The organism is Brachybacterium fresconis, assembly GCF_017876515.1.
GTDB lineage: Bacteria > Actinomycetota > Actinomycetes > Actinomycetales > Dermabacteraceae > Brachybacterium > Brachybacterium fresconis.
In genome coordinates, this window is the sequence record NZ_JAGIOC010000001.1 from 1 (window position 1) to 115343 (window position 115343).

Below are 115343 nucleotides of genomic sequence, written 5' to 3' on the forward strand. Positions count from 1 at the left end.
GTGCGCGTGTTGCTTGATATCTCAATAGCGTGTCTGTTTATTGATGCCATTATTTTGAATGGCAAATTTTAACGGATGATTAGCAGTTTATGCTAGTTGTTTGTTGTTTGCTGGGATTTTTCTATGTTTTCATGGAGAGTTTGATCCTGGCTCAGGACGAACGCTGGCGGCGTGCTTAACACATGCAAGTCGAACGATGATGGTGGTGCTTGCACCGCCTGATTAGTGGCGAACGGGTGAGTAACACGTGAGTAACCTGCCCCCCTCTTCGGGATAACCTCGAGAAATCGAGGCTAATACCGGATATGAGTTTCCACCGCATGGTGGTTGCTGGAAAGTTTTTCGGTGGGGGATGGACTCGCGGCCTATCAGTTTGTTGGTGAGGTAATGGCTCACCAAGGCGATGACGGGTAGCCGGCCTGAGAGGGCGACCGGCCACACTGGGACTGAGACACGGCCCAGACTCCTACGGGAGGCAGCAGTGGGGAATATTGCACAATGGGCGAAAGCCTGATGCAGCGACGCCGCGTGAGGGATGACGGCCTTCGGGTTGTAAACCTCTTTCAGTAGGGAAGAAGCGAAAGTGACGGTACCTGCAGAAGAAGCGCCGGCTAACTACGTGCCAGCAGCCGCGGTAATACGTAGGGCGCAAGCGTTGTCCGGAATTATTGGGCGTAAAGAGCTTGTAGGTGGCTTGTCGCGTCTGCCGTGAAAACCCGAGGCTCAACCTCGGGCGTGCGGTGGGTACGGGCAGGCTAGAGTGTGGTAGGGGAGACTGGAATTCCTGGTGTAGCGGTGAAATGCGCAGATATCAGGAAGAACACCGATGGCGAAGGCAGGTCTCTGGGCCATTACTGACACTGAGAAGCGAAAGCATGGGTAGCGAACAGGATTAGATACCCTGGTAGTCCATGCCGTAAACGTTGGGCACTAGGTGTGGGGGACATTCCACGTTCTCCGCGCCGTAGCTAACGCATTAAGTGCCCCGCCTGGGGAGTACGGCCGCAAGGCTAAAACTCAAAGGAATTGACGGGGGCCCGCACAAGCGGCGGAGCATGCTGATTAATTCGATGCAACGCGAAGAACCTTACCAAGGCTTGACATGGACCGGACGGCTGCAGAGATGTGGCTTTCTTCGGACTGGTTCACAGGTGGTGCATGGTTGTCGTCAGCTCGTGTCGTGAGATGTTGGGTTAAGTCCCGCAACGAGCGCAACCCTCGTTCCATGTTGCCAGCGCGTAGTGGCGGGGACTCATGGGAGACTGCCGGGGTCAACTCGGAGGAAGGTGGGGACGACGTCAAATCATCATGCCCCTTATGTCTTGGGCTTCAAGCATGCTACAATGGTCGGTACAATGGGTTGCGAAGCTGTGAGGTGGAGCGAATCCCAAAAAGCCGGCCTCAGTTCGGATTGGGGTCTGCAACTCGACCCCATGAAGTCGGAGTCGCTAGTAATCGCAGATCAGCAACGCTGCGGTGAATACGTTCCCGGGCCTTGTACACACCGCCCGTCAAGTCACGAAAGTCGGTAACACCCGAAGCCAGTGGCCCATCCTTGTGAGGGAGCTGTCGAAGGTGGGATCGGTGATTGGGACTAAGTCGTAACAAGGTAGCCGTACCGGAAGGTGCGGCTGGATCACCTCCTTTCTAAGGAGCATCACCATTATGGTGGCCATTTTCCTGCCCGAGTGTGGTGGGGATGGTTGCTCACGGGTGGAACATCAATGAATGGGCACTTCACCAGTCGGTGTGGTTTCTTCAGTACGGCCTCTTTTTGAGGGGTCTGGAACGAGTGCTGCCGGGTGGTTCGAGGTGGAGACACGCTATTGGGTTGTGAGGCTGCACGCGTCCCTGGTGCTTTTGGGTGCTGGGGTGTGTGGCTGGTCCTCCCTCGTCATGGTCCGCTGGTTTGCGGGTGTGGTGGGTGTGGGGTTGTTTCTTGAGAACTACATAGTGGACGCGAGCATCTTGTAAGCAATTTTTATGATTTTGTGTCTTTGTGTTGCTAAGTTTTTTAGAGCGCACGGTGGATGCCTTGGCAAGAAGAGCCGACGAAGGACGTGTGAGTCTGCGTTAAGCCTCGGGGAGTTGACAACAGAGCTGTGATCCGAGGATGTCCGAATGGGGAAACCCACCGCGAGTCATGTCGCGGTACCCGCCACTGAATGTATAGGTGGTGTGGAGGGAACGCGGGGAAGTGAAACATCTCAGTACCCGCAGGAAGAGAAAACAAAGAGTGATTCCGTGAGTAGTGGCGAGCGAAAGCGGAGGTGGCTAAACCTGGTCTGTGTGATACCCGGCAGGGGTTGCAGGTCGGGGGTTGTGGGACGTGTCTGGTCCGTCTGCCGGCGGATCGACGTGGACGCATAGCAGTAGTCGAAGTCGTGGTGAGTGCGACGGCGTAGAGGGTGTGACCCCCGTAGACGAAACTGATGTGCGGCGTGATGCTGTTCCCGAGTAGCACCGGACCCGTGAAATCCGGTGTGAATCTGCCAGGACCACCTGGTAAGCCTGAATACTACTTCTTGACCGATAGCGGACAAGTACCGTGAGGGAAAGGTGAAAAGCACCCCGGGAGGGGAGTGAAATAGTACCTGAAACCGTGTGCTTACAATCCGTCGGAGCCTTTTGGGGTGACGGCGTGCCTTTTGAAGAATGAGCCTGCGAGTTAGTGGTCGGTGGCGAGGTTAACCCGTGTGGGGTAGCCGTAGCGAAAGCGAGTCTGAACGGGGCGTTCAGTCGCCGGCTCTAGACCCGAAGCGAAGTGATCTATCCATGGGCAGTGTGAAGCGCGGGTAAGACCGCGTGGAGGCGCGAACCCACTTCAGTTGAAAATGGAGGGGATGACCTGTGGATAGGGGTGAAAGGCCAATCAAACTTCGTGATAGCTGGTTCTCCCCGAAATGCATTTAGGTGCAGCGTTGCGTGTTTCGTGTCGGAGGTAGAGCACTGGATAGGCGATGGGCCCCACCGGGTTACTGACCTTAGCCAAACTCCGAATGCCGATACGTGAGAGCGCAGCAGTGAGACTGTGGGGGATAAGCTTCATGGTCGAGAGGGAAACAGCCCAGAACATCAGCTAAGGCCCCTAAGCGTGTGCTAAGTGGAAAAGGATGTGGAGTTGCTGAGACAACCAGGAGGTTGGCTTAGAAGCAGCCACCCTTGAAAGAGTGCGTAATAGCTCACTGGTCAAGTGATTCTGCGCCGACAATTTAGCGGGGCTCAAGCACACCGCCGAAGCTGTGTCACTCCAGCCTTGTGCTGGGGTGGGTAGGGGAGCGTCGTGCAGCCGGTGAAGCCGCGGGGGAACCCAGTGGTGGAGGCTGTACGAGTGAGAATGCAGGCATGAGTAGCGATAGACGGGTGAGAAACCCGTCCGCCGATTGATCAAGGGTTCCAGGGCCAGGTTTATCCGCCCTGGGTTAGTCGGGACCTAAGGCGAGGCCGACAGGCGTAGTCGATGGACATCGGGTTGATATTCCCGAACCGATCGTAGGAGGACCCATACCGAGGCAGCTGATGCTAACCACCCGAGCTGGCCCCATACCCTTCGGGGTGTGGAGGTTGGTGAGGCTGGGAACCAAGGTTGTAGTAGGTCAGCGCGTGGGATGACGCAGTGAGGTAGCTTCCGCGGACTTAATGGAATAGTCCGTCTAAGCGTGCAGCCCGGCCCCGGGTAATGCTGGGGCCATGAGGGTCAGACGTGATGGGGATCCCGTAGGGGCGAAGGTGAGTGATCCTGTACTGCCTAGAAAAGTTCCGGCGTGACGAATACGGTCGCCCGTACCCGAAACCGACTCAGGTGATCAGGTAGAGAATACCGAGGCGTTCGAGAGAATCGTGGTTAAGGAACTCGGCAAAATGCCCCCGTAACTTCGGGAGAAGGGGGGCCCGAACCGTGAGAGCGGTGAGGGCCGCAGAGACCAGGGAGAAGCGACTGTTTACTAAAAACACAGGTCCGTGCGAAGTCGTAAGACGCTGTATACGGACTGACGCCTGCCCGGTGCTGGAAGGTTAAGAGGACCGGTTAGATCCCTTCGGGGGTCGACGCTGAGAATTTAAGCCCCAGTAAACGGCGGTGGTAACTATAACCATCCTAAGGTAGCGAAATTCCTTGTCGGGTAAGTTCCGACCTGCACGAATGGCGTAACGACTTCTCCACTGTCTCAACCGCGAACTCGGCGAAATTGCATTACGAGTAAAGATGCTCGTTACGCGCAGCAGGACGGAAAGACCCCGGGACCTTTACTATAGTTTGATATTGGTGTTCGGGACGGCTTGTGTAGGATAGGTGGGAGACTGGGAAGCATTCACGCCAGTGAGTGTGGAGTCATTGTTGAAATACCACTCTGGTCGTTCTGGATTCCTAACCTCGGTCCGTGATCCGGATCAGGGACAGTGTCTGATGGGTAGTTTAACTGGGGCGGTTGCCTCCTAAAGAGTAACGGAGGCGCTCAAAGGTTCCCTCAGCCTGGTTGGCAATCAGGTGTTGAGTGTAAGTGCACAAGGGAGCTTGACTGCGAGACAGACATGTCGGGCAGGTGCGAAAGCAGGAACTAGTGATCCGGCACTCCATTGTGGAATGGGTGTCGCTCAACGGATAAAAGGTACCCCGGGGATAACAGGCTGATCTTGCCCAAGAGCTCATATCGACGGCATGGTTTGGCACCTCGATGTCGGCTCGTCGCATCCTGGGGCTGGAGTTGGTCCCAAGGGTTAGGCTGTTCGCCTATTAAAGCGGTACGCGAGCTGGGTTTAGAACGTCGTGAGACAGTTCGGTCCCTATCCGCTGCGCGCGTTGGATATTTGAGAAGTCCTGTCCCTAGTACGAGAGGACCGGGATGGACTGACCTCTGGTGTGCCAGTTGTTCTGCCAAGAGCATGGCTGGTTGGCTACGTCGGGAAGGGATAACCGCTGAAAGCATCTAAGCGGGAAGCCTGCTTCAAGATGAGATATCCATGCACCCTTGTGGTGTGAGAGGCCCCCAGTAGATGACTGGGTTGATAGGCCAGATGTGGAAGCACAGCAATGTGTGGAGCTGACTGGTACTAATGGCTGATGACTTAATAACACATTTTTGTTTACTGTTGTGTGTTCGCGTCCACTGTGTGGTTCTGGAGAAACAATCCCAGGACACTGTTCCCGGCTGGGGTTGGTGTTTGTGGGCTGGTTGTCTCGTCGTGTTACGGCGGTCATAGCATCGAGGAAACGCCCGGTTCCATTCCGAACCCGGAAGCTAAGCTCGATTGCGCCGATGGTACTGCACTCGGGAGGGTGTGGGAGAGTAGGACGCCGCCGGACATCTTCCACGGGAGTGGGAGGCTGCTGGAAACCCCTCGTCTCGAGGCTGGTTTCGCGCCTCCCACTCCCTTTTTTTCATGCCCACCCTCCACCGCTTCCACGAGCCGACAGTCGGAGCCCGGAGCCCGGAGCACGGAGCACGGAGCACGGGTCCGGACGGCGACCTGAGCGGGACGTGCCAAGCAGCTGCGGTGCCTGTAATGGTGGACGCCCGAGTGAGGGGAGACGCGGGCGGGGCTGCTGCAGTGCATGAGCTGGGCGGCTGTGGTTCATGAGGGGCCGATGCGGACCCGGGAGATCGTCGTGGCGGCCAGCAGTGTCGTGATGCACCGGGTGGACCTCCTGCGCCGGCCGTGCCGGTGAAAGCAGTCACGGAACCCGCCCTACCGAGGAGTCAATTCCGCAGAACGTCCTAGGCTGGGGACTCGACAAGGGCATAGGGCGAGACGACGAGAGACGGACGGTTCACGTGGCTGAGCACAGCAACAGCAACAGCGACCGCGGGCACGGCAGGACGAGCCGGGGCGACGAGCGGCGCGATCAGCGCCCCTCCGCGCCCCGCACCCGGCCCCCGTATCGCAGCGGGCAGTCGTGGTCCCGCCCCAGCTCCTCCGGCGATGGCTCTCGAGGTGGACGAGATGAGGGTCGCGGAAGTCGGTCGTCGCAGCGTTCTGACGGACCGGATGCTGATCGGCTTCGCACGGATCGCGGAAGCTCTCAGGCTGGCCGTCCCGACCGGGGGCAGCGCCCGGGTGATCGTTCGTACCGCGGGGAGCGCCAGGACGGCCGCTCGTACCGCGGGGAGCGCCAGGACGGTCGTTCGTACCGTGGGGAGCGCCAGGAGGGCCGCTCGCACCGCGGGGACCGCGAAGCGGATCGCGGAGACCGTCGCGGCCCCCGTTCCGGTCCCGGCGGCGACGGGCGGGACTCCGGCTCGCACCGTCGGGGGCGGGACGCCGGCGCGGACCGTCGCCACGATCGCGCGGACCGGGACGACCGCGGCCGCCCGGGCGGCCGGCCCGAGGATCGTCGCTCCTCGCGCCCCGGCCAGGAAGCTCGCGCCGATCGCCCCTTCGAGCCCAGGATCCCCGAAGGCATCACCGGTCGCGAACTCGACAAGGAGCTCCGGGAGGAGCTGCGCGGGCTGAGCAAGGAGACCGCCGACCGCGTCGCACAGCACCTGGTCGCCGCCTACCTCCTGGAGGACGGCGACTCCGAACTCTCCCAGGCGCACGCCCGCTTCGCCGCCCGCATCGGCGGCCGCGTCGGCGGCGTGCGCGAGACCTACGGGATCCTCGCCTACCGCGCCGGTGACTACCGCACCGCCGTCCGCGAGCTACGGACCTCCCTGCGCATCACCGGGCGCACCGACGTGCTCCCGACCATCGCCGACTCCGAACGGGGGATGGGACGCCCGGAGCGGGCGCTCGATCTCGCGGCCTCCGACGACGCCGCCGCGCTCGGCGTGGAGGCGGCGATCGAGCTGATGATCGTGGTCGCCGGTGCCTACGCCGACACCGGCGATGTCGAGACCGCCCTGCGCACCCTCGAGGTGCCCGCCCTGCGGCACAAGGTCGACGGCCGGTGGCAGGTGCGCCTGTGGGCCGCCTACGCGGATCTGCTGGACCGGGCAGAGCGCTCCGAGGAGGCCCGGCGCTGGCTCACCCTCGCCGCTGATGCCGACTCCGAGGGACTGACCGACGCCGCCGAGCGGTTGGGCCGTCCCGCGCGAGCGGTCGAGGAGGAGCCGACCTTCGAGGACGACGAGTCCGTCGCCGTCCTGGACGCCTACGACCCGACCACCGACGAGCCCTCCGAGACCGGAGCTGCGGCGCCGGACGAGCACGAACCCGCCATGCCCGGGCCGGCCGGTGCGGGCGTGGAGGGACGGGCATGATCCGTCGGCCCGATCCCTCGCTGCTGGATCTCTACGACGCCCTGCTGCTGGACCTCGACGGGACCCTCATGCACGGGGCCGCCCCGATCCCGCACGCCGCCGCCGCGGTGGACCGCGCCCGGGCCGCCGGGACCACCGTGGTCTTCGCGACCAACAACGCCTCCCGCACCCCGCGACAGGCCGCGGAACACCTCGCCCAGGTGGGCGTCGCCGCGCAGCCCGAGGAGTTCGTGACCTCCCCGCAGGTCGCCTCCCGTCTGCTCGCAGACCGGCTCGAGCCCGGCCAGAAGGTGCTCGTCGTCGGCGGCGAGAGCCTTGCCGCCGAGATCCGCGAATCCGGTCTCGAGCCCGTCACGACCGACAGCCCGGACGTCGTCGCCGTCGTCCAGGGCTGGTCCCCGACCCTGGACTGGTCGATCCTCGCCGAAGGCGCCTACGCCATCGGCCACGGCGCCTGGTGGATGGCGACCAACATCGACGCCACCTTGCCCACCGAACGCGGAATGGCACCCGGCAACGGCGCGATGGTCGCAGCCCTGCGCCACGCCACCGGCGTCGAGCCCGCGGTCGCCGGCAAGCCGGAGCCCGGGATGTTCACCGTCGCCGCCCGCGATGCCTCCTCCCGTCGCCCGCTGATCATCGGCGACCGCCTCGACACCGACATCGAAGGAGCGGTGCGCGCCGGCATGGACTCCCTGCTGGTGCTCACCGGCGTCGACGGCATCGACGCGGCCCTGCGCGCCGACCCCGTGCGCCGCCCCACCTTCATCCTCTCCGATCTCTCCGAGCTGGGCGCCCCGTTCCCGCTGCCCGTCCTGGACGGCGACCGCGTCCGCTGCGGCGCGGTCGGAGCCCGCTGGGTCGACGGAGACATCGTCCTGACCGGCCGTCTCGGGGACCCGCGGGTGCTCCGTGCCGTCCTGGCCCTCCTGCATGCGCGCGCCGCGCAGGGTCCCTGGACCGGACGGCTGCTGGACCGCGAGGGCACCGAGCAGCGACCCAACGACCGGTGAGCCCGGAACGCCTCGACATCGCCCTGGCCGCCGCAGGGCTCGCCCGATCCCGCAGCCATGCCCGGCGCGTCATCGAGGAGGGCCGCGCCCGCCTCGACGGGCGCCCCGCGATGAAGCCCTCGACCCCGGTGCCCCCGGGTGCTCGGCTGCAGGTCGTCGACGTCCCTGACGGCATCGAGTACGCCTCCCGGGCCGCCCACAAGCTCCTGGGGGCGATGGACACCCTGGGCCTGGATCCCGCCGGAGCCCGCTGCCTGGACGCGGGCGCCTCCACCGGCGGCTTCAGCGACGTCCTGCTGCGACGGGGGGCCGACCGCGTGATCGCCGTCGACATCGGCCACGACCAGCTCGCCGAGCACGTGGCCCGCGACCCCCGGGTGAGCGTGCGCGACGGCATCAGCGTGCGTGACCTCACTCCGGCGCTGATCGGCGGCACGGTCGACCTCCTGGTCGCGGATCTCTCCTTCATCTCCCTGGCCACCGTGATCGCCCCGCTGGCGCGTGTCGTGCGCACCGGCGGCGACCTGCTGATCATGGTCAAACCCCAGTTCGAGGTGGGGCGTGCCGCGCTGCCGCGCACGGGTGTGGTCACCGAACCCGCGGCCCGCACCGCCGCCGTGACCGGGGTCGCCGAGGCCGCCGCCGGGGCCGGGCTGGCGCTGCAGGGCGTCGGCCCCAGCGCCCTGCCCGGCCAGGACGGCAACCGTGAGTACTTCCTGCACCTGCGGCCCACCGGCGTGACCTGCGCGATGGACGAGGTCGCCTGTGACATGATCGGGGACGCCGTGCGCGAGAACCGATCACGCCATCGGGAGATCTCGCGCGGCACGCCGCACGACCCTGCCGATGCTCCGACCGACGCCCAGGAGGACTGACCAGATGAGACGGTTCCTCCTCTATGTCCACACGGGGCGGCGCGCCGCCCTCGGCGCCATGCTCACGGTCCTCGAGGAGCTCACCCGGCGCGATGTGCGCGGCGTGGTGGTCGACGATCAGGTCGACGAGATCATGGCCCTGCCGGAGGACGCGGCACCCCCGAAGCTGCTGACCTTCCTCACCAACGGCGGAGTGGACGTGCTGGACGCCGTCTCGGCCGCCGACCTCGTCGAGCTCGGCATCGTCCTGGGCGGCGACGGCACCATCCTGCGGGCCCTGGAAGCGGTCCGGGAGGCCGACGTCCCGGTCCATGGCGTCAACCTCGGCCACGTCGGCTTCCTGGCCGAGAGCGAGGTCGAGGACCTCTCGATCACCGTCGCGCGTCTGCTGGACGGTGACTACGAGATCGAGAAGCGCGCCGCGCTCGACGTGCACGTGCTGGACGGCGACGACCACCCGGTCGAGGAGCACTGGGCGCTGAACGAGGCCTCGCTCGAGAAAGCCGACCGGCTCAAGATGATCAACGTCGCCATCGAGATCGACGGCCGCCCCGTCTCCTCCTTCGGCTGCGACGGCGTGGTGCTGTCCACCTCCACCGGCTCGACCGCCTACGCCTTCAGCGCCGGCGGCCCGGTGATCTGGCCCGAGGTCGATGCCATGCTGCTGATCCCGCTGGCCGCCCACGCCCTGTTCGCCCGCCCGCTGGTGCTGGGCCGCTCCTCCGAGGCGGCGATCGAGATGACCCTCGACAACCGCGAGGACGGCATCCTCACCCTCGACGGCCGCCGCACCGCCGAGATCACCGCCGGGATGCGCGTCGAGACCCGCCTGTCCGAGCGGTCCGTGCGCCTGGTCCGCCTGAGCACCACCCCCTTCGCGGATCGGCTCGTCGAGAAGTTCCAGCTCCCGGTCGTCGGCTGGCGGGGACGCAGCCCGCGCACGCGCTGAGGGGCTGATCGGTTTCATGCTGTCCACCCTGCGCATCCGCCAGATCGGTGTGATCGACGATGCGATGCTCGAGTTCGGGCCCGGATTCACCGCCCTGACCGGGGAGACCGGCGCCGGCAAGACCATGATCGTCACCGGGCTGACCATGCTCCTGGGGGACCGGCTGGACCGCGGCCGCACCCGCGGCTCGAGCACCGTCGACGGCACCCTCGCCCTGGCCGGGCACGAGGAGCTGTCCACCTCCCTCGACGAGCTCGGGGCCGAGGAGGACGACGGCGAGGTCCTCGTCGTGCGCCGCGTGACCCGTGACGGCCGCTCCCGGGCGCAGATCGGCGGCGTCCCCGTGCCGATCGGCACCCTCGCCCGCCTGGTCGGCACCGCCGTCACCGTGCATGGCCAGGCCGATCAGCAGCGACTTCGCGACCTCGACGCCCAACGGGAAGCGCTCGACCGCTTCGCCGACGCCGAGATCGGCCCGCTGCTGACCCGCCACCGCGAGATCTGGCGTGAACGCACCGCCCTGACCGAGCAGGTCGCCGAGCTCGACGGACTGCTGGCCGAGCGCGACCGCCGCGGCACCGCCCTGCGCGAGGCGCTCGAGCGCATCGAGGCCTCCGACCCCCAGGTGGGGGAGGACGACGCGCTGCGCACCGAGCTCGAACGGCTCGGCAACGCCGAGGAGCTGCGGGGCGGGGCGACCCAGGCCGCCCTGGCCCTGGTCGGGGACGACGACGGTCCCGCCGCCGGCTCCCTGCTGGACGTCGCCTCCGAGTCCCTGGGCCGCGCCGCCCGCACCGACACCACCCTGGCGCCGCTGGTCGAACGCCTGGACGCCGCTCGCATCGAGCTCTCGGACATCTCGGGCGAGCTGACCCGCTATGCCGAGGACATCGACGCCTCCCCGGGCCGTCTCGACGAGGCGAACGAGCGGCTGCACGAGCTGACCGTCCTGGTGCGGGACCTCGGTGCCCTGCTGCCCGGGCCCGACGGCCCCGCCGAGGACGTCACCGCGCTGCTGGAGACCTCCCGCGGCGCCGCCGTCGACCTCGATCGCTTCGAGGGCGCCGAGCAGGAGCGCGCCACCGCCGCCACCCGTCTCGAGGCCGTCCAGGACGAGCTGGAGGAGACCGCCGACGCCCTGACCGCCGCCCGGACGGCCGCGGCCGAGCGCCTGGCCGCGGCGGTGCAGGAGGAGCTGCGCCACCTCGAGATGCCCGACGCCGCCCTCCGCGTCGACGTCACGCAGCGGACCCACCGCTCCCACGGCCGCGACGCCGTCGCGATCCTGCTGGCGCCGCACCCGGGCGCCGAGCCCCTGCCGGTCGCCCAGGCGGCCTCCGGCGGCGAGCTCTCCCGCGTCATGCTGGCCCTCGAGGTGGCGCTGGCCTCCTCCCGCAGCGACCGCACCGCCGCCCCCGTGTTCGTCTTCGACGAGATCGACGCGGGCATCGGCGGCCGGGCCGCCCTCGCCGTCGGCCAGCGCCTGGCGCAGCTGGCCCGTCATGCACAGGTCATCGTCGTCACCCACCTGCCGCAGGTCGCGGCCCACGCCGGCACCCATCTGCAGATCGTGAAGTCCTCGACCGACGGAGCCACCAGCTCCACCGTCGAGACCCTGGAGCGGCCCGGTCGGATCCGGGAGCTGGCCCGCATGCTCGCGGGGGACGACGCCTCCGACCTCGCCCTCGCGCACGCGGAGGAGCTGCTGGAGGCGGCGAGCACCGTGCCCGTCGGCCGGCCCTCGCCGCGCGGGGCCGTCGGATGAGCGCCGCACCGCCGACGGTCTCCGGCACCGCCCGGCTGGGCAAACGGACCAAGGACCTCACCAAGCGCCTCGAGTCCGGGGACATCGCGATCATCGACCACGAGGACATCGACCGGGTGGCCGCGGAGGCCCTGGTCGAACGCCGCCCCGCGGCCGTGCTGAACGTCTCCGCCTCCACCTCCGGGCGCTATCCCAATGCGGGCCCGCGCATCCTCGTCGAGGCCGGGATCGCGCTCGTCGACGAGCTCGGCGAGAACGTGTTCGAGGAGATCCGGGACGGGCAGGAGGTCCATGTCGACGGCTCGCGGGTGCTGCTCGATGACCTGGTGATCGCCGAGGGCACGGCGCAGGACGATGCGACGATCGCCGCCTCCCAGCAGATCGCCCGCGACGGGCTCTCCGAACAGCTGGAGCTGTTCGCCGAGAACACGATGGAGTACATGCTGCGCGAGCGCGACCTGCTGCTGGACGGGATCGGCGCCCCCGCGGTGCGCACCGTCCTGGACGGCCGGCCGGCCCTGATCGTGGTGCGCGGGTACCACTACAAGGAGGACCTCGCCACGCTGCGGCCCTTCCTGCGGGAGAACCGACCCGTCATCATCGGCGTCGACGGCGGGGCCGACGCGGTGCTCGACGCCGGGTTCCGCCCCGACATGATCATCGGGGACATGGACTCCGTCTCCGATCGCGCCCTGCGCAGCGGCGCCGAGCTCGTCGTCCACGCCTACCGCGACGGTCGCGCCCCCGGCGCGGAGCGCCTGCGGGAGCTCGGGCTCGGCGACGAGGTCGTGCTCTTCCCCGCCTCGGGCACCAGCGAGGACATCGCCATGCTGCTGGCCGACGAGAAGGGCGCCTCCGTGATCGTCGCCGTCGGCACCCACGGCACCCTCGAGGAGTTCCTCGACAAGGGGCGGGCCGGGATGAGCTCGACATTCCTCACGCGACTGCGGATCGGCTCGAAGCTGGTCGACGCCAAAGGGGTCTCACGCCTGTACCGTCAGAGGATCTCCACCTTCCAGCTGGTGCTGCTCGCGCTGGCCGGCCTGGCCGCCCTCGCGGTCGCGCTCTGGGCCACCCCCGGCGGCCAGGCCCTGGTCCAGATCCTCGGCGCCCGTCTCGATACCTTGCTGTCCTGGTTCACCGTGCTGTTCTCACCCCGGGCCTCCGGGTCGTAGGAGGGTCTCGACCCGTGATCGATTTCCGTTACCACCTCGTCTCCCTGATCTCCGTGTTCCTGGCGCTCGCCGTCGGCATCGTGCTCGGGGCCGGACCCCTGCGCGAGAGCCTCGGCGACCAGCTCGCCGGACAGGTCGAGCAGCTGCGCAGCGAGCAGGATCGGCTGCGCACCGAGGCCGATGAACTGGCCTCCCGCAACGACCAGCTCGCCTCCTTCGTCTCCGACATCGGACCGGAACTGGTGGCGGACACGATGCCCGGGGCGCGCGTGGCCATCCTCACCGACGACTCCTCGACCCGCTCCGACACCGACCGGATCAGCGCGCTGCTGGAGGAAGCGGGGGTGGCCTCCACCATCCGGGTCGACCTCAAGCCCTCGCTGTGGGAGCCCGGCCAGGAACAGAAGCGTGCGGAGTCCGTCGAGCAGATCCGCGCGATCGCCCCCGGGCTGCTGCAGGACGGGCTCGACGATTCCGCGCAGCTGTCCGCCGTGGTCGGGGCGCTGCTGACCCCGTCGGCCACCGGCGAGCTCACCGAGGAGCTGCGCACCCAGGTCTGGCAGGTTCTGACGGGCCACCAGATGGTCGCCCTGGACGGGGAGATGCCCGCTGCGGTCGATGGGGTCGTGGTCGCCGGCGCCGCCCCCGAGCAGTTCACGGACGAGAGCGAGGAGGAGGACGCCGCCGCCGAGCGCGCCCAGAGCCTGCTGACGACTCGGACCGCCCTGCTGACCACCCTGTCCGAGAGCGGGGTCCCGGCGGTGGTGTCGGCGGCGACCCCCCACAACGACGCCTCCACCGGGATCCTGCGCACGGTCCGGGGAGACGGCGCCTTCGACGCGCTGTCCACCACCGACCGGCTGCAGGAGGCCGACGGGCCCCTGCTGGCGGTGCTGGCCCTGATCGAGCAGGCCCGGGGAGGCCAGGGCGCCTACGGCACCACCGCAGACGCCGACGACCGGCTGCCGGAGCTGCCGGAGACCCGCGGCCTCGAGGACGCGACCGGTGGCGACGGGACCGGCCAAGGAGGCGGGACGGGCGGCGACGGCCAGGGCACCGGCGCCCAGAGTGTCCCCTCGGACGGGGGAGGAGCGCAGTGAGCGCACCGAGGGAACACGACGGGCGAGGCCTCCTGGACCCCGTCCTGACCGAGCTGCGCCGCACCAACTTCGCCGGGCGTCCGGTGAGCCTGCTCGAGGGCGCTCTGGTGGTCACCGCCGCCGGGACGATCGCGCTGCGCAGAGGTGCGCCGATCGACGCCGCCGTGCTGAGCGGCATCGGCCTCCTGGGGTGGGCCGACGACCTGCTCGAACCGCGGCAGCGCCGCTCCGGACACCCCGTCTCCAAGGGACTGCGCGGCCATCTGGGGGCGCTGCGCCGGGGGAGCGTGACCACCGGAGCGGCCAAGGCCTTCGGCATCCCGGCGCTCGCCCTGGTCGGCGCCGCGATGGCACCGCGGCCGCGCCGCGGCGGGATGATCCTCGCCGACGCCGCCCTCGCCGCCGGATGCGCGAATCTCGCCAACCTCCTGGATCTGCGACCGGGCCGGGCGCTGAAGGTCGTCCTGCCGGCCGCTGCCGCCCTTGCCGCGCGTCCCCCGGCTGCCGACGTCCGCGCCCGCAGCGGCCGCTCGCTCGCCCTGGCCGCTCTGGTGCCGGGGGCGCTCGCGCTGCCGACCGACCTGCGCGAGGCCGGGATGCTCGGCGATGCCGGGGCGAACGTCCTGGGTGCTGCGATGGGCACGGCCGCTGCCCGGACCCTGCCGGTGCCCGGGCGGCTGGCCCTGCTGAGCGTCGTGGTCGCCCTCACGCTGGCCAGCGAGAGGGTGAGCTTCAGCGCTGTCATCGATGCGACCCCGGCGCTGCGGGCCTTGGACCGCCTGGGAAGGCGCGATCCCGGGTCGGGAGACGGGACGGGGACCGCGTCGGGTGCAGGGGCAGAGCCTGAGCAGAGCCCCAGAACGGAGCCCGCACCAGCGAACGGGTCGGGGGAGGAGCAGCGATGACCGCCGCCGATCCGGTCACGAGCGACACCCCGGGGCGTTCCGGCATCTCCCGCGCCATCCTGCGCGGGGCCGGGCTGATCCTGGTGATCACCGTGATCGCCCGCATCGCCGGGTTCGTGCGCTACCTCGTCTTCGGCGCCAGCGTCGGCGCCGGGGACGTGGGCACCGCCTACACCACGGCGAACATGCTGCCCAACGTCCTGTTCGAGATCGTCGCCGGAGGTGCGCTGGCCGCCGTCGTCGTCCCCCTGATCGCCGGACTGGTCCCCGAGCGCGATCCCGCGGCGGATGAGACGGCCGAGGACGACGCGAGCACGGCCGACGCGAGCGCGTCCGACGGAAGCATGGACGACGCGAGCGCCCTGCGGACGCTCCCGGGGCCCGGGCGCGACGAGCTGCCTCCGCGACGCGACCGACGCGACGGCTCCGAGCGGGCCGACCGGATCATCTCCGCCCTGCTGACCTGGACCCTGCTGGGCACCGGAGCGCTCACCCTCGTCGTGATCGTGGCAGCGCCGCGTCTCGCCGAGCTCCTGCTCGCGACCGAGCAGACCACCGCCGGCAGCGTGCAGCTGGGGGCCGTGCTGCTGCGCATCTTCGCACCCCAGCTGCCGCTGTACGGGATCTCCGTCGTCCTGGCGGCCTATCTGCAGGCGCGCAAACGGTTCCTGTGGCCCGCGATGATGCCGCTCATCTCCTCCCTGGTGGTGATGGCCTCCTACCGGGTCTACTCCTGGCTGGTGCCGCCGGTGGCGACCATCACCACGATCGACGACCCGGCGATCGCCTGGCTGGGCTGGGGCACCACCGCCGGGGTCGCCGCGATGACCGCGCCGGTCCTGATCGCCGCGCTGCGTTCGGGACTGCGCCTGCGCCCCACCCTCACGATGCCCCCGCGCTACGGGCGCCGAGCTCTGGCCCTCGGCGGGGCCGGACTCGGTGCCGTCGGAGCGCAGCAGCTCGTGCTCGCCCTGGTGCTCCTGCTCGCGATGCGCGCCGGCGGCACCGGCACGCTCCCGGTGTTCCAGTACGCCCAGGCGCTGTACCTGCTGCCCTACGCGATCCTCGTGGTACCGCTGGTCACCGCCGTGTTCCCGCACCTCGCGGAACTTCGGCTGGTCGGGGACACCGCAGGGTTCGCCCGGGTGTCCGCCGCATCCGTGCGCACCGTCATGATCGTCAGCGTGATCGGCGCCGCGATGCTCCTGGCCGGGGCCCCCGCCCTCGAGCAGTTCTTCCGTCTGATCGACCGGGCCGGCGCCACGGGCGTCGGCTCCACGGCGGCGGCGCTCGCCCTGGGACTGGCCGGGTACGCCGTCACCATCCAGTGCACCCGGATCCTCTCCGCGGCGCTGCGCGCCCGGGATGCGCTGCTGGTGGGTTCGGTGGGCTGGGGGATCGCCGCCGTCGCGATCGGGGCGCTGGTGCTCCCGAGCCCGACGCGATCGTCCGCGGAGGCCGCCACCGCCTTCGGGATCTCCATCGCGATCGGCATGGCGATCTCCGCCCTCGTCGGACTCGCCCGGATCGCCGACATCCTCGAACCCGGCGGTGACCTGCCCCGGGTGCGACGCACGGCGATCGTCACCCCGGTCGCCCTCGTCGTCGGCGGCGTGCCCGGTCTGCTGCTGGGCAAGTGGCTGGTGACCACGGGCACCGGACAGATCGGTGCCATCGCCTCCGGCATCCTGTGCGGACTCGTCGCCGCCGTGCTGGCCGGCGTCGTGATGGCCGCAGCGGATCCGGCGACGACGCGGAACCTGCTGCGCCGGGTGCGGCGTCGGAGCGCCCCCGGGGACACCGGGGAGTCCGGGAGGGCCCAGGCCGATGACGCGCCGGTCGACCCGACGGGTGGGGCCGACGATGCACCGGACGGGGCACCGCGATGAGCGTGATCCTGGTGCGACCGCAGGCCGACGGCGGGCTGGCCGCCCACGTCGATCAGGAGCTGGACGAGCTGGCGGCGGCCGGGCTCGACGTCCGCCAGGCCCCGGTGCGCATCCAGGACCGCCCCCGACCCCTCGCCGACCTGCGCACCGTCCGCACCCTGCGACGCTGCCTCGAGACGGCGCCGACCCCGGTCGCGGTGCACGCCCATGGTCTGCGGGCCGGCGCCCTCGCCGCGCTCGCCGTGCCCCGCAGCGGACCGGCGCACCTGGCCGTCACGCTGCACAACCGCACCGTCGGCCCGCTGCCGGTGCGGGCCGTCGGGACGCTCCTGCTGCGCCTGCTCGCCCGCCGCGCCGACACCGTCCTGACGGTCTCGCCGGACCTCGCCGAGGACGCTCGCCGCGCCGGGGCCCGCGACGTGCGCCATGCCGTGATCCCGGCCCCGGAGTCCCCGCTCCCGGGCGTCCCTGCCCAGAAAGGTGCGGCCGCGCGGCGCACGCAGACCCCGTCCATTCGGTCTCACGTGCCCGGCACGGGCGGGGCGGCCATGGCGGAGAGGCCCCTGGACGTGCTGGTGGTGGCGCGCCTGGCCTCGCAGAAGGGACTCGACGGCCTGCTGGACGCCGCCGCCCTGCTGGACCGCGACAGCGTCCGGATCCGCGTCGCCGGCGAGGGGCCGCTGCACGCCGCTCTGCAGGACCGGATCCGGGCCGAGCACCTTCCCGTCCAGCTGCTCGGCCGCCGCGAAGACGTCCCCGCCCTGCTCGAACGCGCCGACCTGGTGGTCTCCGCGGCCATCTGGGAGGGCCAGCCGGTCTGGCTGCAGGAGGCGCTGCGGGCCGGGCGGGCGATCGTCGCCACCGACGCCGGCGGCACCCGCTGGGTCACGGGCGAGGCGGCGCAGCTGGTGCCCGTCGGAGATCCTGCCGCCCTGGCCGACGCGATCACGGCCCACCATGAGCTCGAACGGCGCCGCCGGGGCGAGGAGCGCTCCCGCCGCCGCGCCGAGCAGCTGCCCACGGCCGGTGACATGGTCCGTCAGCTCACGGACATCCTGGTTCCGACCCGGGGCCGATGGTAGGTTGAGGGTCCGTGGCAGATACCAGCGCGAGCGCCCCTGAGTCCAGCACCGGCCCCTTGACCCGGATCGGTCCGGCCCCCACGGCGAGACCCTTCCGGAACCCCGGCACCACCAAGCACATCTTCGTGACCGGGGGAGTGGTCTCCAGCCTCGGCAAGGGGCTCACCGCCTCCTCGCTCGGCATGCTGCTCAAGGCGCGGGGTCTGCGCGTGACGATGCAGAAGCTGGACCCGTACCTCAACGTGGACCCGGGCACCATGAACCCGTTCCAGCATGGCGAGGTGTTCGTCACCGAGGACGGTGCCGAGACCGACCTCGACATCGGTCACTACGAGCGCTTCCTCGACGAGAATCTCGGCGCCGATGCGAACGTGACCACCGGCCAGGTCTACTCCGGCGTCATCACCAAGGAGCGCCGCGGCGAATACCTCGGAGACACCGTGCAGGTCATTCCGCACATCACCGACGCCATCAAGGAGTCGATGCGCGCTCAGGCCCACGAGGACGTCGACGTGGTCATCACCGAGATCGGCGGCACCGTCGGCGACATCGAGTCCCAGCCGTTCCTCGAGGCCGCCCGCCAGGTCCGCCAGGACGTCGGCCGCGACAGCGTCTTCTTCGTGCACGTATCCCTGGTGCCGTTCATCGGCCCCTCCCAGGAGCTGAAGACCAAGCCGACCCAGCACTCCGTGGCCGCACTGCGCTCGATCGGCATCCAGCCCGATGCGATCGTGCTGCGTGCGGATCGCGAGCTGCCCGCATCCGTCAAGGCGAAGATCTCCGCGATGTGCGATGTCGACCTCGACGCCGTGGTCACCTGCGCCGACGCCCCGTCGATCTACGAGATCCCGCGCGTGCTGCACGGCGAGGGCCTGGACGCCTATGCGATCCGCCGCCTCGACCTGCTCAGCCATGACGTGGACTGGACCCGGTGGCAAGCGCTGCTGGAGCGCGTCCACCACCCGGTCTACGAGGTCACCGTCGCCCTGGTCGGCAAGTACGTCGACCTGCCCGATGCGTACCTCTCGGTCACCGAGGCCGTCCGCGCCGGCGGATTCCACCACCGCACGAGGGTGAGCATCCGCTGGGTCGAGTCCGACCTCTGCGCCACCGAGGACGGAGCCCATCAGCAGCTGCGGGACGTCGACGCGATCGTGGTCCCCGGCGGCTTCGGGATCCGCGGCGTCGAGGGCAAGGTCGGCGCCCTGCACTACTCCCGCACGCACGGCATCCCCACCCTCGGCCTGTGCCTGGGCATGCAGTCCATGGTCATCGAGTACGCCCGCCACGTGCTCGCTCTGACAGGCGCCCACTCCACCGAGTTCGCGCCCGACACCGCGCACCCCGTCGTCGCGACCATGGCCGAGCAGAAGGGCATCGTCGCCGGTGACGGGGACCTCGGCGGCACCATGCGTCTGGGGTCCTACGACCACGCGCTCGTCGACGGGTCCCTCGCGGCCCGCACCTACGGGGCGACCGAGGTCGCCGAGCGCCACCGCCACCGCTACGAGGTGGCCGACGCCTACCGCGCGCAGCTCGAGGCGGCCGGGCTGGTCATCTCGGGCGTCTCCGCCCCGACCGCGGAGCACGCGCTGGTCGAGGTCGTCGAGCTGCCCACCGATGTCCACCCCTACTTCCTCGGCACCCAGGCCCACCCCGAGCTGAAATCCCGACCCACCCGGGCCCATCCGCTGTTCGCCGGGCTGATCGGGGCGGCGCTGGAGCTGCAGAAGGCCACGCGCCTGCTCGAGGTCGATCCCGAACCGGCGCATGCCCCGCAGACCCCGGCCGGCCCGGCCGCCGTCGCCGAGGCCCCCATCACGGCCGAGGACGCCTCTGCCGACACCGACCCCGACAAGGACTGAACCGATGACCCTGACCGACGAACCCGGCGCCCGCCCCGTCACGAACCGCACCACGGTCCACTCCGGGATGGTGTTCGACATCGTGCGCGACACCGTCGACTTCGCCCCCGGGGTGCAGTTCGATCGCGAGTACATGCGCCACCCCGGGGCGGTCGCGGTGCTCGCCGTCGACGAGCAGGACCACGTGCTGCTGATCCGGCAGTACCGACACCCCGTCGGCCACACCCTCTGGGAGATCCCCGCCGGGCTGCTCGACGTCGACGGGGAGGACCCGCACGTCGGAGCCCTGCGGGAGCTCGGCGAGGAGACCGGCCGCACGGCGGCGCGGCTGCGCACCCTGGTGGACCTGCGTCCCAGCCCCGGCGGCAGCGACGAGGTGATCCGGATCTACCTCGCCACCGGCGCGAGGGCGCTGGAGGAGGCGACCGGCTTCGAGCGCACCGACGAGGAGGCGGAGATCGAGACCCGGTGGCTCCCGCTCGCCGACGCGGTCACCGCCGTGCTCGAGGGACGCCTGACCAACGCCACCACGGTCACCGCGGTGCTCGCGCTGGCGGCCCATCGCGCCCGTGGTGGGGACGATGGAATGCTGCGTGCGGCCGACGCCCCCTTCCTGGAGCGCCCTGGCCGGGACTGAGCGAGCCGCCGCGGCGTTCGGCGAGGACGTCGGGGACCTCCACGAGCCCCTCGGCGTCCTGGCGCCGGTGTGTCTCGATCCGATCACGGGCCAGGAGTTCTGGTAGGAACAGACAAAACGCCCTCTACTCTGGTGAGCATGGTCACAGCAGAAGCCTCGATGCCGCTGCTGCGCGTGACGAACCTGATCAAGCACTTCCCCGGAGCGAAGGCGCTCGACGGGGTGGACTTCGACGTCCACGCCGGCGAGGTCCACTGCCTGCTCGGGCAGAACGGCGCCGGCAAGTCCACCCTCATCAAGGTCCTGGCCGGCGCGCACCAGAGAGATGGCGGGGAGATCCGCTGGCAGGGCGAGGTGGTGACGATCGGCTCGCCCACCCGGGCGCTGGACCTCGGCATCGCCACCATGTATCAGGAGCTCGACGTGGTCGACGGCCTGACCGTGGCGGAGAACGTCTACCTCGGCCACGAGCTCTCCCGCGGCGGGCTCCTCCGGCACGCCGAGGCGCGCGCCCGCACCCGGGATGTGCTGCACCGGCTCGGGCACCCCGAGATCCGGCCCGGTCAGGACGTGGGCAGCCTCTCCGCGGCCGGCAAGCAGATCGTCTCGATGGCGCGCGCCCTGTCCCACGACGCCCGGGTGATCGTCATGGACGAGCCCTCCGCGGTGCTGGACCCGGAGGAGGTGGACAAGCTCTTCCAGGTGGTCGACTCGCTGACCGCCGACGGTCTCGCCGTCATCTACATCTCGCACCGGCTGGAGGAGATCCGGCGCGTCGGCGACCGGATCACCGTGCTCAAGGACGGCCGGACCGTGGCCTCCGGGCTCGCGGTGGCGGACACCCCGACCGGCGACCTCATCGAGATGATGACCGGTCGGCGGATCGAGAGCGATTTCGGCGGCGCCGGCGTCGAGGAGTTCGGCGAGGTGAGGCTGCAGGTCGAGGACCTCGCGCTGGCAGGCATGTTCGAGAACGTGAGCTTCGAGGTGCGCTCCGGGCAGATCCTCGGGTTGGCGGGCCTGGTCGGGGCCGGGCGCTCCGAGATCCTCGAGACGCTCTACGGGGCGCGGCCCGCGGCCGCCGGCACCGTCACCGTCGGCGGACGTCCGCTGCGCACGGGGTCCGTCGCCCGTGCGGTGGGCCGCGGCATCGGACTGGCCCCGGAGGAGCGCAAGAGCCAAGGGCTGCTGCTGGACGAACCGGTGTACCGCAACATCACCCTGTCCACCTTCGCCCGGTTCGCGCACGGCGGCTTCCTCGACGAGCGTGCCGAGCGCCGGGCCGCCGCGGGGCAGATCGAGGCGCTCCGCCTCGCCCCCGATGATCCCGACAGGCGGACCCGGACCCTGTCCGGAGGCAACCAGCAGAAGGTGATGCTGGCGCGCTGGCTGGTGCACGGCTGCGAGGTGCTGCTGCTGGACGAGCCGACCCGCGGGGTCGACGTCGGTGCGCGCGCCGAGATCTACACGCTGATCCGGCGCCTGGCCCACCAGGGCACCGCCGTCGTCGTCGTCTCCAGCGAGATCGACGAGGTCCTCGGCCTCGCCGACCGGGTGCTCGTGGTCGCGGACGGTGCCGTCGTGCACGACGGGCCCACCGATCAGATCGACGAGCACGGCGTGCTCGACCTCGTCATGGAAGGAAGCGGGCATGAGTGAGCAGGCACCGCGCAGCGACGGGAGCGCAGAGCCCGCCGGCGGGCCCGTGCCCTCGGGCGCGGTCGCGACGGAGCCGGTCGCCGACAGCGGCGGGACGGGCTCCCGCGCCCGTCCCGGCCGTGGCGCCGGGCTGGGCCGCAGCCTCGGTCTGGTCATCGCCCTGCTGCTCATCTGCCTGGTGGGCGCGCTGACCGCAGGCGACCGCTTCCTCGACGTCGACAATGTCCTGACCATCGTCCGCGGGGCCGCGGTGATCGGGGTGGTGAGCATCGGGATGACCTTCGTCATCACGGCCGGTGGCATCGACCTCTCGGTCGGCTCGGTGCTGGGACTGGCCAGCGTCTGGGCGACCACCCTGGCCACCCAGGCCATGGCCGAGGACGTGCACTGGATCGTGATGGTGTTCACCGGGGTCGCGGTCGGCACCGCGGCAGGCATCGTCAACGGGATCGTCGTCTCCTACGGCAGGGTGGTCTCCTTCATCGCCACCTTCGCCATGCTGATCGCGGCCCGCGGGCTCGCCGAGATCATCTCCGGGCGCGGCACCCAGCTGGTCACCGACGAGGGCTTCGACGCCTTCTTCAACGGCAGCGTCCTCGGCATCCCGACCATCGTGTGGATGTTCCTCGCGGTCGCCGCGCTCGGCTGGGTGGTCCTGAACCGGACCACCTTCGGTCGCCGCACCGTGGCCGTCGGCGGCAACGCGGAGGCCGCCCGCCTGGCGGGGATCAACATCCGGCGCCACACCGTCTACGTGTTCGCCCTCAGCGGCTTCACCGCCGGTCTCGCCGCCGTGATGATGCTGGGGCGCACGGGTGCCGGAAGCTCCACCAACGGGACGCTGTACGAGCTCGACGCCATCGCCGCCGTCGTCGTCGGCGGGACGCTCCTGATCGGAGGGCGGGGCACGATCGTCGGCACCGTGATCGGTGTGCTCATCTTCCAGACCCTGACCAACGTCTTCGTGCTGAACAACCTCTCCACCTCGGTCCAGGCCCTGGTCCAGGGCGCGATCATCGTGGTCGCCGTCCTCCTCCAGCAGCGCTTCGTGGTCCGCGCCAGATCGACCTGAGCGAACGTGTCGACCAGTCCGCGCCGATGCGCCGCCCTCGCTGTCCGCCCCATCCATCACGACACCAAGGAGCACCTCCCATGACTGCATCGATGACGCTGCGTCGCCGTGTCACGGCCTCCCTCGCCGTGCTCGCCTCGGCCGCCCTGCTCGCCTCATGCACCGGCAACACGCCGGAGGCCGTCGGCGAGGGCGGCGGAGGCGGCGGTGATCCCCAGGCCGGCAGCAGCAACGACGAACCGGGCGAGACGGTCACGATCGGTTTCTCCGCGCCCGCCGCCGACCACGGCTGGATGGGTGCGATGAGCACCCGCGCCCAGGAGGTGGCCGACGAGTACGAGGACGTCGAGCTGCTGGTGGCCGAGGGCACCAACGATGTCAACCTCCAGATCAGCCAGATCGAGACGTTCATCAACAACGACGAGGTGGACGCCATCGTCGTGGTCCCCTTCGACGGCGCCGCGCTGACGGGCGTCGCGCTGGAGGCGATGGCGGCCGGGATCCCGGTGATCAACGTCGACCGCGAGTTCTCCGATCCCAATGCGGCCCGACTGACCGTGGTGGGAGACAACTACGGCATGGGCCACAACGCCGGTGAGTACATCTGCGAGCGCGTCGGCGATGACCCCGAAGCGGTGATCGCCGAGGTCGCAGGCATCTCCTCCCTGCCCCTGACCGAGGAGCGCACCCAGGGCTTCGAGGACGCACTCGGCGAGTGCGGTCAGGACGTCGACAACCGGGTCTCCGCCGACTTCACCGTCCAGGGCGGTGAGTCGGCCACGTCCAACCTGCTGCAGGCCGCCCCGGAGATCGACGCCCTCTGGAACCACGACGACGACCAGGGCGTCGGCGTGCTGTCCGCGATCGAGAACGCCGGTCGCGACGAGTTCTTCATGGTCGGCGGTGCCGGCTCGGCGAACATGATGCGCCACATCCAGGAGGGTGACTCGGTCGTCGAGGCCACGGTGGTCTACCCCGCCAGCCAGGCCGCCAACGGCGTGGCGATGGCCCGACTGCTCGCCCAGGACAAGGCGGTCTCCGACCTCGTCGAGAACGAGATCCCGCGTCGCATCCAGCTGTACGCACCGGTCGTGTCCGAGGAGAACGTCGAGGAGTACATCGACTCGGCCTTCGAGTCCTGAGCCGGCCCGGGAACCTGCCGACGATGCTGCCCCGCAGGCGGTGCAGAGTCGGCGGCGGGGCTCAGCCCTCGGTCCGGGCTCGGTGGATCACCGGGGCGGCCTGCGCGATCTGCCACGGGCGGGCGCCCAGCTCGGCGAGCTGGGCGCCGATCTCCGGCTCGGTCGGCACGTCCTCGTGCTCCCAGATCCAGTGCCGCAGCAGGGCCGGCTGCAGGAGATTCTCCGGGGGCAGCTCCAGGTCCTCGGCGCGCTGGCCGACGGCCTCGCGCACCAGCTGGTAGCGCTCCCACACCTCCGGGCACTTCTTGGACCAGAGCTTGTGCGGTGGGGGATAGGAGCGTTCGCTGCGCTCGGGGAGATGGGAGGCGGGCAGCTCGAGACCTGACCGTGCTGCCTGCCACCACATGTCCTTGCGGTGCAGCTTCGCCGGCAGCGCCCGGTCGAAGGCGCCTCGGCCCCGGGGTGCCTCCTTGGCCGCGGTGACCAGATCGCGGTCCTTGATCACGCGGTGCGGGGAGAGGTCCTCGGCGGCGGCGATCTCGTCGCGCCGGGCCCACATCTCCCGGGCCGCGGCCAGCTGCTTGACCGAGCGCAGACCGCCCAGGCCGTGCAGCCCGCGCCAGGACGAGGACCGGGTCGGGCCGCGGTCGCGGACCAGCTCGTGCGCGAACTCCTGGCGGGCCCACTCGTCCTTGCCGTCCTGCCGCAGACGCTCGGCGAGGACGTCGCGGACCTCCACGAGCACCTCGACGTCCAGCGCCGCATAGGTGAGCCAGCCCTCCGGCAGCGGGCGCCGCGACCAGTCGGCGGCGGAATGCTCCTTGGCCAGACGCAGGCCGAGGGTGTCCTCGACGACGGCGCCGAGCCCCACCCGCTCCATCCCCAGCAGCCGTGCGGCGAGCTCGGTGTCGAACAGCGCCGCGGCGCGCATGCCGAGCTCCGTGAGGCTGGGCAGATCCTGCCCGGCGGCGTGCAGCACCCATTCCCGCTCGGCCAGCAGATCCAGCAGGGTCGCGGGAAGGGTGAAGGCCAGCGGATCGATCAGGGCGGTGCCCGCGGCGTCGGTGCGCAGCTGCACCAGGTAGGCGCGGGAGCTGTAGCGGTAGCTCGAAGCCCGCTCGGCGTCGACGGCGACCGGCTCCCGGGGTGCGGTGGAGGCGGCCTCGCACCAGGCGAGCAGAGGCTGGATCCGGTCGATGACGGGGACGATGCCGTCGCGAGGAGTGGTCAGATCGGTGACGGGGGCGGGCTCTGTCACCGGGGGTCACCGGCTTCCTCGGGGCGCGGCGCCCTCGCATGGTGGGTGGGGGCGATCGGGGCGATCCGCGGCGGGGCCGGGGGCAGACCTCCCGCAGCGGCCAGCATCGCCGTCCAGGCCGCGAAGTGGGGAGCGAGTTCGGGGGCGGGGTCCTCGCCGTCGACCTCGTCCTCGATCTCGGGGGTCCAGGACACCCGCATCTCGACGTCCACGGTCGAGGGGCGCTCGGCGAGCGCGCCGTAGGACTGCGAGACCACCCGCGTGGCGGTGCACCCCAGTTCGCGGGAGTCCGCACCGTGCAGCTCGAGGGATTCGGTGACCCAGGACCAGGCCACGTCCCCGAGCATCGACTCGACCGCGAACTCCGGTTCCAGCTGTGCCTGGACGAGTGCCACCATCCGGTAGGTGCCGTCCCAGGACTCCTGCCCGGCGGGATCATGGAGGATCACCAGGCGACCGGAGGCCAGCTCCTCGTCGTGGACCAGGATCTCACCGGTGCAGGCCCAGGTGGACGGGGCCATCTTCGAGGGCGCAGGGATCTCGCGCCACGTGAACTCCGGACGGAGCGTGGCGCCGGTCATGGCGTCGACGGCGGCACGGAAGGTGTCGTCGCCGGTGCGGATTCGATGGACGGGCACGCTGGGAGACTAGTCGCGCACCGTGCTCCCGACCGGCAGGCGCGCCGGGGTCGCCGCGCCGGGCGGTCCCGGGCAGCTGCCGGTGTGCTCGTCAGCCGTCGGTGCGGTCGCCGTCGTCGGCGTCGTCGCTGTGGACGAGGCTGACGGAGTTGATGCAGTAGCGCTGGTCGGTCGGGGTGTCGAAGCCCTCGCCCTCGAAGACGTGGCCGAGATGCGAGCCGCACGAGGCGCAGCGGACCTCGACGCGGCGCATGCCCAGGGAGCTGTCCTCGAGCAGCTCGACCGAGTCGGAATCAGTCGGCGCGTAGAAGGAGGGCCAGCCGCAGTGGGCGTCGAACTGGGTCTCGGCGGTGAACAGCTCCGCACCGCAGGCCTTGCACGCGTAGGTGCCGGCGGGGCGGACCTCCTCGTACTTCCCGGTGCCGGGCCGTTCGGTGCCGCCCTGGCGGAGCACCTGATAGTCGGCCGGGGAGAGACGCTCGCGCCACTGCTCGTCGGTGATGGTGAGGGGATAGGTGCGCGTGCCGATGGGTTCGGTGGACATCGAAGCTGCCTCCGCTCTGCGACGCCGCGGGCGTCGCGCTGGTGCGCGGGGTGCTCTCACCCCGCCGAGGATGGTGAACGCGGTGTTCACAGCCTCGATCCTAGTGCGTGGATAGGATGCGTGGTATGACGTGTGAGCAGGATCGGCCCCGACCCACCAGCGCTCCTCTACGGTGGACGCAGGCCCTCCGACCGCGCTCCGACCAGGGACGCTGGGCCGAGGCCGCGCTCCTCGGCATGATCGGCGCCGTCTCGGCGTTCACGCTGAGCGCAGGCCTGCTGGCCGTAGGGGCCCGCGTGATGGCGCGCCTGCCGCTGGTCCCGCAGCAAGGGCTGCGCGGGAGGCCCGATCTGCCGGTGCGCGCGGTGCACACGGACCGGGTCCACCTCGAGAAGACCCGCGAGTCCGCACGCGACGGCTATCTCGCGCTGCGGCAGTCCGGAGGCACGGTGCATGTGCGCCTGGGACCCGTCCAGTCCCGCCCCACCCCCACCACGGTCGCGCGGCCGCTGCTGGCGGCGGACACCACGGAGCCGCTGCGGGTGGCCAGGGCGGCCGTCAACGGATTCTTCTGGGCGGGCACCCCCGCCACCGCCCACGGGCTGGAGACCGAGGAGGTCGAGGTCGACTCGCCCGTCGGGCCGATGCCCGCCTGGTTGGTGCGGCCCGACGAGGCACGGGGCTCCGTGGCCGGGCAGGCCGACACCTGGGCGATCCTGATCCACGGGCACGGCTCGATGCGCGGAGAGGCGCTGCGGGTGATCCCGCTGCTGCACCGCCTGGGTCTGACCAGCCTGACGATCACGTACCGCAACGACACCGGCGCCCCGGATTCCGCGGACCGGATGTACCACCTCGGGGCCGACGAGTGGGAGGACACCGAGGCCGCGATCGAGTTCGCGCTGGCCCACGGCGCCCGCCGCATCGTGCTGATGGGGTGGTCGATGGGCGGCGGCATCGCCCTGCGCGCCTCGGTGCGCACGGCTCACCGCGACCGGGTCGTCGCTCTGGTGCTGGACTCCCCGGCGGTGGACTGGCAGGACATCCTGATCTACCACGCCACCGCGATGAAGGCCCCGCGCCCGATGCGCACCCTGGGGATGTGGATGATGACCTCGCCGGTCGGAGCCCGCATGGTCCAGCTGCACGAGGCGCTCGCGCTGGACGAGATGACGCCCGAGCACTACGCCGACCACCTCATCCACCCCACACAGCTGTTCCACGCCCTGGACGATGCGACCGTGCCGCCGGAGCCGAGTCGACGCCTGGCCGCGCTGCGCCCCGACGCGGTGGAGTTCGTGCCGTTCGAGGGCGCCTCCCACACCCGCGAGTGGAACCGTGACCCCGCCCGGTACGAACGCCATCTGGCCGATTTCCTCGGCCGGGTGCTGGGACTCGAGGACGAGGTCGCCGCGCTGCAGCTGCCGGTGCGCGATCCGGCCTCGGCTGCCCTCGAGGACTCGATCGGCCTGCGGCTGTGATCCATCGGGCGTCGCAGGTGCGCTGACGCAGGTCCGCTGACTCAGGTGCGCTGACTCAGGTCCGCTGACCCGGGCCCCCTGACGCGGGGACCGGGATCGTCGGGTGGCCGACGCCGTCAGCGTCCGCGGCGGTACCGCGCGATCGTCGCGTGCTCGCCGACCAGCAGCGACCTCTGCTCCCATCCCTGGTCGTGCTCCGGACCGTGCAGCACGCGCGAGGACGGGCCGCCGATGGTGCGGTGCGTGGTCGACAGGCACAGCTCGTCGAGCAGGCCGGCGGCCGCGAGCTGCCCCAGCGCCGAGGGCCCGCCCTCCGCCTGGATGGCGCGCAGTCCCCGCGCGGCCAGACCATGGATCGCCGCGGCCGGGGTGGCGGCGGGGATCACCTGCTCCGGGTCCACGCCGGCACGCCGCCCGGCGTCGGCCGCGGCCTCGGGTGAGGCGATCAGGTAGAAGCCGCCGCGACGATCCAGCGTCGGGGGCAGGTCTCCGCTGTTCGACCAGACGGCGAGGGCAGGGCGCGCGGCCCCACCGGGCCGTCGGGACGGTGACAGCAGGCCCTCGCGGCCCTGGACCGAGGAATAGTCCTCCACCCGCACCGTCCCGGCCCCCACCAGCACCACATCCGTCAGTGCGCGCAGCACCCCGAACACCAGGGAGTCGTCGGGATTGCGCAGGGGCCCGCTGGTGCCGTCGGCCCCGTGGATCGCCCCGTCGAGGGTGGCGTTCATCATCGCTCGGACGTGCGCGGAGCCGGCGGCCGGCTCGGGGAACGCATAGAGATCGGCGATCATCCGCACTGCCTCGGGCCCGTCACGCAGGAGATGCGGGGCGGGCAGCAGCTCTCCATCACGCAGCAGCAGATGCACGGTTACCTCCGGGACGACGCCGATGTGTGGCACCGATCATCGCGCACGGCCCTGCGGGCCGCGAACCGGCACCGGCGGTGCGGACGGACCATACACTGACCGCCGTGACTGAAGCGCTCTGCGACCGACGGCCCGCCCCGACCCTCGAGCGGATGCTCGCGGACCTGGTGCCCCCGCCGCGGTTCGCGCGCGCCCGGCTCGAGAACTACGTGCCCGACCCCGCCTATCCCTCCCAGGAGGAGGCGAAGCAGCGGATCAGCGCGTTCGCCGCCGAGCTGGGTCGGCCCACCGGCGGCTTCCTCGCCAAGCTGCGGCGCCGTCCCCGGGCGGCCCATGGCATCTACCTCGACGGCGGTTTCGGCGTCGGGAAGACCCATCTGCTGACCGCCCTGTTCCACGCGGTCCCGGGCCAACGCGTCTACGGCACCTTCGTGGAGTACACGGACCTGGTCGGCGCCCTCGGGTTCCAGCGGGCCGTGGACCTGCTCGGCGAGTCGGTGCTGGTGTGCATCGACGAGTTCGAGCTCGACGACCCCGGCGACACGCTGCTGATGACCCGGCTGATCCGGGAGCTGTCCGATCGCGGAGTGGCCGTCGCGGCCACCTCCAACACGCTGCCGGACGCGCTCGGGGAGGGACGCTTCGCGGCGCAGGACTTCCTGCGCGAGATCCAGGCGATGGCCGAGCGGTTCCAGGTGCTGCGCATCGACGGCGAGGACTACCGCCGCCGCGACAGCGTCGCCGAGATCCGCTCCCTGCCCGAACCCACCGTGCGGGAACATGCCGAGGAGCGGACCGACACCACGCTCGACGACTTCGACGCGCTGCTGAAGCATCTCACCACGGTCCATCCCTCCCGCTACGGCGCCCTGATCGACGGCGTCTCCTCCGCGCACGTGACCGGGCTGCACGGTCTGAGGCACCACCACGACGCGCTGCGGTTCGTGGTGCTCGTGGACCGTCTCTACGACCGCACGGTGCCGGCGCTGGTCTCGACCGGACCTCGCGCCGACGTCGTCGACGACCTCTTCGCGCCCGAGCTGCTGGCCAGCGGCTATCGCAAGAAGTACTACCGCGCGCTGTCGCGTCTGGCCTCCCTCGCGCACGACGGATCCGGTCTCCTGGCCGGCGGCATCGACGATCCGGCCGGCGAACGCAGCGTGTGAGAGGGCCCAGCACGTGAGCGAGCCCAGCACATGAACCTGCCGACGCCGCCGCGGGGGCCGGACGGCCCCGCACGGCGCTCCCGCTCGGAGCAGGCGCGCCGCGCCCTCGCCGGACGCATCATGGACGGCGCCCTGGTGCCAGGAGCGCCGCTGCGCATCGGGGCGCTGTCCGAGGAGCTCGGCATGAGCGCGACCCCGGTGCGCGAGGCCCTGAACCTGCTGACCGGCGAGAAGCTCGTCGAGTACCTGCCGATGCGCGGCTTCGTCGTCACCCGTCCTCCCGATGACGAGCAGGTGCGGGCCATGGGGGAGGCGCGGGCGCTGCTCGAACCGCAGCTGGCCGCGCTCGCGGCGCAGCGCGCCACGCCCGCCGAGCGCGACGCGCTGGCGGCCACCCTCGAGCGGACGGCCGCGGCGGGGGTCGGTGCCCGCTTCCAGGAGTACGAGGGATATCTCGACCACTCCAGCGCTTTCCATGCCGAGATCGCCGCGGCGGCGCGCAACCCGTACCTGGCCGCCGCGCTCGAGGCGATCCCGGTGCACACGCTGCGGTTCCGGCGCTTCGGGACGTCGGGCGTCGATGACGCGGAGATCTCGGTGCGCGAGCACGCGGCCGTGCTCGCCGCCATCGGGCGCGGGGACACCGAGGGGGCCCGCGAGGCGATGGTGGCGCATGTGCGAGCCGTGACGGCGCGGGCGCTGGCCGGCTCGGCGTCCTGACCCGGCGCCGTCAGCCCTCCGGCTCGAGGTACAGCTCCTGGACGACCGCATGGTCCTGGCCGCCATCGCCCCGGTCCACCGACCCGCGGTACAGGCCCAGCAGCGCGGGCAGCAACCGGGCGGGCAGGCCCGCGCTCTCGGCGGCGGCCGTGGCGTATCGCAGGTCCTTGACCTGGTTGTCAGCCGAGCCTCCCAGCGAGTACTCGCGCTCGATGAGCTTGTCCTTCTTCTGGGCGAGCACCTCGCTGCGGGCGAGCCCGCCCTCGAGCAGGGTCACCAGCTGCTGGACGTCGAGCCCGGAGCGCCGGGCGAGGGCGAACGCCTCGGCGAGGGCGGCGAGGGTGCCGCCGACGACGATCTGATTGCACAGCTTGGCGACCATGCCGGACCCGAGCGGGCCCAGGTGTACGACGGTCCCGCCGATCACCTCCAGCACCCCGAGCACCGCCGCGACATCGTCCCGAGTGCCCCCGACCATGAGCGAGAGGGTGCCGGCCGCGGCCCCGGCGACCCCGCCGGACATCGGCGCGTCGACCACGGCGATCCCGTCGACCGCGAGCTCCTCGGCCAGCTCGATGACCTGCTCCGGCCCGGTCGTCGACAGCACCACCAGGCGGGCGCCGGCAGCGCCCCAGGCCTGTCGCGTCGGGGCGTCGAGCAGCTCGCGCAGCGGGGCGACGTCCGGCAGCACGGACAGGATCACCGGTGCCGCGGCGTCGGCCGGGCGCTCGGCCCGGATCGCGCCGGCCGCGACCAGATCATCGGCCCGGCTCGCCGTCCGGTTCCACACCAGCGGCGTGAGACCGGCATCCAGCAGGGTGGCGGCGATGGGGTGGCCCATCGGTCCCAGACCGATCACCGCGATGCGGGGGGTGTTCATGGAAGCTCCTTCACAGGCGTCGGGGGAGACCGTAGACTCAGAATCATATTTTATTCCTGGTCCACCGTGGACCGTCGAACCAGGAGGGTCGACCTGACCCGCCCCGTCTCTCGACCGGTCGAACCGCTCGTCCCTCCCTCCCTCGTGCACAGGAGCATCCCATGGCGCTGACGCCCTACCCCGCCTCAGACTTCCCGGCCCAGCCCGCGGCCCTGATCACCGGGGCCGCCTCCGAGCGCGGCATCGGCCGTGCCACCGCCCACCGCCTGGGCGCGGAGGGCTGGGCCGTGGCCGTGATCGACCTGGACGCCGCGGCCTCCTCGGCCGTCGCCGAGGAGGTCGCCCAGCAGCACGGGGTGCCGACCCTGGGTCTGGGCGTCGACATCTCCGACGAACAGCAGGTCATCGACGCCGTCGCCCGCGTGGACGCCGAGCTCCCGCAGCTCGTGGGCGTGGTCAACAATGCCGGTGTCTCCTCGCCGACCCCCTTCACCGAGGTCAGCACCGAGGAGTGGAAGCGGGTCTTCGACGTCAACGTCCACGGCACCTTCTTCGTCACCCGGGAGGCGGTGAGGATCTTCCGCCGCCACAGCCTGGGACGCATCGTGAATCTCTCCAGCGCCTCGGCCGAGCGCGGCGGCGGCGTCTACGGCCGCGCCGCCTACTCCGGGTCGAAGGCCGCCCTGCTGGGCCTGGCCAAGACCTGGGCGCGGGAGCTCGGCGAGTACGGCATCACCGCGAACTCCGTCGCCCCCGGGTCGATCGACACCGACATCATGGGCGGGAAGCTCAGCGACGAGCGCAAGGAGGTGCTGCTGCAGGAGCTCCCGGTGGGCCGGGTCGGCACCGTCGACGACGTCGCCGGGGCCGTCCATTACCTGCTGGGGCGCGACGGCGGTTACCTCACCGGCGTCACCCTCGACGTCAACGGCGGCTCCCACATCCACTGACCGATCTCGTCCACCGACCGAGCCGGCGCGGGCGGAAGCTGTCCGCGCCGGTCGGATGATCCCAGGAGCGACATGCCCGCCAGCGGAACCTTCCACGTCGACCTGTCCGGCGCGACCGTCGTCGTCACCGGCTCCACCCGCGGCATCGGCCGCGCGATCACCGAGCGCCTGCTCGCCTCCGGCGCCCGGGTGATCGGGCTGCAGCGGGGGACCGAACCCGTCGGCCCCGGCCATCAGTGCGTCAGCGTCGACCTCGCCGACCCCGCCTCCCGCACCGATGCCATCGCCCAGGTGCTCGCCGAGCACGAGGTCGACCTGCTGGTCAACAACGCCGGCATCAACCTCCGCCACGAGTTCGAGCACTTCCCGCTCGAGGAGTTCTCCCAGGTCATGACCGTCAACCTGGACGCGGTCGTGCAGCTGATCCAGGAGTTCGGCCGTCCGATGCTCGCCCGCGGCCACGGACGCATCGTCTCGATCGCCTCGATGCTCTCCTACTTCGGCGGCGTGAACGCCTCGGCCTACGCCGCGTCCAAAGGCGCCGTCGCCCAGCTGACGAAGTCCGTCGCCAACGAGTGGGCCGGACGCGGAGTCGCCGTCAACGCCGTCGCCCCCGGCTACATCGCCACCGAGCTCAACGTGTCCCTGCGCGAGGACGAGATCCGCAACGCCGAGATCGTCTCCCGGATCCCCGCCGGCCGCTGGGGCCGCGGCGAAGACATCGCCGGGACGGTGCTCTTCCTGGCCAGCGAGGGCGCCGACTACCTGCACGGGGCCGTGCTCCCGGTCGACGGCGGCTACCTCGGGCGCTGAGCGGCGTGGCCGAGCACCCGCCATCGTGGAAGGATCCCCCCATGACCACTGACGCACCGCTGCTCATCGCCATCCTGCGGGGGGTGACCCCTGCCGAGGCGCCCGCCATCGGCCAGGCCCTGCTGGAGGCCGGGGTCACCCGCTTCGAGGTGCCGCTGAACTCGCCGCGTCCCTTCGACTCGATCCGGGTCCTCACCGAGCTCTACGGAGACCGGGCGGAGATCGGGGCGGGCACGGTCGTCGATCCCGCCGACGTGCCGCGCGTGGCCGAGGCCGGCGGCCGACTCGTCGTCGCCCCGAACACCGACCCGGAGGTGATCGCCGGCGCGCTCGAGCTCGGTCTCGTCCCGTACCCGGGCGTCGCGACCGCCACCGACGTCTTCGCGGCGCTGCGCGCCGGGGCCCGGCACCTGAAGATCTTCCCGGCCGACGCCCTCGGCACCGCCGTGCTGCGCGCCTGGGACGCCGTCGTGCCCGACGGGACGGCCTTCCTGCCCGTCGGCGGCATCAGCACCGACACCCTGCCGGGCTGGATCCGTGCGGGTGCCGCGGGAGCCGGCATCGGCTCGTTCCTCTACGCCCCCGGCCGCGACGCCGAGGAGGTGCGGGAGCTCGCCGCCGACCTCGTCCGCGCCGCCGCTGCCGCCCAGCAGCGCGAGGGCACGCAGAGATAGGGCACCGAGCGACACCGCGGGGCACCGGCCGCTGCGCGGGCCGCGGGCCTCATCTCAGTCGGCGGCGCGGCCCAGCACCTCGGGGTTGAGGATGTTGCGCGGGGTGCGGCCGGCGAGGACCTCCACCACGTTCTCGATCACGCGACGCTTGAGCTCGGTCTCGGACTCCTCGCTGTACCAGGAGGCATGAGGGGTCAGGACAGCGGTCGGGCACTCGCGCAGCGGGCTGTCGACCGGCAGCGGTTCGGTCTCGAACACGTCCAGGCCCGCGCCGCCCAGATGCCCTGACCGCAGCGCCTCCACCACGGCATCGGTGTCGACCACCCCGCCGCGGCTGGTGTTGACCAGCAGCGATCCCGGACGCATCCGGGCCAGGGTGGACGTGGTGATCAGGTGACGGGTGTCCTCGGTGAGGGGGACATGGATGCTGAGCACGTCCGAGGTGGACAGGACCTCATCCCGGGTGCGCACGGCGATGCCGTCCTCGGTGGTGGTCCCGGGCTCCCGCATCGGGTCGCAGCCCTGGACGGAGAACCCCAGCGCCCGCGCCTTGCGGGCGGTCGCCGCGCCGATGCGCCCCAGCCCGACCACCCCGAAGGTGCGGGTGCTCAGCCGGTGCAGCGGCTTGACCGGGGCCAGCGAGTAGGTGCCCTCCCGCAGGTTCCGATCCAGCTCGACGATCCCGCGGGACAGCGTCACCGCCAGCGCGACGGCGTGGTCGGAGACGTCGTCGGTGCCGTAGTCCGGCACATTTGACACCGCCACCCCGCGTGCCGTGGCGGCGGCGAGGTCGATGGTGTCGACCCCGACTCCGTAGCGGCCGATGGCCCGCACCGTCGGCAGGGCCTCGAGCACCCGGTCGGTGATCGGGGCGTACTGCACCAGGAGGCCGTCGGCGCCCTGGGCGGAGGCGATCACCTCGTCCTCGGTGCGGGCCTGCTGCAGGACCAGCTGGACGCCGGCGGCCTCGGCGACCGCCTCCTCCTCGGTGGTCCGATCCTGGTCCAGGTCGGTGATGACGATCTTCATGGAGTCCTCTCCTCGGGGTGGGACGGGGCGCCGCGTCGCCGTGGGGCGGGCCTCGGAGCTGCGCGGTCGACGTCGAGCGCGGACCTCATTCTCCGTCGAGCCGGAGGATCGCCGCGGCGGCGTCGGCCATCCGGACGGTTCCGTCGGGTCCCTGGCGGACCGGTCCGAAGGCGGCGAGGACCTCCCGGGCGCGCGGTGCACGGGGGAGGGGGCCGGGGCCGCGATGGGCGAGCACGGCGAGGTCGCCGCGTCGCAGCAGCACGGACCCCTCGGCGAGGATCTCGACGCGGACGGCGCGCAGATCGCCGTCGGCCAGCGCGGGGTGCTCGCGCCGCAGCGCGATCAGGGTGCGGTACCACCGGAGCATCCGGGCATGGTCGTCCTCGCTGCGCTCCGCCCACGGCAGGATCGAGGCGCTGAAGGTCGACCGGGCCTGGGGATCGGGCACCGCCTCCGCCCACCCCATCTCGGCGAACTCCGCGACCCGGCCCGCGGTGACCAGCTCCCCGAGCTCCGCGTCATGGTCGGTGAAGAAGGCGAACGGCGCGGAGGTCGCCCATTCCTCGCCCTGGAACAGCATCGGCGTGCCCGGCCCCAGCAGGATCAGGGCGCACGCCGCGGCGTGCTGGGCGGGGGAGAGCCCGTGGTGGATGCGATCGCCGGCGGCCCGGTTGCCCACCTGGTCGTGATCCTGCAGGAAGGTGACGAAGCTGTGGCCGTCGTAGTGCTCGCTGCCGGGATCGACCGGGGCTCCCCAGACGCTGCCGCGGAAGCTCGAATACGTCCCGGCGTGCCAGAAGATCCGCGTCAGCACCGTGGACAGCGTCTCGGCGGAGCCGAAGTCCGCGTAATACCCGGCGCGCTCGCCGGTGATCCAGGCATGCACCCCGTGATGGACGTCGTCGGCCCACTGCAGGTCCATCCCGAGCCCGCCGGCGGCGGTGGGCGTGACGGTGGCCGGGTCGTTGCGGTCGGACTCGGCGATCAGGGTCAGCGGCCTGCCGGTCTCGACCTCCCAGGCGGAGACCGCCTCGGCGAGCTCGGCCAGGAAGTGCTGCTCGGAGTCGTCGTGCAGCTCATGGACCGCGTCCAGCCGCAGTCCGTCCAGTCCGACGTCGACCAGCCACTGCCGGGCGCTGCCCAGCAGGAAGTCGCGCACCGGGCGAGAGGCGGGCTGATCGAGGTTCACGGCCTCGCCCCAGGGGGTCTCGTGCCGGTCGGTGAAGTACGGGCCGAACCTGCCCAGATAGTTCCCGGCGGGTCCGAGATGGTTGTGGACCACATCGAGCACCACGGCGAGGCCGCGCCGGTGGGCGGCCGCGACGAACCGTGCCAGTGCCGCCGGCCCGCCATAGGCCTCGTGCGCGGCGTACAGCCCGACGCCCTCGTAGCCCCAGCCGCGATCACCGGGGAAGGTGGCGATCGGCATCAGCTCCACGGCGTCCACGCCCAGGTCCACGAGGTCGTCGAGACGTTCGATGGCCGAGTCGAAGGTGCCGCCGCGCCCGTCGGAGCCGGCGGTGAAGGTGCCCACGTGCAGCTCGTACAGGACCTGTCCGCGCAGGTCCCGGCCCGCCCACGCGGTCTCCTCCCGCAGCGCGCGGGGATCGACGACGGCGGACTCGCCGTGGACGCCGTCGATCTGGCGCAGCGAGCGAGGATCGGGCAGCCACGTCGGATCCTCGTCGAGACGGAAGCTGTAACGCGCGCCGGGGACCGCCGTCACCCCGTCCAGGGTGAACCAGCCGCCCTCACCGCGCTGCATCGCCCGGGCGACCCCGTCCACGCGCACGGCCACGGCACCGGCCTGCGGGGCCCACACCTCATACCGGTCGTAGCTGCGCGGGGCGACCGGACCCGGGCTCGGGGTGCTCATCGCCGGTCCACCGTCTCCTCGGCGATGCGGTCCTCCGTCCGCTCGGCGGCGTCGCCGCAGCGCAGCAGCAGGGCGACCGGCCAGGAGGACAGCAGGTCCTCCAGGGGCACCATCCCGCCGTCGACCTCCGCCCCGCTGAGGACGTCCCTCCAACGGCCCTCGGGCAGGGCCAGATGGGAATCGCCCCAGCCGCCGCGCTGCGCGAGCCCCTGGGCGAGCCGGGTGGCGACGGTGGCCACCTCGATCGGGCCGTCGTCCACTCCGCGCCCGAAGGCGACCGCGTGCGAGGTGGTGGTCGGCAGCGGCCGATAGGCGGCCGCCCGGCCGCGGAACAGCTCCGGCCGCCGCCGGCGCAGGACGAGGGCGCGGTGGGTCAGCCACAGCTTCTCGTCCCCGACCCCCTCGGGGCCGGCCCCGTCGATCATCCGGGCCAGCCGCTCGGCCTGGGCGGCGTGGTCGACCTCGCGGCGGTTGTCGGGGTCCACCAGCGACAGATCCACGGTCTCGTTGCCCTGGTAGACGTCCGGGACCCCGGGCATCGTCAGCTGGATCAGCTTCTGGCCGAGGATCGCGGCGCGCTGTGCCGACAGGGTGCGCCGGGTCCACTCCGTGAGCAGACGATCCACTTCAGGGGAGGCGAGGGCCGCCCGGGACAGCTCCAGCACCTGCTGCTCGTACTCGACGTCCTGGTCGGTCCAGGTGGTGTGGATCTTCGCCTCCCGCATCGCCTTGAGCAGATATCCCTCCAGACGTTCGGCGGTGATCCGTGCGGCTGCGGCGCCGGGCAGGTCCCAGCAGGCCACGAGGGTCTGCCACAGCAGCAGCTCGATCGCACCGTCGACCCGATCGCCGTGGGCGTCGGCGGTGGCGCGGTCCAGGTCCTGGACCGTCAGCGCCCACTCCAGCGGCTGCTCGGTGAGCACCGCGAGGCGCGCCCGCACGTCCTCGCTGCGCTTGGTGTCGTGGGTGGACAGCGTCGTCATCGCATCGGGGCGGGTGCGCACCCTGTCCAGAGCGTGATCATGGAGATCGTCGGGCTCCACCCCGATCCGCTCCGGATCCGCGCCGACCTCGTTGACGGCCACGAACCGGGTGTAGCGGTAGAACGCGGTGTCCTCCAGCCCCTTGGCATGCACCGGCCCGCAGGTCTGGGCGAAGCGCACGATCACCTCGGCGCGCTGGGTGCTGGCGGTGCGGCCCGCGCTGCCCACCTCGTCACCGCACACCAGGGCGACGACGGTCTCCAGCGCCGTGGCCAGGTCCTCGTCGTCGCCGAGCACGGTCTGCGCCCGGGCGGCGGCGTGCTCGATGACGGCGCGCTCGCCGCCGGGGGCGGGTTCGCCGGGCACGATGTAGGCGCGGTAGCGGTCCATGGAGCCCAGCAGGGCCCGCACCGCCTGCTGGATGTTGCGCCGGGTGGTGTCCCGCAGCCGGATGTCCTCCTGGCAGATGTGGTGGATCAGCTCGGTGAGGCGTTCGAGCTCGGCCCACAGACTGGTGGAGATGATCTGCTCGGTGGACTCCGCGGCGACCTCGGAGAAGGGTCGCAGGTCACCGGTGCGGCGCTGCCACAGGTGCGTCAGTCCCAGAGCGCCGTGCGGGTCCTGGAACAGCCCGCCGACCCGCCACATGGCGTCGTACCCGGTGGTGCCGGCGCACGGGAAATCTCCCGGCAGCTGCTCGTCCCCCTCCAGGATCTTCTCCACCACGGTCCAGGAGCCCCCGGTGGCCCGCTCCAGATCCCGCAGATAGCCCCGCGGATCGGCGAGGCCGTCCGGGTGGTCGATGCGGTAGCCGTCGATCACGCCCTCTCCCTGCAGCTCCAGCAGCGTCGCGTGGGTCGCCTCGAACACCTCCGGCAGCTCCACCCGGACCGCCGCCAGGGTGTCCACGTCGAAGAACCGCCGGTAGTTCAGCTCGTCGTCGGCGACCTTCCAGTAGGCCAGGCGGTACCACTGGCGGTCCAGCAGGTCCGCCAGCCCCAGGTGCTCGGTGCCGGCGGCCACCGGCAGCACGTGCTCGTAGTACCGCACCACCGTCTCGGTCGCCGTGGTGCCGTCGGCCTGCGGGACCTCGGCGCTGCCGACGGTGATCTCCTCGTCGGCCAGGACCGCTCCGATCGGCCGACCCAGCACCGGGACCAGGATGGAGCGCTCCGCCGAGGTGTCGGTGTCGAACCACTCCGCGAAGGGGGAGTCGGGCCCATCGCGCAGCACCGACCACAGCGCACGGTTGTGCCAGATCGGGGTGGGGATCGCCATGTGGTTGGGCACCACGTCGACGATCAGCCCCATGTCGTGGGCGTGGGCGGCCGCGGCGAGGCGCCGCAGCGCCCCCTCGCCACCGATCTCCGCGCCGATCCGCGTGTGGTCGACCACGTCGTAGCCATGGGTGGAGCCCGGTGCGGCCTGCAGCACGGGGGAGCAGAACACGTGTCCCACCCCGAGCCGGGAGAGATAGGGGACCAGGGCGGCGGCGTCATCGGCCGTGAAGCCCTCGTGCAGCTGCAGGCGATAGGTCGAGGCGGGGACGACTGCGCTGATACCGGTGCTCACGATGGTCTCCTTCTCCCGGGCGTGGGCCCGGACGGGTGGGTCAGGCGCGGGCGGGCTGCTCGGTCTCCTCATCGGCCGCGGGGTTCCCGTCCAGGTCCGCCGGTGGGCGCATGAGCACCAGCAGCGAGTGTCCGGGCCGCGTGAGGGTGTCGCCGCCGGCGAACGCGGTGCCGACCTCGACGGTCTCCCCGGTGCCCAGGACGACCTTCCAGTTCTCGCCGTGTTCGGAGGACGGCAGCGTGAAGTCGACGTCGTTGCCCGAAGCGTTCAGCAGCAGCAGCGCCGAGTCGTCGATGATGCGCTGGCCCCGCAGGTTCGGCTCGGGGATCCCGGCCCCGTTGAGGAACATGATCAGGCACTTGTTCTGCGCCGAGTCCCAGTCCTCGGCGGTCATCAGCGCCCCGTCGGTTCCGAGCCACTCCACGTCCGCGAGGGTCGAGCCCGCGCCGTCGCGCACGATGCCGCGCAGGAAGCGGCGACGGCGGAAGATCGGATGCTCGCGGCGCAGCTCGACCATCGACTGCGTGAACCAGAGCATCTCCATCTGGTCGGCGTCCAGCTCCCAGTCGACCCACGAGATCTCGTTGTCCTGGCAGTAGGTGTTGTTGTTCCCGCCCTGCGTGCGGCCCATCTCGTCGCCGTGGAGGATCATGGGCACGCCCTGGCTCACCAGCAGCGTGGCCATGAGGTTCTTGGCCCGGCGCAGGCGCAGTGCGCGCACCTGAGGATCATCGCTGGGGCCCTCGACCCCGGAGTTCCAGGACCGGTTGTGGCTCTCCCCGTCCTCGCCGTCCTCGCCGTTGGCCTCGTTGTGGCGCTCGTTGTAGGAGACCAGGTCGCGCATCGTGAAACCGTCGTGAGCGGTGACGAAGTTGATCGAGGCGATCGGGGTGCGGCCGGTGTGCTGGTACAGGTCCGAGCTTCCGGCCAGGCGGGAGGTGAATTCCCCGATGACGCCGGGCTCGGAGCGGTGGAAGTCGCGCACGGTGTCGCGATAGCTGCCGTTCCACTCCGACCACAGCGGCGGGAATCCGCCCACCTGGTATCCGCCCTCCCCGAGGTCCCATGGCTCGGCGATGAGCTTGACCTGCGAGATCACCGGGTCCTGCTGGATGATGTCGAAGAAGGCCGAGAGCCGGTCCACCTCATGCAGCTCCCGCGCCAGGGTGGAGGCCAGGTCGAAGCGGAAGCCGTCCACGTGCATCTCGGTCACCCAGTAGCGCAGCGAGTCCATGATCAGCTGCAGCACGTGCGGGGTGCGCATCAGCAGCGAGTTCCCGGTGCCCGTGGTGTCGTAGTAGTGGGCCTTGTCCTCCTCCACCAGGCGGTAGTAGGCGGCGTTGTCGATGCCGCGGAAGCAGAGCGTGGGGCCGAGATGATTGCCCTCGGCGGTGTGGTTGTAGACCACGTCGAGGATGACCTCGATGTCCGCCTCGTGCAGGTTCTTGACCATCTGCTTGAACTCCTGGACCTGCTGGCCGCGATCGCCGGCACAGGAGTACTCGTTGTGCGGCGCGAAGAAGCCGATGGTGTTGTAACCCCAGTAGTTGCGCAGGCCGCTGTCCACCAGGTGCCCGTCCTGGACGAACTGGTGGACGGGCATCAGCTCCACCGCCGTGACCCCGAGTTCGGTGAGGTGCTCGATGATCGAGGGGTGGCCCATCGCCACGTAGGTGCCGCGGATGGTGTCGTCGATGTCCGGATGCAGCATCGTCAGGCCCTTGACGTGGGCCTCGTAGATGACCGTGTCGTGGTACTCGTGCGCCGGCGGGTGATCGTTGCCCCAGTCGAAGAAGGGGGAGATGACCACGGAGTGCATGGTGTGGTCGGCGGAGTCCTCGGTGCTGCGCTGCTCGGGGTGCTCGAAGCTGTAGCTGTACAGGGACTGGTGATTGCTGGCCATTCCCGCGATCGCCTTCGCGTACGGATCCAGCAGCAGCTTCGAGGGGTCGCAGCGGTGCCCCGCGTCGGGGTCGAAGGGGCCGTGGACGCGGTAGCCGTAGCGCTGTCCGGCCTGCACCGCGGGCAGGTAGACGTGCCAGACGTACGCGTCGACCTCGGTGATCTCGACGCGGCGCTCCTCGCCGTCGTCGTCGATCAGGCACAGCTCGACCCGCTCGGCCGCTTCCGAGAAGAGGGCGAAGTTGGTGCCGGAGCCGTCGAAGGTGGCACCCAGGGGGTAGGACTGACCGGGCCATATCTGCATGGGCTCAGGGTAGCGGCACCAGGTCCGGAACTTCCCGGGTGCGCGGCTGCCGGCGCCGTGGAGGCCGGTTCGTGACCGGACGGTCGGAGCGGGGCTCCCGTGCTCCGGCCGGGGAACGACGACGCGTCCGGGAACGACGCGGAGCCCGGGAACGACGAAGGCCCCGGCATCTGCCGGGGCCTTCCGTGGTGGGCGATACTGGGTTCGAACCAGTGACCTCTTCCGTGTCAGGGAAGCGCGCTACCGCTGCGCCAATCGCCCGATGCGTCCGAGGACGCGGGGGAGGGACGGAGCGGACGACCGGATTCGAACCGGCGACCCTCACCTTGGCAAGGTGATGCTCTACCAACTGAGCTACGTCCGCGCATCGGCCGGGCCGACGAAGGAATACTCTAGGCGGGCCATGGCGTCGGCGCAAATACGGGTGGCCAGCAGTGTCGGAGGTCACGCGGGGTTTGCGCCGCCGTGACGAGGTGGACCCGGGGCGCGAGCCGCCGGTCGCGATCGCGGCGGAAGGGCGTCGCCGACGCGGGGGAGGGGCCGCTGCTCGACGGCGTCCGCACCGACTGCTCGACGGCGTCCGCACCGACTCGGCGGTCGGCCGGGAACATGGTCGGCGACCGGTCGGGGAGAGCACTCGGGACGATGTAGGTCACACCGGAAGTGGTCATGAGACCCGGAGGACCTCGTGTAAGCTTCTTCGAGTCCGCTCCGGAGGGCGTCAGCGCAGCTCCGGAGGTCGACCATGACGGGCGATTGGCGCAGTGGTAGCGCGCTTCCTTCACACGGAAGAGGTCACTGGTTCGAACCCAGTATCGCCCACGACGGGATCCTCGGATCCGCGTCACGCGGACGTAGCTCAGCTGGTAGAGCATCACCTTGCCAAGGTGAGGGTCGCCGGTTCGAATCCGGTCGTCCGCTCCGGGGGAACGGCGCGCCCGACATCACGTCGGGAGCGCCGTTCCGTATGATGCACACGCATCTCCGGTGGGTTGGCCGAGTGGTTAGGCAACGGCCTGCAAAGCCGTGTACACGGGTTCGAATCCCGTACCCACCTCCACCTCGGGCCGAGTGCCCGCGGCGAGGGCGATTGGCGCAGCGGTAGCGCGCTTCCCTGACACGGAAGAGGTCACTGGTTCGAACCCAGTATCGCCCACCACCACGAAGGACCCCGGTCTGCGGACCGGGGTCCTTCGTCATCCACCCACGGGGCGTCCTGCACAGCATGAAGGGCCCCCGCCGTACGGCGGGAGCCCTTCCTGCAGCGGTGACCGGCCTCAGCGTGCGGGGCCGGTCCCGTCGGCGGACCCCGCGGAGTCGGAGCCGGCGGTGGAGGAGTCCGCGGACGCCCCGGCGGAGGGCGCCGACCCGTCGAAGGAGCCGTCGCGCCCCTGCTTCCGGGAGGCTTCCCTGGTCTCCAGCCGCTCCGCGTCCCCGGGAGAGACCTCGACAAGGGTCTCGACGGTGCGCAGCTCGAAGGGTGAGCCGTCGTGCTTGTCGATCGCCGTCTCGACGGAGTCCTCCAGGACGTGCCGGGCCAGACGATTGCGGATCATCAGCGGATCCCTCGAGAGGTCCTTCCAGATCGCGACGCACAGCAGCAGCATGACGATGACGAAGGGCAGCGAGGAGACGATCGTGATGTTCTTCAGACCGTTCAGGGCGGCCGCCGGATCATTGCCGCCGGCCAGCAGCATGATCGCTGCCACGGCACCGGTCGCCACGCCCCAGAAGACGACGATCCGGCGGGTCGGCTCCTCCGCGCCGTGCTGGCTGAGCCCACCCATGACGATGGAGGCGGAGTCCGCGCCCGTGACGAAGAAGATCGCGACCAGCACCACGGCCAGCACCATGAGGATGATGTTGACGAAGCCCGGCACCGGCAGCGTCTCGAGGGTCTGGAACAGGATCAGGTCGAAGTTGATGTCCGGGACCCCGTCGACGACCTGCGCGAGCGTGGCGCCCTCGTCCTGCGCGCGCTCGGCACGCTCCTGGATGCCGATGGCGCCGCCGCCGAAGATCGAGAACCAGATCAGGGAGACCACGGAGGGGACCAGCAGCACGCCGACGACGAACTGACGGATGGTGCGGCCGCGCGAGATGCGGCCGATGAACAGACCCACGAAGGGGCACCAGGAGACCCACCAGGCCCAGTAGAAGATGGTCCAGGTGCTCATCCACTCGTCCAGCGACTGGCCGCCGGCGGCGGAGGTGCGCGAGGCCATCTCCGGCAGATCGCCGATGAAGCCGCCCACCGCGTTGGGGATCACGTTGAGGATGAACAGCGTCGGGCCGCCGATGAAGACGATCAGGGCCAGGATCACGGCGAGCACCATGTTGATGTTCGAGAGGTACTGGATGCCGCGCTCGATGCCGGAGACGGCGGAGGCCACGAAGCATGCGGTGAGCACCGCGATGATGATCACCAGGATCGGCGAGGTCACGTCGTTCATCAGGCCGACGGACTCGATGCCGCCGCCGATCTGCAGGGCGCCGAGGCCCAGCGAGCAGGCGGAGCCGAACAGGGTCGCCAGGATGGCCAGGATGTTGATCACGCGGCCGCCGATGCCGTCCGAGACGCGCTCCCCGAAGAGCGAGGTGAACATCGAGGAGAACAGCTGCGAGCGGCCCAGGCGGAAGGTGCCGTAAGCCATGCCGAGGCCGACGATCGCGTACATCGCCCACGGGTACAGCGTCCAATGGAACAGGGTCGTGCCGAGCCCGGTGGTCATGGCCTCCGGGGTCGAGCCCTCGACGGTGCCCGGCGGCGGCGACATGTAGAAGAACAGCGGCTCGCCGACCCCGTAGAAGATGAGCCCGATGCCCATGCCGGTCGCGAACATCATGGAGATCCAGGAAGCAGTCTTGAACTGCGGTTCCTCGCCGTCACGACCCAGCGGGATGCGACCGAAGCGGGAGGCGGCGACGATGATCACGAAGAGGGTGAAGACGGTCGCGGCGATCACGTACAGCCAGCCGAAGTTGCTCATCACGCCGTTCAGGGCGCGTGTGGCGACCGCGCCGAGGCCGGTCGGGGAGATCAGGCCCCAGAGGACGAACGCGACAGCGAGGATGCCCGCGATGCCGAAGACGATCTTGTCGGTTCCCAGGCGGGACTTGCGTCGGCGCCGGGGTCCTGCGTTGCGGAGATCCGCGAGGAGCTCCTGGGTGGTTCGTGTGTTCTGACTCATGGGGAACGTGTCGCTCCCGGTACCGCTCCGGGGACCGCGAGGACGCCTCCTTCGTGGGGATGAGGGATGCAAAGCCGTCCTGCAGTAAAGCCGTCCTGCAGCAGCGCCTGCTGCGCGTGGGACCGCCTCGGAGCGCAGCCGGGAGCGACTCCGGGAGGGCCGAGCCACCTGAGCCGATGCCCGATCGCCTCCGGCGCACACGGGCCGGGTCGTCGCAGCGGCCCGGCCCCGGATACCATCGCCTCGGACGGAAACGAGGACCGGCATCGTCGGCCGGCTCGACCCGAGAACAAGGAGCACCCCGTGGCCCAGATCGCCATCACCCTGGACGGTTCACCCCAGCAGCTCGAGGAGGGGACCACGGGCACCACGCTCTTCGAGGGCCGCAGCGAGATCATCGCGCTGCGGATCGACGGCGAGCTGCGGGACCTGTCCACGGCCGTGACGGCCGGTGCGATGATCGAGGGTGTCGAGCTCTCCAGCCCCGACGGCCTGTCGATCCTGCGCCACAGTGCCGCCCACGTCCTCGCCCAGGCTGTGCAGAAGGCGGATCCGGAGGCGAAGCTCGGCATCGGCCCGCCCATCACCGACGGGTTCTACTACGACTTCGACGTCGCCGAGCCGTTCACTCCCGAGTCGCTCAAGGCGCTCGAGAAGGAGATGAATCGGATCATCAAGGCGGGGCAGCGCTTCGTCCGACGCGAGATCAGCGACGACGCCGCCCGCGCCGAAGAGGCGCAGGAGCCCTACAAGCTCGAGCTGATCGGTCTGAAGTCCACCGCCGACGACGCCGCCGAGGGCGCGAGCGTCGAGGTCGGCGAGGGCGGCCTGACCATGTACGACAACGTCGACCGTCGCGGCGAGGTGGTCTGGACCGATCTCTGCCGCGGCCCTCACCTGCCCACCACCAAGCTGATCGGCAACGGCTTCGCCCTGACCCGCTCCGCCGCCGCCTACTGGCGCGGCAGCGAGAAGAACCCGATGCTGCAGCGCGTCTACGGCACGGCATGGCCCTCCAAGGAGGAGCTGCGCGCCCACCAGGAGCGGATCGCCGAGGCCGAGCGCCGCGACCACCGGCGCCTCGGCAGCGAGCTGGACCTGTTCTCCTTCCCCGACGAGATCGGCTCCGGGCTGCCGGTGTTCCACCCCAAGGGCGCCATGATCAAGATGGAGATGGAGGACTACTCCCGCCGCCGCCACGTCGAGGCCGGATACTCCTTCGTCTCCACCCCGCACATCACCAAGAAGAACCTCTTCGAGACCTCCAAGCACCTGGAGTGGTACGCCGACGGCATGTACCCCCCGATGCACGTGGACGAGGAGGTGGACGCCGACGGCACCGTGACCAAGCAGGGCCAGGACTACTACCTCAAGCCCATGAACTGCCCGATGCACAACCTCGTCTACAGCTCCCGAGGACGCTCCTACCGGGAGCTGCCGCTGCGGCTGTTCGAGTTCGGCAGCGTGTACCGCTACGAGAAGTCCGGCGTGGTGCACGGCCTGACCCGGGCCCGCGGCTTCACCCAGGACGACGCGCACATCTACTGCAGCCGCGAGCAGATGAAGGAGGAGATCTCCCGGACCCTCGACTTCGTGCTCGGGCTGCTGAAGGACTACGGGCTGGACGACTTCTACCTCGAGCTGTCCACCCGCGATCCCGAGAAGTCCGTGGGCGACGAGGCCACCTGGGCCGAGGCCACGGACACCCTCGAGCAGGTCGCCACCGCCTCGGGGCTCGACCTGGTCCCCGACGAGGGCGGCGCCGCGTTCTACGGCCCCAAGATCTCCGTGCAGGCCAAGGACGCGATCGGCCGCACCTGGCAGCTCTCGACCATCCAGCTGGACTTCTTCGAGCCCGAGCTGTTCGAGCTGGAGTACACCGCGTCCGACGGCTCGCGGCAGCGCCCGGTGATGATCCACCGCGCCCTGTTCGGCTCCATCGAGCGCTTCTTCGGCGTGCTGCTGGAGCACTACGCGGGAGCCTTCCCGGTCTGGCTCGCACCCGTGCAGGTCGTCGGCGTCCCGGTCGCCGCCGAGTACGCGCCCTATCTCGAGGAGGTCGCGGCGAAGCTCCGCGCCCACGGGGTGCGCGTCGAGGTCGATTCCTCCGACGACCGCATGCAGAAGAAGATCCGCACCCACACCAAGGAGAAGGTGCCCTACCTGCTCATCGCCGGCGGCGAGGACCAGGCGGCCGGGGCGGTCTCCTTCCGGATGCGGGACGGCAGCCAGGACAACGGCATCGCCGTCGACGAGGCCGTCCAGCGGATCGTCACCGCGATCGCGGACAAGGTGCAGGTATGAGCGGGCCGGGACCGGGGACCGATCCGACCGGGCCGACCGGGCCGGGACGCCCGACGGGGCCCGAGCGGCCGGTCGTCGAGGACGCGGGAGACTTCGCCGGCGTCCCCGACGACACCGATCGCCTGTGGACCCCGCACCGGATGGCCTACATCGGCGGGGAGAACAAGCCCGTCGATCCCCACGACGGGGACCAGTGCCCCTTCTGCACGGCACCGCGGCGGAGCGACGAGGACGCCCTGATCGTCCACCGCGGCGAGGTCGCCTACGTCGTGCTGAACCTCTACCCGTACAACTCCGGTCACCTGCTGGTGTGCCCCTACCGGCACGTCGCCGACTACACGGAGCTGGACGACGCCGAGGTGCGGGAGGTCGCCGAGCTGACCCGGACTGCGATGCGGGTGATCCGCGAGGTCTCCGGCCCGGCCGGGTTCAACCTCGGGATGAACCAGGGGCCGGTCGCGGGGGCGGGCATCGCCGCGCACCTGCATCAGCACGTGGTGCCGCGATGGATGGGGGACGCGAACTTCCTGCCCATCGTCGGGCACACCAAGGCCATCCCGATCCTGCTGGCGGACACCCGGCGGCTCTACGCCGACGCCTGGCCCTGAGCTAGCCTGACCGAGGTCGCAGAGGGAGGAGATCGTCGAGATGAGCACCACGGGAGCCCCTGCGCGCCCCGGGCCGGCCGCGCCCGGTCCGACGGACGCCGGCTACGGCTACGACGTCGACCGCCTCGATCCGCGCGCGCCCGGACGGATGGGCGAGGCGGGGCCGCAGCGGCCGCGCCGTCGGCGGCCCTGGCTCCGCTGGGTGCTGTTCGGCCTGTCGTTCCTCGCTCTCGCGGGCGGCGCCGTGCTGCTGTACGTCTTCATCATCCTGCCGCTGGGCTTCGGGACCTCGCTGGTGGCGTTCACCGCCGCCCTGGTCCCGGTCGCGATCGTCCTCGGCGCCATCTGGTGGCTGGACCGCTACACCCCGCAGCCCCGGATCTCGCTGATCTACGCCTTCATCTGGGGCGCAGTGGGCTCGGTGGCGCTGACCTTCGTCATCGGCACCCCCTTCACGGCATGGATCAGCCCGAGCGAGCCGGACCAGGTCACCGCCCAGTTCCTCGGAGCCGCGGTCCAGGCACCGGTGGTCGAGGAGACCATGAAGTCCGCCGGGCTGATCGGCCTGCTGATCTGGGGGCGCCGCTACATCGCCGGGCCCATCGACGGCGTGGTCTACGCGGCGCTGATCGCCGGGGGCTTCGCCTTCACCGAGAACATCCTCTACTTCGGCAACTCCTTCCACCAGGCGCAGGCCGCCGGCGAGGTCGCCGGGTTCTGGCAGACCTTCTTCCTGCGCGGCCTCCTGTCGCCCTTCGCCCACGCCTCCTTCACCGCCCTGTCCGGTCTCGGCCTCGGCATCGCCGCCGAGCGCCGCTCGCTGATGCTCTACTTCGGGCTCGGCGTCGGCGGGCTCTCCCTGGGCATGATCCTGCACGCCCTGTGGAACGGATCGAGCTTCTTCCTCCCCGTCGACCCCGAGAACCCGCTGGCGGGCTTCCTGCGCTACTACGTCACCGTGCAGGTGCCGATCTTCGTGCTCCTGGTGGCGATCGTGCTGTTCCTGCGTCTGCGAGAGCGGCGGATCCTGCGCCGGCAGCTGTCCGAGTACGGCCGCGCGGGCTGGTTCGCGCCCCCCGAGGTCGACATGCTCGTGGCGATGGGGGCGCGGCGCCGTGCCGAGAAGTGGGCGGGCCGTCATGGCGCGGTCGCCCGGATGGCGATGCGGGACCTGATCCGCGCTGCGATCCAGCTGGGCATGGAGCGCCACAGCGTGCTGCACGGGAAGCCGTCGGAGCGCACCCGCCGGCGCGAGCGCGAGCTGCTCGAACGCATCACCGCCGACCGCCGCCTGATCGGGGCGCTGACGGCCCCCGTCGTCCGCCGCTGAGGTCACCGCGCCGGCGGAGGCGCCCGCGACCGGGTCCGCGCCGGCGACCCCGCCGGAACCCCGCACGCCGTGGCCCTACAATGGGGCGGCACTGCGCCGGGATCCGGCGCGTGAGTCGTAAGGAGAGAGATGTCCGGGCATTCCAAGTGGGCGACCACCAAGCACAAGAAGGCCGTCATCGATGCCAAGCGCGGCAAGCTGTTCGCCAAGCTGGTCAAGAACATCGAGGTCGCAGCGCGCATGGGCGGCCCCGACCCCACGGGAAACCCCACTCTCTACGACGCCATCCAGAAGGCGAAGAAGACCTCCGTCCCCAACGACAACATCGACCGGGCCGTCAAGCGCGGCGGCGGCCTCGACGGCGGCGGCGTCGAGTACGAGACCCTGATGTACGAGGGGTACGCCCCCGGCGGCGTCGCCGTGCTCGTCGAGTGCCTCACCGACAACAAGAACCGTGCGGTCTCCGAGGTGCGGCTGGCCTTCAACCGCGGCGGCGGCAACATGGCCGACTCCGGCTCCGTGTCCTACCTGTTCGAGCGTCGGGGAGTGGTGACGGTGCCCAAGGGCGATCTCACCGAGGACGGCCTGCTCGAGGTGGTCCTGGACTCCGGCGCCGAGGAGATCCTCGACGAGGGCGAATCCTTCGAGATCCTCTCCGAGGCCACCGACGTGGTCGCCGTGCGCACCGCGCTGCAGGAGGCCGACATCGACTACGACAGCGCCGAGGCGCAGTTCGTTCCCACCATGCGCACCCCCGTCGACCTCGACGGCGCCCGGAAGGCGCTGAACCTGATCGACGCGCTCGAGGACAGCGACGACGTCCAGAACGTCTTCTCCAACCTCGACATCCCCGAGGACGTCGCCGCGCAGCTGGCCGAGGCCGAATGACCCTGCGGGTGCTCGGGGTCGATCCCGGGCTCACCCGCTGCGGGATCGGCGTGATCGATTCCGCCGGCGGTCGACGGGCCACGTTCGTGACCGCCGGGGTGATCCGCTCGTCCTCCGAGGACCCCATCGACCGCAGGCTGCTCACGATCGCCCGGGGGCTGCGGGCGGCGCTCGAGGAGCACGGCCCGGACGTGGTCGCCGTCGAACGCGTCTTCAGCCAGAACAACACCTCGACGGTGATGGGGACCGCCCAGGTCTCCGGCATCGCGATCGTGGAGGCCGCCGAGCGCGGCATCCCGATCGCGATGCACACCCCCTCCGAGGTCAAGGCCGCGGTGACCGGCAGCGGCCGCGCCGACAAGAAGCAGATCCAGACCATGCTGGTGCGTCTGCTCGGTCTCGAGGCCCCGCCCCAGCCCGCGGACGCCTCCGACGCGGTCGCGATCGCCCTGACCCAGCTGTGGCGGGGTCCCGGGCCGGTCGCGCTCGACGCCACCGGCGGGGCGCGCACCAGCGCTCAGGCCGTGTGGGCGCAGGCAGAGCGCACGGCTCGACGCGCCCGGGAGCGCTCCACCTCCCGGCACTGATCGAACACTCGTTCTACAGTGGTGCCGTGATCGCATCCTTGACCGGGCGAGTGGCCCGCATCGACCTCGATTCCCTCGTGCTGGACGTCGGCGGCGTGGGCTACCTCGTCCGCACCACGCCTCAGGCCCTGAGCTCCACCCGCCACGGCGCCGAGCTGATCCTGCACACCGAGCTGGTCGTGCGCGAGGACTCGATGACCCTGTTCGGCTTCCCCCACCCCGAGGAGGCGGAGACCTTCCGCATCGTGCAGTCCGTCTCCGGGATCGGGCCGCGCACCGCGCTGGCGGTGCTGGCGGTCCTGGACCCCGAGGAGCTGCGCCGTGCCGTGGCCGAGCAGGACGCCAAGACCATCTCCCGCACCCCCGGGATCGGTCCGAAGGTCGCCGGCCGCATGCTGCTCGAGCTGGGCGGCAAGCTGCCCGCGCCCTCCACGCCGACGGCGCTCGGCGGTGCGGCCCCCGTCGCCGCCGGCGTCGACGGCGACGTCGTCGAGGCCCTGGTGGGCCTGGGCTGGCCGGAGAAGGGCGCCGTCTCCGCCGTCGAGGCGGTCCGCGCCGAGGACGACGCCGCGCCGGAGGCCGCTGATCTGCTGCGCCGGGCGCTGCGCCGGCTCGGAGGCAGCCGATGAGCCACGAGGACCACGCCCTCGGTGACGACCCGTCGGCACCGTCGGTGACCGATCCCGGTTCCGCACCCCCGGAGCGTACGGCCGAGGCCGCGCTGCGCCCGCGCCGCCTCGACGAGTTCGTCGGCCAGCAGGTGGTCCGCGAACAGCTGTCGCTGGTGCTGGACGGAGCCGCCGGTCGTGGTCGCTCGCCCGAGCACATGCTGCTGTCGGGCCCGCCGGGACTGGGCAAGACGACCCTGGCGATGATCATCGCCGCCGAGCTGGGCGCCCCGCTGCGCATCACCTCGGGCCCCGCCATCCAGCACGCCGGCGACCTCGCCGCGATCCTCTCCTCGCTCGACGAGGGGGAGGTGCTCTTCCTCGACGAGATCCACCGGCTCGCCCGCCCGGCCGAGGAGATGCTGTACATCGCGATGGAGGACTTCCGCGTCGACGTCGTCGTCGGCAAGGGGGTCGGGGCGACCTCGATCCCGCTGGATCTGCCGCCGTTCACCGTGGTCGGCGCCACCACCCGGGCGGGACTGCTGCCGGCCCCGCTGCGCGACCGCTTCGGGTTCATCGGCCACCTGGACTTCTATGCCCCCGAGGAGCTGCGCGAGGTGGTGCGGCGCTCGGCCGTGCGCCTGGAGGAGGACCTCGAGGAGGAGGCCGGGGTCGAGATCGCCTCCCGTGCCCGGGGCACGCCGCGGATCGCGAACCGCCTGCTGCGGCGCGTGCGCGACTGGGCGCAGGTCAAGGGAGACGGACGCCTCGACCTCGCGGCCGCCAAGGAGGCCCTGCGCGTCTACGAGGTCGATGATCGCGGACTGGACCGCCTGGACCGCGCGGTGCTCGGGGCCCTCTGCAGGCGCTTCGCCGGGGGGCCGGTCGGACTGTCCACCCTCGCCGTCGCCGTGGGGGAGGAGACCGAGACCGTCGAGACCATGGTCGAGCCCTATCTGGTGCGCGAGGGGTTCCTGCTGCGCACGCCCCGCGGCCGCGCCGCCGCCCCGGCGGCCTGGACCCATCTGGGCCTCGAGGCGCCGGAGGGCGGGGGCGGGATCGCCCCGATGCTCGGACGCTTCTGAGGCACGCGCCACCGTCTGTGAAGCCGTGCGGGATCGGCGGGTACAGTAGGGCGGTCAGTCGTCCGCGGCAGGGCGGTCCCCGAGCAGGAGCTCCCGGTCCCGCCGCTGTCCGCCGAAAGGAATCCTGTGGAATCCCTCCTGCCCCTCCTGCTCATCTTCGCGGTCATGATGCTGCCGCTGATGTTCCTCTCGAGCCGCCAGAAGAAGCAGCAGCAGAAGCAGCGCGCGCTCGTCGACCAGCTCGGCGTCGGTGACGAGGTGCGCACGCACTCGGGCTTCTACGGCCTGATCGTCGACACCTTCGACGACACTGTGGTCCTCGAGTCCGAGGACGGTTCGCAGTCGAAGTGGGCCCGACAGGCCATCGCCATGGGGGTCGACCCGGTCTCCGAGGAGTCCGAGGACGACGCCGCGGCGCAGGACGACGCCGCCGAGGAGTCGTCCGGATCGGGCGTCCCCGGCGTGACCCTCTCGGATGAGTCCGAGGACCGTCGCGACCGCTGATCGCTGCGACCGCCGGCCGCGGTGATCGCCGCGGCCGCCGGTCCACGCGGGTGTCCGCACCCGTCCTGGTGAGCATCTGCTCACCCCCTCCCGCCCGTCGTCCTGAGGAATTCCCGCCATGCCCGCACGTCGCATCGCCCTGACGGCTCTTGCGGTGCTGATCCTGCTGTTGGGCGGCGGGATCGGCGCCGGGGTCTGGAAGGGCGGCTGGGAACCGGCGCCCAAGCTCGCCCTCGATCTCGAGGGCGGCACCCAGATCATCCTGCAGGCCGAGTCGCGCGACGGCGCGGCCATCGACTCGACTGCGATGGAGCAGGCACGCCAGATCATCTCCCAGCGCATCAACGCGATGGGGGTCTCCGAGACGGAGATCAGCGTCCAGGGCGGGACGAACATCATCGTCGACGTCCCCGGGACGCTCGACCAGGAGACCTCCGAGGCGCTGCGGCAGACGGCCTCGATGTCCTTCCGCCCCGTGCTCGCCGTGGTGGCCCCCGAGGCCAGCGGCAGCGGAGCGTCCGACGCCGGGGGTGCCTCCGATGCGGGGGGCGCCTCCGACGCCGGCGGAGGAGCCGGGGGCGGGGAGAGCTCCGAGGCGCCCGCTGATCCCTCGCAGCAGCAGTTCGAGGGTCTGATCAGCGGGGATTCCTCGCTCGCTCCGCCGGCCGCCCCGGCCGAGGGGGACCTGAAGTACCCCGCCTGGTCGACGGAATGGGCGACTCCGGAGCTGCAGAACAAGCTGATGACCGCGGACTGCACCGATCCGCGGGCGCAGCAGGAGAAGGTCTCCGACGCCCCGGTCGATGAACCCGTGATCGCCTGCGACCCCGAGGGCAGCCAGAAGTTCCTGCTCGGCCCGGAGGTCGTGGCCGGCTCGTCGATCGCCGACTCCTCGGTGGCGGCCGACACCAACCCGACCGGGCAGTCCACCGGCTACTACGTGGTCAACATGAGCTTCGAGCAGGACGCCGCGCAGTCCTTCTCGGACATGACCTCTGCCCTGTACAACAGCGAGGGCGCCTCCCCGGCCTTCGGCATCGTGCTGGACGGCCAGGTCATCTCCGCCCCGCAGGTGCAGGAGCCCTCTCCGGGCGGCGAGGCCTCGATCTCCGGGAACTTCTCCCAGGAGCAGGCCAGCCAGCTCTCCGACCAGCTGCGTTTCGGGGCGCTGCCGCTCGAGTTCAACGTCGCCTCGGAGCAGCAGATCTCCGCCACGCTGGGCACCGATCAGCTGCGGATGGGCCTGATCGCGGGCCTGATCGGGCTGGCGCTGGTCGTGGTCTACGCCTTCGCCCAGTACCGCGCGCTGTCGATCGTGACGATGACCAGCCTGCTGGTCATGGGCTTCCTCACGTACGCCACGCTGACCATTCTCTCGAACATCCCCGACATCGGCTACCGGCTCTCGCTGGCCGGCGTGGTGGGCATGATCGTCGCGATCGCCTTCACCGCGGACTCCTTCATCGTGTACTTCGAGAGAGTGCGCGACGAGATCCGCGACGGACGCGGGGTCGTCGCCGCCGTGGACCACGGGTGGGACCGCGCCAAACGGACCATCCTCGCCTCGGACTCCGTGAACGTGATCGCGGCCGTGGTGCTCTACCTCCTGTCCACCGGCGGAGTGCGCGGCTTCGCCTTCGTCCTGGGCGTCACCACCCTGCTCGACCTGCTGGTGGTGTTCCTGTTCACGCACCCTGTGCTGCAGGTCCTGGCGCGCACCCGGTTCTTCGGCAAGGGTCACCCCTTCAGCGGCCTCGACCCGGCACGGCTGGGCCGCTCGGTGCCCGCCTATGCAGGTCGCGGGCGGGTGCGCTCGGCCGCATCCCGGAGCACCGCCGAGGACAGCGGGGAGACTCATGAGCCCCTGGCGGCCCGCAAGGCCCGCCTGGCCCGGGAAGCCGCGGAGCGCGAACGCGCCGAGCAGGACCCGCGCTCGACGACCCCGGCCCCGCCCCTGGCCGGCGAACGCAGCACCGGCCGGGATCTCGACGACGGCACCAGCGATGACGACTCCGAGGAGACGAGCCGATGACCGCGACATTCTCCCGGTTCGGCAACGACCTCCATGCCGGTCGCCGCACCGTGCCCCTGGTCACCCGGCGTCGAACCTGGTACGTGATCAGCCTCGTCGCCGTGCTGGTGCTGGCCGGTCTCGCGGTGCTGCGCGGACCGAACCTGGGCATCGAGTTCACCGGCGGCTCGGAGTTCCAGGTCACCGGGGTCTCCGACACGGAGGAGAGCATCGCCCGCGATGTCGTGCGGGATCACGTGCCGGACAACGAACCCAAGGTCACCGTGCTCGGCGGGGACACCATGCGGGTCCAGACCTCGCAGCTGGACTCCGGGCAGACCGCCGCTCTGGCCGAGGATCTCGCGGCCTCCTACGGCGTCTCCACCGACGACGTCTCCTCCTCGTTCGTCGGGCCGGTCTGGAGCGATGACGTCACCCAGAAGATGCTCCGCGCCATCGGGGTCTTCCTGCTGCTGGTCGCCGCGACGATGGCGGTGTACTTCCGCAACCTGAAGTCCTCCGCCGCGGCGATGGTTGCGCTGGTGCACGACATGCTGATCACCGCCGCGGTCTACGGGGTGGTCGGCTTCGAGATCACCCCGGGCACCGTGATCGGCTTCCTCACCGTCATGGGGTACTCGCTGTACGACACGATCGTCGTCTTCGACAAGGTCCGCGAGAACATCGCCGACCTGACCGGGCAGACCAGGGCGACGTTCGCCGAGCAGGTCGAGCTGGCCGCGAACCAGACCCTCGTGCGCTCGATCAACACCTCCGTGGTGGCGCTGCTGCCGGTGGGGTCCATCTTGGCGATCGGAGCGTTCCTGCTCGGGGCGGGCACCCTGAAGGACATCTCCCTGGCCCTGTTCATCGGCATCCTCGCGGGCACCTACTCCTCGATCTTCCTGGCTCCCGGCTTCCTGGTGGACCTGCGCCGCGGGGAGAAGGACATCCGCGCGCACACCGCGGCCGTCCGCACGGCCCGGCGCGGTGGAGGCGCCACCGGCGTCGCCGCCGACCGCGGCGTGGACCGCTCCGACGATGCTCCCGAGGACGAGTTCGGGGCCGAGGGCCGGGACCACGGCGGCATCGACCGGGAGGGGGAGCCCGAGCCCGCCGCCGGCGACCTCTCCGGCGAAGGAGGCGCCGCCGCCGAGACCGCCACGACCGACGGCGAGCACCCGGACGACGCCGGCGACGAGTCCGCCCGTGACAGCGACGTGGCGGTCCCGGACGGCGACGGACCGGCCTCGGACCGCGGCCACGGGAAGGCCTCGACGGGAGCGGCCGATCGCGTCCGTCGGCAGCCTCGCCGCGCCACGCGGCGTCGGCGCACGGGACGATGAGAGGCATCCCCATGAGCGAGACCGTGCCCACCCGCGAGCAGATCGAGGACCTGCGCCGGTCCCATATCGCCGAGTACCCGGACTTCCCGACCCCCGGGGTCCTGTTCCGGGACATCACCCCGCTGCTGCGGGACGCCCGTGCGCTGCGGGACGTCATCCGCTACTGGATCACCCTGCTGCCCGCCGACATCGAGTACGTCGTGGGCACCGAGGCGCGGGGCTTCGTGCTGGGAGCTCCGCTGGCGTACGAGCTGGGCGCCGGCTTCGTCCCGGTCCGCAAGGCCGGCAAGCTGCCGGGATCGCCGGCCACGCTGAGCTACGACCTCGAATACGGCAGCGCCGTCGTCCAGATCCCGGAGGACTCCCTGCCCGCAGGCGCCCGCACTCTCATGGTCGACGACCTGTTGGCCACCGGGGGCACCGCTGCGGCCACCCTCGAGCTGACCAGGCAGTTCGACGTCGAGCTGCTGGGGGCCTCGTTCCTCATCGAGCTGGAAGGGCTCCAGGGGCGTCGGAAGCTCCCGGACGTCCCGCTGACGACCGTCTGGTCGATCCCGGACTGAGCTGCGCCTCGCGGCATCGGCAGCGGTCGGCCTCGGGATGACCCGCGCCGGTGATGTCGGGGACCGCCGCCGCCGCGCGTAGACTCGGGGCACGCCAGAAGGAGGTGCGCAGTGCAGGAGCGGCCCGCATCCGAGAGCCTGGGAGCCGACGTCGCCCCGTCGGGCCCCGGCACCAGCCCGTCCAGCCCCGCGCCGGCCCCGACGAAGGGTCCGAGCCAGGGGCCCCGCAAGCCGCGCTCGAGGCTGTCCTTCTTCTCCGCCCGTTCGGCCACCACGGCGGACCCGCTGCTGGCACCGCTGCTGGAGACCATGTCGGCGGTCAGCCCGAAGGAGTCCCTCACCCTCATCCAGCGCGCCTACACCGTCGCCGAACGGGCGCACCGCGGCCAGTCCCGCAAGAGCGGGGACCCCTACATCACCCACCCGGTGTCGGTGGCGACCATCCTCGCCGAGCTCGGCTCGCCGGCAGAGGTCGTTGCCGCCGCACTGCTCCACGACACCGTCGAGGACACCGACTACTCGCTGGACCGGCTGCGCGAGGAGTTCGGCGAGGTCATCGCCGTGATGGTCGATGGGGTGACGAAGCTCGACAAGGTCACCTACGGAGAGGCCGCCCAGGCCGAGACCGTGCGCAAGATGATCGTGGCGATGAGCCGCGACGTGCGCGTGCTGCTGATCAAGCTCGCCGATCGTCTGCACAACGCCCGCACCTGGAAGTACGTTCCGGCCTCCTCCGCGGAGCGCAAGGCCAAGGAGACGCTGGAGATCTACGCTCCGCTGGCGCACCGGCTGGGCCTGAACACCATGAAATGGGAGCTCGAGGACCGCTCCTTCCAGGTGCTGTACCCCAAGGTCTACGAGGAGATCGTGGCCCTGGTGGCACAGCACGCACCGGCCCGCGACCAGTACCTCAAGACGGTGTCCTCCCAGATCCTGGACGACCTCAAGAAGGCGAAGATCAAGGCCGAGGTCACCGGCCGTCCCAAGCACTACTACTCGATCTACCAGAAGATGATCGTGCGCGGCCGCGACTTCGCCGACATCTACGACCTGGTCGGGGTCCGGGTGCTGGTCGACACCGTCCGTGACTGCTACGGCGTCCTGGGCACCCTGCACGCACGCTGGTCGCCGGTGCAGGGCCGCTTCAAGGACTACATCGCGCTGCCGAAGTTCAACCTCTACCAGTCGCTGCACACCACGGTGATCGGCCCCACCGGAAAGCCGGTGGAGGTCCAGATCCGCACCAGGGAGATGCACCGCCGCGCGGAGTACGGCGTCGCCGCGCACTGGAAGTACAAGGCGATGGCGGGGGCCGCCGGCGGGGACATGACGCAGGGGACCAATGAGGCGGCCTGGCTGCGCCAGCTGATGGACTGGCAGAAGGAGACGACCGACTCCGGCGAGTTCCTGGATTCGCTGCGGTTCGAGATCAACACCCAGGAGGTGTACGTCTTCACCCCGAAGGGGGACGTGCTCCCTCTCCCGCAGGGCTCCACGCCGGTCGACTTCGCCTACTCCGTGCACACCGAGGTCGGTCACCGCACGATCGGGGCCCGCGTCAACGGACGGCTGGTCTCGCTGGAATCGGCGCTGTCCACGGGGGACGTCGTGGAGGTGTTCACCTCGAAGTCGCTGGACGCCGGACCCAGCCGCGACTGGCTGGGGTTCGTGAAGTCCCCGCGGGCGCGCAACAAGATCCGGCACTGGTTCTCCAAGGAGCGCCGCGAGGAGGCGCTCGAGCGCGGCAAGGAGGACCTCGCCAAGGCGCTGCGCCGCCAGGACCTTCCGATGCGACGCCTGCTCACGCACGACACGCTCGCCACCGTGGCGACGGACCTGAACCTCACCTCGGTCGATGCGCTGTACACGTCGATCGGCGAGGGCCACACCGGAGCGCAGCACGTGGTGGAGAAGCTCCGGGCGGTCTTCGGCGGCTCGGACGGGGCCGAGGAGGACGTCGCGGAGATCACGCTGCCCTCCCGGGCACGTTCTCGGCCCACCACCCGCTCGGAGCGCCACGCCTCGGAGACCGATCAGGGCGTCGTCGTCGACGGGCAGACGGACCTGTGGGTCAAGCTCGCCAAGTGCTGCGCCCCCGTCCCCGGCGACCCGATCGTCGGCTTCATCACGCGCGGCTCCGGGATCTCCGTGCACCACACCAGCTGTTCGAACGCGATCCAGCTGCAGGAGCAGCAGCCGGACCGGATGGTGGACGTGTCCTGGTCCGGACGGCACTCGGCCGCCTACCTCGTCCACATCAAGGTCGAGGCCCTGGACCGCCCGCGCCTGCTCACCGACCTCGCCCTGGTGATCTCCGAGCAGCAGGTCAACCTGCACTCCGCCGCCGCGCAGTCGAACACCGACCGCCTCGCCACCACCTTCTTCTCCTTCGAGCTCGCCGATCCCTCCCACCTGCAGTCCGTGCTGGCGCAGGTGCGACGGGTCGAGGGCGTCTACGACGTCTACCGCGTCACGGCCGACGGCAAAGCGGTCGGCACCTCGGAACCCCTCGCCGTCGGCTGACCGTACGCCCGCTGCAGTCCGGCACACCGGCACACCGGCACACCACTGCACCGGCAGCCGCGAGCACGTCGGAGCCGCGGTGCCGTCTCGTCCGGCCTGCGGCACCGGTCCGTGGCACCTGCCCCGGGCCTCAGGCCGCAGGGGCGAGGCCTCCGAGCAGCACCTCCCAGCGCGCCCGCGCCGCTCGTGCCCCGGGATGACGACCCATCACCTGCAGCTGCCGGTGCATCGCCCGTTCGGTGAGGTGACCGCTGCCGAGCAGTCCCCGCAGCGCAGGATCAGCGACGTGGTCCGGGCAGAACCGCAACAGGTCCGCTGCGGTGCGCACCGGAGACGTCACCGGCGCACCGCCGATGGTCTCGACCTCGTGGGGACGCAGGCGGGCCGTCCGCACCGTCGCCCCGATGATCGACCCACGATGCGCGCTGGACAGGAGCTCCGCCGGTGCGGGCGGCCGACCGCCCAGAAGCACCCACGCCGCCGACGGCCCCGCGATGACGTGGTAGGACTGCAGCTGCCCGCCCAGAGCGCACCCGAGGGCGAGCGCGCGCTCGATCGCCGTGCGGAGCAGATCCGGGGGCAGGAAGACCCCGGGCAGCACCCGGGCGAGCAGATCCTCCCGGATCATCGCGGCGGTCGAGGGACTCTCCTCCCACCGCTGGAGGCCCGCCCCGATCGGTACGGCGAGCTCGGCGGCGTGGTGCGACCAGGCCGCGCACAGGCCCGTGCGCGGCGGCGGTGGCGGAGCGGCGATGGTCCGACGCCTCCGGCCGACGGTGCGCCGCGGCGAGTCGATCGCCGAGTTCGCTGGTCTCATGCACCGACTCTGACGTTCCCGGGGCCGGACGGCAAACGTCCCGCCCGTCACTGTGGACGGGCGGGACGGTGGAGGAAGGACCGTCGGCGGACCGCGCGAGTGCCCGGGGAGTGATCAGCCGAGGTTGCGGGCGGACCGCTCGATGACGGCCAGCCACTCCTTGCGCGCCTCGAGCGCCGCCTCCGCCTCGGCGATCTTCGCGGGGTCCCCGCCGGCACGGGCCCTGTCCAGATCCTCCTCGTAGGAGGCGATCGCCGAGTGCAGCTGCGAGGAGGCGCCCTCGACCCGGGCCCGGGTGCGCGGGTCCGTGCGGCGCCACTCGTCCTGCTCGGCGTCCTTCAGGGAGCGCTCGACCCGACGCAGCCGGTCGTCGATGCGGCGCATGTCCCCGCGGGGAACCTTGCCGGCCTCTTCCCAGCGATCCTGGATGGACCGCAGCGAGGCCTTGGCGGTCTCGAGGTCCTGCTGCGGATCGATGGCCTCGGCCTCCGTGAGCAGCGCCTCCTTGGCCCGGAGGTTCTCCCGCTGCTCGGCCTCGAGCTGGTGGAGGTCGGCATTGCGGGCATCGAAGAAGCGGTCCTGGGCGGCCTTGAACCGCTTCCACTGGGCGTCGTCCTTCTTGCGGCTGCCGCGCGGAGCACGTCGCCACTCGCCCATCAGGTCCTTGTAGGCCCGGACCGTCGGGCCCCAGTCGGTGGAGTCCTGCATCTCCTCGGCGCGGACGATGAGGGTCTCCTTGAGCTCCGCGGCCTCGGTGTGCTTCTCGTCGAGCTCGGAGAAGAACTGCTTGCGCATCCGGTCGAAGGTGGATCTCGCCGCGGACAGCCGCTTCCACAGCGCCTCTTCGGTGGGGCGGTCCAGGGAGACGTCCTCGGTCTGCATCGACTTCCAGGTCGGCACCATCTGTCGCATCGTGTCCCCGGCGTTCTTCCAGGAGATCTGCTCGGGATCGGTGGCGACCAGCGCCTCGATGGACTCGACGAACTCGGTGCGCCGCCGGGTGGCCGCCTCGCGCGCCTCGGCCCGCTTGGCCTCGAGCGCCTGGATCTTGCCCTTGGCGTTCTCCCGCAGCTCGTGCGCCCGGGACCGCAGTGCCGGGATGTCCCCGACGACCTGGGGCTCCTTCATGTTCTTGCGCAGGTTCTCCAGCAGACGGTTGAGCTCGTTCTGCGTGTGCTCCGGGGCGTTGAGGGTGGTCTGGGTGAGGTCGAGGAAGGCGACCAGGTCCAGGTAGCCGCGGGCGTAGGGCTCCAGCGCCTGGTCGTGGTCCGACTCCGTGGTGGTGCCGATGGTGCGCACCTGCGTGCCGTCCTGGACGGTGACGGTGCCGTCCTCGGCGACGGAGCCGAAGGCCTTGGCGGCCGCCAGATCCTCCGGCGCGTACTCGGTCACCGGGGCTGCCACGGGCAGCAGGGCAGCGGAGGGCTTCTTGCCCGCGAGCGCCGCAGGGGACGGCACGGCGGGCTTGGGCCCCGATGCCGCCGGCGTGGGGCCCGGTGTCGCAGGCCTATGGCCCGGTGCCGCCGGCGTGGGGCCCGGTGTCGCAGGCGTGGGGCCCGGTGCCGGGTGGGGGCGCGGTGATGGGGTGGCGGCTGCGGCGGGGGTCGGATCCGTGCCCTCTGCGGGCGCCGCCTGCTCGGGAGCGTGCGCCGCAGGTGTCGATCCGGCCGCTGGGGGAGCGGTCTCCTGATCGGAGGTCGTCGCGGCGTCTTCCGGGGTCGGCACCTCCCCGTCCTGGTCCTCGCGGGCATCCGTCGGGGTCTCGTCGACGCGCTCGGGGTCTGCAGCGGCCGGGGGCTGCTGCTCGGGCGCGGGCGTCTCGGAGGCCGACGTCTCGGAGGCCGACGGCTCGGGCCCGGCCGGCGCGGAGGCATTCTGCTCCGTCGCGGCCTGTTCGGGGGCCGGCTGCTCGGGCTCAGGGGACTGGTCGGTCGCCGGATCGCGGGGCTGATCGGCGGGATGCGGCGCGGGGAGGGGAGTCTCGGACTCGCTCACGGTTGAGCTCCTTCGAAGGGATCCGCTGCAGGGCGGGACACTGCCGCCACGATCGGCGGCCGGGCAGGCACGTGGGCGCACTTCCGGGGGAGGGCGGACCACGTCCCGGAACTCTACAGTGAGCAGAGCATGGGGACCCCGCCCGTCCGGGGCGATCGACGGGTGCCGCTGTCGGGGATCCGTCGGCGATAATGGGTCCTTGCCGCTTTCCGCGCCGACCCCGAGAAGGATGTGCCCCGCATGGCGAAGACCCCGAAGAAGTCCGGCCTGTCCGGATTCCCGGAATGGCTCCCGGCCGAACGTCTCGTCGAGCAGCACGTGATCGACGTGTTCCGCGAGGTGGCCGAGCTCCACGGGTTCTCGGGCATCGAGACGCGCTCCGTGGAGCCGCTGGAGCAGCTGCTGCGCAAGGGAGAGATCGACAAGGAGGTCTACGTCCTGCGTCGGCTGCACGCCGAGGAGACCGGGACCGCTGCCGACGACTCCGGAGCGGATCCCGCGCGCACCCTCGGGCTGCACTTCGACCTGACCGTCCCCCTGGCGCGCTATGTCCTCGAGCACCAGAACGATCTGGCCTTCCCGCTGCGCCGCTTCCAGATCCAGAAGGTGTGGCGTGGGGAGCGCCCCCAGGACGGACGGTTCCGGGAGTTCTACCAGGCCGATCTCGATGTGATCGGCCAGGACACCCTGCCAGGCCACATCGAGGCCGAGGTCGCCGTGGTGATGGCCGAGATCCTCGACCGTCTGCCGCTGCCGACCGTCACGATCCACGCCAATACCCGCCGTCTCTCGGAGGGATTCTTCCGCTCGCTGGGGCTGGAGGACCACGCCGCCGTGCTGCGCTGCCTCGACAAGCTGCCCAAGATCGGCCCGGACGCCGTGCGCGAGCTGCTCGTGGGGGAGATCGGGGCGACGCAGCAGCAGGCGCAGGCCTGCCTGGACTTCGCCTCGATCCGCACCCGCGACGACTCCTTCGCCCAGCGCGTCCGCGAGCTCGGCGGCACCGGGGAGATGATTGAGCAGGGCATCGCCGAGCTGACCGCGGTGCTGGAGAGGGTCGAGGCCGCCGTCCCCGGGGTGATCCTCGCGGATCTCTCCATCGCGCGCGGCCTGGACTACTACACCGGCACCGTGTTCGAGACCTTCGTGTCCGGGCACGAGTCCCTGGGCTCGATCTGCTCCGGGGGCCGCTATGACTCCCTGGCCACCGACAACCGGCACACCTATCCCGGCGTCGGGCTGTCGATCGGTTTGTCCCGGCTGGTCTCCCGGATGCTCTCGGCGGATCTCGCCCGCGCCTCGCGCTCGGTGCCGACCTGTGTGCTGGTGGCCGTCCTGGACGAGCAGTCCCGTCCGGCCAGCGATGCCGTCGCCCGGCAGCTGCGGGGTCGCGGGATCTCGACCGAGGTGGCCCCCACCGCCACGAAGTTCGGCAAGCAGATCCGGTATGCGGACCGCCGCGGGATCCCCTTCGTCTGGTTCCCGGGCGAGGAGGGCAGCTCCGGCGAGGTCAAGGACATCCGCACCGGTGAGCAGGCGAGCGCCGATCCCGCGACGTGGGAACCCTCGGCCCGGGACCGTCGGGCGCAGATCCTGCCCGGCGGCGAGGACGGGCCGACGTCCTGACGGCGTGGATGACCTGAGTCACATCGTCCCGTTCGGGGAATGATCCCGGGCGGGACGGCGTTCCAGAGGTCATGGCTACCGTCACCTTGAACTCAGAGAACCACGACAAGACCGTCGAGGACGGCATCGTCCTGATCGACTTCTGGGCGGGCTGGTGCGTGCCGTGCCAGCGCTTCGCGCCCATCTACGAGGAGTCCTCGGAGAGCCATGAGGACGTCACCTTCGCGAAGGTCGACACCGAGGACCAGCAGGATCTGGCCATGCGCTACGGCGTCACCTCGATCCCGACGCTGGTCGCCTACCGCGAGGGGATCCCGGTCTTCTCGCAGGCCGGTGCCCTGCCGCAGTCGGCCCTCGAGGATCTCATCGGCCAGGTCCGCAACCTGGACATGGACGAGGTCCGCACCGCGTACGCCGAGGCCCAGCAGAAGGAGCAGGCCTGAGCTGAGTCCCCGGGTGCCGGATCGGCGGCGCCCGATGATCCAGGAAGGCCCCGCTCCCCGATGACTCGGGGGCGGGGCCTTCCTCATGCTCGCAGGAGGATCCTGCGCGGCGAGGTCGCTCAGGGACGACGGGGCCCCTTCCGCTTCGCGTCGAAGCGACCGCCGTCGTCCCGGCGCGGGCGGTCGTTGCCGCGCCGACCCGGACGTTCGCCGTCACGACGACCACCGCCCTGACCGCCGCGCGGCCCCTGGTCCTCGCTGATGCGCAGAGAGCGACCGCCGACCTTCGCCTTCCCGATGCGCGCCTTCTGCTCCTCGCCGAGGGAGCCGCGGATCTGCACCAGGGAGAAGCTGGGGAAGATCTGGATCTTGCCGACGTCCTTGCCGTGCAGGCCGCCCTCGCCCGTGATCGCCCCGACGATCCCCGGCGGGCGAGCCCCGTGGGTGTGCCCGACGCCGACGCGGTAGGACGTGTAGCCGTGCTCCGTCTGTCCGCCGCCGCGCGGGGCGCGCTCGGAGCGTCCGCGGTCATCGCCCGTGAGGGTGGCGCCGGTGAACTCCTCGTCCTCGGTGGGGGTGCCGGGGCCGTCGTCGCCGACGGTCATGGCGCCCAGCACCGCAGCGAGCTCGAGCGGGTCGATCTCGTGCTCGGAGACGAACTCGCTGATCAGTTCGCGGTACAGCTCGAGGCGCCCGCGCTCGATCCGGTCGGGGACCTGGGTGAGCAGCGCCGCCAGTCGGTGCTTGGACACGTCGCGGGGAGAGGGGATGACCGCTTCTTCGAGGGTCTGCTTGGTGACGCGCTCGATGTTCTTCAGCGCCCGACGCTCATGCGGGCCGATGAAGGTCAGCGCCTCGCCGGAGCGGCCGGCGCGGCCGGTGCGGCCCACGCGGTGGACGTAGGCCTCGGGCTCGCGCGGCACATCGAAGTTCACGACCAGGCCGATGCGCTCCACGTCCAGGCCACGTGCGGCCACGTCCGTCGCCACCAGCACCTGCAGCGAGCCGTCCCGCAGGCGCTCGACGATCTTCTCGCGCTCCTTCTGCGGCACGTCGCCGCTGATGGAGGCGGCGATCAGACCGCGGGAGAGCAGGGCGGTGCCGATCTCCTCCGCGGCGGCGCGGGTGCGCACGAAGACGATCGCGGCTTCGGCCTCGGAGGTCGCCAGCACCCGGGCGAGGGCGCCCGTGCGGTGCTTGAAGGGCACCACGGCGTAGGTCTGGTGCACGCTCTTGACCGTGGAGGCCTGCCGGGACACGCTCACGCGGACCGGGTCCTTCATGTGGTCCTGGGCGACGCGCTGGATGGCCGAGGGCATGGTGGCCGAGAACAGGGCGACCTGACGGCTCGCGGGGGAGTGGGAGAGGATCTCCTCGACGTCCTCCGCGAAGCCCATGCGCAGCATCTCGTCGGCCTCGTCGAGGACCGCCATGCGGATGGTGTCCAGACGCAGGTTGGTGCGTCGCATGTGATCCATCACGCGGCCCGGGGTGCCGACGACGACCTGCGCGCCGCGGGCGAGCGCACGTTCCTGCGGGCCGTAGGGCGAACCGCCGTAGACGGCGAGGACGTCGAGGCCGCCGATCGACGTCGCGAAGGAGGAGATGGCGTCGGCGACCTGCATGGCCAGCTCACGGGTCGGGGCGAGCACGAGGGCCTGGACCTGACGCAGCTCGGGGTCGACCGCAGCGAGCAGGGGAAGGCCGAAGGCGGCGGTCTTGCCGGTTCCGGTCTGGGCGACGCCGATCACGTCCTTGCCCTCGAGCAGCGGCGGGATCGCCTGGGCCTGGATGGGGGAGGGGACGGTGAATCCGAGCTCGTCGACCGCACGCCGCAGGGGCGCGGGCAGGTCGATGTCGTCGAAGCTGGGCTCGGCGGGGGCGGCCGGGGTCCCGGACGCGGAATCGTTCGCCGCGGGGCTCTCGGCAGCGGTGTCCGGGTCCTCGTGGCCGGGGCCGTCGGGGGCCGGCACGGGATTTTGGGCAGGGGAGGTGTCAGTCATGGCGTCCTTCGGAGGGTGGAAGAGATCAACAGCCCTCGCAGGTCGCAGGGCGTCAGTGCCCTGGCAGGTCGCGATGTGAGACTTCCGCGGAGTGAACAGCGCAGCTCGAGCGACGAATGGGCTCGAAGGACCTGCGCTATCGCAGGTCGGACAGCATTCAGTGTACGGGGCCGCGGTCCCGCGCCGATAGGGGCACGTGGGCGATATCGCTCACCCTGCGCGGTAGGCTGGTGGATCCACGCCCTCGGGCGCTGACGTCCCCTCCGCCTCGGCGGACCGATGGGCCCGCGCCCACCACCACCCACTGTGAAGGACACCTCGTGCTGCGCACTCATTCCGCCGGCGCGCTCCGACCGGAGCACATCGGACAGACCGTCACCCTCACCGGCTGGATCGGCCGCCGCCGTGACCACGGCGGCGTGACCTTCCTCGACCTGCGCGACGCCGGGGGTGTCGCCCAGGTGGTGGTCCGCGAGGACGAAGCGATGCATCTGCGAGGCGAATACGTGCTGCGCGTCGTCGGGACGGTGGGCCGTCGGCCCGAAGGCAATGAGAACCCGCTGCTGCCCTCGGGCGACATCGAGGTCACCGCCGACGAGGTCGAGGTGCTCAGCAGCTCCGCTCCGCTGCCGTTCCAGCTCGATGAGCACACCGAGGTCGGCGAGGAGGCGCGTCTGCGCTACCGCTACCTGGACCTGCGCCGACAGGGTCCCGCGGCCGCCCTGCGTTTGCGGTCCGAGGTCAACCGCGCCGCCCGCGACACCCTCCTGGACCAGGAGTTCGTGGAGGTCGAGACCCCGACCCTGACCCGCTCGACCCCGGAGGGCGCCCGGGACTTCCTGGTGCCCGCGCGCCTGGCCCCCGGCTCCTGGTACGCGCTGCCGCAGTCGCCGCAGCTGTTCAAGCAGCTGCTGATGGTCGGCGGCGTGGAGAAGTACTTCCAGCTCGCCCGCTGCTACCGCGACGAGGACTTCCGCGCCGACCGCCAGCCCGAGTTCACACAGCTCGACGTCGAGATGAGCTTCGTGGACCAGGAGGACGTCCTCGCCCTGGCAGAGGAGATCCTCACCGCCGTGTGGGCGAAGGGCGGCCACCGGATCACCGGGCCGTTCCCGCGCCTGACCTACGCCGAGTCGATGCGCCGCTACGGCTCCGACAAGCCGGACCTGCGCTTCGACCTCGAGCTGGTCGAGATGACCGAATACTTCGCCGAGACGCCGTTCCGCGTCTTCCAGGCCCCGTACGTCGGAGCGATCGTCATGGCCGGGGGCGCCTCCCAGCCGCGTCGTCAGCTCGATGCCTGGCAGGACTGGGCGAAGCAACGCGGTGCCAAGGGCCTCGCCTACGTGCTGGTCCAGGAGGACGGCTCCCTGACCGGCCCGGTCTCCAAGAACATCTCCGAGGCGGAGAAGGCCGGACTGCTCCGGGCCACCGGCGCCTCCCCCGGGGACTGCATCTTCTTCGCGGCGGGGGAGACGAAGCCCTCGCGCGCCCTGCTCGGAGCGGCGCGAGGCGAGATCGCCGAGCGTCTGGGTCTCATCGACCACGACGAGTTCGCCTTCGTGTGGGTCGTGGACGCGCCGATGTTCGAGCCCGCCGCGGAGGCCCGCGCCGCCGGGGACGTCGCCGTCGGCGCCGGCGCATGGACCGCGGTCCATCACGCCTTCACCTCGCCCAAGCCCGAGTTCATGGACACCTTCGACACCGATCCGGGCTCGGCGCTGGCCTACGCCTACGACATCGTGTGCAACGGCAACGAGATCGGTGGCGGGTCGATCCGCATCCACGACCAGGCCATCCAGCAGCGCGTGTTCGAGGTCATGGGCATCGGGCAGGAGGAGGCCCAGGAGAAGTTCGGCTTCCTGCTCGACGCCTTCCAGTTCGGGGCCCCGCCGCACGGCGGCATCGCCTTCGGATGGGACCGCATCGTGGCCCTGCTCGCCGGGGAGGACTCGATCCGTGAGGTCATCGCCTTCCCCAAGACCGGTAACGGCTATGACCCGCTGACCGCCGCTCCGGCGCCGATCACGCCCCAGCAGCGCAAGGAGGCCGGCGTCGACGCGAAGCCGGCTCCGCGGGAGAAGGGCGAGACGGCGGAGAAGGCCGTCGAGGACGCCCCGATCGCCTGAGAACGCCCCGCCGACGCAGAACGGGCCCCCGCGAGTGATCGCGGGGGCCCGTTCTGCGTCCTCGGGGGCGGATCGGCACGACGATCGCCGGCGGCCGAGGGTCCGCTCAGCGGGGGGACTGGCCGTGCTTGACCTGGGCGCGGGGGAGGCGGAAGCGGCGGATCTGGATCGCACGCATGATCCCGTAGCCGACCAGGCCGCGCTCGACCGTCCCGTACTCGGCCGTGAGGTGCTTGCGCAGGTGGCGGCGCAGGAAGAAGGAGTCGATGACGCACACCAGGATGCCGCCCCACAGCACCACGATCATGCCGGTGCTCATGGTGAGATAGAGCTCCGGTCGGATCAGCGGCATGACCAGCGCGACCAGCATGAAGATCAGCGCGAGAGGGAAGAAGTACTCCGCGATGTTGCGCCGGGAATCGACCAGGTCGCGCACCAGGCGACGGTCCGCGCCGCGGTGCTGCAGCGGCATCTTCTTCTCGTCCCCGGTCATCAGCGCCTGCTGCGACTCCTGCCGCGCCCGGGCGGCCTGCGCGCGATCGCGCTTGCGGGCCTCCTTGCGGTCGTCGACCACGAGGGGCCGGCGGCGGGCCGCTTCGGCCTCCTTGCGGGTACGGGTGGGCCGTCCCTTGGAGCCGGGCCGCTCGGGCTGGGTCGGCTCAGGGAAGGGCGGGGGCTCGGACTTGCGGAAGATCACCAGGGCATTCTAGGCAATCCCACCTGGGATTCCCCGGTGCGCGCGGGGTGACTTGCCACTCCGCCGGATCAGAAGGGTGATGCTGGCGGTACGGTGCTGGTCATGAGCACTCCGAACGACTCCTCCACGACCCCGGCCGCGCAACCGTCCGCTGCGCAGCAGGACGGCGCGACCCTCGATGCCCTCCGCGACCGGCTCGAGACGCTGCTGCCCGCCGCGGTCGACGACCTGCAGGATCTCGTGCGCATCCCGTCGATCGCCTTCCCGGGCTACGACCGCGAGCCGGTCCGCCGCAGCGCCGGGGCCGTCGCCGATCTGCTGCGCGGGGCCGGCATGGCGGAGGTCGGGATCGAGTCCGTCGGGGACGGTGCCCCCGCGGTGATCGGCCGGACCCCGGCGCGTCCGGGCAGGCCCACCGTCCTGCTCTACGCCCACCACGACGTGCAGCCGACGGGGGACGAGGCCGACTGGAGCACCCCACCGTTCGAGCCCACCCAGCGCGGGCGTCGGCTCTACGGGCGGGGAGCCGCCGATGACAAAGCCGGAATCATGGCTCATGTGACCGCTCTGCGTCTGGTCGGAGAGGAGCTCGCCGCCGACGGGATCGGCGTCACCGTCTTCGTCGAGGGGGAGGAGGAGGCCGGTTCGCCGACTTTCCGCCCCTTCATCGAAGCTCATCGGGACGCGCTGGAGGCGGACCTGATCATCGTCGCGGATTCGGCCAACTGGGCGGTCGGCACCCCCGCGCTGACCACCAGCCTGCGGGGCCTCGTCGACGTCGTCGTCGAGGTGCGCGCTCTGGACCACGCCGTGCACTCGGGTCTCTTCGGCGGCCCGGTGCTGGACTCCCTGACCCAGCTCTCCCGCCTCCTGGCCACCCTGCACGACGAGAACGGCGAGGTCGCGGTTCCGGGCCTGGTGCGGGCCGAGGACCCGGGCGTCGAGATGACCGAGACCGACTTCCGCCGCGACGCCGGCGTGCCCGAGGGGCTGGACCTCTCGGGGACCGGCCCTCTGACCGCACGGCTGTGGACCCGCCCGGCCCTGTCCGTGATCGGGATCGACGCCCCGAGCGTGCGGGATGCCTCGAACACTCTGGTGCCGGTCTCCCGCGCGAAGGTGTCCCTGCGGATCCCGCCGGGGGAGGATCCGCAGTCGGCGATGGACGCCCTGGTGGCCCACCTCGAGCGGCACACCCCGGCCACGGCCCAGGTCACCGTGCATCGCGGTGAGATGGGCAAGCCGTACAGCGCCCACCAGGACTCGCCGGCGATGGACCTCGCCCGCTCCGCGCTCGGCACCGCATGGTCGACCGCGGCCGTGGACACCGGTCTGGGCGGCTCGATCCCCTTCATCGCGGATCTGCTGGAGGTCTTCCCGGCGGCGGAGGTGCTGGTGACCGGGGTCGAGGATCCCGAATCGCGGGCTCACGGCGTCGACGAATCCCTGCACCTGGACGAGTTCGCGCGCGTCTGCCTCGCCGAGGCGCTCCTGCTGCGCGATGCCGGCACGCTGCGTCGGGGTGTGCAGTGAGCGATCCGGGCCGACGCCAGGGCGAGGAGAGCCCCACCATCTCCCCGGCGGCGGTCCCGCTGCTGCTGCTCGGGCTGATCATCGGCTTCCTCGCCGGATACTTCCTGCTGTGGTGGGGCCTGTTCGTGGTGCTCGCCGTCCTCGTCGGCGCGGCGGCGATGGTTTTCCGCGGCGGCTCGCGCGATGCGGGAACCGGCGTGATCCTCGGGGTCCTGGCCGGCTATGGGGTCGTGATCCTGCTCGCGGCCTTCCGCGGGGTGCTGTGACGGGCGGGGACCCTCGTCCCCCGTTCCCGACCCGCGGAGCGTACGCTGGGGGCACACGAGCTTCGAGGAGGACCTCATGACCACGCCCACGACCGAGCGCCCGACCGCCGCCCATGGCGTCACCCTCACCTCGGGTGCCGCCGAGAAGGTCACGACCCTGCTGCACCAGGAGGGTCGCGACGATCTGCGCCTGCGGATCGCGGTGCAGCCCGGCGGCTGCTCCGGCCTGATCTATCAGCTGTACTTCGACGAGCGCCTGATGGACGAGGACCTGGTCGCCGAGTTCGATGGCGTCGAGGTGATCGTCGACAAGATGAGCAGCCCGTACGTCACCGGAGCGGTGATCGATTTCGCGGACACGATCGAGAAGCAGGGCTTCACGATCGACAACCCCAATGCGGGCAGCTCCTGCGCCTGCGGGGACTCCTTCAGCTGATCTCCGCTCCGTGAGCGGCTTCCATGCTCCGCGCAGACCAGCCTCGGGCCCGGCCCGGTGACGATCGCGTCACCAGGCCGGGCCCTTCTGGTGCTCGGGGACGCCTGGCGTCAGATCACGGACCGATGACGGCCGCGGTCAGCGCGCGTGCCGATGCGATACGCGCTCCGAGAAAGCCGTATGATGACGACGTGCCGTTTCCCGGCGGGCTGCGCGCCCGCCCTCTGCCCGCTGAACGGAGCGGGCGCGGCACTGTGGGCATGTCCCCGCCCACATCAGTACCAGCTCCGGGGACCGGCGCCGGTCGCGCAGCTCAGCGCGGCACGGTGATCGGGCACCGGAGACGACGAGCGGAAGGTCATACCCTGTGATCCCCCAGGTCCCCCAGCGTGCGCGGCGTGGACGCCGCGTGGCGACAGCCGGCCTCGCCCTGGCCGCCCTGTTCCTCTCGGGCTGCACCGACGAGCAGCGGCGAGGCTTCCTGCCCGGCTACTCGGACGGTGAGGTCACGGACCGCACCGGCACGATCACGGACCTCTGGGTCGGTGCCTGGGGTGTGCTGGTCATCGTCGGACTCATCATCTGGGGCCTGACGCTCTGGTGCGCGATCGCCTACCGCCGCCGCAAGAACGACACCGGCTTCCCGATCCAGCTGCGCTACCACGTCCCGCTCGAGCTGATGTTCACGCTGGTCCCGGTGGTCATGGTGCTCACCTTCTTCTACTTCACCCAGCAGGACACCCGCGACGTCGAGATGCACCAGGCCGAGCCCGACTACACCGTCAACGTCGTCGGGAAGCAGTGGAGCTGGGACTTCAACTATGTCGACGACGACGTCCATGAGCCTGCCGGCGTGCAGTCCTTCGCCACCGGGAAGCCGGGTGCCGCGGAGTCGCTGCCCGTGCTGTACCTGCCTGTCGACCAGACTGTCGAGTTCCGTCTCGACTCCCGGGACGTCATCCACTCGTTCTGGGTCGTGGACTTCCTGTACAAGAAGGACATGATGCCGGGCCACACCAACACCTTCCAGGTGACCCCCACCCGCGAGGGAACCTACGAGGGCAAGTGCGCGGAGCTGTGCGGCGAGTACCACTCGGACATGCTCTTCAACGTCAAGGTCGTCTCCCAGGAGGAGTTCGACGCGCACATGCAGGAGCTGAGGGACCAGGGCTACGAGGGTCAGCTGGGCGTGGGCCTGAACCGCAACGAGGAGGAGTGGAGCATGCGCGAGAAGAGCGATGACGCCGGCCCTCGTTACACCACCGAGTCCACTGAGGGAGAGAACCAGTGAGCGCCGAGACGACCACCGCGCCGGCCACCCCTGAGACAGGGCGGTTCCAGCCGACGGAGAAGACCAGCCTCGGCAAGCAGGCCTTCAGCCTGCTGACGACCACCGATCACAAGAAGATCGGCCTGATGTACATGGGGATGGCATTCGCCTTCTTCGGGTTCGGCGGTCTCCTCGCGCTCGGCATCCGCACCGAGCTGTGGGAGCCGGGCCTGCAGGTCGTGACCTCGAAGGATCAGTACAACCAGCTGTTCACCATGCACGGCACGATCATGCTGCTGATGTTCGGCACCCCTTTGTTCAACGGTTTCGGCAACTATCTGATCCCGCTGCAGATCGGCGCCGTGGACATGGCGTTCCCGCGGCTGAACATCTTCGCCTTCTGGATCACGCTGTTCGGCTCGCTGATCGTGGTCGCCGGCTTCCTCACCCCGCAGGGTGCCGCCTCCTTCGGCTGGACCGCGTACTCCCCCCTGTCGGACACCACGTTCACACCGGGCCTGGGTGGTGATCTATGGGTGTTCGGCCTGGGATTGCAGGGCTTCGGAACGATCCTGGGCTCGGTCAACTTCATCACCACGATCCTGTGCCTGCGCATGCCCGGCATGACCATGTTCCGGATGCCGATCTTCACGTGGAACGCGTTGATCACGGGCGTGCTGGTGCTGATGGCCTTCCCGCCGCTCGCCTCCGCTCTGCTGGCCCTGGGGGCTGATCGGCGCTTCGACGCGCAGATCTTCAACCCGGCGAACGGCGGCGCCGTCCTGTGGCAGCACCTCTTCTGGTTCTTCGGCCACCCCGAGGTCTACGTGCTCGCGCTGCCGTTCTTCGGCATCGCCACCGAGATCATCCCGGTCTTCTCCCGCAAGCCGGTCTTCGGCTACAAGACGCTGGTGGGCGCGACGATCGCGATCGCGGCGCTGTCCGTCACCGTGTGGGCGCACCACATGTACACCACCGGTGCCGTGATGCTCGACTTCTTCGCCTTCATGACGATGCTGATCGCCGTGCCCACCGGCGTGAAGTTCTTCAACTGGATCGGCACCATGTGGAGAGGATCGTTGACCTTCGACACGCCGATGCTGTTCACGCTCGGCTTCCTGACCACCTTCATCTTCGGTGGCCTGACCGGCGTCATCCTCTCCTCGCCGATCCTGGACTTCATCGTCCAGGACACGTACTTCGTGGTGGCTCACTTCCACTACGTGATGGCCGGGACCGTGGTCTTCGAGATGTTCGCCGGATTCTACTTCTGGTGGCCGAAGATGTTCGGGTACAAGCTCAGCGAGAGCATCGGCAAGGTGCACTTCTGGCTGCTGGCCATCGGCTTCCACATGACCTTCCTCATCCAGCACTGGCTCGGGGTCATGGGCGCTCCGCGCCGCTACGTGAACTACCTGGCCGAGGATGACTTCGGCTGGCTGAACCAGATCTCCACGGTCGGCGCCCTGATCATGGGCGTCTCCACCCTGCCCTTCCTGCTGAACGTGGTGCTGACGCACACGAAGGGGAAGAAGGTCGAGGTCGACGATCCCTGGGGCTACGGGGCCTCGCTCGAATGGGCGACCTCCTGCCCGCCGCCCCGCCACAATTTCCATTCCCTGCCCCGAGTCCGGTCCGAGCGTCCGGCCTTCGACCTCCATCATCCGGAGGTCGCGCTCCAGGACCACATGCTCGAGCAGGAGCCCGCCGTGAACGCGAGGACCAACTGACATGAGAGCATCCGCAAAGGTCTTCTGGATCCTGGGAGTATTCCTCCTGATCGTCGCCGTGGCGTACGGGTACGTCACGGGCAGCTACGAACCGATGGGCGTGGAGCCCGCCGGCTTCCCGGCGCTGCTGGCCGTCGCCGGCCTGGCGATCATGATCGCCATGGGGCTCACCCTCGCGGCCAAGAAGAACGACGTCGGCCCGTCCGACGATCTGGACGCCGAGGTCTCCCAGCACGGAGGCGTCCAGGGCAGCTTCTCTCCGTACAGCTGGGCCCCGCTGTGGACCGCCATCGGTGCTGCTCTGTGCTTCCTCGGCATCGCCGCCGGGTGGTGGATCTTCGCTTTCGGCGTGATCATCGGCGTCTACGGCATCCTGACCTGGGTGCTGGAGTTCTCGGTCGGCCAGCACCAGCACTGAGGCCCGACCCCTCACCTCCGGCGCCTCTCCGGCACTGCTCGGCGGCCCCGCATCGCTTTCGTGATGCGGGGCCGCCGTCGTCGGTCCAGCCTCCGTGGCCCGCTCGCTGTGTCGATATGTGCTCGGTCCCCGGTCCTCGCCCTGTGCACAGGGCATTCGGGCGCCCGCTGCGGTCCGCCGGTGCATTCGGGCGGTCGCTGAGGTCCACTGGTGCGTTCGGATTGCCGGTGAGGTCCGCCGGTGCGTCCGGGCGCCCGCCGAGGTCCGCCGGTGCATTCGGATTGCCTCGGCCGGCGATCGTTGCGTTCGGGGTGCTCTGTGGGGTCCGGATCGCCAGGTGCGCAACGGTCACCCAGCAACTCGCCGCGGGCCGGGTATCGCGGAGGGGACACCGTACGCACAGGTCACCGTGCAATAAATGTGTTACGAGCAGAACAGAGAAAACCCGCTGTACCGTGTCGGCAGGCCGTGCCCGGGTCGATCTGAGCCAGGCCGTGCCCGGGTCGATCTGAGCCAGGCCGTGCCCGGGTCGATGTGAGCCAGGCCGTGCCCGGGTCGATCTGAGCCAGGCCATGCCCGGGTCGGTCTGAGTCGACTGAGCGTGGACGGGGGCGTCCGACAGAGGGCGCAGAAGATCCGCAATGCTAGCGTTGCCTCACCGGACGCGGAGAACGTGGCGGGACCCACCGGCAGCGCCCGGTGACATCAATGCTCAGGGGTGGACATGATCGGCGGGGAGATCGATCCGACGGCGCGGGCAGAGCGCGAGGTGCGCGGCCTGTTCGCCGACGACGAGGCCGTGGACCGTGGAGTGTCCTGGGCGCGACAGGTGCTGGCCGATGCCGGGATCGATCCGGAGACCCAGCCGATGCAGGCGATTCGCGTGCTGCGGAGAACCGAGCGCGGTCTGAGTCTGATCGCGGCCCGCTACCTGGTCTCTGCTGCTGCGGGGCGCCCGCCGCGCCGCCGCGGGCCCGGCAGTCCCGTTCTGCGCTGAGCCGGAGGACCGACGCGACCCGAGGATCCGGACGCCACGGGGCCTGCACGGTTCCTGGCGTGCCGTGACTCCGGCCTGCGCGTCACGCCCCCGCCGGCGAGGGTGCCGTGAGCGTGCTCGAGACCCCGGAGGGGACCGACTGCCAGCAGCACCCGGTACGCACAGCGGAACGGGCCCGGGACGATGTCCCGAGGCCCGTTCCGGCGATCCGTTCCAGCAGGGAGGCGGAGGCGACGCGGCACCCGCCCTCCCGGTGCGACGTCAGCTCGAGTGACTCGCGTGATGAGCCTTCTCGGCGGGGATGCGGTAGTCGCCGCCGGTGACCTCATCGATGACGTGCTTCTCGTGACCGGCGTGCTCGAGGGCCTCGCGCAGCTCTGCCGGGGTGACCGGCTCGATCCGATCCTTGAAGAAGAAGCTGGTCGCCTTCGCCCGGAGGGAGGAGACCCCCTTGCCGGCCTTGAGCGGACGGTAGTCGTCGTGCTGGACCAGCACCCAGCGGTCGTACTCGCTGAGCGGCTCGTGGATCTCGAGCATCTGCCCGGTATCGGTGCGCACCACCCGCGAGCTCTCCTCGCCGTGCAGCGCCTTGTCACGGGCGTGGCGCTGGAACGAGAGACACACTCGTTTGGTGATGATGAACGCCAGCACCGGGATCACGAAGATGCCCACCCGGAAGAACCAGGTGATGTCGTTGATCGACAGATGCAGTGCGATCGCGATGAGGTCGTTGGTCGCGGCGAGGGCGAGGATCAGGTAGACCATGATCCAGGCCACCCCGAGGCCGGTCCGGACCGGTGCGTTGTACGGCAGATCGTTCAGATGGTGCTCGCGATCGTCGCCGGTCACCCACGACTCGATGAAGGGGTAGAGGGCGAGCACCGCCAGCAGTCCGCCGTACAGCGCCATCGGGATCAGCATGTTCAGCGATATCACATAGCCGAAGATGGTGAACTCCCAGCCCGGAATCAGGCGCAGACCGCCGTCCGTCCAGAGCATGTACCAGTCCGGCTGCGACCCCGCAGAGACGGGGGAGGGGTCGTAGGGGCCGTAGACCCAGACCGAGTTGATCGCTGTCGTGGCCGCGATCAGGGTGATGATGCCGAAGACGAGGAAGAAGAACCCTCCGGCCTTCGCGGCGTAGACCGGGAAGACGGGGAAGCCGACCACATTGCGCTGGGTGCGACCCGGGCCGGGGTACTGGGTGTGCTTGTGCAGCACCAGCAGCACCATGTGGACCGCGATCAGGCCGAGGATCATCGCCGGTACCAGCAGGATATGGATCGTGAACAGGCGCGGGATGATGTCGGTGCCGGGGAATTCGCCGCCGAACAGCAGCATGGACAGATAGGTGCCCACGACGGGGATCGCGCGCATCAGGCCGTCGATGATGCGGACGCCGTTGCCCGAGAGCACGTCGTCCGGGAGGGAGTAGCCGGAGAAGCCGGCGACCATGCCCAGGACCATCAGCGAGAAGCCGACGAGCCAGTTGAGCTCACGCGGCTTGCGGAAGGCACCGGTGAAGAACACGCGGAACATGTGCACGAAGATCGCGACCATGAACACGAGGCATGCCCAGTGGTGCATCTGGCGGAAGAGCAGACCGCCGCGCAGCTCGAAGGAGATCTGGAGCGTGGACTCGTAGGCCCGCGACATGGTCTCGCCCTGCAGCGGCACGTACGGGCCGTCGTAGACGACCTCCTCCATGGAGGGGTCGAAGAACATCGTCAGGAACGTGCCCGAGATCAGCAGGATGACGAAGCTGTACAGCGCGACCTCGCCGAACATGAACGACCAGTGGTCGGGGAAGATCTTGCGGGCCATGAACTTGACGAAGCCGCCGCCGGAGGTGCGCTGGTCCAGCCAGTCGCCGCCCACCGCGCCGAGCTTGTACATGCGCGAGCTGCTCGCGTCGTCGGAAGCCGGCTTCCGGGATTCGGGAGTCGTGGTCGTCATGGGATCACTTGTCCTTGTGGATGTTCCAGAAGCTGGGACCGATCGGCTCGGGGAAGTCGCCGGGGGCGACCAGGTACCCCTCGTCGTCGACCTCGATCGGAAGCTGGGGGAGCGGGCGGTGCGCGGGGCCGAAGACCACCTTCGCGCCATCGGTGGCGTCGAAGGTCGACTGGTGACAGGGGCACAGCATGTGGTGCGTCTGCTGCTCGTAGAGCGCCGCCGGGCAGCCGACGTGCGTGCAGATCTTCGAGAACGCGAGCACGCCGTCCACACCGTTGGCCATGCTCTCGGGGTTCTTGCCGAGCTTGGGGTCGAAGCGCACGACCATCGTGGCGGCCTTCGCCCGCTCCTCGAGGAGGTGCGGCGTCTCCTCGGTCAGGCCTTCGGGCATCACGTGGAAGATCGAGTTCATCGCGACGTCGGCCAGCTTGATGGGCGTGCCGTCGTGGTCACGTGCCAGACGCTGTCCGGGGTGCTGGCCCCAGAAGGTGTGGAAGGGCTTGCTGCCCGGCAGCGGCCCGAGGGTCGACAGCGGCGCGAGCACGGCGATCGGCAGGGCGGCCAGCGAGGCCACCATGGCCGTGACGATCAGGGGCCGACGACCGATCCCGGACTCCTCGAGGCCGTCCGTGATGATGCCGGCGGCGATCTCGCGGGTCTCGTCGGAGCCGCGGATGTCGTGGCGCTCCTCGACCATCTCCTCATCGGGCATGAGGGTCTTGGCCCAGTGGACCGCGGCGGCGCCGATGAAGAACACCGCGATCGCCAGGCCCAGGCCGGTGACGAGGTTGGACCACCACAGGGCCTGCGGTGTGCCCTCCTCCGCGAAGAGGTTCGTGCCGGTCGGGGTCACCACGAAGTACGCCGCGATGAAGATGGCCGTGCCCAGGACGGACAGCAGGAACATGCCGGCGACGAGGCGCTCGGCGCGCTTCTCGGCGGCCTTCGAGACATCGGACTGACGATGGGCGTGCGGGGGGAGCCCCGGGTTGGGGAACCCTCCGCCGTCCTTGGGGGCGACGGTGCTGATCCCGGAGGGCACGGGGCTGCTGGGGGGATTCGTGTTCATGCTCGTATTCACTTGGCTTTCGCCCCCAGCCACACGGCGCAGCCGAGGAGCAGGGTCAAAATGATCGTCCAGGCGTACAGGCCCTCGGTCACGGGGCCGAGGGAGCCCAGGGAGATGCCGCCGGGGGAGCCGTTCTCCTCCAGCTCCTCGAGGTAGGTGATGACGTCGCGCTTGTCCGAGGGGGACAGGTTCGTCTCATTGAAGACCGGCATGTTCTGCGGGCCGGTGTCCATGGCCTCGTAGACGTGCTTGGGGTCCACGCCCACGACCGGCGGGGCGAACTTGCCCCGGGTCAGCGCGCCGCCCTGGCCGGCGGCGTTGTGGCACATGGCGCAGTTGACGCGGAAGATCTCCCCGCCCTTGGTGGCGTCGCCCTGGGAGGTGTCGAGCCACTTGTCCTCGGGGACGGAGGGGCCGGGGCCCAGCGACGCGACGTACGCGGCGAGCTGGCGGGTCTGCTCCTCGTTCATCTGCCGGGGCTTCTCCCAGGCCTGCGGGCCCGACATCTGCATCGGCATCCGGCCGGTCCCGACCTGGAAGTCGACGGCGGCGGCGCCCACACCGATCAGGGAGGGGCCGATGGTCTCGCCCGCGGAGTCCACGGACCCCGCCGCATCGCGGCCGTGGCAGGTGGCGCAGTTGGCGAGGAAGAGCGCCTCCCCGGCCTCGACGTCGTCCTGCGTGTAGGTCTCGGCCTGGGCCGTCTGCGGCTGGAAGGCCACATAGAGCCCACCGGTCGCCACCAGGGCGAGGAGCAGAATCACGAGCAGCGCCATCGGGTGATGACGACGTGCGGCGAGTGCCTTCACGGTTCGGACCTCGATTCGTGGAGGGGACGTGCGGGGGAGGGACAGGAGGGGGAGGACGCACCGGGCCGCGCGGGGGGTGCGGGCGCGGGGATCAGAAGATTCTCCAGTCGAAGTCGACCGGGATGAAGTGACCCGAGTTGAACTGCGTCGACAGCGGATCGAGCATGTACACGACGAAGAACAGGACGACCCACACGATGTCGACGAAGTGCCAGTAGTACGAGATGCAGATCGCGGAGACCTGCTCGTGCTGGGTGAACTCCTCGGAGACGAAGGAGCGCATCAGCACCATCAGGAAGGCGAGCAGCCCGCCGATGACGTGGATGCCGTGGAAGCCCGTGGCGAGGTAGAAGACCGAGCCGAACGGGGTCGACGACATCGTCACTCCGTGCTCGACCAGCTCGGTGTACTCGTAGGCCTGTCCGGAGACGAAGATCGCGCCCATGATGAAGGTGAGCGTGTACCACTCGATCATTCCCCAGCCGGCGACGTTGAGGATCGATCCGCTGCGGCGCTTGCGCGGGGCGAAGGGCTTGCCCCAGGGGAACTTGCCCTCGGCGAGGAAGACGCCGATCTGGCAGGTCACGGAGCTCAGCACCAGGATCGTCGTGTTCACGAGGGCATAGCCGTGCTTGAAGTTGGACTCCCCGTCGAAGAAGGTGTCCGGCGCCATCGACCGCAGGGTGAAGAACATGGCGAACAGGCCGCCGAAGAACATCAGCTCGCTGGAGAGCCAGACGATCGTGCCGATCTGCGTCGGGTTCGGGCGGCTGACCGCTGGAGCAGCGGCGGGGGAGCGCTGAGGCAAGGTCGCAGTAGTCACGTCACCATTATGTCGTGTCATCAGGGTCGGTGTGCCGGCTCACGACGACAGGCGCACCGCAGGGCTCAGCCCCGGCAGGACGGGGTCAGCATATCCCTCCTGACGCGGTGTCACGAACCGGGACACGCTTCCGTCAGCGGCAGGTGACCAGCCCGTGCGCGGCCGTGATGGATCTGTGATCCGATCCGTGAGCAGCGCGACCCGTCCGCGCCGGGAGGTGCGATCATCGAGACATGAGCGAGAACACCCCGACCTGGGCCACGATCACGGCGCGTCTGGTGCGCGGCCAGGAGCTGGAGGCCCACGAGGCGTCGTGGGCGATGGACGAGGTCATGTCCGGCAACTCGTCCGCGGTGCAGCTCGCAGGATTCCTGGTCTCGCTGCAGGCGAAGGGAGTCACCAGCGGTGAGCTCGGCGCGCTGGCGGATTCGATGGTGGCCCACGCCCGGCCGGTGCGTGCCCCGCAGCGCTCGATCGACATCGTCGGCACCGGCGGCGACCTGGCGCAGACCGTGAACATCTCGACGATGGCCTCGATGATCATCGCGTCGACCGGTCGCCCCGTCGTCAAGCACGGGAACCGCGCCTCCACCTCCCGGTCGGGCTCCGCCGATGTGCTGGAGGCTCTCGGCGTCCGTCTGGACCTGCCGGTGCCCGCGGTCGAGGAGCTGGTCGGGAAGATCGGGATGACCTTCCTGTTCGCGCAGGTCTTCCACCCGTCGATGCGGTTCGCGGCCGAGGCGCGCCGGGGACTGGGGATCCCCACCGTGATGAACATCCTGGGGCCGATCACGAACCCCGCACGGCCGCAGGCGAGCGCCGTGGGGGTGGCGGATCCGACGATCGCGCCGACGGTCGCCGGAGTCTTCGCCGCACGGGGGACCAGCGCACTGGTCTTCCGCGGGCAGGACGGTCTCGACGAGCTCACCGTGACCGCTCCGTCGGACGTGTGGGAGGTGCGGGGCGGGCAGGTGCGTCAGCACGTGCTGGATCCCGAGCAGCTGCTGGGGATCCCTCGCAGCGATCGTGATGTGCTCCGGGGCGGCACGGCCCAGGAGAACGCCGAGGTGACCCGTGATCTGTTCCGCGGTGTCCGGGACGGCCGCATGGGACCGGTCCGCGACGCCGTGCTGCTGAACGCCGCAGCGGGCGTGCTCGCCTTCGATAGCATCGGCCAGGAGGCCTCCGACGGGTTCCTCGACCGCTTCGTCGCCGCCTTCGACGAGGCGCGCGCGGCGCTGGACTCCGGACGGCCGATCGACCTGGTCCGGCGCTGGGCCGCCGCCTCGCAGGAGGCGTTCGCCGAGGAGGCGTGAACGTCCCGGGCCGGCAGGCGTCCCGGAACCGCGCACGCGCGCCGGGATCAGCCGTCGATGCCCAGATCGAAGGCCGCGTCCAGATCCCGCTTGGAGTAGGTCTTGAAGGCGATGTTGGTCGAGGTGTCGAGCACGCCGGTGACCTTGCTGAGCTGATCGGCGATGACGCCGGCGAGATCTTCGTGGGCGCGCACCCGCACCACCGCGATGAGGTCCACGTCCCCGGTGACGGAGTAGACCTGCTCGATGCCGTCGAGGTCGACGACCGCCTCGGCGACCTCGGGGATGCGTGCGGACTCGACGACGATCGAGACGATGGCGGTGATCATGACTTCTCCTAGGGGCAGGGCGGGGGCGCCGAGCGCGCCGGGACGTGTGCTGGAAGCCTATGCCCCGGGCCCTGGGGAGGTCAGGGCGAAGCGTTCCGCGAGATGCGCGAGATCGAATCGGGCCCGTGCGGGCTGGGACCACTCGCCCTCGACGAGCACCGTGCGCATGCCGTCGGAGTCCAGCCAGGTGAGAAGGATCTCGGTCTCCTGGTGGTGTCCCTGGCACATCGGGGCGGCGAGCTCCGCCTCCCCGGTCCCGGTCACCGCCAGCGAGCGGGCGACGGCGAGCGGGTCCGCCCGGGCGGGCACGAGCGCGGTCCCGGCGAAGCGACCGTGGCGGACGGCCAGCAGCTCCCAGCCGCGTCCGCCGATCACCGCCTCTGTGCTGGGCCGGGCGGCCACCAGCAGCGGGACCGCGGAGATCGCCCGCAGCCGGGCGGCACGACGGGCCGCGTCGAGGAAGGTCCCGGTCAGCCGGCGCAGGTTCTCGGCGTCCTCGTACCGCCCCGCCGCGGTGTGGGCGCGCATCCGCGTCGCCACGTGGTCGAGCACCTCGCGGGGGTCGGTGAGCATCGCCCGACGGATCCGGTCCCGATGGCTGCCGCCGGGCAGCGTCCGGGCGGTGCCGCGCTCGAACGACGCCCCGCGGCCGAGCACGGCATCGGTGAGCAGTCCCCGCAGCGCCTCGACGTCGTGCCGCGAGGCGAGGGGGCCGATCTGGGCCGACCCGTCGTCCTCCGCCCGTGCGATGCGCGCGGCGCGCAGGCCCTCGGTGCCGCTGCCCAGACGCAGCCACAGCGCCTTCTGCGGGGTCAGCCCGTGCCGATTCGCGGGCGGCTTCTCGGCGGCGATGATCCGCAGCTCCCGGACCGCGGCCTCGGTCGGAGTCGCACACTCGATGACCCGGATCGATTCGGCGCGCGGAAGCATGTCCAGCACCTTGCGCCGGGTCTCCGCCGCGGTGAAATAGGTCCGCACCCGGTTGCGGAGATTCCGGGAGGTGCCCACGTAGAGCACCTGCTCGTGGGCGTCGAGGAATCGGTAGACCCCCGGTACGGACGGGACGGACTCGGCGAGATGCTTCTTGCGCAGCTGGACGGGGGTGGCCCGACGGTGCGCCGAGGAGAGGTCCTCCAGGGTGGCGGCCCCCCGCGGCCCCAGTCGCTCGATGATCGTGTGGAGCACGTCGACCGTCGCCCGTGCGTCGGACAGCGCGCGGTGGTCCGGGGCGACGCTCGCCCCGACGTGCGCCGCCAGGGTCGAGAGCTTGTGGTCACGCACCTCGTCCCGGCGGAAGACGGTGCGTGCCAGTGCCAGGGTGTCGAGCACCTGCGGATTCGGCCATCCGATCTCGCAGCGGGCGGCCTGAGCACGGAGGAAGGAGATGTCGAAGCGCGCGTTGTGCGCCACCAGGGCGGCGCCCCCCACGAAATCCAGGAACATCGCCAGGACCGTGGCCGCCGAGGGGGCGCCGGCGACCGTGGCGTCCGTGATGCCGGTCAAGGAGGCGATGTAGGCAGGGATCGGCCGTTCGGGATCGACGAACGTGCGGAACTCCCCGATCACCTCGCCGCCACGGATCTTGACCGCACCGATCTCGGTGATGGCATCAGCGGTCGGGTCCGTCCCGGTGGTCTCGAGGTCGACGACCACCAGGGTGGCCTCCACCAGCGGGGTGCCGAGGTCGTCGAAGCTCAGCTGGCGGCGTGCGGACATGCCCGCACACTACGACGCGGCCCCGACACCCGGGCGCGCGCCGCAGCGTGCGGCCGCTCACCCGGGCCTCGGCCCCCGGCAGGAGACGAGGAGCACCGCCCGAACGGGACGGGCCGGTGCCCTCCGTCTCAGGAGGCGGGCTTGGAGCCGGAGTAGATCTTCTCGATGACCTGTGCCATGTCCTTGACCACCACGTTGCGCTTGAGCTTCAGCGACGGGGTGAGGTAGCCGTTCTCCTCCGTGAAGTCGGAGTCGATGACCTCGAACGCCCGGATCGATTCCGCCCGCGAGACGGAAGCGTTCGCCCGGTCGACGACCGTCTGCAGCTCGGCGCGGACCCGGTCGTCCTGAGCCGCCTGCGGAACCGTCATCTCCGGCAGGGAGTTGTTCGCCAGCCAGGTGGGCAGCATCTCGGCGTCGAGGGTGAGGATCGCGGAGACGAAGGGCTTCTGGTCGCCGATCACGACGCACTGGCTGACCAGCGGATGGCCGCGCAGCTGGTCCTCGAGCGGGGCGGGGGAGATGTTCTTGCCGCCCGCGGTCACGATGACCTCCTTGCGGCGACCCGTGATGGTCAGCGAACCGTCCTCGCCGAGCGCGCCGAGGTCGCCGGTGCGGAACCAGCCGTCCTGCAGCGATTCGGCCGTGGCCTCGGGATTGTTGTGATAGCCCGCGAAGACCATCACGCCCTTGACCAGGATCTCGCCGTTGTCGTCGATCGCGACGGTGGAGCCCGGCAGCGGCGGGCCGACCGTGCCCGGCTTGACCGCCCAGGGGAGGTTCACACCGACCGGCGCGGTGGTCTCGGTGAGGCCGTAGCCCTCCAGCACCGTCACCCCGATGCCCTGGAAGAAGTGCGCCAGGCGTTCGCCCAGCGGCGCCCCGCCGGAGACCGCCCACCGGACATCGCCGCCCATGGCGTCGCGCAGCTTGGCGTAGACGAGCTTGTCGAACACGGTGTGCTTGATCTTCAGGGAGATCGGCACGGCGCCGGCGCCGCGTGCCTTCGAGTACGCGATCGCGGTCGCGGCGGCGGCGGTGAAGATCTTCCCGCGCCCCCCGGCGATCGCCTTCGCCTCGGCACCGTTGTAGACCTTCTCGAACACGCGGGGCACGGCGAGCAGGAACGTGGGCTTGAACGCCTCGAGATCGGGCAGCAGGTTCTTGGTGTCCGGCGTGAACGCCGTGGTCACCGGCCGCGCGGCGGCGAGGACGGTGATCAGCCGGGCGAAGACGTGCGCCAGGGGCAGGAACATCAGCAGCCGGGAGCCCGGGGGGAGCACCAGCTCGCCGAGCAGGTTCACGGCGCTGCGGGTGGTGTCGACGAAGTTCGCATGCGTGAGCTCGGCGCCCTTGGGGCGTCCGGTCGTGCCGGAGGTGTAGATGATCGTGGCGACGTCCTCGAGCCGACGCGAGGTGCGGCGGGTCTCGAGGTCCTCGTCGCTGACGTCGGCGCCCCGGGTCTTCAGCTCCTCGATGATGCCGTCCTCGAGCACCCCGATGTGCTCGAGGGCGGGCAGCTCGCCGCGCACGGATTCCACGTCCTCCCGATGGCGCGGGGCCTCGACGAGGATGAATCGGGCGTCGGTGTCCGAGGCGATCCACTGGATCTGACTGGGGGAGGAGGTCTCGTAGATCGGAACGCTCACTCCGCCCGTCCACCACACGGCCCAGTCGGCCAGCGTCCACTCGTACCGGGTCCGGGAGAGGATGGCCACGACGTCCCCGCTGACGAGCCCGGTGGCGATCAGGCCCTTGGCCACCTGCTTGACCTCGTCGAGAAAGTCGGCCGTGCTCATCGGACGGTACGTGCCGTCCGCCTGTGCGTGCTCGAAGATCGGCACGTCCGGGTATGCCCGCAGGCGTTCCAGGAGGAGATCGGTCGTGTTCTCGTCCGGTCGGCTCTCATGCTGCGGGGCGGTCGTGAACTGCTTCATCGAATCTCCTTCGATCCGGGCCGGGGGAAACTGCCTCGTCTCGCGCGACGCCTGCCCGGAAGCGCTGGTGGGGTCGGGTCGATCCTACGTCAGGGCCGCATACGATAGGTCACGACAGCCTGGACGAGGGCCCCGTCGGAATCGAGCGATCACGCGTGATCGAGAAGGAGCACCATGCTCTCCATCGGAGTGGACATCGGCGGCACGAAGATCGCGGCGGGGGTCGTCGATGACAGCGGCGAGATCATCGCCGCGACCACGCGGAGCACGCCGGCCACGGATACGGAGCAGATCGAGGCCGGCGTCGCCGATGCGGTCGCGGAGCTGAGGGCGGACCACCAGGTCGTGGGCGTCGGCGTCGGGGCAGCGGGATTCGTCAGCTCCGATCGTCGCACCGTGAAGTTCGCCGCGAACCTGGCCTGGCGCGAACATCCTCTGGCCGACGAGCTGGAGCAGCTCACCGGCCTGCCCGTCGTGGTCGAGAACGATGCCAACGCCGCCGGATGGGCCGAGTACCGCTTCGGAGCGGCGACGGCTGCGCGGCACATGCTGATGGTGACCGTGGGGACCGGTCTGGGCGGTGCGATCGTCCTGGACGGACAGCTGATCCGGGGCAGCGGCGGATTCGCGGGCGAGGTGGCGCACATGACGGCGGTGCCCGATGGGCAGTGGTGCGGGTGCGGACGCCGAGGCTGCCTGGAGCAGTACACCGCGGGGACCGCGCTGGTCCGCACGGCGAAGCGTCGCGCCTCCGCGGGCGATGCGCTGATGGGCCCCCTGCTGCAGGCCGCGGGAGGGGCACGCAAGGAGATCGACGGGCCGCTGATCACCCGTCTGGCCCAGCAGGGCGACCCCGGTGCCTGCGCGCTGATCGCGGAGCTGGGATCCTGGCTGGGGGTCGGCGTCGCCTCGATCTCCTCGCTGCTGGATCCCGACATGATCGTCGTCGGAGGCGGGGTGGCCGCCGCGGGGGACCTGCTGCTGGACCCGGCCCGCACCGCCTACGCCGACCATCTGACCGCGCGGACGCACCGGGACCTGGCCCCCTTCGTGCTCGCCGGGATGGGCAACCGGGCCGGCATCGTCGGCGCCGCCGACCTCGCCCGCTGACGCGCTCAGACCTCCGCGCCGTTGCCGTCACCGTCGCGGGAGCCGGGCACCCGCAGGAGCAGGGAGATGACGCCGCCCACGGCCGCGAGCGCGCCCACCCACCCCAGGGCGCTCGGCAGGGCCGTCGTCACCGAGGCGGCGACCAGCAGGAGGAACCCCCCGATCAGCGCGGTCCAGGACCACAGGGTGCCGGAGGAGGGCTGGGGGAGATCGGGATCCGGCGGCTCGAAGTCGCCGTAGAGCACCTCGTCGTCGTCGAGCTCGCGCGGACCCGCCGCGCCGCGCAGGCCGTCGATGCCGTCGCGGGGGCCGGCGGCCGGATGCGCCGCGCGCGAGCGGGCTCGGGACTCCGCGCTCGGCGGCTCCGGCGGGGAGTCGGCGCTGGGGGACCGGAGATCGTCGTCGGCGAAGGGGGCGCGGCCGTCCTCCGGGGTCTGCGGTGCCGCCGGTTCCCGCGGGGCGTCCCCGGGCCCCAGCGTCATGCCCTCGTCCTCGAGCATGCGGGCGAACTCGGCGTCGACGTCGCGGGGATCGGGCGCGCCGGACCGCTCCGGGGTCATCGGGCACCTCCCGCCGTGGCAGGGACGTGCCGGGCCAGGAAGCGGGCGGAGGTCTCGAACAATCGGGGCGCATCGTGATCCAGCGGGGCCAGGTGATAGCTGTGCGGCAGGCTGAGCCGCTGCACCGGCCCGCTCACCCCGGCGGCGACCAGATCGCTGTCGTGCGGCGGGACGGTGTGGTCGGCGCGGGAGGTGGCCAGCAGCAACGGCACCTGCACGTCGGCGAGACAGCGGCGGGTCCGGGAGAACAGGCGACGCAGCTGGGCGACCGCGCGCAGCGGCGTGCGCTCGTACGCCTCCTCGACCACGCCGTCCCGGGCGACGTCGGACCCGATCCCGTCGACGGTGCGCACCAGCGGTGCGAGGAGCCCGGCGGCTCCCGCGACCGCCGGAAGGGTCATCCCGGGATTGACCGCCACCAGGGCCGCGAGGCGTCCGCGGAGCATCGGGTCCTGCGCCAGGGCGAGAGTCAGCGCGCCGCCCATCGACAGCCCTCCCACGGCGATCGGCCCATGGCGCTCGGACAGCTCCAGCGCCGCCTCGCGCACGTGCCCGTACCAGTCCTGCCACCGCCGGGCCTCGAGATCCTGCCAGGTGGTGGCGTGACCGGGCAGCAGCGGCAGCTCCACGGCCCACCCGCGATCGGCGTGGTCCCGGGCCCAGGGGAGCATCGACTGCGGGCACCCGGTGAATCCATGGCACAGGAGCAGACCGCCGCGCGGGTTAGAGTGACCCCGCGCGCGCCACGGGCGGGACAGTTCGCTGAACGCCATGGGTACATCGTCGCACCCGCGCCGCCGTGCTTCATCCCCGTCCGAGACCCCCGGCTCCCCGGGGCCTGCGCCTGAGGAATCCGCTGTGCTGTACGAACTCGCCAAACCCGTCGTCATGGGCGTGGTGGGGGTGCTCTGGAACCCCACGATCACCGGGGTCGAACACATCCCCGAGCACGGCGCCGTCATCCTGGCCTCGAACCACCTGGCCTACTCCGACACCGTGTTCCTGCCCGGACAGGTGCGCCGCACCGTGCACTTCCTGGGCAAGTCCGACATCTTCGCGGGCCGTTCCCCGCTGAACAAGGTGGTCGCCCGGGTGATGCGCGGCCTGGAGGTGATGCCGGTGGATCGTACGGGAGGTGATGCCGCCGGCTCCGCGATCGAGGCGGGCCTGAGCGTGCTGCGGGCGCAGAAGGTGCTAGGGATCTACCCCGAGGGCACCCGCAGTCCCGACGGCCGCCTCTACCGCGGGAAGACAGGGGTGGCCCGCTTCGCGCTGGCCACCGGGGCCCCGATCATCCCGGTCGCGATGCTCGGCGCCTTCGAGGCGCAGCGCGGACGGCGCATCTTCCCCCGGCGCACGCCCCGGGTCCGCGCCGTGCTCGGGCAGCCGCTGGACGCCGCGGAGATCGCCGGCTGCCTCGAGGGCGCCGAGGAGGCGCAGATCCTGCGGACGGTGACCGACGCCGTCATGGATCGCATCCAGGAGCTGTCGGGCCAGGAGCGCAGCGAGGAGTACGCCGCCGACGTCAAGCGGCGCCTGCTCGCGGGCAAGCGCGGGGACGCCCCGGATCGCGAGACCGGTCCGACCGGATGAACTCACGAGGGGGCCGTCGACTGTGGTCCTGCCCACTGGGATCCTGCCGCCGTCGGGCGATGGACTGCGTACCCTGTGGGAGTGACTCAGTACAGCCCCGACGCTCCCGCCCGCGCCCACGACTTCTCGCTGTCCTCGGCCGACGACGGCCTGGCGGCCCTGGGCGCGTGGCGCGAGTATCCGCGGGTCCAGCAGCCGGTGTGGCCGGACGAGGATCGGTGCAGCCAGGTCTTCGACGACCTGCGCTCCGCCCCGCCGCTGGTGTTCGCCGGCGAGGTCGACGTGCTGCGCGATCGCGTCGCGGCCGCGGCCCGCGGCGAGGCGTTCCTGCTCGCCGGCGGGGACTGCGCGGAGACCTTCGCCGACTCCACCGCGGACCGGATCCGCAACAAGATCCGCACCATCTTGCAGATGTCCGCCGTGCTCACCTACGGCGCCTCGGTGCCGGTGGTGAAGATGGGCCGGATGGCGGGGCAGTTCGCCAAGCCGCGCTCCTCGGACGAGGAGACCCGCGACGGCGTCACCCTGCCGACCTACCGCGGTGACGCCGTCAACGCCTACGCCTTCACCCCGCAGGACCGGATCCCGGATCCTCGTCGCCTGTGGCAGATGTACACCACCAGCGCCTCCACGCTGAACCTGCTGCGTGCCTTCACCGGGGGCGGCTTCGCCGACCTGCGCGAGGTGCACTCCTGGAACCGCGGGTTCACCTCGGGGACGGGGTACGACCGCTACGAGGAGCTGGCCGCTCAGGTCGACAAGGCGATCCGCTTCATGGACGCCATCGGGGCGGACTTCGACTCCCTCAAGGTCGTCGAGTTCTACGCCTCGCACGAGGCGCTGCTGCTGGACTACGAGGAGGCGCTGGCCCGCATCGACTCCCGCAGCGGGGAGATCTACGGCTGCTCCGGCCACTTCCTGTGGGTCGGTGAGCGCACCCGTCGGCTCGACGGCGCGCACGTGGACTTCATGGCGCGTCTGCGCAACCCCATCGGGGTCAAGCTCGGACCGGACGCCTCGGTCGACGATGCCCTGCGCCTGGTCGACCGGCTCGACCCGGAGCGCGAGCCCGGACGGCTGACGTTCATCACGCGGATGGGGGCCGGGAAGATCCGTGACCGGCTCCCGGCCCTGGTGGAGGGGGTGCGCGATGCCGGGGCGGAGGTCGCCTGGGTGACCGACCCGATGCACGGCAACACCATCACGTCCTCGAACGGGTACAAGACCCGTCGTTTCGAGGACATCCTCGACGAAGTGGTCGGCTTCTTCGAGGTCCACCAGGGACTCGGCACGGTCCCCGCCGGCCTGCACATGGAGCTCACCGGTGATGACGTCACCGAGGTGCTGGGCGGCAGCGGCGAGATCGACGAGGAGGGCCTGACCCGGCGCTACGAGACCCTCGTCGACCCGCGCCTGAACCACCAGCAGTCCCTCGAGCTGGCCTTCCTGGTCGCGGAGATGCTCTCGCGTCGCTGAGCCCGCTCCCGCCCGGACCCTCGCGGCGCCGGCACGCCCCGTGGGGTGCGCCGGCGCCGTCGTGCGCGGGATGCTGCGGCCCGCGGGGGTGGCGCTTCCCGGCACGCGGTACGACGCGGGCGGAGACCGGCGAGGTGCTCAGAACACCGTGATCGTGATCGCGGAGCCCTTGGCCACCTCGGTCCCGGCCGCTGCGGACTGCTCGTAGACCAGCCCGAACACCGGCTCCCCCCGGTCGTGCTGCACGGTCACGTCGAAACCGGCGGCCTCGAGGGTCTTCTTCGCCTCGGCCTCCGGCTTCTCGAAGACGTCCGGGACCGTCACCATCTCGGGGCCGAGGGAGGTCACCAGGGCGACGGTGTCGCCGCGGTGGCCCGTGCCGGAGGCGGGGGACTGGGAGATGACCGCCCCGGCGGGGACGGTCGCCGAATGGGCCGAGGACGCCGTCACGGTGAACCCGGCCGATTCCAGGGCGCTGCGAGCGGACTCGCCGCTCCTGCCGGTCTGGTCGTCGATGGTGATCGGTCGCGGACCCTGGGAGACGACCACGAGCACCTCGCCGCCCGCGGGCAGCGCCTCGGCCTCCTGGGATTGGGAGATGATCTCTCCGGCCGGGACGGTCTCGGAGTACTCGGAGTCCTCCTCGACGAGCTCCAGGCCCAGCTCCTCGATCTCCTGGGCGGCGGATTCCCGCTCGGTGCCGACCAGGTCGGGGACCGGGAAGGTCTCGACGCCCTTGGAGACGACCACCTCGATGCTCGTGCCCTTCTTGACGGTGGTCCCCGCTCCCGGGTCGGCGTCGATGATGTGCCCGGCCGGGACGGTCTCGTCGAAGGTCTCCTGGGTGGTCACCCCCAGGTCGGAGGAGGCCAGCACGGCCTCGGCGTCGCTCAGCTCGGTGCCGGCCAGCACCGGGATGGTGCGGTCCGCACCGGGGCCGGTGTTGAGGTACCAGTCGCCGCCGGCCCAGGCACCGGTGCCGAGGGCGGCGACCATGCTGAACGCGGCGAGCACGGCGACCGGGCGCGAGCGCCGCCGGGTGCCGGGCGGGAGGTGGCGGCCGCGACGCCCCCGCGGCGCCCGCATCACCACGGTCCGAGGTCCGGCATCCTCCTCGCCGGTGCCCTCGCCCCCGTCCGCGCCGTCGGCCCGGGTCGCGTCCCCGCCCTCGCCCTGGTCCTCGTCGTCGGACCCGGTCGGCGCCCCCGCGGTCCCCGTCTCGGCCGTGGCCTGCGGGGCATCGTCCCCCGCCTGCGCGACGGGGTCCTCCCCGTCGGCGGGGGGCAGCGGAGTCGACGGCGCGGCGTTCTCGGAGTCGGAGAGGAGGCCGGCGGGGAAGGCGCGCGGGCCGCTGCGCAGCTCGGCCACGACGTCCTCGAGCGGAGAGGTCGGTCGTGGCACGTCCCCGGTGTCGCCGTCCTGGCGGAGGACGGGCCGCTGCTCGAGGACCGGTCCCGGCAGGGAGGCGGTCAGCTCGCGCACGGCGGCGAGCAGCTCGGCGGCGGTCGCGGGACGCTGCTCGACGACCCGGGACGCGGCCCAGGTGACGAGGGAATCGAGCTCCCTCGGCACCCCGGTCACCAGGGTCGAGGGCGCCGGGATGTCCTCGTGGACGTGCTGGAAAGCGATGTGGACCGGCTGCTCGCCGACGAACGGCTGACGACCGGTGAGCATCTCGAACAGCACCACGCCGAGCGAGTACAGGTCGCTGCGTTCGTCGCTGTCCCCGCGGGTGACGACCTCGGGGCTGATGTAGGCGACGGTGCCGAGCAGGGTCGCGCTCGCCGAGGAGTTGCTCGCCCCGATCGCCCGGGCGAGGCCGAAGTCAGCGACCTTCACCACGTCGTCGGGGTCCAGCAGGATGTTCTCGGGCTTGATGTCGCGGTGGACGATGCCGGCGTCATGCGCGGCCACCAGGGCCTCGAGCACCTGCGCGGTCACCTGGAGCGTCTCGCGGATGCGCAGGCGGCCCCGCTCGACCAGTCGCGCCCGCAGGGTCTCGCCCTCGACCAGCTCCATGGCGAGATAGATGCGGTCCTCGTCCTCGCCCTGGTCGAAGACTCCCACCACGTTGCGGTGCGCGAGCCGGGCGGCGGAGCGCGCCTCCCGGCCGAACCGGCGCCGGAAGTCCTCGTCCGCGGCGAGGTGGGGATGCATGATCTTCAGGGCGACCACCCGGTCGAGGCGCTCGTCGTGCCCGCGATGCACCGTCGCCATTCCGCCGCGCGCGATCTGCTCCTCGACCCGATAGCGGTCGTCGAGGAGCAGGCTGATGCCGGGGGAAGTCGACGTCGCCGCGCTCACGCCCTCAATCTAGACGGTGACCGAGCACGGGGTCCGGACCGACACACGGTCGTCGGGGACCAGAACGGTGAGATGCGTCGTGCCGTCCCGCCCGGGCGGCGCGGCGGGTGCACGCGTCGGCCCGGCATGGCACTCTGGTGTCGTGACCGACCTCGACGACCTCATCACCGACTGGCTGACCCTTCCCGACGTCGCGCGGCGCCTGGATCTGGAGATCTCGCGCGTCCACCGCCTGATCGAGGACGGGGAGCTGGTCGCCGTCCGGCGCGGCGACCCCGTCCGGCGCGTGATCCCGGCGGACCTGCTGACCGACGACGGCGTCGCGCCGCACCTGAAGGGCACGGTGACCCTCCTGCGCGATGGCGGCTTCGACGACGTGGAGCTGCTGACCTGGCTGTTCACCGACGACGCGTCGCTGCCGGGGCGACCGATCGATCAGCTGCGCAGCGGCCAGCGCGGTGAGGTGCGGCGCCGCGCCCAGGCGCTCGCCCTCTGACCTCGGCCCGACTCCGGGCCGCACGCCGCCCGGGCCCGTCGGACCTCAGGCGGGCAGCGACTCGACATCCGTGGCGAGCTCGGCGAGCGCGGACAGCCCGGTCCTGCCGAGCACGCCCATCCCCGCCGCGTCCTCGAGCAGTTCACGACCGCGGCGGGCACGCTCGCGCACCTCGTCCGCGACCGAGAGGACGGCGCCGGTGGAGACCATGAGGTCATGGGCGGCGGCGATCTGGGCCGGCGCGGCATCGGGCCGGCCGACCACCCCGTCCAGCAGTGCCCGTCCGGCGTCGTCGGCTGCGGCCTCCGCCCGGGCCAGCAGCACCGTGCGCTTGCCCTCGAGGAGATCGCCCCCGATCGGCTTGCCGGTCTCGTCCTGATCGCCGACCACGCTGAGCAGGTCGTCCCGCAGCTGGAAGGCCGTCCCGACCTCGATCGCCCAGGCGGAGAGCCGCTCGAGCCCGGCGTCGGTGGCGCCCATCAGCGCCGCCCCCACACGCACGGGCCGCAGCACGGTGTACGGCACGGTCTTCCACCGGATCACCGCCAGCGCGGCCTGCTCCGCATCCGGCGCGGAGGCGAACCCTCCGGCCTGGTGCAGGATGTCCAGGAACTGTCCGGACATCACCTCGGTGCGCAGATCGTCGAACTCACGCCGTGCCCGGGTGGTGCAGGAAGGGTCCCCGTCGACGGAGGCGGCGAGCTGCTCGGCCCAGGTCAGCGCCAGGTCCCCGAGGACGATCGCGACGGCGACGCCGAAGTCCTCGGACGATCCGGCCAGGCGCTCGCGGTCGTGGCGAGCCGCGGCGGCGGCATGAAGAGCCGGCCTGCCGCGGCGGAGCGGGGAATGATCGATGACGTCGTCGTGCATGAGAGCGGCGGCCTGGACCAGCTCGATCGCCGCCCCGCAGCGCGCGAGGGCCTCGATCTCGTCCGTGCTGGGCTCGCGGCCCAGCGCGGCCACCCCGCCCCAGAAGCAGAATCGCGGGCGCAGCAGCTTGCCGCCCTCGAGGTAGGAGGCCAGGGAGTCCACCAGCGTCGCCGTCTCGGGGGAGATCTCCGCGAGGGAGCGCCGACGGGTCTCGAGCTCCGCCTGCGTGATCTCCGCGACCCTCACGATCAGGTGCTCGTCGAGCTCGCGTGCGCGGTCGCCGGTCGGCGGCATCTCTGCTGTGGACATCGACCCTCTTTCTCTCGCCCGGACACGTCGATCCTCCCATGTCCGCCTGACCGGCCCCGGCGTTCTGCGTTCTCGTTCCTCCACAGGCGCCCTTCGTCCACAAAGCAGCACCGGGGTCTGCCACCCGGCGCGACGGTGCACCACGGTCGGACCATGACGACGAACACCCCTCCCGCCGATCCCGATCGCCGACACCTGGATGTCGAGGACCCCTCCGAGCTCCTCGCCGAGACCCGGATCTGCCTGCGCCGGATCCCCACCGACTGCCTGATCCTGCTCAGCAGCGGACCGGGGCATCCGCCGATGCTGACCACTTCTGACCTGGAGCCGCTGCTGGGCACCACGGGGTGCGATTCCCTCGTCCATCACCTCTCTCAGGTGCAGGAGCGCGGCGGCACCCGGGCCCACGCCCTGATCGTGCTCGGGGACGGGTATCAGGCGCTGCCCGACGACCTCAGCGACGACGTCGCGGTGCTGGCCTCCGCCCGCCTGCTGCTGTCGGCCGCCGAGATGCCCGGCGGTCCCTTCGACATCGACTCGGCCTGGGTGGCCGGGGGCGGCCGGTGCCGCCAGGTCATCCGCGGTGCCCCCGACGGCGTCGAGGAGCGTTTCTGGATCTCCCCGCCCGAGCCGCTGCGGCAGTTCTCCGAGACCTGCGCGGCCGCGGGCGAGGTGTTCACCGGGCGCCCGATCCCGCAGCCGCCCCGTGCGGAGCCCGAGCTCGCGAGGGCCGCGAGCCGCCTCCGCCTGGAACGCACCGAGATCTCGGCGGCCTGCGACCCCGGTGAGCTGTTCGCGGCGGCCCGGGACGCCCTCGGGCGCCTCGGGGCCCGCGGCGGCGAGGACGAGGACGAGTCCTTCGTGACGGACTGTGAACTGGTCGCCGAGCTGCTCTCGGTCGTCGCCGTCGACCGCCTCCATTGGGAGCTGTTGGCGCAGTGCGTCGAGCACGGCAACGCGGGCCGCATCGGCCGCGACGAGCTGCTGCAGATCCTCGTGCGCGAAGCGCGATGGCAACCGGATCCGGATGTCTGTGCAGGTGGAAGCTGGTACGTGGCGCTTCAGCGGCTCCGGGTCGTCGCCGAGAGGGCAGGCGAGGAGCTGCCCGTCCCTCAGCGGGGCATCGCGCGGGAGGCATGGCGCGCTCTGACCACTCTGCTGGTGATGCTGGCGTGGTGGAACCACCGATTCGCGACGGCCGGCAGTCTCGTGGACGAGCTGCGAGAGCGTGAACCGGGCTCGACTCTGGCACCCTTGCTGGCACGCATGACCGACACGCCGATCTTCCCGGCCTGGTGGCCCAGCACCTGACGCAAGGATCATGGGCGCGTCGCACCGGGAAGCAGTCAGGAGGAGCCGATGACCGTTCTCGGAGCTCTGGACCGGAGCACCGCGACCGGCGCCTCGCAGCCTCGAGCTGACACGCAGCCTCGGGCCGCGCGCTCCGCGTCGGCCCCGACCCGTCCCGTCGAGCCGCCGCCGAGGGTGACGGGGGCCTGGAGGCCCGATCACGGCGTCGGGGATCGCTGCTTCGCCCGGATCGGAGACCTCGAGCTCGACAGCGGAGCCGTGCTCGAGGACGTCACCATGGCGTACGAGACCTGGGGGACGCTCGCCGCCGACGGCGGCAATGCCGTGCTCGTCCTGCACGCGCTGACCGGGGACTCCCACGTGCGGGGGCCGGCTGGGCCGTCCCACGCGAGCCCCGGATGGTGGGAGGAGATGGTCGGTCCCGGCCGCCCGATCGACACCGACCGCTACTTCGTCGTCGCCCCCAACATCCTGGGCGGCTGCCAGGGCAGCACCGGTCCCAGCTCCCCGGGCGCGGACGGGCGGGCGTGGGGCTCCCGCTTCCCTCTGCTGACCGTGCGCGACCAGGTCGAGGCCGAACGCCGTGTGCGCGAGTGGCTCGACATCCCGCGCTGGGCCCTCGTGATCGGCGGCTCGATGGGCGGGATGCGCGCGGTCGAATGGGCCGTGTCGCATCCGGACGAGGTCGAGCGACTCGCGGTCATCGCGACCTCGGCGCGCGCGACCGCCGACCAGATCGCCTGGAACAGCGCACAGATCGCCGCGATCCGGGTCGACCCCGGATTCCACGGGGGCGACTACTACGACCTCCCCGATGCGGTCGGCCCTCAGCAGGGCCTCGGGATCGCACGGCGCATCGCCCACACCACCTACCGAACGGCCGCCGAGCTCGAGAGCAGGTTCGGCAACCAGCCCCAGAGCGGCGAGGACCCCTTCGACGGGCAGGGGCGGCACCAGGTCACCAGCTACCTCGATCATCATGCGGGCAAGCTCTCCCGGCGCTTCGACGCGAACTCCTACCTGGTCCTCGCCCAGTCGATGAACACCCATGACGTCGGCCGGGGCCGTGGCGGCACGGCAGCGGCCCTGGAGAGCGTGCGGGCACGCACTCTCGTGGTCGCCATCGACTCGGACCGGCTGTTCCCGCCCGACCTGGTCGCCGAGATGGCGCGGCACATCCCCGACGCGGCCTGGCACGTGGCGAGCTCACCGATCGGCCACGACGCCTTCCTGCTCGCCCATCCGGATCTGGCCGAGTGGATCCGCACCCTGCTGGATGACTAAGCTGGGTCGATCAGCACGGGGTCCCCGCAGCGGGACCCGGCCGGAATCGTCCCGAGGGGGAGCAGGCGGATGACCATCGTCGTGGGGTACTCGCCGTCCGGACAGGGTGCGGCCGCTCTCCGCGCAGGCGTCCGCTCGGCCCGGCGCCGGGGCGAGGACCTGGTCATCGCCTCCTATCAGAGCGGGGATGACGGCCGGGGTGCGCCGTCCGAGCAGGAGGTCCGCGCCGCGCTCGCCGAGATCGACGCGGAGGGGATCGAGGTGAGCGTGCGCCCCCGGTCGGACACCGACATCGGGGAGTTCCTGCTGGCCGTGGTCGAGGAGGTCTCGGCCTCGCTGATCGTGATCGGTCTGCGCCGCAAGTCCCCGATCGGCAAGCTCAACCTGGGGGCCGCCGCTCGCCGCGTCGTGCTCGGCGCGCCGTGCCCGGTGCTTGCCGTGAAGGACGATCATGGGGCCGATGCGGACACTCGCGTCGGTGCCTGACGGGCCGCCCCGCGCGGTCCTGGGAATATTGACGCGGCGAGGACGTTATACTCGTGAGGCTTGACGGCACCGTGCCTTCGTGCGCCATGAAACCGGGACTCCCGGGACGACGGCGACGAGCGCAGTCCGCGAGCCGCGCCGTGATGACCGATCGCCCGAGTGTGGCGGTGCACCCCAGGGAGCACTGCCGGAAGAAGGAACTCTGTGACCTCCTCCAAGACTGCTGAGACCGCCACCGACACGACCACCGAGGTGGCCGGGTCCGGGACGGACGCATCCTCGAAGCGCACCCCCGCCAAGCGCACCCGCAAGACCACCGCCAAGAAGGCCGCCCCGGCGAAGGCCGCCAAGGACACCGCCTCGGAGGAGACCGAGGAGGTCGAGGACGAGGCGGAGGATGCCGAGGTCACGAAGAAGACCTCGGAGACCGACGCCAAGGTCGAGGCCTCCGGCGGGTTCGTCTTCAACGCCGCCGAGGACGACGCCCCGGCCCAGCAGGTCGTCACCGCCGGTGCGACCGCCGACCCGGTCAAGGACTACCTCAAGCAGATCGGCAGGGTCGCGCTGCTGAACGCTGCCCAGGAGGTCGAGCTCGCCGAGCGCATCGAGGCCGGCCTGTACGCCGAGCACCAGCTCAAGGGTGACGAGTCGATGGTCCGGACCAAGGCCGGTCGTGAGCTCGCCATGATCGTCGAGGACGGCCGCGCCGCCAAGGACCACCTGCTCGAGGCCAACCTGCGCCTGGTCGTCTCCCTCGCCAAGCGCTACACCGGCCGCGGCATGCTGTTCCTGGACCTCATCCAGGAGGGGAACCTCGGCCTGATCCGCGCGGTGGAGAAGTTCGACTACTCCAAGGGCTACAAGTTCTCGACCTACGCCACCTGGTGGATCCGTCAGGCCATCACCCGCGCGATGGCGGATCAGGCCCGCACCATCCGCATCCCGGTGCACATGGTCGAGGTCATCAACAAGCTCGCCCGGGTCCAGCGCCAGATGCTCCAGGACCTCGGCCGCGAGCCCACTCCGGAGGAGCTCGCCAAGGAGCTGGACATGACGCCCGAGAAGGTCGTCGAAGTCCAGAAGTACGGCCGCGAGCCGATCTCCCTGCACACCCCGCTGGGCGAGGACGGCGACAGCGAGTTCGGCGACCTCATCGAGGACTCCGAGGCGGTCGTCCCCGCCGATGCCGTGAGCTTCACGCTCCTGCAGGAGCAGCTCCACTCGGTGCTGGACACCCTCTCGGAGCGGGAGGCCGGAGTGGTCTCGATGCGCTTCGGGCTCGAGGACGGCCAGCCCAAGACCCTGGACGAGATCGGCAAGGTCTACGGGGTCACCCGTGAGAGGATCCGCCAGATCGAGTCCAAGACCATGTCGAAGCTGCGCCACCCCTCGCGCTCGCAGGTGCTGCGCGACTACCTCGACTGAGGCCGACCCTCCCGCAGGCCCTCGACGGCGCCGGTGACCCCTCCGGGGGTCCCGGCGCCGTCGCCGTGCGCGGGCTCCGGGAGGGTCGGCCCGGAGGACTGGGCGTCCCATCGGGACCTGCGCCCGGGCCATGCTCGCCCGGCGTCCCCGGGCGCCTGGGGCTCTGCAGGGCAGGGGCCCGGGACCCGACCCGCGGCCGGGCACCGGCACTTCCGGGGTCAGCCGCACCGCCCGTGCGGAGCAGCTCCGGGATCTCCGAGGTCCGGTCGACCGAGGGTCGGGCGATACGACCGAGGGCGCCCACCGATCGGTGGACGCCCTCGGGCATGTCGTGGGGGGAGAGGATCAGTCCTCGACCGGCACCGGCTTCGCGTGGAGTCGTTCGGTCTCGTCGATGACCTCGGAGGCGACGCCCTGCAGAGCGTCCTGGTGGGCGCGGGCGTGATGCGCGCAGAACATCAGTTCACCGCCGGCCTCCAGGAGCACCTTGACGTACGCCTGGGCGCCGCAGCGGTCGCAACGGTCGTGAGCGGTCAGCCGGGGGGCTTCAAGAGTCAGGTTCATGACTCTTTTCTAGCATCGGACGTGCGGGAAGGGGAGGGCTTCGCGCCGTGGTTCGCTGGGGGCGCAACACCCTGTGAGCGGTGCCGCAATGCCAGGATCCGGGCCTCCGGCCCCGTAGGATCCCAGGCGTGTCCCCTTCCACCGCATCGACGAAATCCGCCTACGACGCGCGCAACCTCCAGGTCCTCGAGGGTCTGGAGGCCGTCCGCAAGCGTCCGGGCATGTACATCGGCTCGACGGACTCCCGCGGTCTCATGCACTGCCTGTGGGAGATCCTGGACAACTCCGTGGACGAGGCGCTCGGCGGCCACGGCGAGTCGATCTCGGTGATCCTGCACCCCGATGCCTCCGTCGAGGTGCGCGATACCGGGCGCGGCGTGCCGGTCGACGTCGAGCCCCGCACGGGGCTCACCGGGGTCGAGGTGGTCTACACCAAGCTCCATGCCGGAGGGAAGTTCGGCGGCGGCTCCTACGCCGCCTCCGGCGGCCTGCACGGCGTCGGCGCGAGCGTCGTCAACGCCCTGTCGGGCCGCCTCGACGTCGAGGTGGACCGCGCGGGCAAGACCTACGCGATGAGCTTCCGGCGCGGTCAGGCCGGCGTCTTCGACGACGACGGCGGCGAGCCCGACCCCGAGGCTCCCTTCACCCCGGCGGCGGGCCCGGGCGAGCTGCGCGTGGTCGGCAAGGCCAAGCGCGGCGTGAGCGGGACCCGGGTGCGCTACTGGGCCGATCCCCAGATCTTCATCAAGGGATCGCACTTCGCGCTCGACGAGCTGCACCGCCGGGCGCGGCAGACGGCATTCCTGGTGCCCGGGCTGGAGCTGGCCGTCACCGACGACCGGCCCGAACGGCTGCCGGATCAGCCCGCCACCCGCACCTACAAGTACGACGGCGGTATCAGCGAGTTCGTCGAATACCTGGCCCAGGACCAACGGATCACCGATGTGGTCCGTCTGGAGGGCTCCGGCACCTACACCGAGACGATCCCGGTGCTCGACAAGAACGGCCACATGGTCTCCACGGACGTGGACCGCACCTGCGAGGTCGACATCGCGCTGCGCTGGGGAGCCGACTACGACTCGACCGTGCGCTCCTTCGTGAACATCGTCGCCACACCCAAGGGCGGGACCCACGTCGCCGGCTTCGAGCAGGCGCTGGTCAAGACCCTGCGCAAGCAGGTCGAGAACCAGGCGCGCCGGGTCAAGTTCAATGCCAAGAACGAGAAGATCGAGAAGGACGACACCCTCGCCGGTCTCACCGTCGTCGTCAGCGTCCGGATCGACGAGCCGCAGTTCGAGGGCCAGACCAAGGAGGTGCTCGGCACCCCCGCGATCCGAGCGATCGTCGCCAAGATCGTCGAACAGCGGCTGACCGACTTCCTGACCTCCTCCAAGAAGGGGGAGAAGGAGCAGGCGGCGCTGGTGATCGACAAGGTCGTCTCCGAGATGCGCGCCCGGATCGCCGCCCGCATGCACAAGGAGGTCTCGCGCCGCAAGAATGCGCTGGAATCCTCCACCATGCCCACCAAGCTCGCCGACTGCCGCACCCACGACGTCGAGCGCTCAGAGCTGTTCATCGTCGAGGGCGACAGTGCGCTGGGCACGGCGAAGAACGCCCGCTCCTCGGAGTTCCAGGCGCTGCTGCCGATCCGCGGGAAGATCCTCAACACCCAGAAGGCGTCCGTCACGGACATGCTCAAGAACGCCGAGTGCGCGGCGATCTTCCAGGTGATCGGGGCTGGATCCGGGCGCAGTTTCGATCTGGAGGCCGCGCGCTACGGCAAGATCGTGATGATGACCGACGCCGACGTCGACGGCGCCCACATCCGGACCCTGCTGCTGACCCTGTTCCACCGCTACATGCGCCCCCTGGTGGAGGAGGGCCGGGTGTACGCTGCCGTGCCGCCGCTGCACCGGGTGGAGATCATCCACGGCGGATCGAAGAAGAACGAACTGGTCTACACCTACTCCGAAGCGGAGCTGAACAAGCTGCTGAAGAACCTCGAGAAGCGGGGCAAGCGCTACAAGCAGCCGATCCAGCGCTACAAGGGCCTGGGCGAGATGGACGCCGACCAGCTGGCCGACACGACCATGGATCCGCACCATCGCACTCTGCGACGGGTCCGGATCGAGGACGCCGAAGCCGCCAGCGCCATGTTCGAGCTCCTCATGGGCTCGGAGGTGGCGCCTCGCAAGCAGTTCATCATCGAAGGGGCCGAGGAGCTCGATCTGGAGAGGATCGACGCATGAGCGTGGCCGTGCGGGTGATCCCCTGCCTGGACGTCGACGCCGGACGGGTCGTCAAGGGTGTGAACTTCCAGGGTCTGCGCGATGCCGGCGATCCCGTGGAGCTCGCCGCCCGATACGGCACCGAGGGTGCCGACGAGCTGACCTTCCTCGACGTCACCGCCTCCTCCGGCGGGCGGGAGACCATGATCGACGTGGTGCGGGCCGCCGCCGAGCAGATCTTCATCCCGCTGACCGTCGGCGGGGGAGTGCGCTCGGTCGACGACGTCGACCAGCTGCTGCGCGCCGGCGCCGACAAGTGCGGGGTGAACACCGCGGCGATCGGACGCCCCGCACTGATCGACGAGATCTCCCGCCGCTTCGGCAACCAGGTGCTGGTGCTCTCGATCGACGCCCGCCGCGTCACCGGGGACAGTCCGGCCGGCAGTGCCCGGACGGGCTCGGGCTTCGAGGTCACCACCCATGGCGGCCGACGCGGCACCGGGATCGACGCGATCGCGTGGATCCGCGAGGTCACCGAGCGCGGCGCCGGGGAGATCCTGCTGAACTCCATGGACGCCGACGGCACCGAGCAGGGGTTCGATCTCGAGCTGATCCGCCTCGCGCGGGAGGCCACGAACCTGCCGCTGATCGCCTCCGGCGGGGCCGGGAAGCCTGCCGATTTCCCCCCGGCCGTCCGAGCGGGAGCCGATGCCGTGCTCGCCGCGAGCGTCTTCCATTTTCAGCAGATGACCATCGCCGAGGCGAAGCAGGCCATGGCCGAGGACGGCATCACGGTGCGCTGAACGCACCGCCGTGATCCGCACCGCGTGATGCCCCGGCCCTCGAGGGCCGGGGCATCTCTGGTGGGAGCAGCGGGAGCGAGGCTCATCGCACGTACACACCGGAGCGGACCAGAGCCTGCTGATAGGCGAGGTCGCGCTCCTGGAGCGCTCGCCTCGCCGCCTGGCGGCGGAGCGCCCGCTCGAGATCGCGCTCGCGGCGGAGCTCCTTCCGCCGGCGGCGATCGGCGGATCGGACCTCGGCGGCGGTCGGGGACCGGCGCGGGACGTCGGGGGTGGTCGAGGTGGTTGTCGTGGTCGTCGTGCTCAGGGGCGTGTCGGGACGGGTCTGGACCGACATGGTGGCTCTCTCCTGGGGAGGTGGTCTCTGCAGTCTTCCGCCCTGCGAGGACAGACGTTGTCCGCGAAGCGGAGAAGGGCGTCATCGAGCGCTCGACGGGCGTCGAGGGGCGTCGGAGGACGGACGGTGCCGGGCGACCTCAGGGTCGCGGGGCAGGACGCGCTGGGGTGCTCGGCGTCAGCGAGCTGCCGGGGCGGCGCCGGCGGCACCGCGGCGTCCCCCACCGGACGCTCGCAGGTCCACGGGGGATCCGTGGCGCCGGACGGGGGATGCGACGAGGCCGGACAGCGACGCGTCCGGGCGGGCCGGGGTCGGTGTCGGGGTGGTCTGCATCTCCATACGGACAGTCGACCACCGCTCGGCGGCGGCCGCAACGTATTTGTTCCCGCGCAGCGCGAAGGACCCGGCCGCGCCCCGGCATGGGGCGGCGACCGGGTCCTCGGCGTCTCGGGGCGTCGCCGATCGGGCGGTGACGCAGAAGTCCTCAGCGGCGCGGAGCCTCAGTGCTCGATGCGGTAGGTGACCCCGATCGTGTGCGCCTGGCCGGGCTGCAGTCTCACGAAGCGGTCCTTGGCCACCGCGGGCTCGACGCAGACGAACTGCGGCCAGGCGTCATCGGGGATGTCGCCCATCGAGGTGACCAGCTCGTCCCAGGGATTCCACACGATCGTCGTGGCGGTGCCGCGGGGGCTGGAGACCAGTCGGCGCCCCCCGACCTCGTCGGTGACGACCACCTCGCCGGCGGCGTCGACGATGCGGTCCGTGGAGCCCGTCAGGCGCAGGGGGTCGGCGCCGAGCACGTCGGCGGCCAGGCCGCGGGTGTTGTCGAGGTAGTCCGCGTTCTCGAGCCCCTGGACCGTGATCCGGCGCACGTCGCCGACGGCCAGGTAGGTGTGCAGGGCGGCCTCGACCTCGAGCGGCGTCGGCCCGGCGGTGAGGGTCAGGTCGACCGAGAGCTGACGTCCGATCCGGAACACGGCACGGCCGCTCAGCTTCACGGCGTCCGCCGGGGTCACCAGCTCCAGGACCACGTCCTCGCCGTCGAGCGCGGCCGAGGCGAGCTCCCAGGTGATGGTGCGCAGCCAGCCGTGCTTGACCTGCATCGCTCCGTCGCGTCCCGGTCCGAACCAGGGACCCACCAGCGGGATCCCGCCGCGGATCGCCTCCCGGGGGCCGTACGCGGAATCCGGGCTCAGCCACAGCAGGTCCGCCTCGCCGGTGGGGACCCAGCTGGTCAGGTGGGCCCCGTCGAGGTGGACCACGGCGCGGGCGGCGGGGGTGTCGACGACGAGGGCGTCGACCCCGTGGACCGTCTCGAGGGCGACGCCCTCGGGCAGCGGGACGGATGAGGCGGCAGAAGGAGTGCTCATGGCGTCATCGTCCCACGTCCGCCGCCGGCCGCAGCGCGGCGTCCGGGAGCCGCGGAACGCTGGGGGGTTCAGCCGACGGCAGCGATCGGCACCGCCACCGGGGTGCCGGAGCCGTCGCGGCGCCCGGTGGGTTCGGGCAGGTCGATCGGCTGGCCGGCCTCGGAGGATGCGCGCGCCGGATGCGGGACCACCCAGGCGCCGATCAGCACGTCCTCGCCCCGCAGGAAGCGGTGGCAGCGCATGCCCGCCGTGGCGCGGCCCTTGGCGGGGAACTCGGTCAGCGGGGAGACCTTCAGCGAACCGGTCTGCAGCAGCGGCAGGGAGCCGGAGCTGCCGGAGACGGTGACCACGTCCGCCGGAGCGGTCACATCGACCGCGCCGAAGGAGATCACCCGCACATCGTCGGCGAGCTTGATCCCCGCGACGCCGCCGGCCCCGCGCCCCTGCGGGCGCACGCCGGAGGAGGGGAAGTGCAGCAGCTGCGCCTCGGAGGTCACGAAGACGAGGTCGAGGTCGGTGTCCTCCTCGAGATCCACCACCCCGACGACGGCGTCGCCGTCCTTGAGCGCGATGATCTCGAAGCCGTCCGAGCGGGGGAAGTCGAGCTGGACGCGCTTGACGACGCCGTGGCGGGTGCCGAGAGCGATCGCGCCGCCCCGGGCCGCGTCCGCCTCCGCGACCCGGATCAGCCCCAGGGCGCGCTCCTCGCGCTCGAGGTCGATGAGGTCGGCCAATCGGGTCCCGCCGGCCAGCGAGGGCGGCCCGGCCGTGGGGGCCAGCGAGGGCAGATCCACCGCGGACAGGTGCAGCACGCGGCCGGCGTCGGTGACCACCCCGACGGTGGAGCGGGTGGAGGTGAGCACATCCGCGACGATCACATCGTGCGAGCTGCGCGGCCCCTCGCGCACCAGAGGCTCCTCGCCGGTCACACGGGCCACCAGTCCGGTGCCGGTCAGCAGCACCCGGCAGGGCTCGTCGGCGACCTCGAGAGACCCTCCCGCGGTGGGGACGGGCTGGTCGGCGGCCTCGAGCAGGACGGTGCGGCGTGCGTCGCCGTGCTCCGCGGCCACGGCGGCCAGCTCGTCGGAGACCAGGCGGCGCAGCACCTCCTCGGAGCCCAGGATCTCTTCGAGCTGCTCGATCTCGCGGCGCAGCTCGTCGCGCTCGCCCTCGAGCTCGACCTGGGAGAACTTCGTCAGGCGGCGCAGCCGCAGCTCGAGGATGTACTCGGCCTGGACGTGGGTCAGATCGAACACGCCCATCAACCGGGAGCGGGCGGTCTCCGCGTCGTCGCTGCTGCGGACGATCTGGATGACCTCGTCGATGTCGACGATCGCCAGCAGCAGCCCCTCGACCAGGTGCAGGCGGGCCCGACGCCGATCCAGCCGGTGCTCGGTGCGTCGCCGCACGACCTTCAGCCGGTGGTCGACGAACACCTCGAGCATCTGCTTCAGGCCCATGGTGCGCGGCTGACCCTCGACGAGGGCGACGTTGTTGATCCCGAAGGACTCCTCGAGCGGCGTGAACTTGTACAGCTGCTGGAGGACCGCCTCGGGGTCGTAGCCCGATTTCACCGTCAGCACCAGGCGCAGCCCGTGATGACGATCGGTGAGGTCCTGGTAGTCGGTGACGCCCTGGACCTTCTTCGACTGCACCGCGTCGCGCAGCTTCTCGGCCAGCTTCTCCGGACCCACCTGGTAGGGGAGCTCGGTCACCACGATCCCCTTGCGGCGGCTGGTGACGCTCTCGATCTTCGTCGTCGCCCGCATCTTGAACGAGCCGCGACCGGTGCGGTACGCGTCGCGGATGCCGTCCAGCCCGACGATCCGGCCGCCGGTGGGCAGGTCGGGTCCGGGCACGAGGCGCATCAGGGCCTCGAGGTCCGCCTCGGGATGATCGATCAGGTGGCGTGCGGCCGCGACGGTCTCGACCAGGTTGTGGGGAGGCATGTTCGTGGCCATCCCGACCGCGATCCCGGACGCCCCGTTGACCAGGAGGTTCGGGTACTGGGCCGGCAGCACCTCGGGCTGGATGAGCTGGTTGTCGTAGTTCGGCACCATGTCCACGACGTCCTCGTCCAGCGAGGCGGTCATCAGCAGGGCGGCCGGGGCCAGTCGCGCCTCCGTGTAGCGCGGGGCGGCGGGCCCGTTGTCGAGGGAGCCGAAGTTGCCGTGGCCGTCCACCAGCGGCATGCGCATGTTGAAGCTCTGCGCCATGCGCACCAGGGCGTCGTAGATCGCGGTGTCGCCGTGAGGGTGGAGCTTGCCCATCACCTCGCCGACCACGCGCTGGGACTTCACGTGCCCACGATCGGGGCGCAGGCCCATCTCGGCCATCATGTAGAGGATGCGGCGCTGGACGGGCTTGAGGCCGTCGCGCGCGTCCGGGAGGGCCCGCGAGTAGATCACCGAGTACGCGTACTCGAGGAACGACGTCTCCATCTCGCTGGTGACGTCGATGTCGACGATCGTCTCGTCGACCGCGTCGTCCCCGGCGGGCGGCTGGGTGCTTCGTGATCGGGCCATGGGGGACATCATGGCGCATGACCGGCCACGATCCTGGGAACCGACGCCGGACAGGGACGTGAATCCCGTCAAGTCCCCGGCCGCGACGATAGGGTCCGGGTATGGCGGACAGGCGAGAGGCACGGCGATCCCTGCGGCGTCGGGCTCGGGACGAGGACGGATCGACCACTCCTGCTTATCCGGCGCACTGGGAGGCGGACATCGCCCTGCACGACGGGTCCGCCGCCCACCTGCGACCCATCCTGCCTACGGATGCCGAGGCGCTGCAGGCGTTCCATCAGCGTCAGTCCGAGCACTCCCGGTATCTGCGCTTCTTCGCGCCCATGCCCCGCCTGTCGCCCCGCGATCTCGAGCGGTTCACCCACGTCGACCACCGCGACCGCGTGGCGTTCGTGGTGCTGGTGGGGGACGAGATCATCGCCGTGGCCCGGTACGACCGGATCGAGTCGCAGGCCGCCGAGGTCGCCTTCAACGTCTCCGACGTCCGGCAGGGGACGGGCCTGGCCTCGGTGCTGCTGGAGCACCTCGCCGCCGCCGCCCGCGAACGGGGCCTGAGCATCTTCACCGCCGAGGTGCTCCCGCAGAACGCCAAGATGATCAACGTGTTCACCGAGGCGGGCTTCGAGGTCGAGCGCACCTACGACGACGGCGTCGTGATGGTCTCCTTCCGGATCGACCCCACCGCCCGCTCCCTGGAGGTCATGGCCGAGCGCGAGCATCGCGCCGAGGCCCGGGCCATGGAACGGCTCCTGCACCCTGAGTCCGTGCTGCTGATCGGGGTCTCCTCCCGACGGGACTCCGCCGGTGGCCGCTTCCTGACCGCCCTGGAGCGCTCCGGCTATCGCGGCGCGATCCACCTCGTCTCCCCGGAGGCGATGGAGCTGCGCGGCCACCGCGCCCACGCCCGGATCCCCGACGTGCCCGGGACCATCGACCTCGCCGTCATCGCCCTGCGGCCCGAGGCGTGCCTGGAGGCGATCGAGGAGTGCGCCGCGGTGGGCGTGCGCGCCGTCGTGATCCCCACCGAGGGCTTCACCGACAGCGAGCGGGGACGCCACCTCCAACGGCAGCTGGTGGCCCGGGCCCGACTGCACGGCATGCGGCTGCTCGGCCCCGGATCGCTGGGATTCCTGCGCACCGGCGAGGACGCCATCAGCCTCTCGCTGGCCCCGGCCATGCCGCGCCCGGGCCCGGTGGCGCTGGCCGGGCAGTCCAGCGCACTGTCGGCATTGCTGCTGGCCGGGACCGACAGCCGCGGGATCGGGCTGCACGAGTTCGTCGGCGCCGGCAACCGGGCCGACGTCTCCCTCAACGACACCCTCCAGCACTGGCAGGACGACGGGGAGGTCGGCGTGATCGCGCTGGCCCTGGAGTCGATGGGCAATCCGCGCAAGTTCACCCGCCTCGCCCGGCGGCTGACCCGCCGAGTGCCGCTGATCGTGCTGCGCCCCCCGGGCGTGGACCACGCGCCCGGCCACGACGTGCGGCCCTCCACCCTGCCCCGGCGCGCTCTCGACCAGGTCCTCGGCTCCGCCGGCGTGGTGCAGGCCACCGGCGTCGACCATCTCCTGGACATCACCGACGCCATCGGACGACAGGGACTGCCCCACGGCCCCCGGGTCGGTCTGCTGTCGAACACCGCGGCGCTCGGGGCGTCCCTGCGCGGCGCCGCCGACCAGGCCGGCCTCGAGATCGTCGCCGACAACCGCAGCGTGCCGCTCGCGGCGGATCCGCGACTGATCCAGCGCGCGTTCACATCGATGGCCGCGCGAGGACAGGTCGACCTGGTCATCGCCGGGATGGTCGATCCGCTCAGCGGCGACGCCCTCGCGGTGATCCGCCAGATGGCGACGGTGGCCCGTCACAGCGAGGTGGTGCTGCTGGTGTGCCTGATCTCGGACGCCGAGCGCTACGGCGTCGTGCAGAGCGCCGTCCGCACCGACGGGGAGCTGCCTCCGGTCCATGCCACCCCCCACAACGCGGTGCGGGCCGGTGCCGGGATGCTCGCGGCCGCTCTGCGCCCCGCGGCCGACGACGAGGAGCCCGCCCACCGCACCGACCTCGACCGCGCCGGTGCCCGTGACCTTCTCGACCGCCTGCTGCCGGATCCGGCCCCGCCCGCGCTCGAGATGGCGACGGACGAGCTGCGCGCACTGCTGGCCGCGTACGGGATCCCCCTGCTGGAGGCCCATCCGATCCGCGACGGCGAGGACGGAGCCGAGCAGGCGCAGGAGATCGGGTATCCCGTCGCCCTGAAGAGCACCGACCCGGTGCTGCGTCATCGCGCCGATCTCGGCGGTGTCCGCCTGTCCATCCCCGACGCGGTCCAGCTGCGCCATGCGGTCCAGGCCATGCGGCGCGACCTGTCCTACTCGAGCGCCCCGCTCGAGGTGCAGACGATGGCTCCGCCGGGGGTTCCGATGGTGGTGCGCAGCGTCGAGGACCCCTCACTGGGACCCGTCGTCTCGCTGTCCGTCGCCGGTGATGCCACCGATCTGCTCGACGACATCGCCTACGCGATCCCCCCGTTCAGCGAGACCGCTGCGGAGGGCCTGGTCGATGCTCCCGCCAGCGCGGTCAAGCTGCGGGGCACCCGCGGCCTGCCCCGCGCCGACCGCGCCGCGCTCGCCGACCTGGTGGTCCGTGTCGGACTGCTCGCGGAGGACCTGCCGGAGCTCTCCCGGCTCGAGCTCTACCCGGTGCTGGTGGGGCAGCAGGGGATCAGCGTGGTCGGCGCCACGGCGAGCCTGTCCCCGGCGCCGAACCGCACCGACGGCACCCGGCGAGCGCTGTCGGGCACGGCGGGAGGCTGAGCCGACCGGCCGGCGGCCGAACCGACCGGCGTGGGACACTGGAGCGATGACCACCGCTCTCCCCGCTGCTCTGCTCACGGAGCTCGAGACCGCCGGATACTTCCCGCAGACCGCCGCCCAGAGCGTGCAGCGCTCCCTGCACGGCGTGCGTCCGCTCGCCCATCTGGTGCGCCCCGAGACCACCTTCGACGGCCCCGAGGTGCGCCGCCATCTGACCATCCTCGTCCTGACCGCGACCCACCTGCTGGTCACCCATCTCGACGATGACCCGGCGGATGCCCTGAACCCCTCCCAGGTGGTCTCCACGACCGAAAGGGTGCGGCTGAAGGGCATCATCTCCACCGGCATCTCGCAGGTCTTCGACACCGACGGTCAGCGAGCCCCCGGCCGGGAATCCGAGATCACCCTCGGCATCACCTGGAACGGCAGCCGCCGGGTGGATCTCGAGCGGGCCGTCTGCGAGGACCCGAACTGCCAGATCGACCACGGGTACACCGGTACGATCGCCCCGTCCGACCTCGCGCTGCGGGTCAGCGCCCTGGCCGACGGGGACGACGCGGTCGAGACTGCCCTGAGCTTCCACGCGGAGCTGGTCGACGCCATCGACGCGGTCGACGCCTGAGCCGGCCCGCCGTGGCTGACCAGGGACCGACTCCCGACCCGGGAAGCGCATCGAGCCCCGGCCGAGCGCCCGAGCGGGGCGGCGAGCTGCCGGCCGACTGGCCCCAGGACCTGCTGCCCCCGCCCTTCGCCGGCGGCGCCCGGCCGGGACAGCTCGACGTGATCGAGCCCCTGCTGGCGGCTCCGGAGCCCGGCCGCGACCTGGTCGTCGTGCTCGACGGGGTCGGCTCCGACCTGCTGATCGAGCACCGGTCCCTCACCCCGACCCTGCGCCGCCTCGAGGGGGACACGACCCGGGTGCGCACCGTGTTCCCCTCGACCACGGCGACGGCGATGGTCTCCCTTCACACCGGACTCCCGCCGCTCGTGCACGGCGTCCTCGGCTATCTCACCGCCGACCCGGACAGCGGCCGCGCCATCAACCAGCTGACGGGGGACCCGGCCGTCGACCCCCGTCGCTGGATGCCCGAGACGACACCGGTCGAGCGCGGCGGCCGTCGCGCCGTCCAGGTGGCGCCCGCCAAGCACGCGGGCTCCCACCTCAGCGGCGTCGCCTACCGCGGCTGGGAGTTCCTCGGCCACGGCCGCGGGGACCGCGTCGAGGCGGTGCGCACGGCACTGCACCGGGCCGGGCCGGACGGCCTGGTCCATCTGCATGTCGACGACGTCGATCACGCCGGGCACCGCCACGGCGTCGACAGCGACGCGTGGCGCACCGCCCTCGCCGAGGTGGACGCCCTCGTGGGCACGCTGCTGCGACGGCTCCCGCGCGGGACCCGGATCCATCTGACCGCCGATCACGGCATGGTCGACACCGCGCCGGAGACCACCGTCGACCTGGCCGACCACCCGCGCCTGCGGCGTCTGGTCGCCACGGCGGCGGGGGAGCCCCGGGCCCTCGCGCTGCAAGCGGTCGCCGGGCAGGGAGCCGCGGCGGAGCTCGCGGATGGCCTGGGCGACCTGCTGGGCGAGCGGGCGCTGGTGCTGCGGCGCGCCGATGCGCTCGCCTCCGCGCTGCTGGGACCGGCCGGCATCGAGGTGCCGTCGCGGGTGCAGGGACGGCTCCCCGATGTGCTGGTCCTCGCCCGGGGCCGCTGGAGCATCGACGACTACTCGCGACGCCCGGCCAGCGCCCGCGCACTCATCGGGGTCCACGGATCATTGACCCCGGCCGAGAGCTGGGTACCGCTGCTGCGCGTCAGCGCGTGAACATCGGGTCCGAGCGGGGCCCGGGGCGTCGCGACGCCCCCGGCGGGCTCGGTGGCCCAGCCGACCCCGCAGGCGGCGGCAGCGCCGCCGCGCCCGGGGGTGCCGGTCAGTCGTGCTTGGAGCCGAAGACGATCTCGTCCCAGCTGGGCATCGAGGCGCGCTTGCTCTTGGACTTCGAGCGACCCGATGCCGGGGACGACGTGGGCTTCGTCGACTTCTCGTCGCCACCACGGGCTGAGGGAGACGCCTCCGCGGGCTCGTCGAAGCCCGGCAGGGGGGTGAGGTCGACGGTGTCCTGGTAGCGGATCTCGTCCTCGACCGGGGCGGCCTCGTCGTCCTCGTCGGAGGGGGCGTCGGTCTCCTGCTCGGCGGCGCCGAGGCCGCCGGCCGGTCCGGCATCGTCCGCGGCCGGCACGGCCTCGGGTTCGCCGGCATGCTCCAGCTGCGCCTCGCGATCGGAGTCGTCGACCCCCTCGTCGATCTCGTGGTCGATCTCCTGCGCGCTCGGGGCGGACGCCCCGGCGTCCGCGGCGGCGGGTGCCGTCCCGTCGTCCTCGGCCGACCCGACCCCATCGGCGGCGTCCTCGTCGAGGCTGGACCAGACCGTCGCGGAGTCGTCCACGGGCGGCGGCACGGAGCGGAGCCCGCGCCGGGCGTTCAGCGCGTCGAGCTCGTCCTCGTCCAGGGTCGAGGGGTGGTCCTCGGACACCGGGCGGTGATCGGACCACGGGGTCCGCCGACGCGGCCCCGCGGACCGCTCGTCGAAGGCGCCGTCGGCCTCCACGTCGTAGACCGAGCTCTTGACCGCCTGCAGCCGACCGCGGCCGCGGGTGGGCTCGGGCGGGGCGTCCTCGTCGGTGATCCAGCGGGCCTCGTCGTCGACCGGTGCGACCGAACGGTTGTCCAGGTCGGCGACCCAGTGGGCCTGACGGGTGCGACCGCCGGCGGAGAAGGTCAGCTCCAGGGTCCAGCTGCCGTCGGTGCGGCGCCAGGCGTCCCAGGCGGTCTCGTCGGTGGCCTCCCGGGCCGCCAGCCGCTCGGCGACGACGTCGTCGAGGCTGGGCCCGCCGCGGCCGACGGGGAAGGAGCGCGCACGCTGGGCGGTGAACTCCCGTTCGGCCAGCACCGGGCCTTCATAGCGGCGCACGTGGTCCAGCGGGACCTCGGCGGCCTCGGAGATGTCCTCGGCGCTGCGCCCGGAGCGGAGCATCGCCTGGATCTCCCGGGGACGCAGCGGTGTCGCGTCGGCGGCCTGGATCATGCCCAGGGCCGGACGGTCCGTGCGCACCGCGGCCCGGAGAGCCTTGTCGATGCGCAGCGTGTACCGCTCGCCGTCCGAGTCGACCAGGATCACATGCTCCCCGTCGTCATGGATCCCGTCGAGTTCGAGCTCGCGCATCGTCGTCCTCTCCGTCGGAGCCGCTGCCTCGCGTGCAGAAGTCTAGGCCGCGACCATATCTTGTGGGGCGCTCGCGCGCCGACGTCTGCGCCGTCGGCCAGGGCGTGTCGAGACGCCCCGTGGACGTCCTGTTGCCCCGCACAGATCTCTCTGCAATAATGCCGCCGCATTCAGCGTTGCGACCCGGACCGGCCCATTGGGGGACAGGGCGACGGCGCAGTGCTGGAGCGCCGCAGTCCTTTCCGCTCGGGCCACCGCCCGGTGACAGACACAGACATGAGAACGGACCGTTGATGGCCACAGATTACGACGCCCCGCGCAAGAACGACGATGAGTCCAGCGATGACTCGATCGAGGAGCTGAAGGGTCGCCGGAACGAAGCGGCGGCTCCGACGGTCGACGAGGACGAGGCGGAGGCGGCGGACTCGTACGAGCTCCCCGGTGCCGACCTCTCCGGGGAGGAGCTCTCCGTGCGGGTGCTTCCCCGCCAGGCCGACGAGTTCACCTGCGCGAGCTGCTTCCTCGTGAAGCACCGCAGCCAGATCGATCACGTCGAGGGCACGCTGATCATCTGCAAGGAATGCGCCGCCGCCTGAGCGGCCGACGTCCTTGCGCGCCCGACGGCGCCGCACCCTGCGGGGGCGGCGCCGTCGTCATGTCCGGCCGTCGTCGTCCCGGACGGTCGGCGAGGCCTCCGGTGCGAGGACCCGGGGGCGCGAGGATCCGGGCCCGGACGCTCTCAGGCGCTGCGCCCAGCGGTGCGCAGAGCGAGCGCGAGGTCGTCGGGCCGGCGGGTCGAGGCGACCCAGGCACTGGTGGGATCGGCCGTATCGAGCACCTCGACGCGGATCCCGGAGTGCGCCCAGCCCCGCACGCAATGATGGGCGAGCGGCTCGAAGTCCTGCCCGATGGTGCGCTGCCAGTCCTCACCGCGCAGCACCTCGGGCTCGCCGAGCAGGGAGGCCTCGATCTGCGCCCGCCCGAGCCGGAATCGGCCCCCGGCGACCTCCAGCACGGGGGAGTAGGCCACCGCGAGGACGATCGCGACCACGACGCAGACGATCCCGACCACGATCGCGAGGGTGAGATCGATCGGGACCATGACCAGTCCGACGATCGATCCGAGCGCCACCACGACGAGCCAGGCCCCGGGACCGGGCAGCACCCGCTCGCGGAAGAGCGGCTGCGGCTGGGCGGGATCCGAGGCCGGCGCGGGCTGCTTCCGGGGCGAGGAGGTCGGGCCGGGATCGGGTGTGACGGACATGCCTCCATGTTCTCACGCACGAGCTGGATGCCGCCGCGCCCGCAACGCTTACCCTGGGCGCATGCCTGCTGAGCCCGACACCCTGGAGACCGACCCCGACAGCGCGCCCGCCCCCGAGGGGGAGCGGACCCTGCGGATCCGTCCCGCCGCCGGCGCCCCGATGCCCCGGCGCGCCCACGCCGACGACGCCGGGCTGGATCTGACCAGCGCCGAGGACCTCGAGATCCCCGCCGGCGGACGCGCGCTGGTCGACACCGGCATCGCGCTGGCCCTGCCCCCCGGCACCGTGGGGCTGGTCTGCCCCCGCTCGGGGCTGGCCGCCGAGCACGGGATCACCGTGCTGAACGGCCCCGGTATCGTGGACGCCGGATATCGCGGGCCGATCAAGGTCTCCCTGCACAACACCGACCTGTCCGAGTCGTTCGGGCTGCGGGTCGGCGACCGCATCGCCCAGCTGGTCGTGGTGCCCTTCCTGGCGCCGGTGCTGCAGGAGGTCGACGACCTCGACGTCACCGAGCGCGCCGCCTCGGGTTTCGGCTCCAGCGGCGGGTTCGCCGGCGCCCCGGCCCCGGCCACCGCCGGGACCGACGAGAGAACGGAGGGATGATCGATGGGATTGTTCTCCCGCACGAAACGACAGCACCGGGACGAGCCCACGGGCCCCGACGAGACGGCCGACTCCGCCGTGGAGGCGCCCGACGAGGACCCGGCGACGACGACCGCTGATGAAGGGACCGCTGACGAGGGCGAGGAGATCGCTGAGGCGGTCGCCCCCGAGCAGGAGCGCCCCGAGCACCTCGAGGACGGGCCCTACGACGAGGCGGACGCCCCTGACGAGGACCGCATCGACCTCGGCGGCCTGCAGGTGCCGACGATCGACGGCATGGAGCTGCGCATGGAGGTCGACCAGCGCAGCAGCGCCGTCACCGGCGCCAATCTGGTCATCGGCGGCTCCTCGCTGCAGGTGCAGGCCTTCGCCGCCCCCAAGACCCGCGGGCTGTGGGACGAGGTGCGCACCTCCCTGCGCGATTCCGTCGTCAAGCAGGGCGGGACGGCCGAGACCCGCGACGGAGTCTTCGGCACCGAGCTGATCACGCGCCTGCCCGTCAAGCGCACCGACGGACGCACCGGATA

91 protein-coding genes, 6 tRNA genes and 3 rRNA genes (1 of these 100 running past the window's edge) are annotated in these 115343 nt (G+C 71.0%); 67 read left to right on the plus strand and 33 right to left on the minus strand.

Features of this window, described 5'->3' with window-relative positions:
* Positions 1-128: 128 nt before the first annotated feature.
* From JOF44_RS00005 to JOF44_RS00090, 18 genes are all read left to right on the plus strand, one after another.
* Positions 129-1647: ribosomal RNA gene (locus JOF44_RS00005) — 16S ribosomal RNA — on the plus strand.
* Positions 1648-2003: 356 nt separating this feature from the next.
* Positions 2004-5072, plus strand: a 23S ribosomal RNA gene (locus JOF44_RS00010).
* Positions 5073-5185: 113 nt separating this feature from the next.
* Positions 5186-5302 (plus strand): 5S ribosomal RNA (gene rrf / locus JOF44_RS00015).
* The 16S, 23S and 5S rRNA genes sit together here, the layout of an rRNA operon.
* A gap of 469 nt (positions 5303-5771) precedes the next feature.
* On the plus strand, positions 5772-7199 hold the full coding sequence (locus tag JOF44_RS20555) for a hypothetical protein (RefSeq protein ID WP_245348800.1): 1428 nt from the start codon (positions 5772-5774) through the stop codon (positions 7197-7199).
* Positions 7196-8212: an HAD-IIA family hydrolase gene (locus JOF44_RS00025; protein WP_209885780.1), complete on the plus strand. Its 1017-nt coding sequence runs from the start codon at positions 7196-7198 to the stop codon at positions 8210-8212. Before JOF44_RS20555 ends, JOF44_RS00025 begins: the two co-directional genes overlap by 4 nt.
* The gene (locus JOF44_RS00030) at positions 8209-9087 is read left to right on the plus strand and encodes a TlyA family RNA methyltransferase (RefSeq protein WP_209885783.1); all 879 of its coding nucleotides are present in this window, start codon (positions 8209-8211) and stop codon (positions 9085-9087) included. The genes JOF44_RS00025 and JOF44_RS00030 overlap by 4 nt, the downstream gene beginning before the upstream one ends.
* A gap of 4 nt (positions 9088-9091) precedes the next feature.
* Positions 9092-10036 carry an NAD kinase gene (locus JOF44_RS00035; protein WP_209885786.1) on the plus strand — a complete coding sequence of 315 codons (945 nt, stop codon included), beginning with the start codon at positions 9092-9094 and terminating at the stop codon, positions 10034-10036.
* Positions 10037-10052: 16 nt separating this feature from the next.
* Positions 10053-11801 carry a DNA repair protein RecN gene (gene recN / locus JOF44_RS00040; RefSeq protein ID WP_209885789.1) on the plus strand — a complete coding sequence of 583 codons (1749 nt, stop codon included), beginning with the start codon at positions 10053-10055 and terminating at the stop codon, positions 11799-11801.
* Positions 11798-12976: a putative cytokinetic ring protein SteA gene (gene steA, locus JOF44_RS00045; protein ID WP_209885792.1), complete on the plus strand. Its 1179-nt coding sequence runs from the start codon at positions 11798-11800 to the stop codon at positions 12974-12976. Before recN ends, steA begins: the two co-directional genes overlap by 4 nt.
* Positions 12977-12990: 14 nt before the next feature.
* Complete coding sequence (locus JOF44_RS00050) at positions 12991-14076, plus strand: copper transporter (protein ID WP_209885795.1); 1086 nt, start codon at positions 12991-12993, stop codon at positions 14074-14076.
* Positions 14073-14981: a hypothetical protein gene (locus JOF44_RS00055; RefSeq protein WP_342591609.1), complete on the plus strand. Its 909-nt coding sequence runs from the start codon at positions 14073-14075 to the stop codon at positions 14979-14981. The genes JOF44_RS00050 and JOF44_RS00055 overlap by 4 nt, the downstream gene beginning before the upstream one ends.
* Positions 14978-16870 carry a murein biosynthesis integral membrane protein MurJ gene (gene murJ, locus JOF44_RS00060; RefSeq protein ID WP_209885797.1) on the plus strand — a complete coding sequence of 631 codons (1893 nt, stop codon included), beginning with the start codon at positions 14978-14980 and terminating at the stop codon, positions 16868-16870. The genes JOF44_RS00055 and murJ overlap by 4 nt, the downstream gene beginning before the upstream one ends.
* Positions 16867-17952 carry a glycosyltransferase gene (locus JOF44_RS00065; protein ID WP_209885800.1) on the plus strand — a complete coding sequence of 362 codons (1086 nt, stop codon included), beginning with the start codon at positions 16867-16869 and terminating at the stop codon, positions 17950-17952. Before murJ ends, JOF44_RS00065 begins: the two co-directional genes overlap by 4 nt.
* Before the next feature lie 65 nt (positions 17953-18017).
* Positions 18018-19817, plus strand: a complete 1800-nt coding sequence (locus JOF44_RS00070; RefSeq protein ID WP_342591879.1) for a CTP synthase — start codon at positions 18018-18020, stop codon at positions 19815-19817.
* A gap of 4 nt (positions 19818-19821) precedes the next feature.
* Positions 19822-20454 carry an NUDIX domain-containing protein gene (locus tag JOF44_RS00075; protein WP_209885806.1) on the plus strand — a complete coding sequence of 211 codons (633 nt, stop codon included), beginning with the start codon at positions 19822-19824 and terminating at the stop codon, positions 20452-20454.
* A gap of 138 nt (positions 20455-20592) precedes the next feature.
* A complete protein-coding gene (locus JOF44_RS00080) occupies positions 20593-22113 on the plus strand; it encodes a sugar ABC transporter ATP-binding protein (RefSeq protein ID WP_245348801.1) in 1521 nt (506 codons plus the stop codon).
* Positions 22106-23185: an ABC transporter permease gene (locus tag JOF44_RS00085; protein ID WP_209885809.1), complete on the plus strand. Its 1080-nt coding sequence runs from the start codon at positions 22106-22108 to the stop codon at positions 23183-23185. Before JOF44_RS00080 ends, JOF44_RS00085 begins: the two co-directional genes overlap by 8 nt.
* Before the next feature lie 80 nt (positions 23186-23265).
* Positions 23266-24327: a substrate-binding domain-containing protein gene (locus JOF44_RS00090; RefSeq protein ID WP_209885812.1), complete on the plus strand. Its 1062-nt coding sequence runs from the start codon at positions 23266-23268 to the stop codon at positions 24325-24327.
* 61 nt (positions 24328-24388) lie between these two features.
* Here the strand turns inward: JOF44_RS00090 and JOF44_RS00095 are convergent, their stop codons facing one another.
* The 3 genes from JOF44_RS00095 to msrB all read right to left on the minus strand — a co-directional run bounded on the left by JOF44_RS00095 (position 24389) and on the right by msrB (position 26767).
* Positions 24389-25585, minus strand: coding sequence for a ribonuclease D (locus tag JOF44_RS00095; RefSeq protein ID WP_209885815.1), 1197 nt, complete (start codon positions 25583-25585; stop codon positions 24389-24391).
* Positions 25582-26223, minus strand: a complete 642-nt coding sequence (locus tag JOF44_RS00100) for a DUF3000 domain-containing protein (protein ID WP_209885818.1) — start codon at positions 26221-26223, stop codon at positions 25582-25584. The genes JOF44_RS00095 and JOF44_RS00100 overlap by 4 nt, the downstream gene beginning before the upstream one ends.
* Positions 26224-26314: 91 nt before the next feature.
* Positions 26315-26767: a peptide-methionine (R)-S-oxide reductase MsrB gene (msrB, locus tag JOF44_RS00105; RefSeq protein ID WP_209885821.1), complete on the minus strand. Its 453-nt coding sequence runs from the start codon at positions 26765-26767 to the stop codon at positions 26315-26317.
* 125 nt (positions 26768-26892) lie between these two features.
* On the opposite strand from msrB, the gene JOF44_RS00110 reads away from it, so the two are divergent.
* The gene (locus tag JOF44_RS00110) at positions 26893-28248 is read left to right on the plus strand and encodes an alpha/beta hydrolase family protein (RefSeq protein ID WP_209885824.1); all 1356 of its coding nucleotides are present in this window, start codon (positions 26893-26895) and stop codon (positions 28246-28248) included.
* A 116-nt stretch (positions 28249-28364) separates the two neighbouring features.
* On the opposite strand, the gene JOF44_RS00115 is transcribed toward JOF44_RS00110, so the two are convergent.
* Positions 28365-29150 (minus strand): dihydrofolate reductase family protein, encoded by a 786-nt coding sequence (locus JOF44_RS00115; RefSeq protein ID WP_342591610.1) that lies wholly within the window; start codon positions 29148-29150, stop codon positions 28365-28367.
* 71 nt (positions 29151-29221) lie between these two features.
* On the opposite strand from JOF44_RS00115, the gene zapE reads away from it, so the two are divergent.
* Together zapE and JOF44_RS00125 are read left to right on the plus strand one after the other, a co-directional pair.
* Complete coding sequence (gene zapE / locus JOF44_RS00120; RefSeq protein WP_209885826.1) at positions 29222-30283, plus strand: cell division protein ZapE; 1062 nt, start codon at positions 29222-29224, stop codon at positions 30281-30283.
* A gap of 30 nt (positions 30284-30313) precedes the next feature.
* Positions 30314-31003 carry a GntR family transcriptional regulator gene (locus JOF44_RS00125; protein ID WP_209885829.1) on the plus strand — a complete coding sequence of 230 codons (690 nt, stop codon included), beginning with the start codon at positions 30314-30316 and terminating at the stop codon, positions 31001-31003.
* A 10-nt stretch (positions 31004-31013) separates the two neighbouring features.
* Here JOF44_RS00125 and JOF44_RS00130 read toward each other — a convergent pair whose 3' ends face one another.
* Positions 31014-31883, minus strand: coding sequence for an NAD(P)-dependent oxidoreductase (locus JOF44_RS00130; protein WP_209885834.1), 870 nt, complete (start codon positions 31881-31883; stop codon positions 31014-31016).
* A gap of 161 nt (positions 31884-32044) precedes the next feature.
* Between JOF44_RS00130 and JOF44_RS00135 the strand changes: the two genes are divergently transcribed.
* From JOF44_RS00135 to JOF44_RS00145, 3 genes are all read left to right on the plus strand, one after another.
* Entirely contained in the window at positions 32045-32833 is a 789-nt protein-coding gene (locus JOF44_RS00135) for an SDR family NAD(P)-dependent oxidoreductase (RefSeq protein WP_209885836.1), read from the plus strand.
* A gap of 72 nt (positions 32834-32905) precedes the next feature.
* Positions 32906-33646, plus strand: coding sequence for an SDR family NAD(P)-dependent oxidoreductase (locus JOF44_RS00140; protein ID WP_209885839.1), 741 nt, complete (start codon positions 32906-32908; stop codon positions 33644-33646).
* Between the two features lie 41 nt (positions 33647-33687).
* Positions 33688-34320: a 2-dehydro-3-deoxy-6-phosphogalactonate aldolase gene (locus tag JOF44_RS00145; RefSeq protein WP_209885841.1), complete on the plus strand. Its 633-nt coding sequence runs from the start codon at positions 33688-33690 to the stop codon at positions 34318-34320.
* A gap of 54 nt (positions 34321-34374) precedes the next feature.
* On the opposite strand, the gene JOF44_RS00150 is transcribed toward JOF44_RS00145, so the two are convergent.
* From JOF44_RS00150 to JOF44_RS00175, 6 genes are all read right to left on the minus strand, one after another.
* Complete coding sequence (locus JOF44_RS00150; RefSeq protein WP_209885844.1) at positions 34375-35349, minus strand: C-terminal binding protein; 975 nt, start codon at positions 35347-35349, stop codon at positions 34375-34377.
* An 85-nt stretch (positions 35350-35434) separates the two neighbouring features.
* On the minus strand, positions 35435-37225 hold the full coding sequence (treZ, locus tag JOF44_RS00155; RefSeq protein WP_209885847.1) for a malto-oligosyltrehalose trehalohydrolase: 1791 nt from the start codon (positions 37223-37225) through the stop codon (positions 35435-35437).
* Entirely contained in the window at positions 37222-39852 is a 2631-nt protein-coding gene (treY, locus tag JOF44_RS00160; RefSeq protein WP_209885850.1) for a malto-oligosyltrehalose synthase, read from the minus strand. Before treY ends, treZ begins: the two co-directional genes overlap by 4 nt.
* Positions 39821-41986, minus strand: coding sequence for a glycogen debranching protein GlgX (gene glgX, locus JOF44_RS00165; RefSeq protein WP_209885853.1), 2166 nt, complete (start codon positions 41984-41986; stop codon positions 39821-39823). Before glgX ends, treY begins: the two co-directional genes overlap by 32 nt.
* A gap of 186 nt (positions 41987-42172) precedes the next feature.
* Positions 42173-42247 (minus strand) — tRNA-Val (locus tag JOF44_RS00170).
* A gap of 30 nt (positions 42248-42277) precedes the next feature.
* Positions 42278-42350 (minus strand) — tRNA-Gly (locus JOF44_RS00175).
* A gap of 386 nt (positions 42351-42736) precedes the next feature.
* Here JOF44_RS00175 and JOF44_RS00180 point away from each other — a divergent pair.
* The 4 genes from JOF44_RS00180 (at position 42737) to JOF44_RS00195 (ending at position 43145) form a co-directional block, all read left to right on the plus strand.
* Positions 42737-42808: transfer RNA gene (locus tag JOF44_RS00180), tRNA-Val, on the plus strand.
* A gap of 26 nt (positions 42809-42834) precedes the next feature.
* Positions 42835-42907 (plus strand) — tRNA-Gly (locus JOF44_RS00185).
* A 65-nt stretch (positions 42908-42972) separates the two neighbouring features.
* Positions 42973-43046 (plus strand) — tRNA-Cys (locus JOF44_RS00190).
* A gap of 24 nt (positions 43047-43070) precedes the next feature.
* A tRNA-Val gene (locus tag JOF44_RS00195) sits at positions 43071-43145 on the plus strand.
* Between the two features lie 118 nt (positions 43146-43263).
* On the opposite strand, the gene JOF44_RS00200 is transcribed toward JOF44_RS00195, so the two are convergent.
* Positions 43264-45177: a BCCT family transporter gene (locus tag JOF44_RS00200; RefSeq protein ID WP_209885856.1), complete on the minus strand. Its 1914-nt coding sequence runs from the start codon at positions 45175-45177 to the stop codon at positions 43264-43266.
* Between the two features lie 303 nt (positions 45178-45480).
* On the opposite strand from JOF44_RS00200, the gene thrS reads away from it, so the two are divergent.
* The 12 genes from thrS (at position 45481) to JOF44_RS00260 (ending at position 59537) form a co-directional block, all read left to right on the plus strand.
* The gene (gene thrS / locus JOF44_RS00205; protein ID WP_209885858.1) at positions 45481-47481 is read left to right on the plus strand and encodes a threonine--tRNA ligase; all 2001 of its coding nucleotides are present in this window, start codon (positions 45481-45483) and stop codon (positions 47479-47481) included.
* Positions 47478-48089, plus strand: coding sequence for an HIT family protein (locus JOF44_RS00210; protein WP_209885861.1), 612 nt, complete (start codon positions 47478-47480; stop codon positions 48087-48089). Before thrS ends, JOF44_RS00210 begins: the two co-directional genes overlap by 4 nt.
* A 40-nt stretch (positions 48090-48129) precedes the next feature.
* Entirely contained in the window at positions 48130-49419 is a 1290-nt protein-coding gene (locus JOF44_RS00215; RefSeq protein ID WP_209885864.1) for a PrsW family intramembrane metalloprotease, read from the plus strand.
* A gap of 129 nt (positions 49420-49548) precedes the next feature.
* Complete coding sequence (locus JOF44_RS00220; protein WP_209885869.1) at positions 49549-50307, plus strand: YebC/PmpR family DNA-binding transcriptional regulator; 759 nt, start codon at positions 49549-49551, stop codon at positions 50305-50307.
* Positions 50304-50894 carry a crossover junction endodeoxyribonuclease RuvC gene (ruvC, locus tag JOF44_RS00225; RefSeq protein ID WP_209885872.1) on the plus strand — a complete coding sequence of 197 codons (591 nt, stop codon included), beginning with the start codon at positions 50304-50306 and terminating at the stop codon, positions 50892-50894. Before JOF44_RS00220 ends, ruvC begins: the two co-directional genes overlap by 4 nt.
* A gap of 26 nt (positions 50895-50920) precedes the next feature.
* Positions 50921-51523, plus strand: coding sequence for a Holliday junction branch migration protein RuvA (ruvA, locus tag JOF44_RS00230; RefSeq protein WP_209885875.1), 603 nt, complete (start codon positions 50921-50923; stop codon positions 51521-51523).
* Entirely contained in the window at positions 51520-52590 is a 1071-nt protein-coding gene (ruvB, locus tag JOF44_RS00235) for a Holliday junction branch migration DNA helicase RuvB (RefSeq protein ID WP_209885878.1), read from the plus strand. The genes ruvA and ruvB overlap by 4 nt, the downstream gene beginning before the upstream one ends.
* 126 nt (positions 52591-52716) lie before the next feature.
* Positions 52717-53094, plus strand: a complete 378-nt coding sequence (gene yajC, locus JOF44_RS00240) for a preprotein translocase subunit YajC (RefSeq protein WP_342591613.1) — start codon at positions 52717-52719, stop codon at positions 53092-53094.
* 118 nt (positions 53095-53212) lie between these two features.
* Positions 53213-55126 (plus strand): protein translocase subunit SecD, encoded by a 1914-nt coding sequence (secD, locus tag JOF44_RS00245; RefSeq protein WP_209885882.1) that lies wholly within the window; start codon positions 53213-53215, stop codon positions 55124-55126.
* Complete coding sequence (gene secF / locus JOF44_RS00250) at positions 55123-56451, plus strand: protein translocase subunit SecF (RefSeq protein ID WP_209885885.1); 1329 nt, start codon at positions 55123-55125, stop codon at positions 56449-56451. The genes secD and secF overlap by 4 nt, the downstream gene beginning before the upstream one ends.
* 11 nt (positions 56452-56462) lie before the next feature.
* On the plus strand, positions 56463-57014 hold the full coding sequence (locus tag JOF44_RS00255; protein ID WP_209885888.1) for an adenine phosphoribosyltransferase: 552 nt from the start codon (positions 56463-56465) through the stop codon (positions 57012-57014).
* A 111-nt stretch (positions 57015-57125) separates the two neighbouring features.
* Entirely contained in the window at positions 57126-59537 is a 2412-nt protein-coding gene (locus tag JOF44_RS00260; RefSeq protein ID WP_209885894.1) for a RelA/SpoT family protein, read from the plus strand.
* A gap of 130 nt (positions 59538-59667) precedes the next feature.
* Here the strand turns inward: JOF44_RS00260 and JOF44_RS00265 are convergent, their stop codons facing one another.
* Both JOF44_RS00265 and JOF44_RS21060 read right to left on the minus strand, forming a co-directional pair.
* On the minus strand, positions 59668-60354 hold the full coding sequence (locus JOF44_RS00265; protein WP_209885897.1) for a hypothetical protein: 687 nt from the start codon (positions 60352-60354) through the stop codon (positions 59668-59670).
* Between the two features lie 114 nt (positions 60355-60468).
* Positions 60469-62349, minus strand: a complete 1881-nt coding sequence (locus JOF44_RS21060; protein WP_209885900.1) for a DUF349 domain-containing protein — start codon at positions 62347-62349, stop codon at positions 60469-60471.
* A gap of 240 nt (positions 62350-62589) precedes the next feature.
* On the opposite strand from JOF44_RS21060, the gene hisS reads away from it, so the two are divergent.
* Positions 62590-63975 carry a histidine--tRNA ligase gene (gene hisS / locus JOF44_RS00275; protein WP_209885902.1) on the plus strand — a complete coding sequence of 462 codons (1386 nt, stop codon included), beginning with the start codon at positions 62590-62592 and terminating at the stop codon, positions 63973-63975.
* A gap of 71 nt (positions 63976-64046) precedes the next feature.
* Positions 64047-64418 (plus strand): thioredoxin, encoded by a 372-nt coding sequence (gene trxA, locus JOF44_RS00280; RefSeq protein WP_209885905.1) that lies wholly within the window; start codon positions 64047-64049, stop codon positions 64416-64418.
* A 119-nt stretch (positions 64419-64537) separates the two neighbouring features.
* Here trxA and JOF44_RS00285 read toward each other — a convergent pair whose 3' ends face one another.
* On the minus strand, positions 64538-66421 hold the full coding sequence (locus JOF44_RS00285) for a DEAD/DEAH box helicase (RefSeq protein WP_209885908.1): 1884 nt from the start codon (positions 66419-66421) through the stop codon (positions 64538-64540).
* Between the two features lie 320 nt (positions 66422-66741).
* Between JOF44_RS00285 and aspS the strand changes: the two genes are divergently transcribed.
* Entirely contained in the window at positions 66742-68550 is a 1809-nt protein-coding gene (gene aspS, locus JOF44_RS00290) for an aspartate--tRNA ligase (protein ID WP_209885911.1), read from the plus strand.
* Between the two features lie 106 nt (positions 68551-68656).
* On the opposite strand, the gene JOF44_RS00295 is transcribed toward aspS, so the two are convergent.
* Positions 68657-69247, minus strand: a complete 591-nt coding sequence (locus JOF44_RS00295) for a DUF3043 domain-containing protein (RefSeq protein ID WP_209885914.1) — start codon at positions 69245-69247, stop codon at positions 68657-68659.
* A 102-nt stretch (positions 69248-69349) separates the two neighbouring features.
* Between JOF44_RS00295 and JOF44_RS00300 the strand changes: the two genes are divergently transcribed.
* The 7 genes from JOF44_RS00300 to JOF44_RS00330 all read left to right on the plus strand — a co-directional run bounded on the left by JOF44_RS00300 (position 69350) and on the right by JOF44_RS00330 (position 75897).
* Positions 69350-70780, plus strand: a complete 1431-nt coding sequence (locus JOF44_RS00300; protein WP_209885917.1) for a dipeptidase — start codon at positions 69350-69352, stop codon at positions 70778-70780.
* Positions 70777-71046 carry a hypothetical protein gene (locus tag JOF44_RS00305; RefSeq protein WP_209885920.1) on the plus strand — a complete coding sequence of 90 codons (270 nt, stop codon included), beginning with the start codon at positions 70777-70779 and terminating at the stop codon, positions 71044-71046. Before JOF44_RS00300 ends, JOF44_RS00305 begins: the two co-directional genes overlap by 4 nt.
* A 76-nt stretch (positions 71047-71122) precedes the next feature.
* Positions 71123-71482 (plus strand): HesB/IscA family protein, encoded by a 360-nt coding sequence (locus JOF44_RS00310; protein ID WP_209885923.1) that lies wholly within the window; start codon positions 71123-71125, stop codon positions 71480-71482.
* Positions 71483-71849: 367 nt separating this feature from the next.
* A complete protein-coding gene (gene ctaC / locus JOF44_RS00315) occupies positions 71850-72773 on the plus strand; it encodes an aa3-type cytochrome oxidase subunit II (protein WP_209885925.1) in 924 nt (307 codons plus the stop codon).
* Positions 72770-74482, plus strand: coding sequence for an aa3-type cytochrome oxidase subunit I (gene ctaD / locus JOF44_RS00320; protein WP_209885928.1), 1713 nt, complete (start codon positions 72770-72772; stop codon positions 74480-74482). Before ctaC ends, ctaD begins: the two co-directional genes overlap by 4 nt.
* A gap of 1 nt (position 74483) precedes the next feature.
* Entirely contained in the window at positions 74484-74900 is a 417-nt protein-coding gene (locus JOF44_RS00325) for a cytochrome c oxidase subunit 4 (protein ID WP_209885931.1), read from the plus strand.
* 724 nt (positions 74901-75624) lie between these two features.
* On the plus strand, positions 75625-75897 hold the full coding sequence (locus tag JOF44_RS00330; RefSeq protein WP_209885934.1) for a hypothetical protein: 273 nt from the start codon (positions 75625-75627) through the stop codon (positions 75895-75897).
* 261 nt (positions 75898-76158) lie between these two features.
* Here the strand turns inward: JOF44_RS00330 and qcrB are convergent, their stop codons facing one another.
* From qcrB to ctaE, 4 genes are all read right to left on the minus strand, one after another.
* On the minus strand, positions 76159-77853 hold the full coding sequence (gene qcrB, locus JOF44_RS00335) for a cytochrome bc1 complex cytochrome b subunit (protein ID WP_209885937.1): 1695 nt from the start codon (positions 77851-77853) through the stop codon (positions 76159-76161).
* 4 nt (positions 77854-77857) lie between these two features.
* Entirely contained in the window at positions 77858-78922 is a 1065-nt protein-coding gene (qcrA, locus tag JOF44_RS00340) for a cytochrome bc1 complex Rieske iron-sulfur subunit (protein ID WP_209885940.1), read from the minus strand.
* Between the two features lie 8 nt (positions 78923-78930).
* Complete coding sequence (gene qcrC / locus JOF44_RS00345; RefSeq protein WP_209885943.1) at positions 78931-79731, minus strand: cytochrome bc1 complex diheme cytochrome c subunit; 801 nt, start codon at positions 79729-79731, stop codon at positions 78931-78933.
* A gap of 91 nt (positions 79732-79822) precedes the next feature.
* Positions 79823-80554, minus strand: coding sequence for an aa3-type cytochrome oxidase subunit III (gene ctaE, locus JOF44_RS00350; protein ID WP_342591614.1), 732 nt, complete (start codon positions 80552-80554; stop codon positions 79823-79825).
* Positions 80555-80787: 233 nt separating this feature from the next.
* On the opposite strand from ctaE, the gene trpD reads away from it, so the two are divergent.
* Positions 80788-81870 carry an anthranilate phosphoribosyltransferase gene (trpD, locus tag JOF44_RS00355; RefSeq protein ID WP_209885947.1) on the plus strand — a complete coding sequence of 361 codons (1083 nt, stop codon included), beginning with the start codon at positions 80788-80790 and terminating at the stop codon, positions 81868-81870.
* Between the two features lie 47 nt (positions 81871-81917).
* On the opposite strand, the gene JOF44_RS00360 is transcribed toward trpD, so the two are convergent.
* The 3 genes from JOF44_RS00360 to JOF44_RS00370 all read right to left on the minus strand — a co-directional run bounded on the left by JOF44_RS00360 (position 81918) and on the right by JOF44_RS00370 (position 85852).
* Positions 81918-82199: an Lrp/AsnC family transcriptional regulator gene (locus JOF44_RS00360; RefSeq protein WP_209885949.1), complete on the minus strand. Its 282-nt coding sequence runs from the start codon at positions 82197-82199 to the stop codon at positions 81918-81920.
* A gap of 57 nt (positions 82200-82256) precedes the next feature.
* Positions 82257-83915 carry a DEDD exonuclease domain-containing protein gene (locus tag JOF44_RS00365; protein WP_209885951.1) on the minus strand — a complete coding sequence of 553 codons (1659 nt, stop codon included), beginning with the start codon at positions 83913-83915 and terminating at the stop codon, positions 82257-82259.
* A 128-nt stretch (positions 83916-84043) separates the two neighbouring features.
* The gene (locus tag JOF44_RS00370) at positions 84044-85852 is read right to left on the minus strand and encodes an AMP-dependent synthetase/ligase (protein ID WP_209885953.1); all 1809 of its coding nucleotides are present in this window, start codon (positions 85850-85852) and stop codon (positions 84044-84046) included.
* Positions 85853-86026: 174 nt separating this feature from the next.
* Here JOF44_RS00370 and JOF44_RS00375 point away from each other — a divergent pair, with 174 nt between their 5' ends.
* Positions 86027-86962 carry an ROK family glucokinase gene (locus JOF44_RS00375; RefSeq protein WP_209885955.1) on the plus strand — a complete coding sequence of 312 codons (936 nt, stop codon included), beginning with the start codon at positions 86027-86029 and terminating at the stop codon, positions 86960-86962.
* 5 nt (positions 86963-86967) lie between these two features.
* On the opposite strand, the gene JOF44_RS00380 is transcribed toward JOF44_RS00375, so the two are convergent.
* Together JOF44_RS00380 and JOF44_RS00385 are read right to left on the minus strand one after the other, a co-directional pair.
* Positions 86968-87522 (minus strand): hypothetical protein, encoded by a 555-nt coding sequence (locus JOF44_RS00380; RefSeq protein WP_209885957.1) that lies wholly within the window; start codon positions 87520-87522, stop codon positions 86968-86970.
* On the minus strand, positions 87519-88295 hold the full coding sequence (locus JOF44_RS00385; protein ID WP_209885959.1) for an alpha/beta hydrolase: 777 nt from the start codon (positions 88293-88295) through the stop codon (positions 87519-87521). Before JOF44_RS00385 ends, JOF44_RS00380 begins: the two co-directional genes overlap by 4 nt.
* 85 nt (positions 88296-88380) lie before the next feature.
* Between JOF44_RS00385 and JOF44_RS00390 the strand changes: the two genes are divergently transcribed.
* Positions 88381-89115 carry a lysophospholipid acyltransferase family protein gene (locus tag JOF44_RS00390; protein ID WP_209885961.1) on the plus strand — a complete coding sequence of 245 codons (735 nt, stop codon included), beginning with the start codon at positions 88381-88383 and terminating at the stop codon, positions 89113-89115.
* A gap of 81 nt (positions 89116-89196) precedes the next feature.
* Positions 89197-90591 carry a class II 3-deoxy-7-phosphoheptulonate synthase gene (locus JOF44_RS00395; RefSeq protein ID WP_209885963.1) on the plus strand — a complete coding sequence of 465 codons (1395 nt, stop codon included), beginning with the start codon at positions 89197-89199 and terminating at the stop codon, positions 90589-90591.
* Positions 90592-90729: 138 nt separating this feature from the next.
* On the opposite strand, the gene JOF44_RS00400 is transcribed toward JOF44_RS00395, so the two are convergent.
* Positions 90730-92895 carry a PASTA domain-containing protein gene (locus JOF44_RS00400; RefSeq protein ID WP_209885965.1) on the minus strand — a complete coding sequence of 722 codons (2166 nt, stop codon included), beginning with the start codon at positions 92893-92895 and terminating at the stop codon, positions 90730-90732.
* A 142-nt stretch (positions 92896-93037) separates the two neighbouring features.
* Between JOF44_RS00400 and JOF44_RS00405 the strand changes: the two genes are divergently transcribed.
* Positions 93038-93391, plus strand: a complete 354-nt coding sequence (locus JOF44_RS00405) for an Rv2175c family DNA-binding protein (RefSeq protein ID WP_209885967.1) — start codon at positions 93038-93040, stop codon at positions 93389-93391.
* A 45-nt stretch (positions 93392-93436) separates the two neighbouring features.
* Here the strand turns inward: JOF44_RS00405 and JOF44_RS00410 are convergent, their stop codons facing one another.
* Positions 93437-94570: a polyprenyl synthetase family protein gene (locus tag JOF44_RS00410; protein WP_209885969.1), complete on the minus strand. Its 1134-nt coding sequence runs from the start codon at positions 94568-94570 to the stop codon at positions 93437-93439.
* Positions 94571-94723: 153 nt separating this feature from the next.
* On the opposite strand from JOF44_RS00410, the gene JOF44_RS00415 reads away from it, so the two are divergent.
* From JOF44_RS00415 to JOF44_RS00430, 4 genes are all read left to right on the plus strand, one after another.
* Positions 94724-95881, plus strand: coding sequence for a hypothetical protein (locus JOF44_RS00415; RefSeq protein WP_209885971.1), 1158 nt, complete (start codon positions 94724-94726; stop codon positions 95879-95881).
* Positions 95882-95929: 48 nt separating this feature from the next.
* The gene (gene metX, locus JOF44_RS00420) at positions 95930-97165 is read left to right on the plus strand and encodes a homoserine O-acetyltransferase MetX (protein ID WP_209885973.1); all 1236 of its coding nucleotides are present in this window, start codon (positions 95930-95932) and stop codon (positions 97163-97165) included.
* A 69-nt stretch (positions 97166-97234) separates the two neighbouring features.
* On the plus strand, positions 97235-97651 hold the full coding sequence (locus JOF44_RS00425) for a universal stress protein (RefSeq protein WP_209885976.1): 417 nt from the start codon (positions 97235-97237) through the stop codon (positions 97649-97651).
* 204 nt (positions 97652-97855) lie between these two features.
* A complete protein-coding gene (locus JOF44_RS00430; RefSeq protein WP_342591617.1) occupies positions 97856-99076 on the plus strand; it encodes an RNA polymerase sigma factor in 1221 nt (406 codons plus the stop codon).
* A gap of 345 nt (positions 99077-99421) precedes the next feature.
* Here JOF44_RS00430 and JOF44_RS00435 read toward each other — a convergent pair whose 3' ends face one another.
* The gene (locus tag JOF44_RS00435; protein WP_209885979.1) at positions 99422-99640 is read right to left on the minus strand and encodes a DUF7455 domain-containing protein; all 219 of its coding nucleotides are present in this window, start codon (positions 99638-99640) and stop codon (positions 99422-99424) included.
* Positions 99641-99768: 128 nt separating this feature from the next.
* Here JOF44_RS00435 and JOF44_RS00440 point away from each other — a divergent pair, with 128 nt between their 5' ends.
* Both JOF44_RS00440 and hisF read left to right on the plus strand, forming a co-directional pair.
* On the plus strand, positions 99769-101889 hold the full coding sequence (locus JOF44_RS00440; protein WP_209885982.1) for a DNA gyrase/topoisomerase IV subunit B: 2121 nt from the start codon (positions 99769-99771) through the stop codon (positions 101887-101889).
* Positions 101886-102671: an imidazole glycerol phosphate synthase subunit HisF gene (gene hisF / locus JOF44_RS00445; protein WP_209885985.1), complete on the plus strand. Its 786-nt coding sequence runs from the start codon at positions 101886-101888 to the stop codon at positions 102669-102671. The genes JOF44_RS00440 and hisF overlap by 4 nt, the downstream gene beginning before the upstream one ends.
* An 82-nt stretch (positions 102672-102753) precedes the next feature.
* Here hisF and JOF44_RS00450 read toward each other — a convergent pair whose 3' ends face one another.
* From JOF44_RS00450 to JOF44_RS00460, 3 genes are all read right to left on the minus strand, one after another.
* Positions 102754-103008 (minus strand): hypothetical protein, encoded by a 255-nt coding sequence (locus tag JOF44_RS00450; RefSeq protein ID WP_209885988.1) that lies wholly within the window; start codon positions 103006-103008, stop codon positions 102754-102756.
* Positions 103009-103508: 500 nt separating this feature from the next.
* Entirely contained in the window at positions 103509-104378 is an 870-nt protein-coding gene (locus JOF44_RS00455) for a D-hexose-6-phosphate mutarotase (protein WP_209885991.1), read from the minus strand.
* A 68-nt stretch (positions 104379-104446) separates the two neighbouring features.
* On the minus strand, positions 104447-106903 hold the full coding sequence (locus tag JOF44_RS00460; RefSeq protein ID WP_209885994.1) for a DNA gyrase/topoisomerase IV subunit A: 2457 nt from the start codon (positions 106901-106903) through the stop codon (positions 104447-104449).
* Positions 106904-107004: 101 nt separating this feature from the next.
* Between JOF44_RS00460 and JOF44_RS00465 the strand changes: the two genes are divergently transcribed.
* The 3 genes from JOF44_RS00465 to JOF44_RS00475 are packed head-to-tail and all read left to right on the plus strand — an operon-like array spanning position 107005 to position 111546.
* Positions 107005-109716, plus strand: coding sequence for a GNAT family N-acetyltransferase (locus JOF44_RS00465; RefSeq protein WP_209885996.1), 2712 nt, complete (start codon positions 107005-107007; stop codon positions 109714-109716).
* 46 nt (positions 109717-109762) lie between these two features.
* Positions 109763-110338: a DUF5998 family protein gene (locus JOF44_RS00470; protein ID WP_209885998.1), complete on the plus strand. Its 576-nt coding sequence runs from the start codon at positions 109763-109765 to the stop codon at positions 110336-110338.
* Positions 110339-110349: 11 nt separating this feature from the next.
* The gene (locus JOF44_RS00475; RefSeq protein WP_342591618.1) at positions 110350-111546 is read left to right on the plus strand and encodes an alkaline phosphatase family protein; all 1197 of its coding nucleotides are present in this window, start codon (positions 110350-110352) and stop codon (positions 111544-111546) included.
* A gap of 106 nt (positions 111547-111652) precedes the next feature.
* Here JOF44_RS00475 and sepH read toward each other — a convergent pair whose 3' ends face one another.
* On the minus strand, positions 111653-112945 hold the full coding sequence (gene sepH / locus JOF44_RS00480) for a septation protein SepH (RefSeq protein ID WP_209886001.1): 1293 nt from the start codon (positions 112943-112945) through the stop codon (positions 111653-111655).
* Between the two features lie 293 nt (positions 112946-113238).
* Between sepH and JOF44_RS00485 the strand changes: the two genes are divergently transcribed.
* Positions 113239-113541, plus strand: a complete 303-nt coding sequence (locus tag JOF44_RS00485; RefSeq protein ID WP_076806100.1) for a DUF4193 domain-containing protein — start codon at positions 113239-113241, stop codon at positions 113539-113541.
* Positions 113542-113684: 143 nt separating this feature from the next.
* On the opposite strand, the gene JOF44_RS00490 is transcribed toward JOF44_RS00485, so the two are convergent.
* Complete coding sequence (locus tag JOF44_RS00490) at positions 113685-114209, minus strand: DUF3093 domain-containing protein (RefSeq protein WP_209886004.1); 525 nt, start codon at positions 114207-114209, stop codon at positions 113685-113687.
* Positions 114210-114270: 61 nt separating this feature from the next.
* On the opposite strand from JOF44_RS00490, the gene dut reads away from it, so the two are divergent.
* The gene (gene dut, locus JOF44_RS00495; RefSeq protein WP_209886007.1) at positions 114271-114816 is read left to right on the plus strand and encodes a dUTP diphosphatase; all 546 of its coding nucleotides are present in this window, start codon (positions 114271-114273) and stop codon (positions 114814-114816) included.
* Between the two features lie 3 nt (positions 114817-114819).
* On the plus strand, positions 114820-115343 hold the 5' portion of the coding sequence (locus JOF44_RS00500) for a DUF3710 domain-containing protein (RefSeq protein ID WP_209886010.1). It continues 265 nt past the right edge of the window; only the first 524 of its 789 coding nucleotides appear in the window; its start codon is at positions 114820-114822; its stop codon lies beyond the right edge, outside the window.

Excerpts from the sequence above, each read along its gene's own strand:
- JOF44_RS00025 (WP_209885780.1), top strand. The coding sequence starts at position 7,196 with ATGATCCGTCGGCCCGATCCCTCGCTGCTGGATCTCTACGACGCCCTG.
- JOF44_RS00035 (WP_209885786.1), top strand. The coding sequence starts at position 9,092 with ATGAGACGGTTCCTCCTCTATGTCCACACGGGGCGGCGCGCCGCCCTC.
- recN (WP_209885789.1), top strand. The coding sequence starts at position 10,053 with ATGCTGTCCACCCTGCGCATCCGCCAGATCGGTGTGATCGACGATGCG.
- steA (WP_209885792.1), top strand. The coding sequence starts at position 11,798 with ATGAGCGCCGCACCGCCGACGGTCTCCGGCACCGCCCGGCTGGGCAAA.
- murJ (WP_209885797.1), top strand. The coding sequence starts at position 14,978 with ATGACCGCCGCCGATCCGGTCACGAGCGACACCCCGGGGCGTTCCGGC.
- JOF44_RS00065 (WP_209885800.1), top strand. The coding sequence starts at position 16,867 with ATGAGCGTGATCCTGGTGCGACCGCAGGCCGACGGCGGGCTGGCCGCC.
- JOF44_RS00075 (WP_209885806.1), top strand. The coding sequence starts at position 19,822 with ATGACCCTGACCGACGAACCCGGCGCCCGCCCCGTCACGAACCGCACC.
- JOF44_RS00080 (WP_245348801.1), top strand. The coding sequence starts at position 20,593 with ATGGTCACAGCAGAAGCCTCGATGCCGCTGCTGCGCGTGACGAACCTG.
- JOF44_RS00085 (WP_209885809.1), top strand. The coding sequence starts at position 22,106 with ATGAGTGAGCAGGCACCGCGCAGCGACGGGAGCGCAGAGCCCGCCGGC.
- JOF44_RS00090 (WP_209885812.1), top strand. The coding sequence starts at position 23,266 with ATGACTGCATCGATGACGCTGCGTCGCCGTGTCACGGCCTCCCTCGCC.
- msrB (WP_209885821.1), bottom strand. The coding sequence starts at position 26,767 with ATGTCCACCGAACCCATCGGCACGCGCACCTATCCCCTCACCATCACC.
- JOF44_RS00110 (WP_209885824.1), top strand. The coding sequence starts at position 26,893 with ATGACGTGTGAGCAGGATCGGCCCCGACCCACCAGCGCTCCTCTACGG.
- JOF44_RS00125 (WP_209885829.1), top strand. The coding sequence starts at position 30,314 with ATGAACCTGCCGACGCCGCCGCGGGGGCCGGACGGCCCCGCACGGCGC.
- JOF44_RS00130 (WP_209885834.1), bottom strand. The coding sequence starts at position 31,883 with ATGAACACCCCCCGCATCGCGGTGATCGGTCTGGGACCGATGGGCCAC.
- JOF44_RS00135 (WP_209885836.1), top strand. The coding sequence starts at position 32,045 with ATGGCGCTGACGCCCTACCCCGCCTCAGACTTCCCGGCCCAGCCCGCG.
- JOF44_RS00140 (WP_209885839.1), top strand. The coding sequence starts at position 32,906 with ATGCCCGCCAGCGGAACCTTCCACGTCGACCTGTCCGGCGCGACCGTC.
- JOF44_RS00145 (WP_209885841.1), top strand. The coding sequence starts at position 33,688 with ATGACCACTGACGCACCGCTGCTCATCGCCATCCTGCGGGGGGTGACC.
- JOF44_RS00150 (WP_209885844.1), bottom strand. The coding sequence starts at position 35,349 with ATGAAGATCGTCATCACCGACCTGGACCAGGATCGGACCACCGAGGAG.
- treZ (WP_209885847.1), bottom strand. The coding sequence starts at position 37,225 with ATGAGCACCCCGAGCCCGGGTCCGGTCGCCCCGCGCAGCTACGACCGG.
- treY (WP_209885850.1), bottom strand. The coding sequence starts at position 39,852 with ATGAGGAGACCGAGCAGCCCGCCCGCGCCTGACCCACCCGTCCGGGCC.
- glgX (WP_209885853.1), bottom strand. The coding sequence starts at position 41,986 with ATGCAGATATGGCCCGGTCAGTCCTACCCCCTGGGTGCCACCTTCGAC.
- JOF44_RS00200 (WP_209885856.1), bottom strand. The coding sequence starts at position 45,177 with ATGAGTCAGAACACACGAACCACCCAGGAGCTCCTCGCGGATCTCCGC.
- JOF44_RS00210 (WP_209885861.1), top strand. The coding sequence starts at position 47,478 with ATGAGCGGGCCGGGACCGGGGACCGATCCGACCGGGCCGACCGGGCCG.
- JOF44_RS00215 (WP_209885864.1), top strand. The coding sequence starts at position 48,130 with ATGAGCACCACGGGAGCCCCTGCGCGCCCCGGGCCGGCCGCGCCCGGT.
- JOF44_RS00220 (WP_209885869.1), top strand. The coding sequence starts at position 49,549 with ATGTCCGGGCATTCCAAGTGGGCGACCACCAAGCACAAGAAGGCCGTC.
- ruvC (WP_209885872.1), top strand. The coding sequence starts at position 50,304 with ATGACCCTGCGGGTGCTCGGGGTCGATCCCGGGCTCACCCGCTGCGGG.
- ruvB (WP_209885878.1), top strand. The coding sequence starts at position 51,520 with ATGAGCCACGAGGACCACGCCCTCGGTGACGACCCGTCGGCACCGTCG.
- secD (WP_209885882.1), top strand. The coding sequence starts at position 53,213 with ATGCCCGCACGTCGCATCGCCCTGACGGCTCTTGCGGTGCTGATCCTG.
- secF (WP_209885885.1), top strand. The coding sequence starts at position 55,123 with ATGACCGCGACATTCTCCCGGTTCGGCAACGACCTCCATGCCGGTCGC.
- JOF44_RS00255 (WP_209885888.1), top strand. The coding sequence starts at position 56,463 with ATGAGCGAGACCGTGCCCACCCGCGAGCAGATCGAGGACCTGCGCCGG.
- JOF44_RS00265 (WP_209885897.1), bottom strand. The coding sequence starts at position 60,354 with ATGAGACCAGCGAACTCGGCGATCGACTCGCCGCGGCGCACCGTCGGC.
- hisS (WP_209885902.1), top strand. The coding sequence starts at position 62,590 with ATGGCGAAGACCCCGAAGAAGTCCGGCCTGTCCGGATTCCCGGAATGG.
- trxA (WP_209885905.1), top strand. The coding sequence starts at position 64,047 with ATGGCTACCGTCACCTTGAACTCAGAGAACCACGACAAGACCGTCGAG.
- JOF44_RS00285 (WP_209885908.1), bottom strand. The coding sequence starts at position 66,421 with ATGACTGACACCTCCCCTGCCCAAAATCCCGTGCCGGCCCCCGACGGC.
- JOF44_RS00300 (WP_209885917.1), top strand. The coding sequence starts at position 69,350 with ATGAGCACTCCGAACGACTCCTCCACGACCCCGGCCGCGCAACCGTCC.
- JOF44_RS00310 (WP_209885923.1), top strand. The coding sequence starts at position 71,123 with ATGACCACGCCCACGACCGAGCGCCCGACCGCCGCCCATGGCGTCACC.
- JOF44_RS00325 (WP_209885931.1), top strand. The coding sequence starts at position 74,484 with ATGAGAGCATCCGCAAAGGTCTTCTGGATCCTGGGAGTATTCCTCCTG.
- JOF44_RS00330 (WP_209885934.1), top strand. The coding sequence starts at position 75,625 with ATGATCGGCGGGGAGATCGATCCGACGGCGCGGGCAGAGCGCGAGGTG.
- qcrB (WP_209885937.1), bottom strand. The coding sequence starts at position 77,853 with ATGACGACCACGACTCCCGAATCCCGGAAGCCGGCTTCCGACGACGCG.
- qcrA (WP_209885940.1), bottom strand. The coding sequence starts at position 78,922 with ATGAACACGAATCCCCCCAGCAGCCCCGTGCCCTCCGGGATCAGCACC.
- trpD (WP_209885947.1), top strand. The coding sequence starts at position 80,788 with ATGAGCGAGAACACCCCGACCTGGGCCACGATCACGGCGCGTCTGGTG.
- JOF44_RS00360 (WP_209885949.1), bottom strand. The coding sequence starts at position 82,199 with ATGATCACCGCCATCGTCTCGATCGTCGTCGAGTCCGCACGCATCCCC.
- JOF44_RS00365 (WP_209885951.1), bottom strand. The coding sequence starts at position 83,915 with ATGTCCGCACGCCGCCAGCTGAGCTTCGACGACCTCGGCACCCCGCTG.
- JOF44_RS00370 (WP_209885953.1), bottom strand. The coding sequence starts at position 85,852 with ATGAAGCAGTTCACGACCGCCCCGCAGCATGAGAGCCGACCGGACGAG.
- JOF44_RS00375 (WP_209885955.1), top strand. The coding sequence starts at position 86,027 with ATGCTCTCCATCGGAGTGGACATCGGCGGCACGAAGATCGCGGCGGGG.
- JOF44_RS00380 (WP_209885957.1), bottom strand. The coding sequence starts at position 87,522 with ATGACCCCGGAGCGGTCCGGCGCGCCCGATCCCCGCGACGTCGACGCC.
- JOF44_RS00385 (WP_209885959.1), bottom strand. The coding sequence starts at position 88,295 with ATGGCGTTCAGCGAACTGTCCCGCCCGTGGCGCGCGCGGGGTCACTCT.
- JOF44_RS00410 (WP_209885969.1), bottom strand. The coding sequence starts at position 94,570 with ATGTCCACAGCAGAGATGCCGCCGACCGGCGACCGCGCACGCGAGCTC.
- JOF44_RS00415 (WP_209885971.1), top strand. The coding sequence starts at position 94,724 with ATGACGACGAACACCCCTCCCGCCGATCCCGATCGCCGACACCTGGAT.
- metX (WP_209885973.1), top strand. The coding sequence starts at position 95,930 with ATGACCGTTCTCGGAGCTCTGGACCGGAGCACCGCGACCGGCGCCTCG.
- JOF44_RS00425 (WP_209885976.1), top strand. The coding sequence starts at position 97,235 with ATGACCATCGTCGTGGGGTACTCGCCGTCCGGACAGGGTGCGGCCGCT.
- JOF44_RS00435 (WP_209885979.1), bottom strand. The coding sequence starts at position 99,640 with ATGAACCTGACTCTTGAAGCCCCCCGGCTGACCGCTCACGACCGTTGC.
- hisF (WP_209885985.1), top strand. The coding sequence starts at position 101,886 with ATGAGCGTGGCCGTGCGGGTGATCCCCTGCCTGGACGTCGACGCCGGA.
- JOF44_RS00450 (WP_209885988.1), bottom strand. The coding sequence starts at position 103,008 with ATGTCGGTCCAGACCCGTCCCGACACGCCCCTGAGCACGACGACCACG.
- JOF44_RS00455 (WP_209885991.1), bottom strand. The coding sequence starts at position 104,378 with ATGAGCACTCCTTCTGCCGCCTCATCCGTCCCGCTGCCCGAGGGCGTC.
- JOF44_RS00460 (WP_209885994.1), bottom strand. The coding sequence starts at position 106,903 with ATGGCCCGATCACGAAGCACCCAGCCGCCCGCCGGGGACGACGCGGTC.
- JOF44_RS00465 (WP_209885996.1), top strand. The coding sequence starts at position 107,005 with ATGGCGGACAGGCGAGAGGCACGGCGATCCCTGCGGCGTCGGGCTCGG.
- JOF44_RS00470 (WP_209885998.1), top strand. The coding sequence starts at position 109,763 with ATGACCACCGCTCTCCCCGCTGCTCTGCTCACGGAGCTCGAGACCGCC.
- sepH (WP_209886001.1), bottom strand. The coding sequence starts at position 112,945 with ATGCGCGAGCTCGAACTCGACGGGATCCATGACGACGGGGAGCATGTG.
- JOF44_RS00485 (WP_076806100.1), top strand. The coding sequence starts at position 113,239 with ATGGCCACAGATTACGACGCCCCGCGCAAGAACGACGATGAGTCCAGC.
- JOF44_RS00490 (WP_209886004.1), bottom strand. The coding sequence starts at position 114,209 with ATGTCCGTCACACCCGATCCCGGCCCGACCTCCTCGCCCCGGAAGCAG.
- dut (WP_209886007.1), top strand. The coding sequence starts at position 114,271 with ATGCCTGCTGAGCCCGACACCCTGGAGACCGACCCCGACAGCGCGCCC.